The organism is Micromonospora sp. NPDC047793, from assembly GCF_040642635.1.
In the GTDB taxonomy this organism is placed as follows: Bacteria; Actinomycetota; Actinomycetes; order Mycobacteriales; family Micromonosporaceae; genus Micromonospora.
Genome location: NZ_JBEYSG010000003.1, coordinates 389,561 through 504,903 on the forward strand (window position 1 = coordinate 389,561; position 115,343 = coordinate 504,903).

Below are 115,343 nucleotides of genomic sequence, written 5' to 3' on the forward strand. Positions count from 1 at the left end.
CGGGCGCAACGGGGCCGACTCGCCTCGGCCGTGCTGCTCGCCGTCGCGGCGGTGGCGTGCCAACTCGTGCCCTACCTGATGGCCTACCGGGTCGCGGTCGAGCTGGTCACCGAGGCGGACCCCGACGGCGGTTCCCTGATCCGGTACGCCGTGGTCGCGCTGGTCGCCATCGTGGCCGGCACCGGGCTGATGGGCGGGGCCCTGGCGATCAGCCACGTCTGCGCGTACTGGCTGCTGCACCGGCTGCGCCAGCGCATCGCCGAACGCGTCTCGGTGCTGCCGCTGGGCGAGGTGACCCGGCGCGGCAGCGGCGGGGTCGGCAAACTCGCCATGGAGGACGTCGAACGCGTCGAGGTCTTCGTCGCGCACATGCTGCCCGACGCGGTCGCCGCGATCACCGTGGTCGCGGCCACCACCGTCTGGCTCTTCGTCATCGACTGGCGGCTGGCGCTCGCGGCGGTGGCGGTCGTCCCGCTGGCCATGCTGGCGATGCGGCACGCCACCCGGGGCTCGGGCGCGTGGGTGGCGCAGTGGCACGGCGCCGGGATGGCCATGAACCAGGCGGTCACCGAGTTCCTCCACGGCATCAAGGCCGTCAAGGTGTTCAACCGGCAGACCGACACGGTGGCCCGGGCCACCGACGCGGTCCGCCGGTACGTCGACTCGGAGACCCGCTGGGGGCTGGCCTTCCTGCCCGGCGGGGCCGCGTACTTCACGGTGATGGCGGCCAACGTGGCCGTCGTCGTGCCGGTCGGGCTCTGGCTCTACCGCGACGGCGCGGTCGACCTGCCCACACTGCTGCTGTTCCTGCTGCTCGCCCTCGGGTACACCGCGCCACTGACCAAACTCACCGGCTACAGCTCCCAGTTGCGCCAGGTGCGGTTCGGCGCCGACGAGATCGCCGCCCTGCTGAACAGCCCGGCGCTGCCGGACACCGGCCACCGGGTGCCGCTCGGCCCGACCTCGGTCGAGCTGACGGACGTCTCGTTCGGCTACACCCCCGACCGGCTGGCGCTCGACGGGGTGAGCATCCACGCCGAGGCGGGCCGGGTCACCGCCGTCGTGGGCCCCAGCGGCTCGGGCAAGAGCACCGTCGCCCGCCTCGTCTCCCGGTTCTTCGACGTGGACGCCGGCAGCGTCCGGGTGGGCGGTGTCGACGTCCGGGACATGGCCGTCGACCAGCTCATGGACACGGTCGCGGTGGTCTTCCAGGACCCGTTCCTGTTCCACGACACGGTCCGGGCCAACCTGACCCTGGGACGCCCCGACCTCGACGACGAGACCGTGCACCGGGCCGCCCGGGCGGCGCGCTGCCACGACTTCATCCTCTCCCTGCCGCAGGGCTACGACACGGTGGTCGGTGAGCGCGGCGCCACCCTCTCCGGCGGCGAGCGGCAACGCATCTCGATCGCCCGCGCCCTGCTCAAGGACGCGCCGGTGGTCGTGCTGGACGAGGCGACCGCCTCCACCGACCCGGAGAACGAGATCGCCATCCAGCAGGCGGTGGCGAACCTCGCCACCGGACGCACCCTGCTGGTCATCGCGCACCGGCTCAGCACCATCCGCGACGCCGACCGGATCGTGGTGCTGACCGACGGCCGGGTGGCCGAGACCGGCCGCCACGACGACCTGGTGGCCGCCGACGGCACGTACGCGCGGCTCTGGGCCGACGCCACCACCAGCGCCCGATGGAGTCTCGGCGCCAGCGACGAGCGGAGCGGAGCGCGCGGATGAGCACCCTGACCTCACCTCCCGACGGCCGACCGGACGCACCGCCCGTCGGCACGGTGGCCGGACGCACCGTGGCCCTCATCCGCCGGCTGTGGGAGCTGTCCGACCCCCGGCTGCGTCGCCAGCAACTGTGGGGGATCGCCGCCCGGATGGCGGCGGCGGTCTGCATCGCGGTGCCGATCTGGCTGCTCGTCGTGGTGCTGCAACGACTCCGCGAGGCCAACCTCGGCGGGCCGCCGATCAGCCAACGCGAGGTGCTCTGGTGGAGCGTCGCCGTGGTGGCGGCGACCGTCGGCCAGTTCGGCTTCGACCTGCTCGCGCAGCGGCAGAGCTGGGTGGCCTCCTTCGAACTCCTCGGCGAGCTGCGCCTGCGGGCGTTGGAGCACCTGCGCCGGCTCCCGCTCGGCTACCACACCAAGCGGCAGACCGGCGACCTCACCGCACTGGTCACGCACCATCTCAGCGAACTGGAGCCGGTGGTCTTCGGCGCCGTACCCACCATCATCGGCGCGGCCCTGCTGCCGCTGGTGATCGCGGTGGGCCTGCTGGTCGAGGACTGGCGGATGGGCCTGGCCGCGCTGGCCACCATTCCGCTGGCGATGCTGGTCTACGCCTGGTCGCAGCGGACCTTCGCCCGGCTCGCGGCCGAACGCGCCCAGGCCAGCGGCCAGGCCGCGGCCCGCTTCCAGGAGTACGTCTCGGGCATCGCGGTGGCCCGCGCGCACGGTGCCACGGGTGAGCGCTCCAGCCGTCTCGCACAGGCCCTGGTGCGGCACCGGGAGGCGAGTATCGGGCTGGTCAACAAGCTGGTCGTGCCGCTGGTGCTCTTCCTGACGGTGATCGAGCTGGGGCTGCCGGTGGTCCTGCTGGCCGGTGCCTTCCTGCTGATCGGCGGCGACCTGGCACCGGCCACCTTCCTGGTGTTCGCGGTGCTGTCGCTGCGCATCCACGGGCCGTTGCGGGCGATGGGTGAGCAGACCGAGAGCCTACGGGTCGGTGAGGCGGCCGTGGACCGGCTCGGCGCGCTGCTGGCCGAGCCGGTGCCGGCGGAGGTCCGTGCCGGACCGGTGCCGCAGGGCCACGACGTCGAGTTCGACCGCGTCTCCTACACCTATCCGGGGGCGGCCCGGCCGGCGCTGCGGTCGGTCAGCTTCGAGGCCACCGCCGGCACGGTGACCGCGCTGGTCGGCAGCAGCGGCGCCGGCAAGACCACCTGCCTGCACCTGCTGGCCCAGTTCTTCGCGCCGGACTCCGGGGCGATCCGGATCGGCGGGGTGGACATCCGGGAACTGGACAGCGGAACCCTCTTCGACGCGGTGACCGTCGTCTTCCAGGACAGCTACCTGTTCAGCGAGTCGGTGCGGGACAACATCCGGTTCGGCCGACCGGATGCCGACGACGACGAGGTGGACCGTGCCGCCGCGCAGGCCCGGGTGGACGAGATCGTGGCGCGGCTGCCGCAGGGCGCGGACACCCTGGTCGGTGAGGGCGGTGCCACGCTGTCCGGTGGTGAACGGCAGCGGTTGTCGCTGGCCCGCGCCATCCTCAAGGACGCGCCCATCGTGCTGCTGGACGAGCCGACCGCCGCGATGGACGCCACCAACGAGCGCCACGTCCAGCAGGCCCTGTCCGGCCTGATCCGGGACCGGACGGTGCTGGTGGTCGCGCACCGGCTCGGCACGGTGCGGCACGCCGACCGGATCGTGGTCCTCGACGCCGGCGAGGTCGTCGAGGTGGGACGGCACGACGAACTCCTGGCCCGCGACGGGCGGTACGCGCGGATGTGGGCCGAGCAGGAGGCGACCCGGTCCTGGCGGCTGTAGTCGTCTGACGGGCGGCCGTCGGCCGCCCGTCAGACGGGTGACGCTCTCCGGGTGGTCCGGGACAGCCTCAGGCGGCAATCCAGACGTTCTTCGGCCGCAGGAACTCCCGGACGCCGGCCTCGCCGCCGATGCGACCCCAGCCGCTCTGCCGCATCCCGCCGAACGGGGCCGAGGGCAGCACGCCGGGCACCCCGTTGACCCAGACACTGCCCGCCGCCACCGCGCGGCTCACCCGGTGCGCCGTGCGCAGGTCGGTGGTGTGCAGGTACGCCCCGAGTCCGTAGCGGGTGCCGTTGGCCAGCCGGATCGCCTCCTCCTCGGTGTCGAAGGAGGTGAACGCCAGCACCGGCCCGAAGATCTCCTCCTGCGCCAGTTCGCTGTCCGGGTCGACCTCCCCGAACACCGTCGGCGCGATGAAGTACCCGTCGCCGAGGTCGCCGCCGAGGCGCTCGCCGCCGGTCACCAGCCGCCCCTGGCCCTTGTCCCGGGCCCGCTCCACCACACCCAGGATCCGGTGGCACGCCTGCTCGCTGACGACCGGGCCCATCATGGTGCGGTCCTCGGCGGGATCGCCGAGCGGCACCCGGGCCAGCCGGGCGGCGACGGTCCGCAGCACCTCGTCGTAGACGGACGAGTGCACCAGCACCCGGGTGCCGTTGGCGCAGCCCTGGCCGCTGAGCGCGACGACGCCGCTCATCGCCAGCCGGGCCGCCATCCGCACGTCGGCGTCGGCGAAGATGACGTGGGCCGACTTGCCGCCCAGTTCCAGGCCCACCGGCAGGAGCCGCTCGGCGGCGGTGGCGAGGATCCGCCGGGCGGTGGCGCCGCCGCCGGTGAAGTGCACCTTGTCCACGCCCGGGTGGCGGACCAGCGCCTCGCCGCCGGCTGCCCCGCCGGGCACCACGTTGAGCACGCCGGGCGGGAAGCCCGCCTCCAGAGCCAGCTCACCGATGCGCAGCGCGGTGAACGGCGCCAGCTCGGAGGGCTTGAGCACGATCGTGTTGCCGGCCGCGAGCGCCGGGCCGAGCATCTGCGCGACCGACACCAGCGGGCCGTTCCAGGGGATGATCAGGGCCACCACGCCGTACGGCTCGTCCAGCGTGTAGTCGACGGCCCGGATCGGCCACGTCGGGACGACCTCGCCGCCGACCTTGTCCGCCCATCCGGCGTTGTACCGCAGGTGGTCCACGGCGACCCGGGGCATCACCGAGGCGAACTGCCGGGGGCAGCCGTTCTCCAGCGTCTGTAACCCGCCCAGCTCGGTGGCGTGCCGCTCGACCAGGTCGGCCAGGGCGAGCAGCAGATCCCGGCGTACGTTGCCGGGGGTGGCCCGCCAGCCGTCGAGGGCCTCCCCCGCGGCACGGACCGCCGCGTCCATCTCGGCGGCGCCGCCCAGCGGCACGGCTGCGGTCACGCGTCCGTCGGCGGCGTAGACGTGCTCGTGCACGCCGCCGGTGGTGGTGGCCGTGCGGGTGGCGCCGATCAGGGCGGCGGTGTCCGGGATCAGTTCGGTCGGAGCGGCGGTGACGGGCACGTGGTGACACCTCTTCCGGCTCGGCGCGCCATCCGATGGCGACGGTCAGCGGAGTATGTTGGGTCGAATCCTAGTGTAGTTTGTTGCGTTAGATAGCCCCCCGTCCGGACGGTCGGGTGGCGTACCGGATGGTTGGACCGAGGAGGCCGGTCGTGTCAGGACAGCTGTCGTACTTCGAGTTCGGGGTGCCGGACGTCGCGGTGGCCAGCAGCTTCTACGCCGAGTTGTTCGGCTGGAAGGTGCAGGCGCAGGAACACGGTGGGTCGATCGACACCGGGGAGGGGGCGGTGCCGGGCGGCTTCCACCGCGATCCCGGGCCGCCGCAGCACTACCTCTACTTCCGGGTGGACGACATCGACGCCGCCATCAAGCGGGTGCAGGAACTCGGTGGCGAGGTGGAGCCGATGCGTCCGGCCACCGAGGAGTGGGGTGCGTTCGCCGAGTGCCGGGACAACCAGGGACTCGCCTTCGGCCTGCACGTACCGCCCGCGCCGAAGGACTGACCGCACGGCACGAGGGCCGGGTACCCGATCGGGTACCCGGCCCTCGCGCGGGTCGGGGGCGGGTCACCCCTCGTCGGTGAGGAACCGGCCCGGGACGAAGCCGGTCCGGGCCGTGGAGAGCCCGCCGTCGACCGTGACCACCGCACCGGTCACGTACGATCCGGCGCGGCTGCACAGGTAGATGGCGGTGCCGACGATGTCGTCCGGCCGCCCGATGCGCTGCAACGGCGTCACCGCGGCGATCTCCTCGCCCATCGCCTCCAGCACGCCGGCCATCATCCGGGACGGGAAGCTGCCCGGTGCGATCACGTTCGCGGTCACCGTCGGCGCGAAGTCGTGGGCCAGCATCCGGGTGATGTGGTGGATCGCCGCCTTGGCGGCGGCGGCCGAATAGGTCGGCATCTCCGGCACCCGCTGGGCGTCGGCGCTGCCGATGTTGACGATGCGCGCCGGGTCCTCGGCGGTGCCGGCCGCCCGCAGCAGTCCGGCCAGTTCCCGCACCAGGAACAGCGGCGCCTTCAGACCCAGGTCGAGCACGCTGTCCCAGGCGTTGGCGGGGAACTGCTCCACCGGCGCGGTCCAGGCGGTGCCGGCGTTGTTCACCAGGATGTGCAGCCCGGACTCCCGCTCGCCGATCTCCCGCGCCAGCCGGACGCACTCGGACTCCTCGGAGAGGTCGGCGGGGATCGCCACGCACGTCCCGCCACCGGCCGAGAGTTCCTGGGCCACGTCCTCGCAGTCGGACTTCGTCCGGGCAGTCAGGTAGACGCGCGCACCGGCGGCGACGAAGCCCTCCGCGATCATCCGGCCGATGCCCTGCGTGCCGCCCGTGACCAGTGCCGTCTTGCCGGCGACCGAGAACAACTCACTCATTGGAACCTCCACAGACGATGTGCTCTCCACGGCGCCGGTCCACGGCCGGCCCCGTGACGACTCGGGTCAGAGCGGCCCGGTGGACGTCTCCTCGTCCACCACGAGCGCGCCCACCGTGGCGTACGAGTCGCGGCCCGCCACGAAGTGCTGGGTGGCGGTACGCATGTCCCGCATCCGCCGTTGCAGGGGCGAGGTGTCGTACACCGCCGTACCACCGGCCAGCGTGTACGCGGCGTCGACGACCTGCGCGCAGAGGCTGGTCACCTGCGCCGCCGCCGCGCGCAGCCGGGCCCGGCCACCGGGTGACCCGCCCTCGGGTGCCGCCGTCGCCTCGGCCGCCTCCGCGTACAGCAGCGCCCGGGCCGCCCGGTGCATGGTCTGCGCCTCGCCCAGCCGGTCGAGGAAGACCGGGGAGTCGGCGAGCCGCCGCGCGCTCAACGCCGGACGTTTGCCGTCGGCGGCCAGACGCACCAGGTCGGTCAGCGCGCCGTCGGCCAGCCCGACCGCCACCGCGCCGATGATCAGGCTGGACTGCGCGATGCGGTGTGCGGCATCACCGTCCTGCGGGGATACCGCGAGATGCTCCGGCACCCGCGCGTCGTCGACCGTCACGTCGTGGCTGGCGGTGCCGCGCAGCCCCAGCACCTGCCAGGTGTCGAGGACCCGGACGTCCCGGGCCGGCACGAACAGGATGCGGGTGGCCGGTGCGCCGTCCGGGCCGACCGGCACACTGCGCCCGGAGACCAGCACGCAGTTCAGATAGAACCAGGCGGCCCGGGGGCACCCGGTGACGAAGGGCCAACGGCCGGTCACCCGCCACCCGTCGTCGCCGGTGCGGGCCCGGCCCTTGGGCGCCACGGCCCCCGCGACCAGGGTGTCCGCGCCGTCGGCGAAGACCTCGTCGAGCGCGGCGGCCGGACCGCACCGCACGATCAGGTGCGACAGGGCCACCTGGCCCACCGTCCACGAGGTGGCCGCGTCGGCGCGGGCGAGCTCCTCCAGCACGGCGAGCACGTCGGAGAGGTCGAGCTGGTCGCCGCCGTGACTGGCGGGGGCGAACATCCGGAAGCAGCCGGCCGCGCGGAGGTCGTCCACGAGGTCGTCGGGGAGGCCGCGTCGCTGCTCGATCTCCTCGGCGTGCTTCGCCACGCGGGACGCCAGCTCGCGTACCCGGGACAGCGTTGGGTTCACGTCGGCCCCCTCCTGTGTTCGGTGTGTCGTGTTCGGACGCTATCTCTCGTCGCCGGGTGCTGTCCATGGCGTGCCCGCGTGGATAGAGTGTGCCGAGAAAACAACACACACGTGTGTCGCCGGAGGGGATACCGATGACGACTCCCATCGACCCGCAGGCCCGGGTCTTCGCGGTCCGGATGTGGACCTCGCTGCTGGCCACCCAGGAACTGCTCGCCACGTACCTCGGTGTCCGACTCGGGCTCTACGACGACCTCGCGGCCAAGGGCCCCGGCACGGTGGGGGAGATCGCCGCGCGCGTCGGGGTCGACCCGAGGTACGCCCGCGAGTGGCTGGAACAGCAGGCGGTCGCCGGGGTGCTGACCGTCGACGACGCGTCGGCCCCGGCCGACGAGCGGGTGTTCACGCTGCCCGCCGCGCACGCCGAGGTGCTGACCGTCTCGGACAGCCCGCTGTCCATGTCGGCGCTTGCCGTGCTGCCGCTGGGCGGTGTGGCGGCGGCGCTGCCGGCGCTGCTCGACGCGTACCGCAGCGGTGCCGGTGTGGCCGACGCGGTCTACGGCGTCGACTGGCGGGAGGGGCACGCCGGGGCGAACCGCGCGATGTTCACCCACCAGATGGCCGGCTGGCTGCGCCGGCACGCTCCGGACATCCACGCCCGGCTGGTCGGCACGCCGGCCCGGGTCGCGGACGTGGCCTGCGGTGCGGGCTGGGCGGGCATCGGGTTGGCCCGGTCCTTCCCCGGGATCACCGTGGACGGGTACGACATCGACCCCGAGGTGATCGCGGACGCCACCGGGCACGCGGCGGACGCCGGGTTGAGCGACCGGGTCTCCTTCGCCGCCCGGGACGCCGCCGACCCCGACCTGGCCGGCACGTACGACCTGGTCTGCCTCTTCGACGCGCTGCACGAGATCGCGCGCCCGGTGGAGGTGCTGCGGGCCTGCCGGCGGCTGTGTGCCGACGGCGGCAGCGTGCTGGTGCTCGACGCCCGGGTGGCGGAGCGGTTCGCCGCACCGGCCGACGAGATCGAACGCTTTCAGTACGCCACCAGCGTGCTGCACTGCCTGCCGGCGAGCCGCAGTCAGCAGCCCTCCGCCGGCACCGGCACGGTGCTGCGCCCGGACGCGGTCCGGGACCTCGCGGCCGAGGCCGGCTTCGTGGCGGTCACCCAGTTGCCCATCGACGACCGCTTCCACCGGCTGTACCGGCTGATCGGCTGAGCCCGCCGCCCGCCGCCCGCCGCCCGCCGGCGTCGGGTGCGGCGGGTCGGACGACGAGAACCGCCGGCCACCCATCGGGGTGACCGGCGGTTCTCGTATTCCGAGGGTCAGGCCCCGGCGTCACGCTCGGCGATCCGGCGCAGCACGTGCTCCTGCACCGCACCGAGCGAGGTGATCGACCGGGCCGTCTTCTCGTCGATCGGTTCGAGGTCGAACTCGTCCTCCAGGGCGAAGGCGAGTTCCATCAGGGCCAGCGAGTGGAAGCCGAGGTCCTGGACCAGGGCCGTCTCCTCCCCACGCAGGCCGTCGGGGTTGGGCGCCAGGTCGAGCACGATGGCCTGGACCTGAGCGCGGATCTGCTCGTCGGACTGCTTCGGTCCCACGACCGTCGGGGTCTGCTCACTCATGGTCGCTACTTCCTTCCGGATCGCCCGGCTCACCGGAGCTGTGCGGGTTGATGGACGGGAACGGGTTCCGCGGGTCGGTGCGGTCCCACAGACGGGGGCTGGCAACTGCGCAGTACGGCGGCGAGCACCGGCACCGCGGCCGTGGTCCATCCGGCGACCGCCGCGTCGAGGTCGCCGAACTCCTCCTCGAGCACCGCCAGGCCGCGGACCGGCACCACGGCACCCAGCTCCACCAGCAACGGGCGTAGCTGTGCGTCGCAGACGAAGCGGTGCTGCGCCCAGCCGGCGGTCATCACCGGCACCGCGACCGTGCCCGGACGCAGTCCCTCGCGGGGGAGCATGTCGAGGAAGAGCTTCAGCAGGCCGGTGTAGGAACCCTTGAAGGTCGGGCTCACCACCACCAGCAGGCCGGGTCCGCGGACCCGGGCGACCACCCGCTCCAGGGGCGCGTGGGCGGCGGTGCCGGCGATCAGCCGGGACGGCAGGTCCGCGCCGAGTTCGGCCAGGTCGACCAGGTGCGGCTCGCCGAGGTGTACGCCGAGGTCGGCCAGACCGGTCCGCAGCGCGCCGGTCACGTGCCGGGCCACGGTGAGGGTCCGCGAGCCCCGGCGCGGGTTGCCGATCAGGACGGTGGCCGGAACGGAGAGGGGATCCGTCGGAGGGATCATCCGCTCGGGCGCGTGTTGCCGCAGGTCGGTCACCGGTCTCCTTCCGGGTCGGCCAGCAGTCCCCGCCGGCGGAGGATCGGCAGCACACCCTCACCGAAGGTGTACGCCTCCTCCAGGTGCGGCTGGCCGGAGAGGATCAGATGGTCCAGTCCGAGGGCGTGGTACTCCTCGACCCGGTCGGCCACCTCGACGTGGCTGCCGACCAGCGCGGCTCCGGCGCCGGGGCGGACCAGCCCGTAGCCGGCCCACACGTTCGGGTAGACCTCGAGGCTGTCGGTCCGGCCCCGGTGCAGGGCGGCCATCCGGCGTTGCCCCTCGGACTCGGTGCGCGCGAACCGCCGCTGGGCGGCGGCGATGGTGTCCGGGTGCATCCCGGCCACCAGGCGGTGCGCGACGTCCCACGCCTCCTCGGCGGTGTCCCGGCTGATCACGTGGAACCGGGATCCGTAGGACAGCTCGCGGCCCTGCGCGTCGGCCCGGTCCCGGACCTTCTTCACCAGGGCGGCCAGTTGCTCGGGGGGTTCGCCCCAGGCCAGGTAGACGTCGGCGTGCCGGGCGGCCACGTCGTGCGCGGCGGCCGAGGACCCACCGAGGAAGACCGGCGGGGTGACCGGATGTCCCCGGGTCAGCCGACCGGCCCGCACCCGGTAGTGGGTGCCCTCGAAGTCGTACGTGCCACCGGACCAGGCGCGGCCGAAGACGTCGAGGAACTCCTCGGCGCGGGCGTAACGCTGGTCGTGGTCGAGCCAGTCGCCGTAGCGCAGCTGCTCGTCGGGGTCGCCGCCGGTGACCACGTTGAGCAGCAGCCGACCACCGGAGAGGCGTTGCAGGGTGGCGGCCATCTGCGCGGCCACCGTCGGCGCCACCGAGCCGGGGCGTACGGCGACCATGAAGTGCAGCCGACGGGTCCGGTCCGCCAGGGCGGCCGACACCAGCCAGGGGTCTTCGCAGAACAGCCCGGTCGGCACCAGGGCGCCGGTGAAGCCGAAGCGGTCGGCGGCTCCCGCGACCTGCGCCAGGTAGTCGATGTCCGGCGCGCGCCGGACGTTCTCCGCCGGGTCGACGGGCGCGCCCTGCGGGGTCTTCGCCACCTCACGGCCGTCACCGTGGGACGGGAGGAACCAGTGCAGGTGAAGTGGCATGTGGACCTTCCTGTCACAGCAGTTGTCGTGTGAGCGGTCGCGTCCGGCGGGTACAGGCACCCCCGCTCCCTGCGCGCTACCAGGTAGGGCTGGTCGAAGCCTCCCAGCACCCGGATGCGGTGTCAAGAGTGTGTGACGCCAGTGTCGTGTTGTGTGGCGCTTCTGGGCCGGGGCGTCAGCCGCCGCGCCTGGTCCGCAGCGGTGCGGTCGGTTCGGCCGCCAGCCGGGCGGCCAGGTCGGCGTAGCCGGCGAGGAACGCGTGGGCCTCGGCGGGCGGGTACGCGGCGGTGCTGTGGTAGAACACCGCCCGCAGGTCCGCCGGGCCGACCGGGGCCACCGCCAGCTCGAACTGGAACCGGCTGCCCAACCCGGGCGGCACCAGCAGTTCGAACCCGAGGCCCGCCGACACCGTCCGGTGCTGCACCTCGGCCATCACGTTGAACAGCACGTCGTCGGCGCGCCGCCCGCCGGTCTGCACCACGTCCAGCGGCAACATCTGGTACGGCAGGTCCTGGTAGGTGAAGGCGCCGATGGCCGCCGCATGCGCCTGCCCGACCAGGTCGGCGAAGGTCTCGGCCTGCCCGACCCGGGCCCGCAGCAGCACCATGTTGGCCAGCAGGCCGACGGTCTCCCGCAGCTCGGGACGCGACCGGTTGGCGAACATCGAGGCCACCGCCAGGTCGTCCTGGCCGGTGATGCGGTGCAGGTGGTGATAGAAGACCGCCAGCAGCACCGAGAACAGGGTGGTCCGCTGGGTCCGGGCCAGGGCGCGCAGCCGGGCCACCGCCTCCCGGTCCAGGTCGACCGCCACGTCGGAGGTGGTCGGGCCGTCCGAGGGCGGGGGCGCGACGGCGGACGTGCCCACCGCCGGCAGTTCGCTGCCGGTCAGCTGCCGCCGCCAGTACTCCCGGTGCCGGCGCAGCCCGTCGCCGTCGAGCAGTTCCTGCTGCCACCGGACGAAGGCCGCGTACTGCCAGCCGGTGGCGGGCAGCCGGGTCGGTACGCCGCTGGCCTGCGCGTAGAGCATGCCGAGGTCCCGGAAGAGGATTCCGGTGGACCAGGCGTCGGTCACCAGGTGGTGCAGGTTCAGGCAGAGCACGTGCTCGTCCGGCCCGAGCCGCCACAGCGTGCTGCGGGAGGGCCACTCGGTCGGGTCGATCGCGGTGCGCAGCTCGGCGCGTACCGCCTGGTCGACTGCGGCGGCCGGGTCCGGCCGGTCGGACAGGTCCACCCGGCGGGCGGCGGCCGGTGCCGGCGGGTGCACGACCTGGGCCAACCGCGCGCCCCGACCGGTGAAGGTGGTGCGCAGCGACTCGTGCCGGGCGGTGAGGGCGGACAACGCGGCGTCCAGCGCGTCGGCGTCGACCCGACCGGTGAGCCGACACAGCAGCGGGCAGCTCAGCGCACCGAAGTCGGTGCGGTAGTGCTTGATCATCCAGAGGAGTCGTTGGGCCACGGAAGCTGGTGTCTGTTGTGTCTCCACGCACGGACCATAGCGTCACCGCATTGGCATCGGTGAGGTCTCTGGGTACCTTGTGTCGTATGAGCTTTGTTGTGCCGGCCCGCGTCGACACCACACTCACCTGGGACTACGAAGCCTCCGATCCCCGGCTCGTGGCGCTCTATGAACGGGCCAAGGCGGCCCAGTGGAAGGTCACCGACGTGGACTGGTCGGTGCCGGTGCCGTTCGGCGAACCGCTGCCGGACGACTCCGCCTTCGCGATGGCCGCGTTCGCCGCGTCGCCACTGGCACCGCGGGGTCCCCGGGCCTGGGACGCGTTCCGGTGGGAGTTCCAGTCCTGGATGGTCAGTCAGTTCCTGCACGGCGAGCAGGCCGCGATGATCGTCGCGGCCCGGCTGGTGGAGACCGTGCCGGATCTGGACAGCAAGTTCTACGCCGCCACCCAGGCGGTGGACGAGGCCCGGCACGTGGAGGTCTTCTCCCGGTACCTGCGGGAGAAGATCCCCGAGCCGTACCCGGTCTCCGCGCCGCTGCGCGAGCTGCTCACCGACATCCTGTCCGACTCGCGATGGGACGTCACGGCGCTCGGGATGCAGATCATGGTGGAGGCGATCGCGATGGCCTCGTTCCGGCTCTCCAACAGCAGTTTCCACGACCCGCTGATCAAGGAGCTGACCCATCTCGTGGCCCGGGACGAGGCCCGGCACGTCACCTTCGGCGTGCTCTCCCTCTCCGGGCTCTACGACCAGCTCACCTCGGCCGAGCGGGCCGAGCGGGAGGAACTGGTCCTGGACGCCGCGGCCCTGATCCGTCGGCGGTTCCTGCTCGACGACATCTGGGAGCGGCTGGAGGTCGACCGCGCCGAGGGCGTCGCCTTCGCCACCAACCACGACCTGATGATCAAGTATCGACAGGCGGTCTTCTCCCGGGTCGCGGTGGCGCTCGGGCAGATCGGCCTGATGACCGAGCCGGTCCGCACCGGACTGGACAAACTGGGCCTGCTGCAGTTCGCCGGTGAGCGACTGCGCATCCGAAGGGGGAAACTCGCATGACGGCCGCCCGACGCAGTCTCGACCTGACCGCCGTGGTCCGGCTCGGCGAGTTGGGTGACCAGATCACCCCGTTCGCCCTGCGGGCCGCCTGCGACCTGCGCATCGCCGACCTGCTGGTGGACGGTCCACGACCGGTGTCGGAGCTGGCCGCCTCGGCCGGCGCGCATGCCGGGGCGCTGCTGCGCCTGCTGCGGGCGCTGGCCGCCCGGGGCGTGTTCAGCGAGGTCGCCGACGCCACCTTCGCGCTCACGCCGCTGGCCGAGCCGTTGCGCGGCGACCATCCGATGTCGCTGCGCGACAGCTTCACGCTGCTCGACTCCGACGTACGGGCCTGGGCCGCGATCGGGCACACGCTGCGCACCGGGGAACCGGCCTTCGGGCACGTGCACGGCCAGGACTACTGGAGCTACCTCGCCGACCACCCGCAGGAGAGCGCCCGGGTCGACGACTGGATGCGCAGCGTGAACCACCTGCACCTGCGGACCGTGCTCGGGGCGTACCCGTGGCGGCGGTTCGGCACGCTGGTGGACGTCGGCGGCGGGACCGGTGGTTTCCTGGCCGGCCTGCTCACCCGCTTCCCCGGGGTGCGAGGGGTGCTGTTCGACCTGCCGCACGTGGTGGCGGGCGCGCCGAAGGTGCTGGCCGAGGCCGGTGTGGCCGACCGCTGCGAGGTGGTGCCCGGCGACGCCTTCGGCACGGTGCCCGCAGGCGGCGACGGCTACCTGCTCAAGACGGTGCTGCCGGGCTTCGACGACGACGACGCGACCCGCATCCTCGCCACCGTGCGCACCGCGATGCGGCCCGACTCGCGGCTGGTCCTGCTGGAGGCGGTGCTCCCGCCCGGCGACGCCTTCGACATGGCGAAGCTCTTCGACGTGCACGCCATGGTGCTCACCGGCGGCGCGCACCGCAGCGCGGAGGAGACCGGTCGGTTGCTGGAGCGGGCCGGGCTGCGGCTGACCCAGGTCATCGGCACTCCCACGCTGACCGCGATCGAGGCCCTGCCGGCCGACTGAGCCGTCCGGCAGGGGACCTCGGACGCACCGGCCCGCTCCGGCGGGCCGGTCAGCCGAGCCGGATCGGCACCGAGGCGTACGCGCGGAACGGGGTGTCGCGTTCGCGTACGGTCGGGCCGTCCGGTTCGAGCACGGCGAGGCGGGCCAGCCGGTCGAACACCACGGCCCCCTCCATCCGGGCCAGGAAGGCACCGAGGCAGAGGTGGGCGCCGCCGCCGAAGGCGAGGTGCGGGTTGTCGGTGCGGCCCACGTCCAGCCGGTCCGGCCGGGTGAACCGGCGCTCGTCGTGGTTCGCCGAGCCGATCATGAGCACCAGGACCCGCCCTCTGCGTACCGTGCGCCCGCCGATCTCGATGGGCTCGTGCACGTAGCGGGCCGTGCCCTGGATCGGGGCGTCCCAGCGCAGGAACTCGTCGACCGCGGTGGTCGCCAGGGCCGGGTCGGCCCGTAGCCGGTCGAGCTGGTCCGGGTGGGCCAGCAGCGCGGCGGTACCGGTGGTGATCATGTGCACGGTGGTCTCGAAACCGGCGAAGAACGAGAAGACGGTGTTGTCCACGATCTCGTCGTGGCTCAGGCTGTCGCCGGACTCCTCCACGTCGAGCAGCCGGGAGAGCAGGTCGTCGCCCCGACGGGAGCGGCGCTGGTCGAGCAGGTCGCCGATGTGCTCGCGCAGCCAGCGTACGGCCACGTCGGCGTCGGCGCGGGCGTGCTCGGGGACCACGGCGGTGAAGGCGCGACCGAGGTTCATCGCGTGCCGGCGGACGTCGTCGGTGGACTCCGGCGGGATGCCCATCAGTCGACATACCACCTGGACCGGCAGCGGGTAGGCCAGTTCGGGGACCAGGTCCATCCGGCCCGCCGCCACGGCCGGGACGAGCATCTCGTCGACCAGTTCCTCGACGTAGGACCGCAGTTGGCGGACGACCGCGGGACTGAACGCGCGGCTCATCAGCCGACGCAGCCGGACGTGGTCGGGCGGATCGCGATAGAGCATGATGCGCTGGAAGAAGGCACTGGCGGGGCCGTCGCCCACGGACACCTCGTGGTAGCCGGCGGGGAACTCGCTGCCCAGCCGGGGGTCGTGTTGCAGGGCCACCACGTCGGCGAAGCGGGTGACACCCCAACTGCCCGGCCCGATCCGGCACAGCGGGCCGGCGGCGCGCAGCCGGGCGTACTCGGGATAGGGGTCCTCGACGACGTTCGGGTCCAGGGCGTCGAACCGGGGTGCGAGGGTCGGTGCGCTCATCCGCCTAGTGTCTGTCGTTTTACCGCCGTCCGGCAAGACCGATGACGACACACCACACACTCCGTCGGTCCGGTCAGGACGTCCGATCCGTGCGGGTCATGGGCTCCGTCGACTTTTGTCGGATGTTCGGCCGACGGTCCGGGACCGATCACGTCCGGTGACCGGGGCGCCCGGACGGGTGTCGGGGGGTGCCGCCCGTCGGCCTGCCGCGCGTGCGGTACGGGTGGCCGGGGTCCCGCATCGTCGACGCTGCTCACCGTCGAGACGACGGTCCGGCGGCCGGGACCGGGGCGGGACGGCCGGAGAACTTCCTGTCTAAGCACGGAAAGTAACGTGCATTGTGGTCCATCAGAATCACCAGCCGTAGATAGCACGCGGATGTCCCAGTATTGAAGCCGATCGGTTATTCCCATGCCGCGCGAGTGCGTTCTATGGTGTGAGATCAGCAGGAGGGGGGAATTGTGTTGCCTATGGTCAAGGCCCGGAGGGTGAGCAGAACTGCCGTAGCGATTTCCGTCAGCGGCAGCGTGGACCGGAGCACGGCGGGGTACGTCACCCGCGTCGCCGAGTACATGTTGGACCATGGTGACCTGCTGCCCGACCAGGTGGAACTGGACCTGACCGACGTCACCGGGGTGGACGAGGTGGGCTTCACCTCGTTGGTCGACGTCGCGGCAGGTGCGAGCGCGGCGGGGGCCGCGGTGGTCGTGCGCTGCGGGGCGGAGCGGGCCATGCTGGAGGGGCGACGGAGCGGACGCGGTGTGGCGTCCGAGCAGATCGGCCGCATGCTGCGGCTGCACCTGCAGTTCCTGGTGCGTCGGCGCAGGTCACGTCCGGCGGTTGCCGAGGCGCGGGTGGTGCGCGGGTGCCCCGGTCCACTGGCCGGACGGAATCGGGGCTGACCGGATCTGCGGGGGTGCGGGTCGGTCGGTCCGAAAATTAATGTGTGCCGTTTCGGTCCGATTCAGAAAGACTTAACCGGATTATCCGCGCGGCGAGTTCTGCAATTTGCATTTGCGGTCGGTGCGGGCACGTCGAGTGGGAATAGCTCGATTCGTGCGATGTCGATAATTGCAGGTTCAATCAATTGCGCTGTCGGGTGTCGCTTGTGCGATCGGCCGGGCGAGACCGCTACCCGACGCCATCCCCGCCCGGATGTGCCGCGTCGCACGCGGCGACCAGGCGTCGGGGTGCCCGCCGCCGCCACGCCTCGGTGAGCAGCTCGGACCGCTGTCCGGGCGTGACCCGGTCCCGCCGGGCGCTGGTCCAGCCCTGGCGTGCCCAGTGGTTGTCCGGCGCGCTGAAGGTGGCCGGTCCTCGGCCCGCTCCGGAGCGGGCCGGCGGGCTCACGTCACCGGTGCGCCACGCAGGCGGGCGAGCGGGACGTCGGCGTCGGCGACCGCGCGTCGCACCAGGGTGACATAGTCACGGACGAAGGTGTCCGCCCACAGCGGATCGAACTCGGCCCGGGAACACAACAGCAACGCGGAGAGCTGGTCGCCCTGCGGCACCACCACGAACTCCAGCGCGAAACGCCGCCGTTCGAGCTGGGCCTCCATGTCGTCCAGTTCCTCACCGGCCATGTCCGCCCGGGTCATCAGGCTGCCGAGCAGCTGGAACAGCACGTCGTCGGTGCGTCCGGTGCCGCCCGCGACGGTGTCCGGCGGGAGCAACTGGTGTGGCAGGTCCTGGTGCCGCATCGCGTCCATCACCGTGGTGCGGGCCTGGGCGATCAGCTCGCTCAGCGTGGTGTCCGGCGTGAAGCGTTCCCGAAGCAACACCATGCTGGCGAAGAAGCCCACCGTGTCGCGCACCTGTGGCTGCGAACGGTTGGCGAACAGCGAGGCCACGGTGAGGTCGTCGGCGCCGGTCTCGGCGTACAGCAGGGCGTAGAACACCGCCAGCGTGACCGGGAAGAGCGTGGTGCGGTGCCGGCGGGCGAGCTGCCGCAGGGCGGCGGTGGTCTCGGCGTCCACGTAGTGCTCGACCGAGATCCACGGCGGTTCGCCGTCGGGCACCGGACGCCGCCGGCGGGCCGGCAGGTCCACCAGGCGCGCACCGGTCAGCTTGCCGGTCCAGTAGTCGGTGAGCCGGGTCAGGTTCGCGCCGGAGAGCTGGTCGGCCTGCCAGCGGGCCCACTGCGCGTACTGCCACTGCGGGGCGGGCAGGTCGACCGTCTCGCCGGTCTCGACGGCGTACAGGGACCGCAGGTCGCGGGCGAGCAACGCGTTGGAGTAGTCGTCGGAGCAGTAGTGGTGCAGGGTGAGCACCACCAGGTGGTGCTCCGCGTCGAGCCGGACCACCCGGGGCCGCAGCGGCCACACCGAGGCGTCGACCCCGGTGGCGACCTCGGTGGCGACGATCTCCCGGGCGGCGGCGCCCGGGTCGGCCTCGGCCGACACGTCGGTCACCGGCACCGGCACCGGGCGCGGCACGTGGATCTGCTGGCGCATCCGGCGACCGCGCGGGTACGTGGTCCGCAGCGGCTCGTGCCGGGCGGTCAGGGCGGCCACCGCCCGGGTCATCGCCTCGTGGTCGTACGGGCCACGCAGGCGCCACAGCACCTGTTCGTTGAGAGCGCTGTCCCGACCCCGGTAGTGGTCCATCAGGGCCAGGAGGCGTTGACCGACGGAAGCGGGTTCCTCACGCACGAGCTCAGCCACGGACCGAGCCTAGAACAGCCCGTGGACCTTGTCGACTGTGTCGCTAGATGTATGTAGGGTCTTGCCGCCCGGCAGGCTCTCCCGGATAGTGCTCTGTATGCGAGCCGAGACCGCGCGTCCTCACCTGTCCGCGGCGTTCCTGGCGACCCAGGACGACCCGTACCCGGCGTACGCGCGACTGCGCGAACGCGGCCCGCTGTCCCGCGCCGAGTTGGGCCAGTGGCTGGTCACCGGGCACTCCCTGGTCACCACGCTGCTACGCGACAACCGGCTGGAGAGCCGGATGCCGCCGGAGTACACCCGGATCACCCTCGGGGACGGGCCGGGCGCGGACTTCCTGGACCGGATCGTGCTGACCCGTACCCCGCCGGACCACACCCGACTGCGGCGGTTCATCGGTCGGGCGCTCGGCACCCCGGTGGCGCGCCGGCTGACCGGACACATCGGTGCGGCGGCCGACGCGCTGCTCGACCCCGCGCTGGAACGCGGCACCCTCGACGTGGTGACCGACCTCGCGGTGCCGTTGCCGGTCGGGGTGGTGTGTGACCTGATCGGGATCCCGACCTCGGACCGGCCCGAGGTACTGACCCGGGTGATCTCGCTGGCCAAGGTGTTCGACGCGGCGAACCTCACCCCGTCCGACCTGCACGACATCAACGCCGCGCTGCCCTGGCTGCACGACTACCTCGGCGAGCTGCTCTCCGCCCGTCGCGACGAGCCCGGCGGGCCGACGCTGGCCGGGATGTACTGGGAGGAGTCGGCGACCGACCGGCTGGCCGTGGCGGACTTCGTCGACAACATGCTGTTCCTGTTCCACGCCGGCTTCGAGACCACCATGGGCCTGGTCTCCAACGGCGTCGCGGCGCTGCTCGCGTACCCGGACCAACTGCGCCGGCTGCGCGCCGACCCGGGCCTGGTGCCCGTCGCGGTGGAGGAGTTCCTGCGGTACGACGCGCCGATCCAGAACGTCATCCGGGTGGCCCGCGAACACGTCGAGGTGGAGGGTGTGAAGATCCGGGCGGGTCGGACGGTCCTGTTGCTGCTCGGCGCCGCCAACCGGGACGCTTCCGTGTTCGCCGACGCCGAGCGCCTCGACGTCGGTCGTGACCCCAACCCGCACCTCGGTTTCGGCGGCGGGTTGCACCACTGCCTCGGCACCGCGATGGCCCGGCTGATGTCGGTGATCGTTTTCGAGCGGATCGTGCGGTCGGTGGAGATCCTCGGTCCGGCGGGTCCGGCGGTCCGGCGTCGACACGCCAGCCTGCGTTCGTACGACCAACTGCCGTTGCTGGTACGACCGCGCTGACCCCGGGTGTGTCGGCTGTCTGCGCCGGAGTCGGCTGGGTAGGGTGGATGTCGTCTGTCGACATCAGGAGGATCCAAATGTCCGATGTGGTCGCACCGGTGATCCCCTTCCTGCGCTACCGGGACCCGGGTGCCGCCATCGACTGGCTCTGCTCCGCCTTCGGGTTCACGCTGCTGGAGAAGACGACCGGCGGCGAGGGCCAGGTGGTGCACGCCGAGTTGCGGTGGGGCATCGGCACGTTCCAGCTCGGTCCGGCCGGCTCGTCGAGCCTGCCCATGGCCAGCCCCCGGGACCTGCCCCTGACCAGCCAGGGCGTCTACGTCTACGTCGGTGACGCCGTCGACGCCCACCACGACCGGGCGGTGGCGGCCGGCGCCGAGGTGGTCATGCCCCTCACCGACACCGACTACGGATCGCGGGAGTACGTGGCCCGTGACCTCGAGGGTCACCTGTGGGGTTTCGGCAGCTACGCGCCGAAGCTCGACTGACCGTCGGCTTCTTGTCGTCCGCCGGACGCAAAGAGCACATAGAGTGATTGTTCGTCCTGACAGTCTCGCCGTATCGACTCCGAGGAGTGACCCATGGCCGATTCCTCCGTGCCGCCCACCGTCGCCCCCTACATCGCCTACGAGAACCCGGCAAAGGCCATCGAATGGCTGGTGAACACGTTCGGCTTCACCACGCTCGGGGTCTTCGACGACGGGCAGGGCAACGTTTACCACGCCGAGCTGAAGATCGGTGACCACGGTCTGATCATGATTAACCCGGCCAACGGCGACCTGCGGCTCGGCGAGCCCCGGGCGCTCGGTGCCGCCACCGCCGGCACGTTCCTCCGGGTCGAGACCGACACCGAGGTGGACGCCCTGCACGAGCGCGCGGTCGCCGGCGGTGCCGAGATCCTGCTCGCGCCGGAGAGCAAGCCGCACGACTCGTACGAGTTCACCTGCCAGGACCCGCAGGGCCACGTGTGGACCATCGCGACCTACCGGACCGCGCTCGGCTGACCCACGACACCCGCGGCCCCGGTGCCCCCGTTCTCGACGGCGGCACCGGGGCCGCGGTTCATGTCGGCCGCACCCGGTCAGCGGCGCGGCAGCAGGAAGCTTCCCAACAGGGCCAGCGCGAAGCTGATCACGCTGAACCAGAGCGTGCCGACCATGGCCCGCTGGAAGCTGATCTGACTGGCCTCGAACGACCGCTCTTCGATCACCTGGACGGCCCGGTCACCGCCACCGGCGGCCACGGTCGCACTGTCGCAACCGGCCGGGGGCAGTGTCGGGTCGGCGGCGCCGAGCTGGGTGCTCACGCAGTCCCGGAACCGTTGCCCGATCTGCTCGGCCTGGCCCTCGGCGACACCGACGGCGACCAGGTCCGCGCGCAGACGCGGTCCCACGTCGTCGGTGGCGGTGGGTGCGCTGGCCGCGATCAGGCTGAAGAACAGCGTGCCGCAGGCGGCGATGCCGAGCGTCACGCCGATCTGGTAGTTGGCGTTCACCACCCCGGAGGCCGACCCGGCCTGATGACCGGGCACGTCGTGCAACGAGTACCCCATCAGCGGCGGGAAGGTCATACCCATGCCGGCGCCGCCGATGAACATCGGCACGAGCAGCTGCCAGATGGTCACCTGCGGGGTGCTGTCGATCACCCACATGAACCAGAACATGCTGGCGATCAGCAGCACCAACCCGATCTGCAGGCCCACCCGGCCGAGCTTCGGCGTGATCCACCGGGCGGAGAGCCAGCCGAGCAACGGCACCGCGATGTCCCAGGGCAGACCGGCCAACCCGGCGCGCAGGATGCTGTAGCCCACGCCGATCTGCACGTAGATCGTGATGACCAGGAAGAACGACATCACGGCGCCCTGGAAGAGGAAGACCACCACCAGGCCGGAGCTGAACGAGCGGTGCCGGAACAGCGACAGCGGCACCAGGGGCGACTCGGTGCGGGAACGCTGGTGCAGCACGAACAGCGCGAACACCACCAGACCGGCGACCATCATGCCGTACGTCCACAGCGGCCAGCCGTGCTCACGCCCCTGCACCAGCGGATAGACGATCAGCATCACCGCAGCCGTGATCAGGGTCGCGCCGACCACGTCGAGCCGTTCCCCGCGGTTGCGCTCGGACTCGGGCAGCAGCGCCCGCGCGGCGAAGAACGCCGCGATGCCGATCGGGACGTTGACCAGGAAGATCATGCGCCAGCCCAGGCCGCCCACGTTCGCGGTGGTCAGCAGCGCGCCGACCAGGGGGCCGCCGACCGTGCCGAAGGCGAGCGCGGCGCTGAGCGCGGCGAACGCCCGGCCGCGTTCCTTGGGTGCGTAGAGCAGCTGGATCAAGGTGTAGACCTGCGGCACCATCACCGCGCCCATGGCGCCCTGGAGGAAGCGCAGCACGATGAGCTGCTCAGGCGACTGCGCCATGCCGGCGAGCAGCGAGGTGAAGGTGAAGCCGGCGACACCGATGAGGAACATCCGGCGTACGCCGATGATGTCACCGAGCCGACCGGAAATGATCAGCATCGAGGCGAAGGCGAGCGCGTAGCCGGCCACCAGCCACTGCATGGTGGAGGCGGTGGCGTTGATGCCGTCCCGGATCGACGGCAGGGCCACGTTGACGATGGTGATGTCGAGCAGGTCCAGGACGAACCCGGTGAGCACCACGATGAGGGCGAGGGTGCGCTTGCGACCGGTGACCGGAGGAACGAACTCGTCGGGTGGCGTCGCGGCCGGCGCAGGTGCCGACACCGTGTCGGTGTCGGTTCCTGGCGACGTGCGAGTGTCGTCAGACATCAGATCCCTCTCCTGGGGGGTTCGGTGGACGTGACGGTGGCGGGTGCGTCCCCGGTGTCCGGCAACGGACGGAGATCACCCGATCGCGTTAGGTCAGCAACTTATTGGAAATGTGTGTCGATGCGAAACCCGCCACACCGGAGCGGATCGGGTCGAGCAGTGAATTGCCGTCGTGAGTGGACACCACAAGGGGTCCACCGAGACTCGCCAGTGCGGCGGCGTACCCGGTGGGGGCATCCAGGTCGACCAGGTGCGGCCGGGCGGCGGGACGGGACGGACCCGCCCAGCGCCGCAGCCGGGCCGGCTGGTCCGGTGCGGTCACCGTGATCGTGGCCGGGTCGACGGTCAGGCCGTCCCCGGTGGCCTTGACCAGTGCCTCCTTCCTGGTCCAGTAGCGGATGAAGGCGGCCGTGCGGTCCCGGGCGTCGGTGGCCGCGACCACCGCGCGCTCGACCGGCGACAGCGCGCGCCACGGGAGGTCGCGCCCGCGTACCGCGATCCGCTCGACGTCCACGCCGACCTCGGTCCGGGAGGCGAACGCCACCGCACACCAGCGCCCGGAGTGCGCGACGGAGAACGACACCGGTGTGGCGGGTGCGCGCAGTACCGGCTTGCCGTGCGGCCCGCCGCACTGTCGGCACACCGCCTCGAAGCGCAGCTCGCTCGCCGGGGTGCCGAGCATCCCGGCGAGCACCGACCGGGTCAGCGCCCGGGCGGTGAGGTGTGTCGCGCGCGAGTGCGGATCGGTGAACAAGGCGTGCCGGTCGCGTTCCGGCGCGGACAGCAGGGCGATCAGACGCTTGTCGTCCGGTGACCCGACCTCGGCCCACCAGACCTGGCAGGTGCCCTCCCCGGGCGGGCCGGTCGCCATCGCGGGTGCCACCCTCTCCGCCGGTCACCACCGCTGCCTGACCGGCCGTCATGCCGTCGTATGTGGAGCCTATTGCAAGTAGCATGTTCTTTCTACTGTACGTATCCGTGTTGGCTTGTTACCTTGGCGTCGGCACGGACTCGTGTGGCGGTGCCGGACAACTCCGTCGAACAGGGGAGACCCAGATTGGGCGTCGAGGCCGAACACACACGACCCTTCACCCGGGACGGTATGCGGGACGACATCGCGGCCGTCCTCGGTGAGCCACCCGGCACGGTCGCGGACGACGCCGACCTGCTTCAGCTCGGTCTCGACTCGATCGGCGTGATGCGGTTGGTCGCCCGGTGGCATCAGCGTGGCGTGCCGGTGAGCTTCGCGGAGCTGGTCGAGGGACGCACCCTGGACGACTGGTGGCGGATGGTCGCCGAGCGGGCACCGGCCGACGCGGTCGTCCCCGACGCGCCGCCGCTGACCGTCGTCGACGCGGACGAACCCTTCGACCTGGCCGCGATGCAACACGCGTACTGGGTGGGACGCGGCGACGGCCAGGCCCTCGGCGGCGTCGGCGCGCACTTCTACAACGAGTTCGACGGCAGCGGGGTGGACCCGGACCGGCTCGACACCGCGGTCCGGGCACTGCTGCGCCGGCACGGGATGCTGCGCGCCCGCTTCGACGACGACGGCCGCCAGCGGATCCTGCCGACGAGCCCCTGGCCCGGCCTGACCGTGCACGACCTGCGGGCCCTCGACCACGCGCAGGCCGAGCGGACCCTGCTCGACCTGCGCGACCGGCTGTCGCACCGGCGGTTGGACGTGGCCCGTGGCGAGGTCTTCGACGTGCAACTCTCGCTGCTGCCCGACGGCGGCACCCGCTGCCACGTGCACATCGAGATGCTGGTGGCCGACGCGCACAGCTTCCGGATCCTGATGTCGGAACTCGCCCGCCTCTATCAGGACCCGGACGCCGAGCTGCCCCCGATCGGGCTGGACTACCCGAGCTACCTGGCGACCCTGCGTCGACGCCGGGTCGGCGAGCGGGACGCCGACCAGGCGTACTGGCAGGCCCGGCTGCCCGAGCTGCCCGGCCCGCCGGAGCTGCCGCTGGCCGTCGATCCGCAGCAGGTCAGCGGCCAGCGGGTGGTCCGACACCACCACTGGGTCGCTGCCGAGCAGGTCGAGCGACTGACCCGCCGCGCCCGGACGTACGGGTTGACCCTGCCGGTGCTGTTCCTGGCCGCCTTCGGTCACGTGCTGGGTCGGTGGAGCTCCGCCGGGCGGTTCCTGCTCAACCTGCCGCTCTACGACCGGCAGCCGGTGCACCCCGACGTCGCACACCTGGTCGGTGACTTCACCAACCTGCTGCTGCTGGAGGTGGACACCACCGCCGAGCGTGACTTCGCGGCCTTCGCCCGTACGGTCCAGGAGCGGCTGCGCGCCGACGCCGCCCACCCCGGCTACACCGGAGTGGACGTGCTGCGGGACCTGACCCGGCTGCGCGGCGGTACGCCCGTCGGCGCTCCGGTGGTCTTCACCAGCGCGCTCAGCCTCGGCGAACTCTTCGACGGCGAGGTGCGCGAGAGCTTCGGCGCGCCCGGTTGGACCATGTCGCAGACCCCGCAGGTGTGGCTGGACGTGCAGGTCACCGAGCGTGAGCACGGCCTCTTCGTGAACTGGGACTGCGTCGAGGAGCTCTTCCCGGCCGGGCTGGTCGGCGAGATGTTCGACGCGTACCTGCGGATCCTCCACTGGCTGCTCGACGACGACGTCGACTGGGCCGCGTACCCGCCGGAGTTGCTGCCGGAGCGGACCCGGCAGGTCCGCGCGGCGGCCAACGACACGACCCGTCCGATCCGTCGTCGCCGCCTGCACGACGACGTCTTCGCCCGGGCCGCCACCGAGCCGGACCGCCCGGCGCTGCTCTGGGGCACCGACGGCCGGCTCGACTACGGCGACCTGGCCGCGCAGGCCGACCGCGTCGCCGGAGCGCTGGTCGCCAACGGGCTCCGTCCGGGCGACCCGGTGGCGGTCACCGTTGAGAAGGGACCACGGCAGGTCGTCGCGGTGCTCGGCGTGCTGCGGGCCGGCGGGGTGTACGTGCCGGTCGGCGTCGACCAGCCGGCCGCCCGCCGGGCCCGGATCCACACGGTGGCCGGGGTGCGGCACGTGGTGACCGGAGTGCCCCTGCCGGAACTGCCCGCAGACCTGTGCGTGCTCGACGTGGCGGACCGCTCGTACCCGCCCGCCGGCCCGATCCCCGGCACCGACGACGACCCGGCCTACCTGCTGTTCACCTCCGGCTCCACGGGCGAGCCGAAGGGCGTGCAGGTGCCGCACCGGGCGGCGGTCAACACGATCGACGACATCGGCCGGCGCTTCGACGTCGGTCCGGAGGACCGGGTGCTCGCGGTCTCGGCCCTCGACTTCGACCTCTCCGTGTACGACATGTTCGGCATGCTGAACGCCGGTGCGGCGCTGGTCTGCGTCGGCGAGGACGAGCGGCGGGACGCCGACCGCTGGGTGGAGCTGGTCCGCCGGCACCGGGTCACCGTCTGGCAGTCCGTGCCGGCGCTGCTGGACATGCTGCTGACCGCTGGCGCCGACGGCGACCTGCCGCTGCGGCTGGCCCTGCTCGGTGGCGACTGGGTCGGGCTCGACCTGGCCGGACGGTTGGCCGCACAGGCCCCGGGCGCGGTCCTGGTGGCGCTCGGCGGCACCACGGAGACCGCGATCCACTCCACCGTCCAGGTGGTGCCAGTGCCGGTGCCCGAGGAGTGGCGTTCGGTGCCGTACGGCGTGCCCCTGGCCAACCAGCTCATGCGGGTGACCGACCCGGCGGGACGGGACCGGCCCGACTGGGTCACCGGTGAACTCTGGATCGGTGGCCTCTCGGTGGCCGACGGCTACCGGGGCGACCCCGACCGCACCGCCGCGCAGTTCCGTCAGATCGACGGGGTGCGCTGGTATCGCACCGGTGACCTGGCCCGCTACCACCCGGACGGCACCGTCGAGTTCCTCGGTCGGGCCGACGCCCAGGTCAAGATCCGGGGGCACCGGATCGAGCTGGGGGAGATCGAGACCGCACTGGAACGGCACCCCGCCGTCCGCCGCGCGGTCGCGGTCGCCCTCGGTACGCCCCGGCAACTCGCCGTCGCCGTCATCACCGAGACCGACCTGGACCCGGCCGCGCTGCGTGACTGGCTGGCCGAGCAGGTGCCCGGGTACATGGTGCCCGAGCGGGTGGTGCTCACCGACGATCTGCCGTTGTCGGCCAACGCCAAGATCGACCGACGGGCGGTGGCCCGCCTGGTCGACGCCGCCCGCCCCGGGACCGAGCAGCTCGAACCGCCGGTCGGCGACATCGAGCGTGAGGTGGCCCGGATCTGGGCCGAGCTGCTCGGGGTGCCCGCCGTCGGGCGGCGGCAGAGCTTCTTCGCCGCCGGTGGCGACAGCCTGGTGGCCACCCGCTCGATGGCGCTGCTCGGCGCCGCCGGGCTGGACGGCGCGAACCTGCGCCAACTCTTCGCCACCCCGGTGCTGGCCGACTTCGCCGCCACCCTGCGCCGCGTCGAGGGGGACCGCCCGGTCGCCGTCGCACTGCGGGCCGACGCGGCGAACCGGTACGCGCCCTTTCCCCCCACCGACGTGCAGCGGGCGTACTGGCTGGGGCGCAGCAGCGAGTTCGCGCTCGGCGGCGTCGGCTCGCACTGGTACTGGGAGTTCGACGGCGCGGACGTCGACCTGGACCGGCTGGAGGACGCGGTCGACCTGCTGGTCGCCCGGCACGACATGCTCCGCGCGATCTTCGACGACGACGGCGACCAGCGGGTGCTGACCGAGGTGGACCGGTTCCGGATCACCGTCCGCGACGGCGGTGACGCCGAACTGCGCGAACTGCGGGAGCGGATGGCCCACCGGGTCCCCGACCCGAGCCGGTGGCCGCTGCTGGAGATCGCCGCCGTCCGGTACGCCGACGGCCGGGTCCGGATCGGGTTCAGCTTCGACTACATCGTGCTCGACGCGCTCAGCATCGTGATCTTCTTCGACGAGCTGACCACGCTCTACACCGACCCGGCGGCCTCGCTGCGGCCGGTCGGCGTGACCTTCCGTGACTACGTGCTGGCCGACTCGTCGACCGTCGAGGACGACCAGCGGTACTGGCGGGACCGGCTGGACAGCCTCCCGCCCGCGCCGCCGCTGCCGCTCGCCGTGGACCCGGACACCGTGGTCGCCCCGCGCTTCGTCCGCCGGGAGGACCGGCTCGACCCGACGCAGTGGGCCCGGCTGACCGAGCAGGCCCGGCGGCACGGGGTGACCCCGGCCAGCGTGCTCGCCGCCGCCTTCGCCGAGGTGCTGTCGGCCTGGTGCGGTCGCGGGGAGCTGACCCTCAACCTCACCCTGTTCAACCGTCGTGACGTGCACCCCGACATCAACAACATCCTCGGCGACTTCACCTCCCTGCTGCTGCTGGCGCATCGGGCGGGGGAGGGGGACACCTGGCTGGACGTGGTCCGGCGCACCCAGGAGCAGGTCTGGGAGGGGATGGCCCACGACTCGGTCTCCGCGCTGTGGGTGCTGCGCGAACTGGCCCGCCGTCAGCAGGGCGGCGCGGTCAGCATGCCGGTCGTGTTCACCAGCGCCCTCGGTGTCGCCGGTGGCATGAGCGAGATGTCCTTCCCCTTCGGCGAGCTGGTCTGGGGCATCTCGCAGACCCCGCAGGTCTGGCTCGACAACCAGGTGATGGAGCGCGACGGCGGACTGGTCTACAACTGGGACTCGGTCGACGAACTGTTCCCGCCCGGCCTGCTCGACGCCATGTTCGACGCGTACCGGGAGCTGCTGCTGCGGCTGACCACGGCGGACTGGGAGGCCGTGCCCCCGGCCCCGCTGCCGGCGGCGCAGCGGCGGGTCCGGGACACGGTCAACGACACCGCCGGCCCGCTGCCGACCGGCCTGCTGCACACCGGCTTCTTCCGGCACGCCGCCGCCACGCCCGACGCGACCGCCGTGGTCACCGCCGACGGACTCACGGTCGACTACCGCGAACTCGCCGTGCGGGCGCTGCGTCTCGGCGGGGCGTTGCGCGCGCACGGCGTCCAGCCCGGTGACGCCGTCGCGGTGACCCTGCCGCGCGGCGTCGACCAGGTCGCCGCGGTCCTCGGCGTGCTCGCGGCGGGCGGACACTACGTCCCGGTCGGCGTCGACCAGCCGGCCGAGCGCCGCGACCGGATCTACTCCCGGGCCGGGGTACGCGCCGTCGTCGCCCCACCCGACCTGGACACCGGTCACCCGGTGGTGGCGCCGGACACGCCCGCCACTCCGTTGCCCGCACCGGTCGAGGTGGACCCGGAGCAACTCGCCTACATCATCTTCACCTCCGGCTCCACCGGTGAGCCGAAGGGCGTGGAGATCACCCACCGGGCGGCGCTGAACACCGTCGACGACATCAACACCCGCTACGGCGTCGGCCCCGACGACCGGGTGCTGGCCATCTCGGCGCTCGACTTCGACCTGTCCGTGTACGACGTCTTCGGGCTGCTCGGCGCCGGCGGTGCGGTGGTCTGCGTCGCCGACGAGGACCGGCGGGAGGCCCGCCGGTGGGTCGCCGTCGCCCGCAGTGCCGGGGTGACGATCTGGAACTCGGTGCCCGCGCTGCTGGACATGCTGCTGGTCGCGGCCGACACCGACGGCCTGCCCGACGGGCTGCGGCTGGCCCTGCTCTCCGGCGACTGGGTCGGGCTCGACCTGCCCGGACGGCTGCGCGACCGGTGCCCCGAGGCCCGGTTCGTCGCCCTCGGCGGGGCGACCGAGGCGGCCATCTGGTCCAACGCCTGCGAGATCGACGTGGTGCCCGCGCACTGGCGGTCCGTGCCGTACGGGCTGCCGTTGCGCAACCAGCGCTACCGGGTGGTCGATCCACGCGGCCGGGACTGCCCGGACTGGGTCCCCGGTGAGCTGTGGATCGGCGGTGTCGGGGTGGCCCGGGGCTACCGGGGCGACCCGGAGACCACCGCACGACAGTTCGTCACCGTGGACGGACAGCGGTGGTACCGCACCGGGGACCTCGGCCGGTACTGGCCCGACGGCACGCTGGAGTTCCTCGGCCGGGTCGACTTCCAGGTCAAGATCCGTGGGCACCGGATCGAGCTGGGGGAGATCGAGGCGGCTGCGGAGGCGTACGCCGGGGTGGCCCGCGCCGTCGGGCTGACCGTCGGCGTGGGTACGCACCGGCGGCTGGCGCTGGCCGTGGTCGCCGCCGACGAACCGGTCGACGAGGCGGCCCTGGTCGGCTTCCTGGCGACTCGGCTGCCCAGCTACATGGTGCCGGAACGGGTGGTCGGCGTCCCCGGGCTGCCGCTGACCGCCAACGGCAAGGTGGACCGTCGGGCGTTGACCGCCCAGGTGGACACCGAACCCGACGACGCGGCCGACGAGAGCCCGCGCGGGGACAGCGAGAAGCTGATCGCCGAGATCTGGGCCGAGGTGCTCGAGTGCGAGCGGATCGGCCGGCAGCAGAGCTTCTTCGCCCTTGGCGGGGACAGCCTGCTGGCCACCCGGCTGGTGGAGACGCTGCGGCTGCGCCACGGGGTGGAGCTGTCGTTGCGGCAGCTGTTCCTGGCGCCGACCGTGGCGCAGTTGGCAGACGTCTTCGACGCCCACCGCGGCGCGGTGGAACCCGGTGACTTCGAGGAGGGCACGATATGAGTCAGTCGTCCGCCGGTGACCTGCTCGCCGAGTTGGAGAGCGTGGGGGTACGGGTCTGGTTGGAGGCCGGTCAGCTGCGCTTCCGGGCACCCCAGGGGGCGATGACGCCGGATCGTCGCGAGGCGTTGCGCGCCCGACGCGACGAGATCGTCGCGCACCTCGACAACCTCGCCGGCAACGGCACCCTGGTCCCCGACCGGGCGCACCGGCACGACCCGTTCCCGGTCACCGACGTGCAGGCGGCGTACCTGCTCGGGCGGGGCGAGACGTTCGCGTACGGCGGCGTCGCCTGTCACGGCTACGGCGAACTGGTCTATCCCGAGCTGGACCCGGAGCGGATGACCGCCGCCTGGCGGGCCCTGATCGCCCGGCACGACATGCTCCGCGCGGTGGTGGAGGCCGACGGCGCGCAGCGCGTGCTGGCGGAGGTGCCGCCGTTCGAGGTGCCCGTGATCGACCTGACCGGCCGTCCCGAGGCGGTGGTCGACGCGGCGGTCAGCGCCGTCCGCGCCGAGATGGACCACCTGGTGCACACGCCCGACCGGTGGCCGCTGTTCGCCGCCCGGATCACCCGCGCCGACCACCGGACCGTGCTGCACGTCTCGATCGACTTCCTGATCGCCGACTTCATCAGCGTCCAGGTGGTCCTCGACGAGCTGCACCGGCTCTATCACCGGCCGGACGAGCCGCTGCCGCCGCTGGAGATCACCTTCCGGGACTACCAGCTCGCCGAGCGCGCGGTGCGGGACAGCCCGCGCCACGAGCGGGACAAGCAGTGGTGGCTGGCCCGGGTCGACGAGCTGCCGGCCGCGCCGGAACTGCCCACGGTGGCCCGTCCCGCCGACAGCGAGGGCCGGTTCCGCCGCTGGGAGACCCGGCTCTCGTCGCAGGTCTGGGAGGGGCTGCGGCAGCGCGCCGGCCGGCACGGGGTCAGTCCGTCCGGTGCGGTGCTGGCCGCGTTCTCGGACACCATCGCGGCGTACAGCCGGCGGTCCCGGTTCACCCTCGACATCACCCTGCTCAACCGCGCGCCGGTGCACGACCAGGTCAACGCGCTGGTCGGCGACTTCACCTCGGTGGACCTGCTGGCCGTGGACGCCGACCCGACCCGCCGCTTCGACGAGCGGGCCCGGGACCTGCAGGCCCAGCTCTGGGAGGACCTGGACCACCGCTCGTTCAGCGGTATCGAGGTGATGCGGGAGATCGCCCGCCGGCAGGGCGCCGAGGCGGCCCTCTTCCCGGTGGTCTTCACCAGCGCCATCGGCATCACCTCGGCCGGGGCCGCCGCCGACGGCGCGCCGCTGGGCGAGCTGGGCTACGGGATCAGCCAGACGCCGCAGGTCTGGATCGACTGCCAGAACATCGAGCGGGACGGCGGCCTGGTGTCCAACTGGGACGTCCGCGAGGAGGTCTTCCCGCCCGGCGTGGTCGACGACATGTTCGCCGCGTACGACGCGGTGCTGCACCGCCTGGCCGGCGACGACGCGGCCTGGACCGGGACCGGGCACCCGGACCCGCCCGAGGCGACGCGGGACCGTCGCGCCGAGACCAACCGGACGCAGGCCCCGGTCCCCGCCGGGATGCTGCACGACAGGGTGGTGTTGCAGGCGCTGAGCACCCCGGACCGGCCCGCCGTCGTCGCCGCCGACCGCACGCTGGACTACGCCGAGCTGCTCGGTCGGGCCGCCGGGGTGGCCGAGGCGCTGACCGCCGCCGGCTGCCGCCGTCAGGAACTGGTCGCGGTGGTCATGGACCGGGGCTGGGAGCAGGTCGTCGCGGTGCTCGGCGCGTTGCTGGCCGGCTGCGTCTACGTACCGGTGGACACCTCGCAGCCGGCGGTACGCCGCCGGACCATCCTGACCAACGCCGGGATCCGGTGCGCGCTGACCCAGTCCGGAGTGGACCGGGACGGCTGGGCCGAGGGGCTGCGCCTGCTCGACGTGGACCTGCTCGGCACCGGGCAGCCGCAGCCGGTCGAGGGCTCCGGCGACCCGGAGGAGCTGGCGTACGTCATCCACACCTCCGGCTCCACCGGCAGCCCCAAGGGCGTCATGATCAATCACCGTGGCGCGGTGAACACGGTGCTCGACATCAACGACCGCTTCGGCGTCGGCCCCGACGACCGGGTGCTCGGCCTCTCCAACCTCGGCTTCGACCTGTCGGTGTACGACGTCTTCGGGCCGCTCTCGGTGGGCGGCGCGGTGGTGCTGCCCGACCCGCAGCGGCGCGGGGACCCGTCGCACTGGGCCGACCTGGTCGGCACGCACGGCGTCACGGTGTGGAACTCGGTGCCGGCCCAGTTGCAGATGCTGCACGACTACCTCGTCTCGGCCACCGCCACCGTGCCGGACGGCCTGCGACTGGCGATGCTCTCCGGCGACTGGATCCCGGTGGCGCTGCCGGACCAGATCCGTGCCCGGGTGCCCGGACTGCGCATCGTCAGCCTCGGCGGGGCGACCGAGGCGTCCATCTGGTCGATCTGGTATCCGATCGAGCAGGTCGACCCGGAGTGGCGCAGCATCCCGTACGGCCGCCCGCTGACCAACCAGAGCTTCCACGTGCTCGACGCGGCCCTGCGGCCCCGCCCGGACCTGGTCAGCGGCGAGCTGTACATCGGCGGTGTGGGGCTGGCGGTGGGCTACCTCAACGACCGCGAGCGCACCGCCGAGCGCTTCGTCGTGCACCCGCAGACCGGTGAGCGGCTGTACCGCACCGGTGACCTGGGCCGGTACCTGCCCGACGGCACCATCGAGTTCCTCGGCCGGGAGGACCTCCAGGTCAAGATCCGGGGCTACCGGATCGAGTTGGCCGAGATCGAGGCGGCGCTGGGCGGACATCCGGCGGTCGCCGGGGCGGTGGTGGTGGTCGACGGCGACACCCCGCTGGAGCGGCGGCTGGCCGCGTTCGTCGAACCCGCCGGACGGCCGGTCACCGCTGCGCAGGCCGAGCACGACCAGGCCGCCCTGCGGCAGCTCGGCGTGGACGCCTGCGTCGACGCCGACAGCACGCTCGCCGGTGTCGACCGGGAGCGCTACCTCGCGTACGCCCACCGGCTCGACGACGTCGCGCTGCCGGCCATGGTGGACGCGTTCCGCGCCGCCGGGCTGTTCGCCGCCGGCAGCCGGCACCCGCTGGCGGACCTGCTGGACACCGCGCACGTCGCGCCCCGCCACCACCGGCTGGTCCGGCGCTGGCTGCGCGCGCTCACCGACTCCGGTCTGCTCGACCAGGACACCGACGGCCGGTACGGACTGACGCCGGCGGGCGCGGCGGCGGACACCGACGCCGGATGGCGGGAGGTGGAGCAGCTCGCCGACGCCGAGGACCGGGAACTGCTGGACTACTTCCGGGCCAGCACCGCGCACCTGCCCGCCCTGCTGCGCGGCGAGGACGACCCGCTGGCGCTGCTGTTCCCGCAGGGCCGGGTGGACGTCTCGCAGGGCCTCTACGAACGCACGCTGTTCAACCGGTGGGCCAACGAGGCGGCGGCGGCCCTGGTGCGGCGGATCGCCGAGCAGCGGATCGAGCCCGGGGCGCTGCGGGTGCTGGAGGTCGGCGCCGGGGCCGGCGGCACTACCGCCGCCGTGCTCGCCGCGCTGGACGGGTACGAGGTGGACTACCTGGCCACCGACCTGTCCCCGTTCTTCCTGGGCGAACTGCGGACCCGGTTCGGCGACCGGCCCGGCCTGCGCCTGGAAGCGGTCGACATCGACCGGGACCTGGCCGGGCAGGGCCTCTCCCCGAACTCGTTCGACGTGGTCGTGGCCGGCGACGTGCTGCACGCCAGCGCCGACGTCGGCCGGGCGCTGGACCGGCTGCGCGAGGTGCTCGCCCCGCAGGGCTGGCTGGTCGCCTGCGAGATGACCCGCGACCACCACCAGATCATGACCTCGCTGGAACTGCTGGTCCGTGTGGACGAGGCGACCGCCGACTTCACCGACCTGCGTCGGGGCACCGAGCAGGTGTTCCTCGACCGGCGGTCCTGGCTGGAGGTGCTGGGCGCGGCGGGCGCGGCGCAGCCGCTGTGCCTGCCCGAGCCGGACGGCTTCATCGCCGAGCTGGGCATGTGCGTGCTGGCCGCCCGGTTCAAGACCGACCGGGTGCGGATCTCCCGCGACGACCTGACCGAGCACCTGGCCGGTCGGCTGCCGCAGTACATGGTGCCGTCGGTGGTCCAGGTCGTCGACGCCCTGCCGCTCAACGCCAACGGCAAGGTCGATCGGGCGGTACTGCGCCGTCGACTGCCCCGGCGGGGCACGGCGACCGCCGCCGGGTCGTCCGGTGCCCTGGACAGCGACCTGGAACGTCGGATCGCGGCGGTCTGGGCCGAGGCGCTGCGGCTGCCCCGGGTCGGCCGGGACGAGAACCTGTTCGAACTCGGCGGGGACTCCCTGGTCGCGGCCCAGATCACCGGCCGGATCCTGGAGGAGATCCCGCAGGCCGCCGGCCTCTTCTTCGACCAGCTGCTGCGGCAGGTGCTGGAGCAGCCCACGGTGGCCGCCCTCGCCGGGCACGTCGAGGCGGAGTCGGCCACCCCGGTCACCGCGTCGCCGTCGGTGCCGGCCACGTCGGGCGGGGACGGGCTGTCCCCGCTGCACGAGGGCACCGACGGGGTGCCCTGGGTGCTGGTGCCCGGCGGCGAGGGTGTCGACGCGTACGCGGGGCTGGTGCCGCACCTGGCGGCGACCGGTCCGGTGCTCGGGTTGGCCCCGGGCGCGGCCGACGACCTGCTCCGGGTCGCCGCCGCGCAGGCCCGCCTGGTCACCGCGGCCGGACACCCGGCGGTACGGCTGGTCGGGTACGGCCTCGGTGCCACGTCCACGCTGGAGGTGGCGCGGTCGCTGATCGAGGCCGGCGGTCAGGTCGACGCGGTGGTGCTGATCTCGCCGTGGCGGCCGGCGGCCGGCGCCGACCCGGCGGCGGCGTACCGGGCGGAGACCGGTGCCGCCGGGGTGCCCGGCGAGGACTTCGCCGCGCGACTGGCGGCCGTCGCCCGGCACGAGCCGACGCTCTACGCCGGTGACCTCGTCGTGCTGCGGCCCACCGGCGCGGTGCCCTACGACGCGCAGAGTCTGGAGTTCTGGGCCGACCTCTGCCTGGGTGACGTCCGCACGGTCGACGTGGACGCGGACCACCTGACGGTGCTGGGCCCGGCGGCCGGTACCGCGCTGGCGGCCCTCGACCCGGAGCCGGCGCGGTGACCGCTGTCGCCGTGCTCGGCGCCTCCGGGGCGGTCGGGCGGGCGGCGGTGGCGCTGTTGCGGTCCTGGGACGTCGGCCCGCTGCGGGTCGGCGCCCGGCGACCCCCGCAGCTCGACGGCGTCGACCGGATGGTCGTGGACGCCCGCGACCCGGCCGACCTGGCCCGGTTCTGCGCCGGTGCCCGGGTGGTGCTCAACTGCGCCGGCCCGGCCGTGGAACTGGTCGACCAGGTGGCCCGGGCGGCGGTGGCGGCCGGTGCCGACTACGTCGACGCGGCCGGTGACGACGCGCTGCACGCCGCCGTGACGGCGGTGGCCGGCGGCAGCGGCCGGACCGGCGTGGTGTCGGCCGGGATGATGCCCGGACTGACCGGGCTGCTGCCCCGGCTGCTCGCCGCCCACCTGCCCGACGGCGACCGGCTGACCGGGTATGTCGGCGGGCGGGACCGGTTCACGCTGACCGCCGCCGTGGACTACGTCGCCGCCGACGAGAGTTTCGGCTGGCCCGCCGCGGCCTGGCGGGACGGCCGGGTGGCGCGCAACGCGTTGCGCCCGGTGCCGGAGCTGACGCTGCCGTGGTTCCCCGAGCCGGTCACCGCCCAGCCCTACCTGGGCACCGAGACCGCCCGGGTGGCCGCCGTGCTGGGGCTGCGACAGGTCGACTGGTATTCGGTCTTCGCCGGCGAGCGGGTGCTGGCCGCGCTGCGGACCGGGTCCGGGACCGCCGAGAGCGGGCACCGGGAGGCCGGGGAGCGGCTGTGCCGGGCGGCGGAGCTGGACCTCTTCGGCCACCCGGCGTACCAGAACCTGGTGGTCACCCTCGCCGGACCGAGCGGGGAGCGGACCGCCGTGGTCCGCAGCACCGGCGCCAGCGAACTCACCGGAAGCATGGCCGCGCTGACGGCCCGAGCGGTGCTGGCCGGCGCGGTACCGCCCGGTGTCTGGCACACCGACGAGGTCCTCGACCCGATCGCCACCGTCACCGAACTGGCGGCGGTGCCGGCGGTGCCGCTGGCCGCCGTGGTGGCGGACGTCTCCGCCGTCGAGCAGTACGAGGAGGACGTGATATGAAGCGACCCACCCGGGTGGTCGTCTGTGGCACCCGGTTCGGCCAGGTCTACCTGGAGTCCTTCCGCGAGGCGGACCCGAGCTTCGAGCTCGCCGGGGTCCTCGCCGGTGGCAGCGACCGGTCCCGCGCCTGTGCCGCGCACTACGGCGTGCCGTTGTACACGGCGGTGGACCAGTTGCCCGACGACATCGACATCGCCTGCGTGGTCATCCGGGGCGGGCTGCTCGGCGGCCGTGGCTCCGAGCTGGCCATGGAGCTGATGGCGCGCGGCGTGCACGTGCTCCAGGAGCACCCGCTGCACCACGACGAGCTGGCCCGTTGCCTGCGCCAGGCCCGCCGGCACAAGGTGGTGTACCAGCTCAACCCGTTCTATCGGCACATCACCCCGGTCCGTCGGTTCCTCGGCGCGGCGGGCGAACTGCTGCGCCGCCAGCCACCGCGCTACCTCGACGTGGCCTGCGGCTTCCAGTTGGCGTACTCGCTGCTGGACCTGCTCGGTCAGGCGCTCGGCGGGGTGCGGCCGTGGCGGTTCACCGAGCTGCCGGCCCTGCCCGTGTCGGTCACCTCGGCGACCGAGCTGGACCTGCCGTTCCGCAGCCTGGACGGGGTGCTGGCCGGGGTGCCGGTCACGCTGCGGGTACAGAACCAGATGGACCCGGCCGACCCGGACAACTACGCCCACCTGATGCACCGGATCACCATCGGCACCGAGGCCGGCAACCTCACGCTGGTGGGTACGCACGGCCCGACGGTCTGGACCGCGCGTCCGGACTTCCCCCGCGAGGTCGCCGGCATCGGCGCCGACCCGCACTTCGCCGCCGACCGTGACACCAGCACCCCCAGCGCCGTCACGTTCGGCCCGAGCGAGGTGCCGCACTACGACACGGTCTTCGGCACCACCTGGCCGCAGGGCGTACGCCGGGCACTGTGGACCCTGCGGGACACCGTCGAGCGGGGCGAGGACCCGCTGCGGCAGGGCCAGTACCACCTGACGCTGTGCCAGCTGTGGCAGGAGCTGACCGCTATCCTCGGCCCGCCGGAGCTGGTCTCCGCCGAGCCGCCCCGGATGCTCGGCGCGGGTGACCTGGCGGCCCTGGCGGCGGCCGGTGAGGCGGCGGTGGCCGACCCGGCGGACGCGCGGGAGCCGGCGGGGGTGGGCGGGTGACCTCGGTCGAGACCAGCGCGCGACGGTGGCTGCGCTGCTACCGGCCCCGGCCGGCGGCCACCGTGCGACTGGTCTGCTTCCCGCATGCCACCGGCAGCGCGCCGTTCTACCGGAGCTGGGCCCGGGAGTTGCCGGACGACGTCGAGGTGCTGGCGGTGCAGTACCCGGGCCGGCTGGACCGGATCGCCGAGCCCGCGCTGACCGCCATGCCGGTGCTGGCGGACATGGTCACCGACGTGCTCGCGCCCCGGCGTGACCTGCCGATCGCCCTCTTCGGGCACAGCATGGGCGCCGCCGTGGCGTACGAGGTGGCGCGCCGGCTGGAGCGGCGGCACGCCGCGCCGCTGGCGCACCTGTTCGTCTCGGGACGGCCCGCGCCGTGTCACCACCGGCCGGGCACCAAACACCTGGGCCCGGACGACGACCTCTGGGACGAGCTGCGCCGGCTGGGCGGCACCGACCCGGCGGCGCTGGAGAACCCGCAGCTCCGGTCGGCGTTGCTGCCGACGCTGCGGGCGGACTACCGGCTGATCGAGAGCTACCGCCCGGTCGACGCCGCGCCGTTGGCCACACCCGTCTCGGCGCTCGTCGGCGACGTGGACACCGAGGCGCTGGTGGACGAGGTGGCGGCCTGGGCCGGTTACACCCGGGCCGCCTTCGACCTGACCGTCTTCGACGGCGACCACTTCTATTTGGTGCCGCACCGGACGAAGGTGCTGGCCGGTGTCATCCGGAGCCTCGGCCTGACGTGACCGGGCCCGCCGCCTCGCGCGGCGGGTGCGCGGACGCGTCCAGGTGGCGCCGCCACAACTGACGCCGCCTCGGCTTGCCGCTGGTGGTACGCGGGATCGTGCCGGACGGCACCGGCACCACGTGCACGTCGGCCGCCGGCACCAGCGGCGCGACCAGGGCGGGGATCCGGTGCAGCCACTCCGGCCGGGGATGCTCCAGGTGGACCACCACGGTCGGGGTCCCCGCCACCAGGCCGAGCACGGTGGCCAGCCGTCCGGGCGGTGCGTCCAGGGCCGCGCCGAGCACCGCGTCGACGTCCTCGGCGAACACCGTCCGGCCGTGGACCTTGAGGCTGTCGCCGAGGCGGCCCAGCACGAAGAGGTGCCCGTCCCGCAGGAATCCGGCGTCCCCGGTGCGGACCGTGCCGTCGAAGGGCGGGCCGCCCGCGTACCCGTCGGCGACCGACGCGCCACCGACGACGATCTCACCGACCGTCCCGTCGTCGACCGGCCGGCCGTCGTCGTCCACCACCGCGATCTCGGCCCCGGTGACCGGGCCGCCGCAGCCCACCACGGGTACGCCGTCCGGGCCGGGCACCTGCCGCCACCCGGTCCGCAGCGGCAGCCCGGTCACCGCCAGCGTCGCCTCCGCCAGCCCGTACGCGGGCAGCAGCGCCTCCCGGCGCAGCCCGTGCGGGGCGAGCAGGTCGGCGAAGGCGGTCAGGGTGGCCGGTGGGATCCGTTCGGCGCCGACGATGACCGCCCGCCACTGCCGGAAGTCCAGCCCGGCGAGCTGCTCCGGGCGGACCCGCCGCAGCACGTGCGCCAGCCCGAAGCCGGGCATCGCGGTCAACCGGGCCCCGGCGCGACCGAAGCACTCCAGGTACCGGCTCGGCCGGCGGACGAACTCCGCCGGGGTGAGCAGCCACAGGTCGGCGCCGGTGACGACCGGTGCCAGCAGGCACCCGACCAGGCCCATGTCGTGGTGCACCGGCAGCCACGAGGCGGTCGCGTCGTCGGGCGTCATCTCCAGCCAGTCCCGGACGGCCGCGATGTTGGCCTCCAGGGCGGTCCGTGGCACGCGCACCCCGCGTACCGCCCCCGTGGTGCCGGAGGTGAACTGGAGCAGCGCCACCCGGGCCGGCGCCACCTCCATCGGCGCCGTCGTCTCGGCGGGCAGGTCCGCGACGTCGACGGTGGACACCCCGGCGTCGGCCGCCGCGCGGGCCACCGAGGGCGCGGACGCGCCGTCGACCACCAGCAACCGGGGCCGCATCGCCGTCAGGGCCGCGCTCAGGTGCTCGGCGTACCGGTCGGGGTCGCCGAAGGCGGCGGGCGGGGCGAGCGGGGACACCGTCGCCCCGGCCAGCAGCGCCCCGAACAGGGTGCCGACGAATCCGGGCCCGGAGGGCAGCACCACCCCGACCACGTCGTCCGGGCGTACGCTCCGCGCGGCCAGCCCGGCGGCGTGTCCGTGGGCCAGCCCGGCCAACCGCGCGTACGACCACCGGTCCCAGTCCCCGTCCGGGCGGGAGAAGCGGACGCCCCGGTCGGCGCGCGGCTGCCCCAGCCAGGACAGCAGCCCGGTCATACCGGTCGGGCCTCGATCACCGGGAACATCGGCGTCTGCGTCGCCTCGACCAGTTCCAGCCCGGCCCCGGCCAGGATCGCCCGTTGCTCGTCCAGGCTGCGCGCGCCGCCCGCGCTCAACGTCAGCATCAGCATGTCCATCCGACGGGCCAGCGGCGTGCTCTCCGCCTCGGACTGCCGTCCGGCCTCGAGGATGAACACCCTGCCCTGCGGGGACATCGCCGCCCGGATACGGCGCAGCACCCCGGTCGCCTCCTCGTCGCTCCAGCTGTAGAGGATCCGCTTGAGCACGTACGCGTCGCCACCGGACGGGATGTCGTCGGTGAGGAAGCTGCCGGGCACCACGCGTACCCGGTCGGTGACGCCGGCCGTGGCGAAGGTCTCCGGCGCGTTCGCCACCACGCCGGGCTTGTCGAACAGCACGCCGCGCATCCGGGGGAAGCGGCCCAGCAGGTCGGCGAGGAACCGGCCGTTGCCGCCGCCGACGTCGACCACCGTGCCGAAGCGGGACCAGTCCGAGGCGCGCAGGATGGCCATCAGCTCCATCCCGGTGACCCCGCTCATCACCTTGTCGAACGCCTCGCCGTCGGCGGGGTGCTGCCCGAAGTGGTCCCACATGCCGATGCCGTGGACCGCGTCGAAGGCGCCCTCGCCGGTGCGCAGGGTGTGGTCCAGGCCCTCCATCGCCCGGGTGCAGACCACGGGGGAGAGGAAGATGTCCCGGGCCGAGAAGGGGTGGTCGGCGCGCAGCAGGTCGGCCATCGGGGTCAGCCCGAACTCGCCGGGCGCGACCTCGGCGAACAGGTCCCGGGAGGCCAGGTACCGCAGCGCCTTGGTCAGCGACGGCTCGTGGGCGTCACAGGCGCGGGCCAGGTCCGCGGCGGGCATCGGCCCGTCGGCGAGCTGGTCGGCGACCCGCAGCAGGCAGACCGCCCGGATCGTGTACGGCAGCAGGTAGTCGCCCACCTCCATCAGCCGCAGGATGGCCGGTACGTCGATGCGGGCACGTCGTCTCGTCAGCATCGCTGCTCCTTGTCGGTCTCGGTCGGTGCGCCGTCGGCCGGTGGGGTCACGCGGCCGGCCGTGCCGGTTGCGCCCGCCCGTGCAGCAGGTGACCGGCGAGGGTGGCGAGATGGTCTGCGGTGGGCGTGTCGAAGCTGTCCAGCCAGAGCGCCCGGCGGTACCACCAGTGCAGCGGGTACTCCCAGGTCGCGCCGAGCCCGCCGGTGACCTGGAGGGCGTCCTCGCAGGCGCGTACGGCGGCCTGCCGGGCCGCCACGACGGCCTCGGCGTACGCCTGGGCGATCTCGTCCGGTGCCGCGTCGTCCGGACCGGCGCCGACCAGCCAGCAGGCCCGCAGCGCGAGCGAGGTGGCCAGTTCCAGCGCCACGTACCCGTCGGCCAGCCGGTGCGCCACCGCCTGGTACGCCCCGATCGGTCGGCCGAACTGCACCCGGTCCAGCGCGTGCCGGCGGGCCAGGTCCAGGGCTCGGCGGGCGACGCCGACGGCCTCGCAGGCCAGCAACGTGCCGGCGTGCCGGCGCGCGTCGGTCAGCACCCGCTCGGCGGCCTCCGGCCCGACCAGCATCTCGGCGGGGGTGTCGACCAGGTACAGCAGTGCGGCGCCACGCAGCCGGTCCAGGGCGGGCTGCGGCGCGACGGTGAGCCCGTCGGCTGCGGCCCCCACCAGGAACAGGGCCGGGCCGGTGTCGGTGTCGGCGGCGACCACCAGCGCGGTGGCCCCCGCCGCCTCGGTCACCAGGCCGCGTCGGCCGGTCAGCCGCCAGGTGCCGGCGCGTTGCTCGGCACGGGCTCCCTGGCCGGTGTCCGGGTCGTCCTGCCAGGCCAGGGTGAGCGGACCCGTCGGCAGGTCACGCCCGGCCGCCACGAGGACCGGGTGGGCCAGGCCGACCGTGCTCCACCAGCCGACGGCGGCCAGCGCGTACCCGGCCTCCTGGGCCAGCAGGCCCTTCTCCACCACCGGAAGCTCCGGGTCGCACCAGCCCTGTCGGCGCAGGTGCGGCCACCCGTCCGGATCGGCGTCGCCCGACTCGGCGAGCGCGGCGACCCGGTCGACCGGGTACCGGTCGGCGAGCAGCCGGGCGGCGGCCGACGCCAGGTCACGCTGGTCGTCGGTGAGGGCGAAGTCCATGGTCATCCTCTCCGGGTCACCGGGTGCGGGGCAGGCCGAGCACGCGTTCGGCGATGATGCCGCGCAGGATCTCGGAGGTGCCGCCCTCGATCGTGTTGGCGCGGCTGCGCAACCGCAGGTGCTGCCAGTGGCCGGCGGCGTGGCTGTCCGGGCCGTCGAGCACGGCCGCCGGGCCGAGCAGCCGCAGCGCGAACGCGGCCAGCCGCTGGTTGGTGACCGACCAGTGCAGCTTGAGCACCGAGCTCTCCGGGCCGGGCTTGCCGGTCCGCGCCAACGTGGCCATCGTCCGGTGACCGGTCCAGCGCAGGGCCTGCAACTGCACGTGCAGCTCGGCCAGCTCGGCGCGGACCGTCGGGTCGTCGGCCAGCCCGAGGTCGCGGACGGTGCGCAGCAGCCGGTCGAACTCGACGGTGAGCCGGGCGGTGAGGGTGATGCCGAAGGTGCCGCGTTCGTGGGCGAGGGTGGTCATCGCGATCCGCCAGCCCTCGCCGACCGGCCCCAGCACGCAGTCGCGGGGCACCAGCACGTCGTCGAGCACGATCTGGTTGAAGTCGGCGTCGCCGGTGCTCTGCCGCAGCGGCAGCACCTGCACCCCGGGGCTGCGCATGTCGACCAGCAGGCAGGTCAGGCCGGTGTGCGCGGTGGAGTCGGGCTGGGTGCGGGCCAGCAGCAGACACCAGTCGGCCTGGTGGGCGTAGGACGACCAGACCTTCTCGCCGGTGACCCGCCATCCGTCGGCGGCGGCCGTCGCCCGGGTCCGCACCGCGGCCAGGTCACTGCCCGCGTCCGGCTCGGAGAAGCCCTGACAGAAGGCGTACGCGCCGGAGAGGATCGGTTCCAGGAAGCGTTGCTGCTGCTCGGGGCTGCCGTGCGAGACGATGGTGGGTCCGACCATGCCCAGGCCGATCACGTTGCTGTGGTCCGGCGCCTCGGCCAGCGCGCTCTCCTCGGCGTAGATGCCCTGGTAGGTCGGGGGCAGCCCCCGCCCGCCGTAGGCGGCCGGCCAGGTCAGTCCGGTGTAGCCGGCGGCGTGCAACGCCTTGGTCCAGTCACCGGGTGCGCCGCCGTCGCGGTGCCGGGGCACCTGCTCGGCCAACCAGGCGCGCAGGTCACGGCGGAACGCGGCCTCCTGCGGGGTGTCACGCAGGTGCATCGCTCAGCCCTCCCGCGCGGTCACGGCGCGCGACGGGTCGCGGTAGGTGCTCACCCCGGCGCCGAAGTACCGCTCGCGCAGCGTCGTCTCCGCCGGGTCGTACGCGGTCCGGAACAGGCCCCGCCGTTGCAGTTCCGGCACGAGCAGGTCGCAGATGTCGTCGATGCCGTCCGAGGGCGGGCAGGGGATCAGGTTGAAACCGTCCACGTCGGCGACGGTCAGCCACTGCTCCATCCGGTCGGCCACCTGCTCGGGCGTGCCGAACAACGTCACCGGGGCGTCCACCCGGGGCCGGCGGGGGCGGGAGACCAGGTACTTCACGTCCCCGACCGTCCAGGTGCGGTCCGGGCTGAGCTTGCGCAGGAAGCCGAGGAAGGAGTGGCTGGCCTGGCTGCGGATCTCGTCCACCGGGGTCTCGTCGGGGAAGGCGGCGAGGTCGATGTCCATCCACCCGCACCACTTGGCGAGCTGCCCCTCGCTGCTCCACAGCGTGTTGTACGCCTCCGCCTTGGCCTTGGCCTCGGCCCGGTCCCGCCCGATCATGACCATGCCGCCCTGCAACGCCTTCACCATGCCGGGGTCCCGGCCGTGCCGGGCCGCCGCCGCGCGCAGGGCGGCCACCGGCTCCGCCCCCGAGGCGGGATCGGCCAGGGTCAGGAAGACCACCTCGGCGTGCCGGGCGGCGAACTCGATGCCCCGGGGCGAGGAGCCGGCCTGGTAGAGCACCGGGGTGCGCTGCGGGGACGGCTCGCACTGGTGTGGACCCCGGACGCTGAACCAGCGGCCCTCGTGGTCGATCTGGTGGACCCGGTCCGGGTCGGTGAAGATGTCGCGTTCGGCGTCGCGGACCACCGCGTCGGCGTCCCAGCTCTCCTCCCACAGAGCGCGGGCGACCTGGACGTACTCGTCGGCCCGCTCGTAGCGCTCGTCGTGGTCGAGGTACTCGCCGAGGCCGTTGGCGGTGGCCGAGCGCAGGTAGGAGGTGACGATGTTCCAGCCGACCCGTCCGCCGGTGAGGTGGTCCAGCGAGGAGAAGAGTCGGGCGCACTCGTAGGGGGAGTGGTAGGTGGTGGAGTAGGTGATCGCGAAGCCGAGGTGTCGGGTCGCCGCCGCGGCGGCCGACAGCAGCAGCGCCGGGTCGATCGAGGGGATCTGCACCGCGTGTCGCACCGCCGGTGCCCAGGAGCCCCGGTAGACGTCGTAGACGCCGTGGATGTCGGCGAAGAACAACGCGTCGATGCAGGCCGCCTCCAGTTGGCGGGCCCGGGAGATCCAGTAGTCCAGCGACCGGTATCCGGTGGCCGTCCGGTCGCCGGGGAGCCGCCACATGCCCTTGAACTGCGGTGACGGCGAGCACTGGGTGAACACGTTCAGATGCATGCCCGGTTCCTCACATCCGTTCCGGCCCGGTACGGGCAGCGCGCTGCCAGGTGACGACACGCTACCGGTTGCCGGTAACAACACGCCACACCCAAGATACAAGTGAAGCATCTATGATGCGTCATGTGCCTAAACTCAATGGCAGGAACCACGTCAACCTGACCGTCCGCGACCTGGACCGCAGCACCGAGTGGTACTGCCGGGTCATGGACTTCACGCCGGTACGCGACGCGACACCCGCCGAGTCCGGGTTCACCTTCCGGACGTTGGTGCACCGGGGGTCGCTCTCCTCGATCGTGCTCGGCCAGGCCGTCGAGCCCGACCCGGCCCCCTTCGACGAGCGTCGGGTGGGCCTGCACCACCTGGGCTACCACGTCCCCGAGATGGCCGACCTGGACGAGTGGGCCACGCACCTGGACGCCGTCGGCGCCGAGCACTCCGGCGTCCGCGAACTGTTCCTGGAGGCCGGCTACGGCATCTGGCTGCGCGACCCGGACAACATCTGGCTGGAGTTCTACTGGCTCAACGCCGACTACTTCATGGACCGGCTGCGCCAGCAGCGTCGGGCCGAACGGGCGGCGCGGGTGGCCGCCGACGGGCATTGACTGTCGGGTCTTGCCGAACACAACACACACTATGGATAGTGGGTGCGGGCCGACGACTTGGAGAGCGACGTGGAAGAGACCCGGAACACCGTCTACTGGCACGACACCGAGCCGGTCGAGGTCGGCGAACCCCTCGACGGTGACGCGAGCTGCGACATCTGCATCGTCGGCGCGGGCTACACCGGCCTGTGGGCGGCGCACTTCCTCGCCGAGGCCGAGCCCTCGGCCGACATCAAGGTGCTGGAGGCCGAGGCGGTCGGCGGCGGCGCGTCCAGTGCCAACGGCGGTTTCGTCGGGCTGACCGCGGGCAAGGTGCTGCGCCGGCTGCTCTGGTACTACGGCCGGGAGAAGGCCGCGGGTGTCTACCGCAGCGGCGCCCGGTCGATCATCGACATCGGGCGGTTCTGCCGCCAGTACGGCATCGACGCCGACTTCGCGATGAACGGCGTGCTCCAGGTGGTCACCGACCGCAAGCAGTTGGCCCGGCTCGAACTCCAGGTCAAGCGCAGCGAACGCACCGGCCTGCGCGGATCGTTCAAGCTGCTGGACCGCGACGAGGCACAGCAACGCATCGGCTCCCCGCAGGTGCTCGGCGCGCTGCGCACCACCGGCGCGCTGGTCAACCCGCACCGACTGGTGCAGGGCCTGGCCCGCGTCGTCCGCGAGCAGGGCGTGGACATCCACGAGCGGACCCCGGTCACCGAGATCCGCAAGGTCGGCGGACGCTACCGGGTGACCACCCCCACCGGCACGGTCACCGCCAACGAGGTCGTCCTGGCGACCAACGCCTGGCAGCACAGCTTCGCCCAGACCCACACCAAGGTCATGCCGGTGTGGAACTACCTGATGGTGACCGAACCGCTGACCGACGCGCAGCTCTCCCGGGTGGCCTGGCCCGGCCGGGAGGGGGTCAGCAACTCGCTGTCCTTCGCCCACGCGGCCCGGCTCACCGCCGACAACCGGGTGGTCTGGTCCGGCGGCCGGTGGTACTACTACGACCAGCGGAACACCGACCGCTCCCACCTGCGCAACGACGCCGCCCACGCCGCGCTGCGGGAGTCCTTCGCCCGCTTCTTCCCGGCCTGGCGGGACGTCCGGTTCAGTCACGCCTTCGGTGGCCCGATCGGCTGGAGCCGCACCTTCATCCCGCAGTTCGGCCGCACCGACGACGGCCTGGTGTACGGGCACGGCTACACCGGCAACGGGATCGCGCCCAGCCACACCGGCGGCAAGATCCTGCGGGATCTGGTGCTGCGCCGGGACACCGAGTACACCGACCTGGCGTACGTGACCGTGAACCAGCCGAAGTTCGCCAAGGGCGCGATGGGCGACAAGGGCGCGCACCTGTTCATCTGGCGGCAGGAGACCGGTGACCGCCTGCCGCTGATGCTGCCGCACCCGGCCGCGCTGGCGCCCCGGTCGTTCTTCGCCGGACGTGCCGCACGCCGGGCCGCCGGCGCCAGCCGCTGACCCGTCGCACCGCGCAGCGGCCCGGCCGACGGCCGGGAACCACGCTGGACCGGCGGCCCGGCCGGCCACCGCCGGCCGGGCCGCCTGTTCAGCTCCGGTCGGTGGTGCCGAACTGCCGGCTCTGCCCGACCGCCAGGTCCCAGAGGGCGTCCGCCGGGCGGCCCGACTCGGCCCACGCCTTGCGGGCCAGCTCGACCGGGGCCAGCACCGGCTCGGCGGAGAGCGCGAACGTGCCCCAGTGGATGGTGACCATCCGTTCCGCCCCCAGGTCGCCGCACGCGCGCACCGCCTCGGCCGGGTCCATGTGCAGCGGCTTCATGAACCAGCGCGGCCGGAACGCGCCGACCGGCAGCAACGCCACGTCGATGCCGGGGAAGCGCGCGCCGATCTCGGCGAAGGCCGGCCCGTACGCCGAGTCACCGGCGAAGAAGACCCGGTGGGTCGGCGTCTCCTCCGAGGTCATCAACCAACCGCCCCAGAGGCTCTGGCAGGTGTCGAAGAGGCCCCGCCGGCTCCAGTGGTGCGCCGGGGTGAAGTCGAACCGTACGCCGCCCACGACGGTCGACTCCCACCAGTCCAGCTCCACCACCCGGCGGAAACCCCGTGTCTGGAACCACCAGGCCAACCCGGCCGGTACCAGCACCGGGGTGTCCCGGGGCAGCCGGCGGACGGTCGGCTCGTCGAGGTGGTCGAAGTGGTTGTGGCTGATCACCACCGCGTCGATCGGCGGCAGCGACTCCCACGACACCCCGGGCGGGGTGTACCGGCGCGGCGTTCCCGGGATCTTGTCGGCGAAGACCGGATCGGTCAGCACCGCCCGGCCGCCGAGCTGCACCAGGCAGGTGGCGTGACCGATCCAGGTCACCGCGGCCTGCCCGGCACCGACCCGGGGCACCGCCTCCTCCACCACCGGCACCCGGCCACCGGTCGCGCCGACCGGGCGGGTGCCACGCTCGCGCATCAGCCGCAGCACCGCCGCCGGGCCGGGCACGGGGTGCGTGAGCCGGTCGGTGAAACCACCGGGCCAGTCACGCCCGCGGGGTGCCCCGGTGAGCCGGGCGAGAGCGCGGTGCACGGCGCGTGGTCGGTACACGGGTTCCTCCTCGGGTAGTGGGGTCGGCACCGGACGCCGGGCCGGCGCACGTCACCCTCGCTTGTGCGCGGTGAGCAGCAGGTAGCCCAGGCAGGACTCGGCGACCGCCTGGAGGTCCAGGACCGCGTCACTGAGCTGGCGCAACACCCGGGGCCCGTACGTGCCGGCGAGGCGCTCGCGCTCCCGCGCCACCGCCTCCCGGGTGGCCTGGTGGGAGCGGCGGACGTGGGCCCCGGCGTCGACGACGTCGACCACCTCGAAGCCGGCCTCGCGGACCAGCTCGACGTAGGTCGGCACGGTCGGCGGCATCGACATCGGCATCGCCGACCAGATCCGCGCCTGCGCGTCGTCCATCGGCCGGGCCAGGGTGAGTTCGGCGAGGACGAGCCGCCCGCCGGGGCGCAGCACCCGGTGTGCCTGGCGCAGCGCGAGGGCCTTTCCCGGCACGTGCACCAGCACCTCCAGCAGCAGTGCCGCGTCGAACCACCGGTCCGGGTACGGCAGGGCGGTGGCGTCGGCCCGGGTGAAGCGGACCCGGTGGGCCAGCCCCTCCTCGGCCGTGAGCTCACCGGCCCGGTCGACCTGTCGACCGCTGAGCGAGACACCGCTGACCTCGGCGCCGGTCACCCGGGCGATGTGACGGCTGGGTCCGCCCGTGCCGCAGCCGACGTCCAGGACGTGGTCGCCCGGCCCGACCGCGAGCCGTTTGGCGAGTTCGTCGTTGAGCCGTGCCTGCGCCTGCGCGACGCCTGCCGGGTCGTGCTCGTCCGACCAGTAGCCGTAGTGCAGGTTGTCGCCGTAGACGGCGTCGAGGAACGGGCCCATCAGATCGTAGAACAAGCCGACCCGTTCGGCCCGTGTTGCCGGATCTTCGGTCACCTGCGACCTCCCCCGTGGATTGACGTATCTCAGCATAGTGTCCGTCGTTTGCGGCAAACACAACACTGTCTTTATGTAGCTTCTAGGCCGCCGGTGGTGTCTTCGTTAGGCTGTGCGCAGAACCCACACCGACTGACCACGGAACGGACGGTGGACCGACTGATGAGCAACTCTGCCAAGGTGCTGGACCGCGCGGAGCGCATCGCCGAGGAGGTGCTGTTCCCGACGGCGGAGGAGGTCGACGCCGCCGACACCGTCCCGGCCACCCACCTCGACCTGCTCGCCGCCGAAGGCTTCTACGGTCTGGCCGGCCCGCCGCAGTTCAGCGAGATGGCCGCCGAGGAGACCGAGACGGCGGCCCGCGCGTTGGAGATCATCGCCAGCGGGTGCCTCAGCACGGCGTTCGTCTGGGCGCAACACCACAGCGCGGTGATGGCGGCGACGCACAGCCAGCGGCCCGGCATCTCCGACCAGTGGCTGGAGCCGCTGTGCCGGGGCGAGCGGCGCGCCGGGCTGGCCATCCTCTCCGCCACCCGGCCCGGCCCGCCGGCGGTACGCGCCGAGGCGGTCGACGGCGGCTGGCTGCTGCACGGCACCGCCTCCTGGGTGACCGGGTGGGGCCTGGTCGACACCCTGTTCACCGCCGCCCGGGACGCCTCGGACACGCTCGTCTGGTCGCTGCTGGACGCCACCGAGAGCGACACCCTCAGCGTCACGCCCGTCGACATGGTCGCGGTGGCGGCCAGCCGCACCGTGCAGGTCACCTTCACCGGCCACTTCGTGCCGGAGCACCGGGTCACCGGCACCGTCCCGCACGCGGTCTACCTGCAACGCGACCCGGCCACCCTGCGGTTCAACGGATCGCTGCCGCTGGGCGTGGCGACCCGCTGCGCCCGGCTGATCGGGCCGAGCCCGCTGGACGCGGCGATCGACGAGTGCCGGGCGACCCTCGACGCCGCCGGCCCGCAGGACCTGCCCTCGGCCCGGGGCGCGGCCGCCGCCCTGGCCCTGCGGGCCGCCGGCCTGCTGGCCACCACCACGGGCAGCGCCGCCGTGCTGCGGCACGGCCCGGCCGAGCGGCTGATGCGGGAGGCGTTGTTCCTGCTGGTCTTCGGCACCCGTCCGGGCATCCGCGCCGATCTGATCGCGCGGCTGCACCGGGGCTGAACCACCGCACCACCCGCCGACCATGCGCCCGGGGTACGGATTCCGTACCCCGGGCGTCCGTCGGTCAGGACGCGGTCAGGACGTCGGTCACCACGGCGGCGGTCGGCGCCACCATGACCGGATCGGTCACCGCGAAGTGGTCGCCGGTCACCTGCCGGCGGGTCGTCACGGCACCCTCGGGCAGCCGTTCGCCCAACGGCACCAGATAGCCGCCGGCCGCGCCGCCCAGTGCGGTCCGGGCCTCCAGCAGGTGCACGGTGAGGCCCGGTGCCGCCGGCACCGGGTAGCGCACCAGCGCCCGGGTGTGCGCGGCGAAGACCCCGAACAGCCGCTCGGCCGAGTCCAGGCCCAGCGACGCCAGCTCCGGGCGGGCGGCGGCCACCTGCGGCCAGGCCGCCCGCAACGCCTCCACCCCGGAGGCGTCCGCGTCGACCGGGGCGTTCTCGTCCACCTCGCCCCGGGTCACGTCGGTCAGGAACGCGCGGACCAGTTCGGCGGCGCTCGGCTCGGCGACCGTGCCGGGCGGCCCGACCCAGGGGTCGATCAGCACCGCCGTGCAGGTGCGCCCCGCCTCGGTCAACTGCCGACCCACCTCGTAGGCCAGCACCGCGCCGAGCGACCAGCCGACCAGGCGTACCGGGGTGTCCGCCGGCAGCGTGGCGCTCAGCGCGTCCCGGTAGGCGCGGGCCAGCTCGGTCAGGGTCGGCGGCACGGAGGCCGTACCGTCCAGCGCGGGCGAGGCGACCCCCAGCACCGGCCAGCCCTCCGGCAGCCGCGCGACCAGCTCGCGATAACAGAGCAGGTCGCCGCCGACCGGGTGGATCAGCACGACCGGCGTGCCGTCACCGGGAGCCAGCGACTGCACCGGAGACGCCCCTGCGCCCGCGTCCCGCTCGTCGAGCAGACGGGCCAGCTCGGCGACGGTCCGGTGCTGGTAGAGGGCGGCCAACGGGAGCCGGCTGCCGAACTCCCGCTCGACCCGGTTCATCAGTTGCGCCGCCTGCAACGAGCTGCCGCCGAGGGCGAAGAACGGGTCGTCGACGCCGACCGAGGGCAGGTCGAGCAGGTCCGACCAGAGCGTGGCCAGTCGCCGCTGGGTGGCGGTGTGCGGGGCGCGGAACCGTCCGCCGCCCGGTGCCAGACCGGCCGCGTCCGCGACCAGGGCGGCCCGGTCCACCTTGCCGTTGCCGGTCAGCGGCAACGCCTCCCGTACCTCGATCACCGGCGGCACCAGGTACGCGGGCAGCGTCGCGCCGAGCGCCGCCCGGACCTCGTCGGCGAGGTCCGGCTTCGCCGCGTCGGCCGCCACGAAGGCGACCAGCGACGCGCCCCGCTCGCCCCGGCGGGCGACCACCACGGCGTCGGTCACCCCCGGCTGCGCGACCAGCGCCGCCTCGATCTCACCCAGCTCCACCCGGAAGCCGTTGATCTTCACCTGCGGGTCGTCGCGGCCGAGGAACTCGATCACCCCGTCCGGGCGGTACCGGCCCAGGTCGCCGGTGCGGTAGAGCCGTTCGCCGGTGACCGGGTGGGTGACGAAGGCGGCGGCGGTCAGCTCCGGCGCGTGCAGGTACCCGTCGGCCAGCCCCCGCCCGGCGATGTACAGGTCACCGGGCACCCAGTCGGGCCGGTGGGCGAGTCGGGAGTCCAGGACGTGGAAGCGCTGGTTCCGCAGCGGCCAGCCGTACGGCACGCTGGTCCACTCCGGGGGCACCCGGGCGGGCACGTCGAACCAGTTCGACCAGATCGACGCCTCGGTGGCCCCGCCGAGCGCCATGCACCGGGCCCTCGGGGCGATCTCGGCCAGTTCGCGGCCGAGCGACAACGGCACCCAGTCCCCGCTGACCATCGCCACCCGCAGCGGCTCCGGGCGCGCGCGGTCCGCCGCCGCCCGGACGTAGTCGACGAACATCGCCAGGTAGGCCGGCACCGAGTTCCACACCGTCACGCCCGCCCGGACGGCCAGCTCGTGCAGGTGCACCACCTCGCGGGCCTGACCCGGATCGGGGACGACCACGGCGCCGCCGACGGCCAGCAGACCGAAGATGTCGTACACGGAGAGGTCGAAGGTGAACTCCGAGACGGCCAGCACCCGGTCGGCGGCCCCGACACCGAAGCGCGTGTTGACGTCCACGATGGTGTTCGCCGCGCTCTGGTGCCGGATCATCACGCCCTTCGGCGTGCCGGTGGTGCCGGAGGTGAAGATGACGTACGCCAGGGCCTCCGGCTCGTCGGTGACCCCGGCGTCGGGCAGGTCACCTGCGGGCAGGTCGGACAGCCGCCAGCGGACCGCGTCGGCGGGGGCCCCGTCGAGGTCGTCGTCGGTGTCGCCGAGCACCGCGCGTACGCCCGCTCCGGTGAGGATCTGCGCCCGGCGCGGCAGCGGCCAGGCGGGCGCGACCGGCACGTAGGCCGCGCCGCTCATCAGCACCCCGAGCAGCGCGGCGATCTGGTCCGCGCCCCGCTCGGCGACGACCGCGACCAGGTCACCCGGGCCGCGTCCGGCGGCCCGCAGCGCGGCGGCCACCGCGCCCGCCCGTTCCCGCAGTCGCCGGTACGTCACGGTGCCGGCGGAGGTGACCACCGCGTCGGCGTCCGGGGTGCGGCGGGCCTGGGCCAGGAAACCGCCGTGCAGGGTCTGCGCGGCCACCTCGGCGGCGGTGTCGTTGGCCTGCGCCCGGACCGCGAGCTGCCGCGCCGGGGTCAGCCGGTCACCGCGCGCCGCCGACCAGGCCGCGTCGTCGCCGGCCAGGTCGATGAGCAGGTCCCGGTACGCGGCGAACATGTCGTCGACCATTCCGGGCGGGTAGAGCCCGTCGGCGGTGTCCCAACTGAACACCATCTCCCCGGACCGCATGAACACCTGGTGGTCAAAGGCGACCTGCGGGGTGCGGACCAGCGACTCACGGCGCTGCCAGCCGAGCAGTTCCAGGAAGACCGGGTCGGTGTCGGAGCCGAGCCCGAGCATGCTCGTGAACACCACCGGCATCCGGGCACCGGAGACCGTCCCGGAGCGGCGGTTCAGCTCCCGGATCACCGACACCCCGCTGAACGCGCCCTGTGCCATGTCGCGCAGCATCCGGCCGCGCAGTGCGGCGGCGTCGGCGGCGAAGTCGCTCTCCCCGCCGGCGGGTGAGCACTCCAGCAGCAGGGTGCTGGCGAAGCTGCCGATCAGCTGGGACACGTCCGGGTGCAGGTTGAGCCGCTCGCCGTACATGATGTTGACGGTGAACCGGTCCTGGCGGCTCCAGTGCCGCAGCACCTGGGCGAACGCGGCGGCCACCGCCATCGTCGGGGTGAGCCGACGGCGGCGCAGCGCGGCGGTGAACGCGTCGGTCACCGCCACCGGCAGCGTGAAGACGCGCCGGACCAGCGGACCGTCGTGCCGCCCGCCCCGGCGTAGCGGCAGCTCCGGCGCCCCGGGCAGGTCGTCGAGCCGGTCGGTCCAGTACCGGCGGGCCGCCGCGTACTCCGGGCCGTCCCGGCGCTGGTCCAGTTCCCGGCGGTACCGCTCGTAGGTGAACTCCAGTGGTGCCAGCTCCCCACCGGCGAGCAGGGTCCGCAGCTCCTGGGCGAAGACCTCGCCGGACTGCCCGTCGAAGACGATCAGCCGCCCGGCCATCTGCACCAGGTACTCGCCGTCGTCGCACCAGACGAGCATGCGGAAGGCGGCCGGCCCGGTCAGCGGGGGTCCGTCGCCGGAGAGTTCCCGGCGACCGGCGGCCAGCAGTTCGGCGCGGCGGTGGACGGGTTCACCGCGCAGCGACCGGATCGACAGCGGGGAGGGCGGATCGTCCAGGATCCGCACCTGGCCGTCCTCGCCGACCGCGCAGCGCAGCATGGGATGCCGGCGGAGCAGGGCGTGCACGGCCGCCGCGAACGCGTCGGTGTCGAAGGGAGGTGCGGCGTACTCCTCGTAGAACAGCGCGGGACCGCCGAGCTGGAAGTCACCCAGCTCGCCGATCAGGTACGCCTGCTGGAGGTCGCTGAGTCCGAACCCGGTTGCCGTGAGCTGGTCCATCGTGCTCCTCGCTGGGGTGGCCGGCGGTCAGCCGACCGTGAGCTGTTCCCGTACGGCCACGAGCAGTTCCGCGGGCGTCGGGCGGTCGAAGACCTCGAACAGGGGCAGCGAGACACCGAACTCCTCGGCGACGTGGTGCACGAGGGCGGCAGCGGCCATCGAGTCGCCGTCGAGATCGGTGAAGAAGTCGGCGTCGTCGGTGATCGACTGCTGGAAGATGAACTCCCAGACCTTGCGCATCCTCTGCAGGTCGTCCATGCCAGGCTCCTCGTCGCTGGTCGGGGGCGCACCGCTGGTCGGCTGGCTCACACGATGGCGCGTAGCGCGAGCCGGGCCAGGGGCGCCGTCCGGTCGGTGCGGTGCTCGTAGTGGTCGGCTCCGGTGGCGACCGCGCTCACGCCCCGGACGCCGATGAACCGCAACGGCTCCGGTTCCCACCGGCGGGACGCGTTGTCCACCCAGCAGAGCCGGGTCTCCGGGCGGCTGGCGCCGGCCACCAGCGCGGCCAGCGACCGGGCGGCCAGGTTGCTCAGCGCGATGCCCTCGCCGCCGTAGCCGCCGGCGTGCCCGAGCCCGGTGTCCCGGTCGTAGACCACCTCGGGCTCGGTGTGCCGGTGCAACCCGTACACCCCGCTCCAGCGGTGCGACACCGGCACGTCGGCGAGGTCGGGCAGCAGCTCGGCGAGGGTGCGGCGGAGCCGGTCGTGCGCCCGGCGGTCGGCGCCCCGGCCACGGTCGGCGGCCGAACCGAACCGGTAGTACGCGCCGCGCCCGCCGAGCACCAGCCGGTCGTCGAGGGTGCGTTGCAGGTAGCCGAACTGGTAGCGGCCGTCGGCGACGGTCCGGTGGTCGGTCAGGCCCAGGCGTTGCCACACCGCGTCGTCCAGCGGCTCGGTGGCCAGCACGTACGAGTGCAGCGGCAGCACCCGGCGGGCGTGGCCGGGCAGTCGGCCGGTGTACCCCTCGGTGGCGCAGAGCACCGACCTGGCGCGCACCGTACCGGAGTCGGTGACCAGCAGTCCCGGGGCGATCCGCAGGGCCCGGGTCCGCTCGACGACCCGGACCCCGCGACGTTCGACGGCGGCGAGCAGGCCGCGCGCGATGCGGGCCGGTTGCACGGCGGCGCAGTGCGGTGTGTACGCGGTGGCGCGTACCCCGGTCAGACCGATCTGCGCGGCGGCCGACGGCCCGACGGTGAGCGTGAGCCCGGTGATGCCGAGCTTGTCCCGCACCTCCTGCCAGCCGCGCAGCCGGTCCACCTGGGGCGCGCTGCGGGCCACGTAGAGCGAACCGTCGTGCCGCCAGTGCGCGTCGATGCCCTCCGTGGCGAACACCTTGCGCAGCTCGTCGAGGGTGCGTTGACCGGCCCGGTACAGCCGCATCGCGGCCATCGGCCCGTGCCGGCGGATCAGACCCGGCAGCAGCGCCGGCATCTCGGCGGTGCACCAGCCCCCGTTGCGCCCGGAGGCCCCGAACCCGGCCCGGCCGGCGTCGACGACCACGATGGACAGCTCGGGGCGGTGCACGCTGAGGTAGTACGCGGTCCACAGGCCGGTGTAGCCGGCGCCGACGATCGCCACGTCGGCGGTGGTGTCGCCGTCCAGCGGCGGACGGAGGGCGAGCTGGTCGGCGGGCAGTGAGTCGAGCCAGAGCACCCGGTCGGTGGTGCCGGCGACCGGCGGTGGGCGGGTCACGCCGCCGCCACCTCGCGGGCCAGCGCCCGCCGGTCGATCTTGCCGACCGGCGTGTACGGCAGCGCGGGCGCGACGTGCAGCCGGTCGGGCAGCTTGAAGTCGGCGAGTCCGCGCTCGCGGAGGAAGTCGTGCAGGTCCCCGAGGGCGGGTGGGGTGTCCCGGGCGACGATCACCGCGCAGGTCTTCTCGCCGAGGCGTGTGTCCGGCACCGGCACCACGGCGGCGGTACGCACCGCCGGGTGCGCGATCAGGTGGGCCTCGACCTCGTCGACGGAGATCTTCTCGCCGCCCCGGTTCACCACGTCCTTGATCCGACCGGTCACGACCAGCCGCCCGGCGGCGTCGCGGCGGACCAGGTCACCGGTGCGCAGGAACCCGTCGGCGGTGAAGACCGTGCGGTTGTGCTCGGGCACCGCGTAGTAGCCGCGCAGCGTGCACGGACCCCGGGCGAGCAGTTCGCCGACCTCGCCGTCGGGCACGTCGCGGTCGGCCTCGTCCACCACCCGCAGCTCGTCGGCGGGGCTCAGCGGGGTGCCCTGGCTGGTGGCGGCGGCCTCGTCGCCCTCGTCCGGGCGGGTGAAGCAGAGCACCCCCTCGGCCATCCCGAACCAGTGGGTCAGCGTGGCGCCGGTGGCCGGGCGCACCCGGCGGGCCACCTCCGGGCTGAGCGTGGCGCCGCCCACCTCGATGACCAGCTTCGACAGGTCGGCGCCGAAGATGCCGGCCGTCTCGGTCCAGACCGGCAGCAGCGCCGGCATCAGCGTGGTCAGCGTGACCTGTTCGGCCGTGACCAGCGGGAAGACCTCGTCCGGTGCGGGGCTGGCGGCGAGTACGGCCCGACCGCCGGCCCGCAGCGCCCCCAGCACGCCGGGGCAGCCCAGTGCGGCGTTGTGCGCCACCGGCAGCGCGGCCAGGTACGCCCCGTGCTCGTCGAAGCCCATCGCCTCGGCGGTGGCGCGCAGTTGGAACGCGTAGTCGTCGTGGGTGCGCGGGATCAGCTTGGGCAGCCCGGTGGTGCCGCCGGAGAGGAGGAAGAACGCCACCTCCGACGGGTCGGGGGCGGGCAGGTCCACCGGCTCCGCGTCGACGTCGCCCAGCGCGGTCAGCTCCTGCGGCTCGCCGGCCACCAGCACGTGCCGGACCGTGGGCACCGCCTGGCGTACCGCGCGGGCCAGGTCCCGGTGGTCGGTGCCGGCCACCACGTCGGGCACCACGAGTGCCACCGCGTCGGCGTACTCGGCGAGGTAGACCAGCTCCGCCCGGCGGTGGGCGGGCAGTGCCAGCACCGGCAGCGCACCGAGTCGGAAAAGCGCCACACACGTCACTACGAAGTCGGGGGTGTTCGGTAGCTGCACGACCACCCGGTCACCGGGCCCGATGCCGAGCGCGACCAGCCCGGCGGCCAGCCGGTCGGCGCGGGTGTCCAGTTCGCGGTAGCTGTGCCGGCTGTGCCGGGTCACCACCGCGGTCCGGTCCGGGTCCCGCGCGGCCCAGGGTCGCAGCAGGTCACCCAGCACCTCGCCACGCCATATGCCGTCTCGGCGGTAGCGCTGGGCGAACTCGTCGGGCCAGGGGACGCATCCGGTCAGCATGCTCGGCCTCCAGGACGTGCCATCGGGAAAGCTTCCCGCCGGAGCGGACCGCCCGACGCTATGCGACGTTTCTTCTCTCGCGCAAGTGTCTGTTGTTTCTGGTCGGCGAATCCTACATGCGTCATCTATCGTGGGCGTGCCCCGGCCAACCCGAAGCGTGGGAGAAGACGATGTGGATAGTCGTGGACTACGACCGCTGTGACAGCCACGGGGTCTGCGCCGACAGCGCCCCGGAGGTGTTCGAGATCCGGGACGACGACCTGATGTACGTGCTGGTCGAGCAGCCGTCGGCGGAGCAGGTGCCGCAGGTCGAGACGGCGGTACGCGGCTGCCCGAAGCTCGCCCTGTCGTTGCGGGGGGAGTGAGCGCCGTGGCGGAGGCGGTGATCGTCGCGGCGGTGCGTACCCCGATCGGCCGGCGGGACGGATGGCTGCGCGGACTCAAGGCGGTCGAGCTGCTGCGTACCGTGCAGCGGGAGGTGCTCGACCGGGTCGGGCTGCCGGCCTCGGCGGTGGACCAGATCATCGGTGGTTGTGTCACCCAGGTCGGTGAGCAGAGCCTGAACGTGACCCGCAACGCCTGGCTGAGCACCGGGCTGGACCCGGAGGTCGCCTGCACCACCGTGGACGTGTCCTGCGGCTCGGCGCAGCAGGCCAACCACCTGGTCTCGGCGCTGATCACCGCCGGGGCGATCGACGTGGGGATCGCCTGCGGGGTGGAGTCGATGACCCGGGTGCCGGTGGGCACCAACCTCTACCAGGGGCCCGGCCACTACAAGACCGACGACTACCCGTGGGACGACCCGCCCAAGGCGCAGTTCGGCGGCGCGGAGCGGATCGCCGCCAAGTACGGCGTCGACCGGGCCGCCGCCGACGCGTACGGGCTGCGGTCGCAGCGCCGCGCGGCGGCGGCCTGGGCACAGGGACGCTTCGACGCCGAGGTGGTCGCGGTCCGCGCCCCCACGCCCGACGGCGGCACCGTCGAGGTGACCAGGGACCAGGGCCTGCGCGAGACCACACCGGACGGGTTGGCCGGGTTGAGACCCACCGTCGAGGGCGGCGTACACACCGCGGGCAGCACCTCGCAGATCTCCGACGGCGCGGCGGCGATCCTCTGGATGTCGGCCGAGCGGGCCGCCGCGCTCGGGCTGCGCCCGCGCGCCCGCCTGTTGCACCAGGTGGTCACCGGCTCCGATCCGGCCCTGCTGCTGGAGGGACCGGTGGTGGCCACCCGCAAGATCCTCGACCGGGCGAAGATGCGACTGTCCGACATCGACGTCGCCGAGGTCAACGAGGCGTTCGCGGCGGTGGTGCTCGGCTGGACGGCGGCACACGACGCCGACCCGGAACGGGTCAACGTCAACGGCGGCGCGATCGCGCTGGGTCACCCGCTGGGCGCCTCCGGCACCCGGCTGCTGGTCAGCGCGCTGCACGAGCTGGAACGCACCGACCGGGAACTGGCCCTGGTCACCATGTGCTGCGGTGGCGCGCTGGGCACCGCCTCGATCCTGCAACGGATGTGAGCGCGGTGCACGGGCACGACGCCGGGGACTTCTATCGCGAGGCCCGCGACGATCTGGCCGGACCGCTGGACGGGATCCGGGTACTGGACGTGACGAAGGTCTGGTCCGGCCCGCTGACCAGCGCGATCCTGGCCGACATGGGCGCCGACGTGATCCGGGTGGAGCTTCCGCACGGGCGCGACGGCGAGGTGCCGCCCCGGATCCCCGGGACCGGGTTGTCCTGGTTCCGGCAGACGGTCAACCGCAACAAACGCAGCGCCGGGCTCGACCTGCGGGAGCCGGCCGGACGCGAGACCTTCCTGCGACTGGTCAGCACCGCCGACGTGGTGGTGGAGAACTACCGCCCCGGCACGCTCGACGGGTGGGGGGTGGGCTGGGCGCAGTGCCGGGCCGTCCGTCCCGACCTGGTCTTCGTCTCGATCTCCGGCTGGGGCCAGTACGGCGACCGGCGTACCGAGGCGGCCTACGACCCGATCGTGCAGGCGGCCAGCGGGTGGATGGCGCTCAACGGGCCGCCCGGGGCCGGTCCGGTCCGGGCGCCGACGTTCCTCGCCGACGAGCTGGCCGGCCTGCACGGGGCGATCGGGGCGCTGGGCGCCCTCTGGCACCGGGCGCGGACCGGCGAGGGGCAGCACGTGGACGTGGCGATGTTCGACGCCATGCTCGCCGGCAGCGCCGGCCTGCACACCCTCGCTGCCGCCGGCCGCCCGCCCGACAGGTGGGGCAACCAGACCGACTTCGTGGTGCCGTCCAACGTCTACGACTGCGCCGACGGGCAGGTCTACCTGGCCGTCGCGCTGGACCGGCACTGGCGGGAACTGGCCGAGGCGATGGATCGCCCGGAGCTGGCGCGGGCCCCCGGGTTCGGGCGCGCGGCCGACCGACTGGCCAACCGGGTCGAGGTGGACGCCACGGTGGCCGGGTGGTGTCGGGGACGGCCGGCGGCCGCCGTGGTCGCCGCGCTGGTCGCGCGGGGTCTGACCGTCTCCCGGGTCCGCAGCGTGGCCGAGGTGGCCGCCGATCCGTACCTGGCGCAGCGGGAGATGCTGCAACCCACCGTGCTCAGCGACGGCAGCACCGCGCCGATCGTCGGTCCGGCGGCGAAGTTCTCCCGCACCCCGACCCGGGTACGGCACGGCGCGCCGACGCCCGGGCAGCACACCGCACAGGTGCTCGACGAGCTCGGTCCGGTGCCCGTCGAGGTGGCAAAAAAAACATACGACACCACTTGCTGACCCCGTCGCCGGTGGGTCAGTATGTTGGCGCGGAACAGATACAACATACGCGTCAGTGGAGTGTTGTATCGCGTTCGGTCGGCAGTCGTCCGACAGGGGAGGTTGGCTTGACCACTCAGCTTCGAGCTCTGGTGACCGGCGTCTCGCGGGGAATCGGACGCGCCACGGCGCTGCGGCTCGCCGAGCAGGGCTACGCGGTGGCCGGTTGCTACAGCAGCGCCAGCGAGGCGGCGGCCAAGACCCGCGCCGAGGTCGCGGCCTTCGGAGTGCCGGTGCACTTCGCACCCTGCGACGTGACCGACCTGGCGGCGGTGGAGGCGTTCGTGGGCGCCGCCGAGGACGCGCTGGGGCCGATCGACTGTCTGGTCAACAACGCCGGCATCACCCGCGACAGCCCCCTGGTGCTCTCCACCGAGGCGGACTGGTCGGCGGTGATCTCGACCAACCTCACCGGCACCTGGAACCTCTGCCGCGCGATGACCTTCCGCTTCATGAAGCGCAAAGCCGGCGTGGTGGTCAACATGTCGTCGGTGGCCGGTGTGTACGGCAACACCGGACAGACCGCGTACGCCGCCAGCAAGGCCGGGATCATCGGGCTGAGCCGCTCGCTGGCCAAGGAGGTGGCCCGGTACGGCATCCGGGTCAACGTGGTCGCCCCCGGTTTCATCGAGACCGACATGACCGACGCGCTCTCCGGCAAGCTGCGCGAACAGGCCCTCGGCCAGATCGCCCTGCGCCGCTTCGGCCGCGCCGAGGACGTCGCCGACCTGGTGGAGTTCCTCTGCTCGCCGCGCGCCGGCTACATCACCGGTCAGGTGTTCCAGGTCGACGGGGGGATCACGTTGTGAGCACCCCCACCGTCACCACCACCACCCGCCGCTGCCCGCCCGGCGCCGCGCCGCTGGCCGCCGTCGACGACCTCCAGGTCACCGCCGTCGGCGAGCACGTCGAGGTGATCGCCGCGGTGCCGGTCCGCCCGGACGACCCGAACCTGTGCGGTCACTTCCCCGGCTTCCCGGTCTTCCCCGGCGTGTTCGTCCTGGAGGCCCTCGCGCAGGCGGTCGACATCGCGTTGCGCGGCGCCGGCCGACCCCGGTTACGCACGCGCGCGGTCCAGGCCGTGCGGTTCCTGGCGCCGCTGCTGCCGCCGGACCGGCTGACGCTGGACATCAAGGCCGTCGCCGACGGGCCCGACCGGTGGGCGGTGACCGCCTCCGGCCGCCGCGACGACGGCACGGTGACCGTGACGATGCGCGCCCGCTTCGACGGCGGGGACGTGGTCGAGGCGACCGGCACCGCGTCCGACCCGTCGGGCCCGCCCACCGTCACCGGGGGAGCGCTCGGGCACCACCAGGTCCGGGCACTCCTGCCGCAGCGTTACCCGCTGCTGCTCGTCGACCGGGTGCTGGGCCTGGCGCCCGGTGACCGGATCGAGGCGGTCAAGACGGTCACCGCCACCGAGCCCTGCTACCGGGCCCTGACCGACGACGCACCGCCCGGCGACTACGCCTACCCGGCGTCGCTGCTGGTGGAGTCACTCGGGCAGACCGCCGCCCTGCTCTGGCTGACCGGGTCGGACACCCCGATCGGTGACGAGCACGTGCTGATGTTCGTCGGGGCCCGCGACTTCACCTTCGACGGCGTCGCCTACCCGGGCGACGTGCTGCGTCACGTGGTCCACCTGGAACGGGTGATCGCCGACACCGCCTTCGCCACCGGCGAGACGTACGTCGGCGACCGCCGCATCGCCCGCGTCGGGACGCTGATGGCGGCCCGACGCCCGCGTACGGCGCTCACGGCCACGGCCGGCGCCGAGACCGCCACCTCGGGAACCGTCGGCGTCCCCACCGGACGGGACTCGTCCCGGCCCGGGGTGCCGCCGGCTTCGTCAAACCTCCGCTGGAAAGGCTGACCTGTCATGACGCAGACCGACCCCCGCATGGCCGAACTCCGCGAGATCGTGGCGGAGGTGCTGGAGCTCGAGCCGGAGGAGCTCACCGAGACCGGCGACTTCGCCGAGGACTACGAGGCCGACTCGCTGCGGGCGATCGAGATCCTGGCGCGGATCGACAAGAAGTTCAAGATCGAGATTCCGCAGTCGGAGTTGCCGCAGCTGAGCAACCTCAAAGCGGTCTACGACGCGGTGGTGCGTCACTCAGCCGACCAGGCCTGAGCATGAACCGGGTCGTGGTGACCGGGCTCGGCCCGGTGTCCAGCATCGGGATCGGCGTCTCCGCGTTCACCGACGGCCTGCGCGAAGGCCGATCCGGCATCTCGCCGATCCGCAGCTTCGACGCCGGCGGCTTCCCCCACCGCAACGCCGGGGAGGTGCCGGGGTTCCGCCCGGAGGCGCTGCTGGATCGGATCGACGTGGCGCGTTGGGGGCGGTCCGCGCAGTTCGCGGCCGCCGCCGCGCGGCTGGCCCTGGCCGACTCCGGCCTGGACCCGTCGGCGGTAGCGCCGGAGCGCGCCGGCGTGGTGGTCGGCACCACCAGCGGCGAGTCGGTGGTGGTCGAGGCGGTGACCGCCCAACAGGTCGAGTCCGGCTTCGAGGGCATGGACCCGGACCTGCTCCGGCAGGTGCCGGCGGGTCGGCTCGCGCACGCGGTGAGCACCGAACTGGACCTGGCGGGGGAGTCGCTGACCCTGGCCACCGCCTGCTCGGCCAGCAACTACGCGATCGGCTACGCGTACGACATGCTGGCCACCGGTGAGGCGGAGGTGATGTTCGCCGGCGGTGCCGACTCGGTCTGCCGCTGGGCCCACGCCGGCTTCTACCGGTTGGGGGCGCTGACCGCCGACGCCTGTTCGCCGTTCGACCGGGACCGTTCCGGCATCCTCACCGGCGAGGGCGGGGCGATCCTGATGCTGGAGACCCTCGACCACGCCCGTGCCCGTGGGGCGCGGATCTACGCCGAGGTCCTCGGGTACGGCGTCAACTGCGACGCCAACCACCCCGTCGCACCGGACCGGGGCAGCATCGCCGCCTGCATGCGCGCCGCCCACCGCAACGCCTCGGTCAAGCCGGCCGACGTGGACTACATCTGCGCCCACGGCACCGGCACGCCGGCCAACGACTCGGTGGAGGCCCAGGCCATCTTCGACGTCTTCGGCGACCGGGTGCCCCCGGTCAGCTCGATCAAGTCGATGATCGGGCACACCATGGGCGCGGCGAGCGGCTTCGGGGCGATCGCCGGAACCCTCGCCATCGCGCACGGGTTCCTGCCACCGACGATCAACTGGGCCAATCCGGACCCGGCCCTGGCCGGGCTGGACCCGGTGCCGAACACCGCCCGCCAGGCCGGTGTCCGGGTGGTGCAGAACAACGGGTTCGCCTTCGGCGGCAACAACGCCATCGTCCTGATCGGAGCCGTCGAATGAGCGGGGTCGTGATCACCGGATGGAGCGCGGTCAGCCCGGCCGGGGTGGGCCGGGCCGCGCTGGCCGAACGCCTGGCCGCCGTCACGCCGGGCGTCCCGGCCGGCGTCCCGGCTCCGGGCGGGCCGGTCGACGTCACCACGTTGACCGACGAGCCGCTGCCCACCCCGACCGGACACGCGCTGGTCGACTTCGACGTCCGGAGCCACCTGGGCCGCAAGGGCACCAGCTTCTACGACCGGGCCACCGCGCTCTCCGTGGTGGCGTGCGGCGACGCGCTGCGCGACGCGGGCGTGGAGCTGGACGACACCAACCGCGCCCGGCTCGGCCTGGTGCTCGGCACCTCGCTGGGCAGCTTCCGCTCCACCAGCGACTACACCCGGGAGACGCTGGTCCAGGAGAAGCCGTACCTGGTCAACCCGGTGCTGTTCCCCAACACCGTGATGAACTGCGCGGCCGGTCAGTCCGCCATCCGGCACGGCCTGCGCGGGGTCAACGCCACGGTGGCGACCGGCCCGCTGGCCTTCCTCGACGCGCTGCGGTACGGCAGCAACGCCATCGCCCGGGGGTACGTCGACGCGATGCTGGTCGGTGCCGTGGAGGAGTTCAGCCCGCACCGGGCCTGGACCACCTGGCTGACCGGTCGCCCCGGGCAGCCGGTGCCGACCGGTGAGGCGGCGGTGGTCTTCGTGCTCACCCGCGCCGAACAGCCCGCCTGGGCCGGCGTACGCCGGGAGGCCGAGGTGCTCGCGCTGGCCACCGCGTACGGCCCGGGTGGCGGTCCGGCCGCCGACCGGGCGCTCACCGGGTGCGTCTCCCGGGCGGTCCGTCGGGCCGGCGTCGACCCGGCCGAGGTGGACTGCGTCCTGACCGGCGAGACCGCGGAGGACGACACCGACGAGTTCGACCCCGCCTGTGCGGCGCTCGGCCAGGTGCCGACCCGAATCCGGGCCAGCGGTCTCTTCGGGCGCTGCGACGCGGCCACCGGTGGGCTCGCGCTGGCCACCTTCCTCGCCACCGCACCGGCCGGCGACACGCCCCGGCTGGCGCTGATCACCTCGCGCAGCCCGGACGGCGGCACCGCTGCCGCCATCGTCAGGGGGTGGCCGGGTGCCGGCGCGTCTGACCGCTAGCGAGCTGCGCACCTGCCTCGGCGACGGGGACCGGACCTTCGCCGGCCTGCTGGCCGGCACCAGCGGGATCGGTCCGCTGCGGCACGGCGTACCGGCCGCCCTCAACGTCGCCCACGGCTACCACGTCGACGACGGCGCGGACCGGGCCTTCGCGGCCAGCCGCTGGGTGGCCGAGTGCGCCGCGCGGGCGGTCGCCGCCGGTGCGCTGGATCCCCGGCGTCGCCGCGTGGTCGCCCTGGTCGGCACCGGTCTGCGGGAACTGGCGGCGGTGGAGGCGTACGCCACCGGCGGCGACGCGTTCGGCGCGCACCGGCTGCACTTCGGCGACGCGGTGCACACGGCCGTGCCCGGCCTGCGGGAGGTGGTGACCGTCAGCAACGCGTGCAGCGCCGGCGGACACGTCCTGGCCCTCGCCGAGGACCTGCTCATGCTCGGTGACGCCGACGCGGTGCTGGTCTGCGGCGTCGACGCGACCACCGAGTCGATGCTGGCGATGATCGGCCGTGTCGTCGACCGCCCCACCGAGACGGTCCGACCGTTCGACGCCGACCGGCAGGGCGTCCTGCTCGGCGACGGCGCCGCCGCGCTCGTGCTGGTGCCCGACGACGACGACACCCGTCCGGCCCTGGCCCGGATCGTGGCCACCGGCCTGTCCTGCGACGCCCACCACGAGACCGCCCCGTCGGTGGCCGGCATCACCCGCGCCATGCGGGACGCGCTGGCCCGCGCCGGCCGGGAACCGGCCGAGGTCGACCTGGTCGTGGCGCACGGCACCGGCACCGCGCTCAACGACCCGGCCGAGTGCGAGGCGCTCCGGCAGGTGTTGGTGAGCGGCGGCGCGGATCCGCTGGTGACCGCCGTGAAGGGCGCCACCGGGCACACCTCCGGTGCCGCCGCGCTGGTCAACCTCGACGTGGCACGCCGCTGCCTGGCCGAGGGCCGGGTGCCACCGGTGGTGGGACTGCGGCGTCCGTTGCCGGAGGGCACCGGACTGCGGTTCCCCACCGAGGCGACCGCGCATCCTGCCCGGCTGGTCCAGTCCGACGCGTTCGGCTTCGGCGGCGTCAACGCCGTCACCCTGGTGGAGGCCCCGTGACCAGCCCACTGATCGCCCCCGACCCGACCCGGCCCGCCAGCACCGCCGCACCGGTGACGGTGCGGGTGGCCGGGTGGAGCCTGCACCTGCCCGAGGCGGACGGTCTCGCCGCCGACCTGGCCGCGTGGTCCGGCACGTCGGCGTCGCGACTGTCCGCGACCCTGGCCGACGCGGTGCCCGCCGACCGCGCCCACCAGGTGCTCGGCCGTAAGGGCCTGCTCTTCAAGGAACCCGCCACCCGGCTGGCGCTCTGTGCGGTGCACCGCGCGCTCGGCCTGCCGCCCGGCCGCCACCCGCCCGACGGCGTCGACCCCCGCAGCGCGGTGGTGGTCGCCGGTAACCTCGGCAACGTCGCCACCGTTGCCGACCTGGCCCGTACCGTGCACGCCGAGGGGGGCCGCGCGGTCAGCCCGCTCGCCGCCCCGAACGCCTCCAGCAACGTGGTGGCCAGCACCGTGGCGCTCTGGTTCGGACTCGGCGCGGCGAACCTGATGGTCTGCTCCGGCGCCACCGCCGGCCTGGACGCGGTCCGCGCGGCGATGCTGCTGCTGCGCGCCGGACGGGCCGACCGGGTGCTGGTCGTGGGCACCGAGCCGGCCGACGAGGTGGCCACCGAACTGCACCAGGCGGGTCGCCCGGCTTTCCCGCTGCGCGCCGGTGCCGCCTGCCTGGTGCTCACCACCACCGCCCGGTCCGACACCGGGCCCGTGCTGGGACCGTCCGGCGGGCGGTCCGCGTACCGCCGGATCGGGCCGGGCGGCTTCGACCCGGCGGCGCACTGGGGAGACTGCTACGGCGCGGCCGGCGTGGTGAACCTGGCGCTGGCCGCGACGCTGCTGGACGCCGGAGCGCCCGGCCCGGTCGCGGTCGCCTGCGGTGACGACACCGACGGCGTACGCGAGCTGCTCCTCGACGCCACCCCCGGAGCCGGACGATGATCCCGGCCCCGGCGGTGCACGAGCTGACCTCCGGCGTGCCCGGGGGAGACCTGGTGGTGCTCGCCCACGGCCTGGAGGACTCCTGGGAGTCGTGGCGACCGCTGGCCCGGGCCTTCGACCCCCGCTGGCACGTGGTCGCCCTGGACCTGCCGTGGCGGGCCGGCAACGACTACCGGTGGCGTCGCCAGGGCAGCCCGGCGCAGTGGCTCGCCGCCGGGCTGGCCGGGTTGCCCCGCCCGGCGGACACCGTCGTCGCGCACTCCTTCGGCGCGAACGCGACGCTGGAACTGCTGGCCGGCGGGGAGCCGGCGGCCCGCGCCACGGTGCTGATCTGCCCGCTGTACTGCCCGCCCGAGCAACCGATCACCTGGCAGGTCTTCGACCGTGCCCGGCGTACCTTCGACCGGCACGTCCACGACGGACTGCGGCTGCGCGTCGGCCCGCGACTGCGCAAGCTGGACGCCGCGTTGCTCGACGCGATGTTCACCAAGGCCATCGACCGGATCGGGCCGGCCGGCTTCCTCACCGTCTTCGACCAGTTCGTCAACAGCGGCGGGCTGGCGCTGACCACGGTGGACGTCCCGACGTTGATCCTGGCCGGCGGGGCCGACCCGACCCTCTCCCCGGCCGCCGCCGCCACGCTGGGCCGGGACATGCCCCGGGCCACCCTGCTGGTGCACGAGCACTACGACCACTTCTGCCACGTCCGCCACGCCGACGAGGTCGCGGAGCAGGCCGCCCGGTTCGTCGGTGAGGCGAACCGGGTGACGGTACGTCCCTGACGACAGGAGCAGCCACCATGACCAGTGCGCCCACCGCCCCGCTGACCGTCCTGGTCGGGCGGCCCCGGTACGAGGGGGCCAACATCCGCACCTGGATCGGTTTCAAGCACTTCATCTATCTGGTCGAGGAGGCGGTGCTGCAGTGGCTGCGGGACCGTGGTCCCGGTGCCCGCGACCTCTTCCACGAGCACGGCCTGGGCGTCGAGATCGTCGACTGCTCGGTGCAGTTGCCGGCCGTGCTGGAAGTCGACGACGAGGTGCGGGTGGAGGTCACCGGCGAGTCCGCCGATCGGCTGACGGTGCGGATGACGGTGGTCCGCGACGGGCGCGAGCAGGTGGTGCTGCGCGGCAAGGTCCGGGTGGCGCTGGTCGTCGAACCCGCCGCCACCGCCTCCGCGCCCGCCCCCGCGCACCTGGCGGACCTGGTGGTGCCGACCCTGGGTGCCGCCGCCACGGTGAGCCGACCCGACCACCGGCCGATCCGCCCCGGCGAGACGGTTGCCGACGTGCTCACCCCGGTCGGGTCCCGGTCGTTCCTGTGGACCTGGCGGGCGCCCTACTTCTACTGCCACTTCTCCGACCGGGTGCAGCACTCCGGCTACGTGCGGGCGCTGGAGGAGGTGGTGGACCGGTTCCTGGCCGCCCGAGGCATCTCGGTGGGCCGACTGGTCCGCGAACGCTCCTGGATCCCGGTGGTGTCCCGGGCCCGGATCCGGATGGTCGAGGCGGCCCGGATGGAGGAGGACGTGCACACCGTCCTGACCGTCACCGACGTGCTGCGCGGGGTCATGTTCGACGCGCGGATGGACTGCTACGTCCGGCGCGGCGAGCGGCTGGTGCACACCGCGACCGCGAACATCCTGCACGGGTACGCGATCAGCGCCGGCCCGAACGCCGGCGAGCTGGCCGAGTTCGACGACGAGGTGCTCCGCGCGCTGGCCGGCGGTGTGGCATGAAGAAGCGGCCCCGGCTCTACTTCTCCTTCCGCAGCCCGTACAGCTGGCTGGCGGTGCACCGGCTGCGTGCCGAGGTGCCGGACCTGTTCGCCCAGGTCGACTGGTTCCCGTACTGGGACCCGGACGAGAAGACGAACGCGGCACTGGCCGAGCGGGGCGCCGAGATGCACTACGTGCAGATGAGCCGGGCCAAGCACCGTTACCTGCTGGTGGACACCAAGCGGCTGGCGCAGCGCGCCGGACTGCCGATGGCCTGGCCGATCGACGTGGACCCGTGGTGGGACCTGCCGCACCTGGCCTGGCTGCTGGCCCGCCGGGCCGGTCGGGCGGTGCCGTTCTACGACGCGCTGGTGGCGGCCCGCTGGGAGCGCGGCGAGGACATCTGCACCCCGGAGGTCGTCGCCCGGGCCGCCGTCGAGGCGGGGATCGACCCGGTGGCCGCACAGAACGCCCCGCAGGACGAGACGCTGCGCGCGGAGGGGGTCGACTGCCTGGCCGCCGCGTACGACGACGACATCTTCGGCATCCCGTACCTGCGGGTCGGTCGGCACCGCTTCTGGGGCCTGGACCGGGTGGACCACTTCCTGGCCGAATGGCGACCGGAGAGCACGCCCACGCCGGAGGCGAGTCCCGCCGTGCCGACGGCGGTGCGCGATGGAGCCGCCGTTCCGGCGGCGGTGCTCGACGGTGCCGCCTTCGACACCGACACCGCGGGAGGCTGCGGATGACCGGGCGCACGCCGGCCGAGGAACGCCTGCGTCGGCAGCGGCAACTGGCGGCGACCTGCCGGCTCTTCGCCCGCTACGGGTTCGACGAGGGTGCCGGGGGCCACGTCACGGCCCGCGACCCGGAGGACCCGGACCGGTTCTGGATCAACCCGTTCGGGATGCACTTCGGACACGTACGCGTCAGCGACCTGCTGCTGGTGGACGCGGGCGGTGAGGTGCTGGAGGGCACCGGACGGATCAACCCGGCCGGGTACGTCATCCACTCGCACGTGCACGCCGCCCGTCCCGACGTGGTCGCCGCCGCGCACACCCACTCCACCCACGGGCGGGCCTGGTCGGCGCTGGGCCGTCCGCTGGACCCGATCACCCAGGACGCCTGCGCCTTCTACCAGGACCACACCGTGTTCGCCGACTACACCGGCGTGGTGCTCGCCGACGAGGAGGGCAAGCGGATCGCCGACGCACTCGGCGACACCAAGGCGGTGGTGCTGCGCAACCACGGGCTGCTCACCGTCGGCGGTTCGGTGGCGGAGGCGGCCTGGTGGTTCATCGCCATGGACCGCAGCGCCCAGGTGCAGTTGCTGGCCGAGGCGGCGGGGCAGCCGATCCTGATCGGCCCGGACGAGGCCGCCGAGACCCGGCGCGTCATCGGCACCCCGGGGATCGCCCGGCTGAACTTCCGGCCGCTGTACGCCGACATCGTGCGGGCCCAGCCGGACCTGCTGGACTGAGCCGGAGGGAACGGGATGGCCGTACTGCTGAGGGAGCTGGCCGGGGCCACCGGTGCACCGGCACTGACCGACGCCGACGGTGAGCTGGACTGGACCGAGCTGGACGCGCGGGTCAACCGGTGGATCCGGTTGCTGCGCGCCGAGGGGCTGCGGGTCGGCGACACCATGGCGGTGGTCTGCGGCAACCGGCGGGAGACGTTCGAGGCGCTGCTGGCCGCCCTGCACACCGGGGTGACGGTGGTGCCGGTCAACTGGCACCTGACCGCGCCGGAGATCGCGTACCTGCTGGCGGACTCGGAGAGCCGACTCGTGCTATCCGAGCCCGCCTACGCGCCCGTGGTCGACCAGGCGGTGCGGACCGCAGCGGTGCGGGTCCGGCAGCTCGTGACGGGGGAGAGCGACGTCGGCGACGCGGTCGCGGTCGAACCGCGGCTGGCGGGTCTCGCCGCCGACGAACCGCCGGATCAGGTCTGCGGCTCCACCATGCTCTACACCTCGGGCACCACGGGTGCGCCCAAGGGGGTCCGCAACGGCCTGTTCCGCGCCGGGGCGCCGTTCGGGCGGGTGGAACGGCTGTTGGCGTACGCCGGGCACGCCCTGCACGTGCCGGCGCGCGGCGCGGTGCTGCTGGTCGGTCCCTGGTACCACTCCGCGCAGCTGTTCTTCGCGCTGCTGCCGTTGCTGCGCGGCAGCCGCCTGGTGCTGCACGAGCGCTTCGACCCGCAGGCGTTCCTGGCCACGGTGGCCGCGCACCGGATCACCGCCTGCCACCTGGTGCCGACCCAGTTCGTCCGGCTGCTGCGGCTGGACGACGCGGTCCGGGCCGACGCCGACGTGCGCAGCCTGCGGGTGGTGTGGCACGGCGGCGGGCCGTGTCCGGTCGAGGTGAAACGACAGATGATCGAGTGGTGGGGGCCGGTGGTGGTCGAGTACTACGCGGCGACCGAGGCGGGCGTGGTCACGCTCATCGGTGCCGAGGAGTGGCTGCGTCGGCCGGGAAGTGTCGGTCGACCGGTGCCTCCCAACGAGGTGGTCATCCTCGACCCGGACGGGGTGGCGCTGCCGCCCGGCCGCCCGGGGCGGGTCTTCGTCCGCCGGGCCGGGGGAAAGACGTTCGAGTACCACAACGCCCCGGAGAAGACCCGCGACGCGCATCTGGGTCCCGGCGTCTTCACCTACGGCGAGACCGGTCACCTGGACGAGGAGGGTTACCTCTATCTGACCGGACGCGCCCGCGACCTGATCATCTCCGGTGGGGTGAACATCTACCCGGCCGAGGTGCAGGCGGTCCTCCAGGAACACCCGGCGGTCCGGGACGCGGCGGTGACCGGGGAACCCGACGACGAGTACGGCGAGCGGGTGGTGGCCGTCGTCGAACTCGATCCGCACCGGCTCGACCCGGCCGCCGCCCCGCAGGTGCTGGAGGCGTTCTGCCGCCGTTCGCTGGCCGGGTTCAAGGTGCCCCGCCGGTGGCGGTTCGTCGCCGAACTGCCGCGCGACGGCACCGGCAAGCTCCGCCACGACGTGCTGCGTGAGCTGCTGCGTCCGCAGACCACGGCGGGACGCTCGTGAGCCCGGTGGCGCAGCGTCCGGACGTGGCGCACCCGGCCACGTACGGCGTCGAGGTGCCGCACACCGAGTTCGCCCGGATGCGCCGCGAGGAGCCGGTGTCCTGGGTGTCCGAGCCGGCACTGTGGCGGCGGGGCGGCGGCGGCCGGATGCTCAGTCAGGGGTCGGGCTTCTGGGCGGCCACCAGTCACGAGGCGGTGGTCGCCGCGTCCCGGCAGCCGGAGCTCTTCTCCTCCGGCCGCAAGGGCGCGTTCCTGCCCGATCCGCGTACCCCCGCCGACCTGGAGCAGGCCCGTCAGCTCCTGGTCAACATGGACGCGCCGCAGCACTCGCGGATCCGGCGGCTGGTCACCTCGGTGTTCACCCCACGGGCGGTGCGCGCCCTGCACGACAGCGTCGCCGCCCACGCCCACGACCTGGTGCGCCGCGCGGTCGCCGCGGACGAGTGCGACGTGGTCGCCGACCTCGCCGCCGAACTGCCCCTGCTGGTCCTCGCCGACCTGCTCGGCCTGCCGCGCGAGGACCGGCACCTGCTCTACCGGTGGAGCAACAACCTGGTCGGCTTCGACGACCCGGAGTACGGCGGCGGTGACGTGGAGGCGTACCGCACCACCTTCGTCGAGGCGTTCCAGTACGCCCTCACGGTGGCCGGTGAACGGCGCCGGTCGCCCCGGGACGACCTGATGACCCTGCTGGCGACCAGCGAGGTGGACGGCCGACGCCTGACCGACCGCGAGTTCTGTAGCTTCTGGCTGTTGCTCGTGGTGGCGGGCAACGAGACGACCCGACACCTCATCTCCGGTGGCGTGTCGGCACTGCTGGCCGCGCCGGCCCAGCGGGACCGGCTGGCGCGGGACCCGTCGCTGTTACCGTCGGCGACGGAGGAGTTGTTGCGGTGGGTGACACCGATCATGCAGTTCCGACGTACCGCCACTGAGGACACCGAGTTGTGTGGCCGGGCCGTCGCCGAGGGCGACAAGGTCGTGCTCTGGTACGTCTCGGCCAACCGCGACGGTGCCGTCTTCGACGACCCGGACGTGCTGCGTCTGGACCGCAATCCCAACCCGCACCTGTCGTTCGGCATGGGGCCGCACTTCTGCCTGGGCGCCCATCTGGCGCGGCTGGAGGCGCAGGCGATGCTGCGGGAACTGGTGCCGCACCTGGGGCGTTTCGAGCTGACCGGACCGGCCGTACGGCTGGAAAGCAACTTCGTGAACGGGCTCAAGTCATTGCCCGGACGCTTCATTCCGGACGGCTCCGTCGGACCGGACGGAGTGTGAAGCAGTTGTTAACCACCGACGGTGATATCGTCATATGCCGGGTCGCTTCTGTGAGTAGCCCGTTCAATCCGCTAATCTGGTGTGAAGCGTTCAACCACCACACCGCCGGAGTGTGCAGTGTGATGTGACGAACAGCGGAGGGTGGCGATGAGTGACTACACAATCACGATCCGGTCCGAGGGTGCTGACACGGAAACCGTTATCTGTGTCGACATCGACGATTCCACGCCGCGCGTGGTCGAACTCGTGATGCGTGCCGGCAGTGGCATCTCGGCGCCGACGCTTCCCTCCTTCGACCTGAATCTCCTCCTGCGCGCGTTGTTCCCGGCCGGCGGCACGCCGGTGACTCCGGCCTCCGTCGTCGAGTCACCCACCGAGGTCCCCGCCGCCGAGCAGTCGTTCACCCCGGCCACCGGCAACCGGTCCGTGCGCTCCGGCGCCAACCGCTCCGGCTCCGGCACGACGCGACGCCGGACCGAGGCGGCGGTGCCGAAGGGGCGGGTCTACCGGCGCATGCCGGAGGACGTCGTCGAGGTCTTCAACCGCACCGGCACGGTCACCGCGGTGGCCGAGCACTACGGCGTGCCCCGGCACACCGCGCAGGGCTGGATCGGCCGGCTGCGCCGCCGGGGCGGGTTCTCCGCCGCCTCCTGACACACGTCCACCCGGTGGCCGCCAGCCGGCCACCGGGTACGGCGCTCCACGCGTACGTCGACCGGTGTGTCGGGGTGGGGGATCAGACCGTGACGTGACCGGCGGGACGGCGTTCCGCCGCCACCGGCACCGCCATCTCGGCGTCGATGTCCGCCGTCGTCAACGCGGCCTGCCGCAACTGCGCCACGGCCTCGTCGAGGCTCTCGAAGATCGGGAAGACCCCGTCGAGCTTCATGGTGTGCAGCACCGTGCGGATGAACCGCGACGGCGCGGCCAGGCACAGCCGCCCGTCCCGCTCCCGGACCTCCCGGTGGGCCCGCACCAGCAGGCCGAGTCCGGCGGAGTCGATGAGCTGCACGCCGTCCAGGTTCACCACGATCGTGCCGTGCACGTCGACCGCCTGCCGCAACGCGACGCGCAGCGCGGTCTCGGGCCCCGTCACGGCCTCGCCGACCACGGGCGCCTCGTCGGCACCGCCGAGACCGATCGGCGTACGGTCGGCGCGCGGGGGCGGGCCGGCCGGCAGTGCGCTGCACCGGGGGCAGCGGTGCGGGCCGGTGGCGAACGGGGAACCGCTCCAGCCGTGGTCCGACACCAGAGTCCAGACCACCTCCGCGTCGGGCAGCACACACGCCGTGCCGGTGGTGGTGTCGCCGCAGACGTCGCAGATCAGTGTCATCAGGTTGTCGTCCGGTACGACGGTCATTCTGCATCCTCTCCGGTGCCGCAGCTGTGCGGCCGGGACACGGACTCGGGGCGTCGGTGCGGTACGCCGTCGCCGTACGGACTTGTCAGAGGGAGTCGGAACGTTCCTTGCCGGCGGTGGCGACCACGATCACCACACCGACCGCGGCGAGACCGGCCTGCGCGACCAGCCCCAACAGGCTGAATCCTCGGAGGCCGGCGAGCCAGGCACTGATCGCGCCGAGCAGCGCGATGACCGCGCCGATGGTCATCGTGAGCCACAGCGGCACGGCGGGACGGCCGGGGACGACGAGCCGGCCCACGGCACCGACGGCGAGACCGACGACTAGGGCCGCGGCGATCCCGGCGATGGTCATGCTGCTCCTCGTTCTCGCGATGTCGGTGCGTCGGCGGCGGTGGGTCAGGTGCGTACGGTCACGGCCGCCCGGCCGTGCGCGGCCGGCTGCGGCGTGACCTCCGGTGACGCGGGCCGCCGGGGCGGCACCACACCGGGTGCGGCCGGTGTGGTGCCGGGCGGTGTCGCGGCGTCGCCGGACGGCTCGGGCGCGGTCCCGGCCGCGCCGTGCACCGGCAGGATCTGGTCCAGCCGGGCGGTCTGCAGGATGCGGGTGATGCGGGGGTTGGGGTTGCGCACCGCCAGTACCCCGCCGAGGCGCACCATCCGTCGGTGCACGTCGAGCAGCAGGCCGATGGCCGCCGCGTCGATGTGCCGGCAGCCGGCCAGGTCGATCACGACCTGCTGGGGCCGGAGGGCCAGCAACTGGTCGAAGACCGCACCGGTCTCCGGAAGGCAGGCCAGGTCGAACTCGGTGATGGACACCTCGACCAGCGGCACCGCGCATTCGGGGCGTCGTGGCGTGGTCACGTCGAGGGCCCCCTTCCTGGTAACCCGAGGTCGGTTCTCACCCTGCCCAGCGGGCTTGGCGGGCAGAGCGCGGACGTATGACAGTTGCGTGACAAAAGCCCCGCAGGTCGGTGGTGGTTGGCCGCCCGGCCAGGGCTTGGGGATGATGCCGGTATGACAGCGGTACTGGTGATCGAGGACGACGACCGGATCCGGTTGGCGTTGCTGCTCGCCCTGGAGGACGAGGGCTACGAGGCCCGGGGCGCGGCCACCGCCGAGGAGGGCCTGCGGACGCAGCGCCGGGACCCGGCCGACTACGTCCTGGTCGACCTGATGCTGCCCGGCATCGACGGCTTCGAGGGCATCCGTCAGCTCCGCCGCGACGACGACGTGCCGATCGTGGTGGTCAGCGCCCGCGACGACACCCACGACATCGTCGCCGCGTTGGAGGCCGGTGCCGACGACTATGTGGTCAAGCCGGTGGCGATCAAGGAGCTGACCGCCCGGCTGCGCGCCCTGCGCCGTCGGGCCCGCACGGTGACCCCGGTGGAGGCGCCGGTGCCGGTGCTCGCCTTCGGCGAGTTGGAGGTCAGCCCGGAGGCGGGGGAGGTGCGTCGGTCCGGTACCCCGGTCGCGGTCACCCGCACCGAGTTCCGGCTGCTCTGCGAACTGGCCGAACACGCCGGGCGGGTGCTCTCCCGCCAGCAGTTGCTCAGCCGGGTGTGGGGCTACGACACCGGCGACGAACGGCTCGTCGACGTGCACGTGGGTCGGCTCCGCCAGAAGATCGAGCGCGATCCGGCCAACCCCCGGCACCTGGTGACGTTGCGCGGGCTCGGCTACAAGCTGCAGAGATGAGACCACGTCTCGGTCTGCGTGCCCGGGTCACCGCCGCGTTCGCCGTCGGTGCGCTGTCGCTGTCCGCCTCGATGGCCCTGGTGTCGTACGAGCTGACCCGCCGGACCCTGCTCGACGAGCGGGAACGCACCGTGCTGCGGGTGGCGTACTACGACGCGGAGGTGGTCCGGGCGGGCCTGGCCACCGACGAGCCGGACGTGGCGGAGGCGCTGCGTGCGCTGGACACCGGCACCAGCCGGCGGGCGGTGCTGTACTTCAACGGCGAGTGGTACGGCCGGCGGGCCGACACCGGCACCACCCCCGCCATCCCGCAACGGTTGCAGGACCTGGTGATGGCCGGCGAGCCGGCCGTGCAGCGGGTCCGCGTCGCCGACCAGCCGGTGGTGCTGGTCGGTGTGCCGTTGTCGGACTCGGCGGCGTTCTACGAGATCGTCTCGCTTCGGGAGCTGGACCAGACGTTCCAGGTGCTCGCGCTGGCGCTCACCGCCGTCGCGATCGTGGTGGCCGGCTCCGGGGCGGCGATCGGGTGGTACGCCACCCGGCACGGGCTGCGCCCACTCACCGCCGTCGCCGACGCCGCCGAACGGATCGCGGCGGGCGACTTCACCACCCGGCTCGCGCCGGACACCGACCCGGACCTGACCCGGCTCTCCACCTCGTTCAACCGGATGGTGGACGAGTTGGCCCGCCGCATCGACCGGGACCGGCGTTTCGCCGCCGACGTCAGCCACGAGCTGCGGTCGCCGTTGCAGACCCTCGCGGCGGCGGCCAGCGTGCTGAGCAAGCGGCGCGAGAACCAGGACGAGCGGACCACCACGGCGGCCCGGCTGGTGGCCGACGAGATCGCCCGCTTCCAGCAGCTCGTCAACGACCTGCTGGACCTGGCCCGCAGCGACCAGCCGACGCACCGGGAACAGGTCGACGTCGGCGCGCTGGCCCGGCAGGCCTGCCGGGACCGGGACCTGCCCGAGTCCATGGTGCACCTCGATCCGGACACCCCGCCGACGTGGCAGGTGGACCGGCGGCGCGTCGCGCAGGTGTTCACCAACCTGCTCGACAACGCCGAGCGGTACGGCGCCGGCCCGGTGGCGGTGCGGTTGTCCCGCGACGGTGACACCGGCGTGGTGGAGGTCGACGACGAGGGACCGGGGGTGCCGATGGAGGATCGAAAGGCGATCTTCGACCGCTTCGTCCGCGGTCGGGCGGCCAACTTCCGGGGCGGCGGCGACGGCACCGGCCTCGGGCTCGCGCTGGTGGCCCAGCACGCCGCCGCGCACGGCGGTGACGCCACGGTCAGCGACCGTCCCGAGGGCGGCGCCCGGTTCCGGATCACACTGCCGGGCAGCCTCGGATGAGGCGTACCGCCGGGCGGATTTCGGCCGCCCTCCTGCTGACCCTGGTCGCCGGGTGCGGGGTGCCCGCCGAGGACCATCCCCGGACGGTGACGCCGCCGCCGGGCCCGTTCCCGTACACCGCGACCGCCGCCCCCACGGCGGCGGAGACCGGGGCCCTCACCGAGCTGCTCTACTTCTCGCGCGACGACCGGCTGGTGCCGGTGACCCGTCGCGCCGACCAGGCGCCCACCCCCGACGAGCAGCTCCGGGACCTGCTGGCCGGGCCGACGCCGGGGGAGCGGGACGACGGCGTCGGCAGCGCGCTGCCCGGGGCGCTGAGCACCGCCGTGGTGCAACTCGTCGGCGGGCAGGCCCGGGTGACGGTGACCCCGGCCGGCGCCGACACCGGCCGCAGCGACGAACTCCTCGCGTACGGGCAGATCGTCAGTACCCTGAGCGCCCGCCCCGACGTGTCGGCGGTGATCTTCCTGGACGGCGACGGCACCCCGCTGCGGGTGCCCCGCGCGGACGGCTCGCTCTCGGCGGATCCCCTCACCTCCGCCGACTACGCGGTGCTCGTCAGCCCTCGATGACAGGAGTTCCACAGCCTCGTGACGGTTGCGTGACAAACACCGCAGACGGCGGGCGGCGGCGTTTGGCCACTACGGCGGGAGGGGCACCACGTCGTCACACCAAAAGCGCGAAGGGACGGCTCTCGTGGAAATCACCGGCTTCTTCATGGCCATCATCATCGGTCTCGTCATCGGCGCGCTCGGCCGGCTCGTGGTGCCGGGCCGGCAGCGGATCCCCATCCTGTTGACGATTCTGATCGGTATCGTGGCCGCGATCCTCGGCACGCTGGTGGCCGGACTGCTGGGCGTGGACGACACCGCCGGCATCGACTGGATCGAGCTGTTCATCCAGGTGGCCTTCGCCGCGGTCGGCGTGTCGATCGTGGCCGGGGTGTACAGCCGCCGACGCTGATCATCCTCCGCTCGTCGGCCCGTCCCGGCCCGTCCCGGGGTGTTCCCGGGGCGGGCCGACGGCGTTCGGCGGTTCGGGTGACCACCGGACGCACGTACGTCATGACGGCTCGTATCCTTTGTGCGACCCGTCATGCGTACGACCGAGAGAGGACACGGCGTGAACGACCGGACCGAGACCTTGGAGTTTCAGGCCGAGGCGCGTCAACTGCTCCAGTTGATGGTCCACTCGATCTACTCGAACAAGGACGTGTTCCTGCGCGAGTTGATCTCCAACGCCTCGGACGCGCTGGACAAACTGCGCCTGGCGTCGATGGTCGACAAGGACCTCGACGTCGACACCAGTGACCTGCACATCGCCCTCGACGTCGATCGGGACGCCCGCACCCTCACCGTCCGCGACAACGGCATCGGCATGACCCGCGACGAGGTCGTCTCCGTCATCGGGACGATCGCCAAGTCCGGCACCGCCGAGCTGCTGCGCCAGATGCGGGAGAGCAAGGACGCCGGGGCGTCGCAGGACCTGATCGGCCAGTTCGGCGTCGGCTTCTACGCCGCCTTCATGGTCGCCGAGAAGGTCGAGCTGGTCACCCGGCGGGCCGGCGAGAGCGGCGGCACCCGGTGGGAGTCCGACGGCGGTGGCACGTACACCGTCGCGGCGCTCGACGACGCGCCCCAGGGCACCGCGGTGACGCTGCACCTCAAGCCCGTCGACACCGAGGACAGCCTGCACGACTACACCGCCGAGTGGACCATCCGCGAGATCGTCAAGCGATACTCCGACTTCATCGCCCACCCGATCCGGACGACCGTCGAGCGGCCCGGGGCGGACGACGCCCCCGCCACCACCGAGACCGTCACGCTCAACTCGATGAAGGCGCTGTGGGCCCGCCCGCGTAACGAGGTCGAGCCGGCCGAGTACCACGAGTTCTACAAGCACGTCGGCCACGACTGGGCGGATCCCCTCGAGACCATCCACATGCGGGGCGAGGGCACCTTCGAGTACGACGCGCTGCTGTTCATCCCGTCGCACGCGCCGCTGGACCTCTTCGCCGCGCAGGGCCGTCGGGGCGTCCAGCTCTATGTCAAGCGCGTCTTCATCATGGACGACTGCGACGCGCTCATGCCCAACTACCTGCGCTTCGTCAAGGGCGTGGTGGACGCGCACGACCTGAGCCTGAACATCTCCCGGGAGATCCTCCAGCAGGACCGCCAGATCCGCGCGGTGCGCCGTCGCCTGGTCAAGAAGGTGCTCTCCACCGTCAAGGACCTCAAGACCGGGCAGCCCGAGCGGTACCGCACCTTCTGGACGGAGTTCGGCGCCGCGGTCAAGGAGGGACTGGTCGACGACACCGACAACCGGGACACCCTGCTGGAGATCCTCTCGGTCGCGTCCACCAACGACCCGGAGGAGCAGACCGACCTGGCCGGCTACGTGAGCCGGATGAAGGACGGCCAGACCGACATCTACTACGCCACCGGCGAGCACCGGGCCACCATCGAGAACTCCCCGCACATGGAGGCGTTCCGGGCCAAGGGCTACGAGGTCCTGCTGCTCACCGACCCGGTCGACGAGGTCTGGGTGGAGAGGGTCGGCAGCTACGACGGTAGGACGCTGCGTTCGGTCGCCAAGGGCCAGGTCGACCTGGACACCGAGGAGGAGCGCACCGAGGCCGAGGCCGAGCGGGAGCGGCAGCGCACCGAGTACGCCGCACTGCTCGACTGGATGGGCGGGGTGCTGACCGAGTCGGTGAAGGAGGTCCGTCTCTCCTCGCGGCTGACCACCTCACCGGCCTGCGTGGTCGGCGACGCCCAGGACCTCACGCCGACGCTGGAGAAGATGTACCGGGCGATGGGCCACGAGGTGCCGAAGGTCAAGCGCATCCTGGAACTGAACCCGGGCCACCCGCTCGTCTCCGGCCTGCGCAAGGCTCACGAGCAGGGCGACGCCGAGGCGTCCCTGGCCGAGACCGCCGAGCTGCTGTACGGCACCGCCCTGCTCGCCGAGGGCGGCGACCTGGCGGACCCGTCCCGGTTCGCCCGGATCCTCGCCGACCGCCTCGCCCGCACGCTGTAGGTCGGACACGGAACGCGGGCCGCGCCACTCCGGGCGCGTGCCCGCGTTCCCGTCCGTCAGGTCCCGGTCCGTGCGGTGTCGCGCCGCGTGCGGTCGCGAGCGAGATCGTGGCGGGTGGCTCAGCGAGCCGGCGGGACGGACGCGCGCAGCGCCTCGGCCAGCCACTCGTACGGGAACTGCTCCGGCGGTACGTCGTTCACGGCATTGACCAGCGCCATGTACCGGTCGAGCGGTCCCTCCGGGTCCGGCGGCGTGCGGTCCCATTCCGCGCCGGCCAGCATGTGGTCGGCCGTCTGGAGGCGGAACTCGGGCGTGTCCGGCATCCCCGGGCTGTCCGGTGTCGCGAAGATGCCGGTCAGCCACCCCATCCACCGGTCGGCGATCTCCCTGCCCTGCGGTGAGTCCGGCGGCACCCCGTCCCGCGCCGCGTCGATCGCCGCCTGGCCGATCGGCGTGGCCGCCTCCAGGCTGTCCAACATCGGCGACGAGGCCATCAGCGGCCCGGCCCCGGTGGTGCACGCCTCGTGCAGCTCACGACGTACGGCCTGCCGCACCTCCGGGTCGCGGACCATCTCGGCCAGCGCGATCCATGCCTCCAACTGGGCCGCGGTGGGCTGCTCGGGCAGCTCCGGCCGGGCCGCGCGCCACCACGCGACCATCCGCTCCGGCGGCTCCCAGCCGGTGGAGACCTCGGTCCAGAACTCGTCGATCAGCCGGTCGCGCTCCTCGTCCGACATGCCGGCGAGTTTGTGCATCAACGTGACCTGCTCGGCCGTGGAGTCCTGCCGCAGGATGGTCGACAGCACCGCGCGACGGCTCCGCAGCCGTGCCTCCTGCCGTGCCAGCAGGGCCAGGTGGGTGGCGGCCACCTCGCGCAGCGTCGCCTCGCCGACAAGCACGCGCCGGATCTCGTCCAGGCCGGCGCCGAGTTCCCGCAGTGTGCGGACCAGTTCCAGCCGGGCGATCGCCGACACGTCGTACAGGCGGTGGCCGGCGGGAGTGCTGGCGGACGGCGTGACGACACCGGCGTCCGCGTAGTAGCGGACGGCGCTGACACTCAGGCCGGTACGTCGGGCGACATCCCCGATAGCGTAAAGCTCGTTCAGGTCCACGACACCCACTATGCGATCTCAAGCGGCTTGAGACGCAAGTCCGTGCACCACGTGCGGCGGTCCGGCGCCGGGACGGGACACGACGGCGGAGAGTCGGGCCAGGCGTGGATTCTCGGGCGGCGGGGTATTGCGCCGGCCATGAGCGCGAGTGTGGTGGTGGACCCGGACCGGCCGCCGGCGCCCGACCTGGCGGTCGGCACGGTGGCGGTGGTGGCGCATCGGAAGAAGACGCTGGGCGGCGGCCTCGACGAGTTGCGCGCCGCGCTGGTCGGCGCGGGAGTGCGGGACCTGCTCTGGTACGAGGTGCCCAAGAGCCGTAAGGCCCCGAAGAAGGTCCGCAAGGCCCTCGACCAGGGTGCCGAGCTGGTCTTCGTCTGGGGCGGCGACGGTATGGTGCAGCGCTGCGCCGATTCCCTCGCCGGCACGCAGACCCCGATGGCCATCCTGCCGGCCGGCACCGCCAATCTCTTCGCCGGCAATCTCGGCATCCCGGAGGACCTGCCGGAGGCGGTACGGATCGGCCTGCACGGTCGACGCTGCCGCCTCGACCTGGGACGGCTCAACGGGGAACACTTCGCGGTGATGGCCGGCGCCGGGTTCGACGGTGACCTGATCCGGGAGGCGGACCGGGACATGAAGGGTCGCCTCGGCCGGCTCGCGTACGTGTGGACGGGCCTGCGTCACGTCCGTGGGGAACTGACCCGGACCCGGATCACCGTCGACGGGGACCTGTGGTTCGAGGGGGACGCGAGCTGCGTGCTGTTCGGCAACGTCGGCACCATCACCGGTGGCATACCCGCCTTCGACGACGCCCGCCCCGACAGCGGCTCGCTGGAGATCGGTGTCTCCACCGCCGGTGGTGCCGTGGACTGGGCGCGCACGCTCGGCAAGATGGCCACCGGCCGGTCCGAGGACTCGAAGTTCGTCCGGATCACCCGGGGTCGCAAGGTCAGGGTCCGCTTCGCCGAGCCGAAGACGTACGAGATGGACGGTGGCGCCCGGTCGCGGACGAAGCGTCTCAAGGTCAGGGCCGTACCCGCCGCACTGACCGTCTGCTGCCCCGACGAGGAGCCGGAGGCCGCGCCACAGTGAGGTGGCGCCGGTGCCACACCCCGGCGGCGGCGACGAGGCAGACGGTGGCGGCGAGAACGAGCGGTGGCCGACCGCCCAGCAGGACGGCGGCGGAGCCGAGCGGGATCGCCGCCGCGATCGGTCCGAACATGATCGTGTTGGCGGTCGCGGCGGCTCGGCCCAGCAGCTCGTCGGGGCTGTGCGTCTGCACGGCGGTGACGGCGGCGACGACAGCCCACGGCAGGCCGGCACCGGCCACCACCGAGGCGGCGACCACCGCCGGCCACCAGGGCAGGCACCGGCCCAGGCAACTCACCGCGAACACTGCCGTGCCGAGGGCGGCCACGGTGGTCGGTCCGAACCGGGCGATAAGCCGACCGGCGACCAACCCGCCGGCGACCGAGCCGAGGCCCTGCGCGCTGAGCAGCACCCCGAGGAACGTCGCGGGCAGGCCCAACTCGTCGGTGACGACGGCGTACCCGGCGGCGGTGGTGAACCCGGACGCGGCGATCGCCACGCCCGCGAGGATCACCGGCAGCCGCGTCAGCGGTGACGCCCACACGACGGCGAGGCCCGCACGGACACCGGTGGGCCGGGACGCGACGGTCCGTGCCGGGTGCCGCAGTCGGAGCAGTGCGTACAGGGCGGCGGCCAGGGCGGGCAGCGCGGCGGCGAGCAACGCGACGAGGTGACCGCCCTGCCACGCGTACAGTCCGGCGCCGGCCAGCGGAGCGACGAGTTTGACACCCTCCTGGGCGCTGGACCGCCAACCGTTGACGTGGCCGAGTTCGTCCGGTGACAGCGCGGCGGGGAGCAGGGCGCTCTCGCTGGCGTCGACCAGCACGTACGCGACGCCGTACACCGTGGAGACGCAGAACAGGAGCCACACCTGACCGGGTCCGCGGACGGCCAGCAGGGTCGGCAGGACGGCGGCCAGGGTCAGGTTGACCCCGATGACGAGCGGCCGTCGGGGCAGCCGGTCGACCAGGGCACCGCACCAGGGGCCGGCGAGGGTGGGGGCGTACACGCAGAGCCCGGCGAGGGCGGCGAGGCTGCTGGACCGGGTCAGGTCGAGGATCCAGATGCCGGAGACCAGGGCCATGGCGCTGCCGCCGCACCCGGAGAGCACAGAGATCGTCACGAACAGGATCGCGTTGCGCCGCACATGCCGCTCCAGGGTTGAGTCGAAGTGACTCACAGCCTCAACCCTTGAGTTGGCCAGAGGCAATATCGCGGAGTTGCGTCAACGATGTGTTGACAGCGCGGCGTCGAGGTGCCGGGCGATCGTGCGTACCGGGCTCGGCAGCCGGTGGCCGGCGCGGTGCAGGTCGGCGGCGACGTGCCCGGCGAGGTCGTACAGCGCGCCGGGTGCGGCCTCCAGCGCCAGTGCCGTGGTGTGTCGGGTCAGTGCGGCCCCGGGGAAACGGCCGTCCCAGCGGCGATCGGTCGCAATCCAGCGCTGCAACCCGCCGAGCAGGGCGCGGAGCGCGGCTACCTCGTGCGGCCAGTGCCGGTCGGACTCGGCTCGCCGCGCCCGGCGGCGGGCGACCAGTCGCTGGCGACGCTGCTCGGCGGCCTGCCGGCTGCCGAGTCCGAGCGCCTCGGCGATCTGCTGCCAGGCCGCGCCGGCCTGCCGGGCGCGGTCGATGAGATCCAGCTCCGCCTCGTCGAGCCGGTCGCGGGCCGCCGGGATGCCGGCGAGGTCACCGAGCGGATCCAGCATGTGTCAACGCTACCTTGACAGTGGTGCGGCGGATCGCTGGCGAGGACGGGCCGAACCGCTGCTCAGGCGGCGGCGGAATCGCGGCGCGCACGCTCCGCAGCCCGGCTCGGCAGTGCCGCCTGCGTCGTCCATCCGCTCTGTCGCGCCGGTGCCGTCTGCCCCGTGCCGCCCTGCGCCAGGACGAGTGCGCGTTGGGCCTGCTGCCACGGCGCACACGGCCACTCCTGGCCGGCGCAGAGCAGGTGCGCGCAGTCGCCGTCCTCGGCCGGTGCGTGCGCGTCGGCGACGTGTAGGGCGAGTCGCCACAGCAGCGGATCTGTGACGGTTTCGGGGCGCTCGTGGGTTGTATCTGGCCGGTCGGTGGTGTATTCGGACACGCGTTGTCCCCCCTCGTTGTCGAGCTCTCCGTTCCTGTTCTCCACTCTGTGCCCAGGTCAAACGCCTGCCCGCAGGTCGGCGGTTGAGGCGAGCGTGGCAGATTCCCGCCACGGGATTATTGACAGTGGTTGCTTGTTGCGTGAAAGTTGTGCGCAATCGTTAACCCTCCACATCCGAGGTGTGACGCTGCGCAATCGGTGACGCGGGCGGCGTCCACTCCGGACGCTCCGTGCTGCCCGCCGCCGGCGAGCCGAGGCGCGGGGCGACGCCCACCCATCACCTCCGCGCGCCGAGAAGGGGCCACGAGCCTCATGTCCGAGTTCCGTACCCGTTCCCCGTGGCGACGCCGGATCGCCGTCTCCTCCGTGTTGGCAGCCGGCGCGGCAGTGCTGCTGGTCAGCCCCGCCGCCGCCATCGTTCCGCAGGCTGCCACCCCGACCGCCAGGACCGCCACCACGATCGACTCGGGCATGTCGGCGGTGCCGCCCGCGTTGCAGTCGCGCTTTGCCGGAGCCGGCGCCACACCCGATCGGTCGGACGCCACGCCGTCGACATCGGAGCGTGCTGCGGCCAGCGACCGCATCGTCCGACCGCTGCCCACCGTCTCGCCGGGCACACCCGGTGTGTACAAGGTGGTGACCGGTGACATGTATCCGCGCCACTTCGCCTTCGAACAGGCCGCGAGCACACCAGCCGGCCATTCGGTGTGGCAGGTCCGGTACGGCATGCAGTACCTGGGCGGACTCGTGGGTGAGACCGAGGACGTCGAGTTCCAGATCCTGGAACCGGCGGGCTACGGCACCATCGACAGTGCCGGCGGCTTCGCGGGCACCCTGGACGGCCTGGAGGGCGGGTTCCTCTTCAAGTCCCACGGCAAGCAGAGCGCCGACGGCACCTTCACGATGCAGTTCGACATCACGCCGGGCACCGGCTACGGCAAGCTCACCGGGGTGACCGGCAGCTTCACGGTGGTGGCGACCCGCGACCACTGCGGACCGAGCGACACCCCGGAGACGTGCGACACGTTGGTCTCGTACAGCCTCGGCTACCGCCTTCCGTAACCCGCGAGCCGCGCACGGCGCCGCGTTCGACCACCGCCACGACGCTGGGTCGGACGCGGCGTCCGTGCTCAGCCCGGGTGCCGCACGCTGGCTGTCCATGCTTCGGGACGATTGACAGATGACCTTCGTCAGGTGAGAGTGGTCCGCAACCTGATCACTCCTACCTCTCGACGTGTGACACTGCGTAATCGGTGATGCGGGCGGTGTCCATGTCGGACGCACCAGGCCGTGGCTGTCGCGGGAGCTGAGGCAGCCGGGACGAGGTGCGAACCCCCACACCCCCACCGCACGCCGAGAAGGGGCCACGAGCCTCATGTCGGAACTCCGTACCCGTTCCCGGTGGCGACGCCGGATACCCTTCTCCGCCGCGTTGGCCGCCGGCACGGCCGTGCTCTTGCTGGTCAGTCCGGCCTCGGCCGTGGTGCCGCAGACCGCCGCGCCGGGCGCCGACACCCCCGCCGACCTCGGCCGACTGGCCGACGAGCAGACCAGCGTGATCGAGGTGGTGGTGGCCGACACCACCGAACTGGACGCGCTGGTGGCCACCGGCGTCGACCTCGACCACCACGTCCACCACACCGCCGACGGCATCGTGGTGCACGCCGTGGTGACCGGCAACGAGGTCGCCACGCTGACCCGAGCCGGTTTCACCTTCGGCAAGGTGCTGCACACCGAAGAGGACGCGCAGGACCGGATCGCCGAGCGGGAGGCGACCATCGCCGCCCACCTGGCCGACAACCGGGAGTTCTCCGGAGCTGCCGTCGCCGCGCGGTCCGCCGCCTCGGATGTCAAGATCATTCGCGCCGACTACTACACCTCGGGCGACACCCAGGTGCTGTCGGTGGAGGCGAAGTGGGCACAGGGACAGACCGCCGCCACCGCGTTGACCGTCGAGCGGGACAGCGGGCCGGGCACCGAGTTCGGCTCCGGCGGCACGCAGAACATCACCCGGTTCGTCGATGCCGGGGTGTATCTCTACCACCGGGGTGCGGCGCAGGTGACCAGCCGCCCGGACTACGTACGGATCACCAGCCCGACCGGTGACGTGGCGGTCGCCAAGGTGCACGAGTGGTTGCCCATCCCGGACACCGACCCGGAGGGGCCCGGTTACCAGAAGGACTTCGTCACCAGCTACCTGACCCCCACCGAGCTCTACGACCGGATCAAGGCGATGTCCGCGCAGTACCCGGAGATCTCCGAGATCGTCGAGTTGCCGCACAAGACCAACGGCTACCGGCGCAAGGCACAGGCCGTGCTCGGCACCGCCAACGCCAGCCGCGTCGGAGTCGACTCGCTTGCCTGGGGACACCAGGGCGGCAACGACATCACCGTAGAGCTGGCCAACCCCGGCACCGCGAGCGCGTCTTTGACGGTGACCGTCACCGGCAACCAGGTCCGCGTCGGCCTCGCCACGGACGCCGCCGGCACGGTCACCAGCACCGCCGCCGAGGTGGCCGCCGCGCTCAACGCCCAGGCGGGCACGCTGGTCAGCGCGTACACGTATCGCGGCAACGCGGGCACGGGCGTGGTGGCGCCGGCCGCGCCGACCGCGCTCTCCGACGGCCTGTCCGCGCCGGCGACGGTCTCCCGCGACCCCCACACGGTGTACGCCATCCGCATCGGCAAGCACCGCGACGGCTCCAAGATGGGTGTGCTCGCCTACGCGCAGGAACATGCGCGGGAGTGGGTGCCCCCGCTGGTGACCATCGAGACCGCCGAGCGCCTGCTGCGCAACTACGCGCACGACGCGAACACCCGCGAGCTGGTCGACAACCTCGACATCTGGATCGCGCCGTCGATCAACCCGGACGGCGGGCACTACTCGTTCTACGACTTCAACTCGCAGCGCAAGAACATGACCAACCACTGCACGCCGGAGACCTCCGGGGACTTCCTCGGCCGGACGTCCTGGGGTGTGGACAACAACCGCAACTACACCGAGTACAGCCTCTTCGACGGCTACTCGGGCGCGTCGACGAGCTGCACCAGCGGCACGTACGCCGGGCCCGACGAGCTGTCCGAGCCGGAGAGCCGCAACGTCGACTGGCTGGCCTCCCGACCGAACGTCAAGTTCTCGATGAACCTGCACTCCTCGGGCAACTACTTCATGTGGTCGCCCGGCTCGTACGCCACCCCGGGCCGGGTCTCCGCCCCGCGGCCGACCCTGGCCGAGGAGTCGCTGTTCTGGGGCGCGTCGTCGCGGATCCTGACCGCCATCAAGCGGCACCGCAACCTGGCGGTCACCCCGGCCCGCACCGGCCCGATCGCCGACGTGCTCTACTCGGCGGCCGGCAACTCCGGTGACATGCTCTGGTACAAGTACGGCATCTACGCCTGGAACTTCGAGGTCGGCACCTCCTTCCAGCCGACCTGGACCTCGGCCCGCGAGGAGACGATGGAGTTCTCCAACGGCCTGGTCGAGATGCTGCGGGTCGCCCGTGACCTGGACACCGACGAGTCGGCGCCGACCAGCTCCGTCGAGGTGGCCACCAGTGCCACCGAGGGCTCGGTCGACGTCACGTTCTCCACCAGCGAACCGGCGGCGGTGTTCTACACCCTCGACGGCAGCCGGCCCACGTTCGAGTCCACGCTCTACGGCTCGGGGGGCATCCGGGAGGGCGGCGAGACGCTGACCGTTCCGGTCGGCACCACCGTGCACTGGTTCTCGGTGGACGCGGCGGGCAACGTGGAGCGCGGCTACCAGCCCGACGGTCAGGACGACAACTACAACCGCAAGCGGCTGACCGATCCGAACGCCGCACCCGAGGTGCCGGTGACGGTCACCGTGCAGACGCGGTGTGTGGCGGGGAAGGCGTACGTGGCGGTGCAGGCGCGTAACGACCACGACGCTGCGGTGGACGTGGTGTTGGAGAGTGCGTACGGGCAGCGGTCGGTGTCGGCTGTGGCGCCGGGTGCGAGCGCGTTCCAGCAGTTCACCACCCGTGCCGCGTCGGTGCCGTCCGGCAGCGCGACGGTCCGGGCCACCGGCACGGTAGACGGTGAGAGCGTCACCACCGTCGTCACCGCCGACCACGCTGCGGTCAACTGTGCCGCCGACCCTCGCCAAGCCCAGTGACCGCGAACGACACGGAGATGCAGATGAGAACGGACAATCGCAGGCGGCTGTTGGCGGCGGGTGCCGCCGGGGCCCTGCTGGTCGGGTCGGTGATGGCGGCTGTGCCCGCTTCGGCCGATCCGGGTGACACCGGTGACGTGACGGTCACCGTGGAGATCGAGGAGTTGGTGGAGCCGGGTGTGTTGGCGATGTCGATCGCGGGTGACTCGGTGGCGTTGACCGAGGACGGGTCGACGTTGGTGGTGCGTCAGTTCGTGGGTGGTCTGCCGACGGTGACGGTGACCGATACGCGTACGGTCGACGAGGTGCCCTCGGGTGCGGCGTGGGCGGTGCTCGGTAGTGCCACCGACTTCACCGGTGGTGCGGGTCAGGAGCCGATCGGTGCCGGGCACCTGGGTTGGAAGCCGCGCCTGGTCGACGGTGGCGACACCGGTCTGGTCAGCGAGGGTGAAGAGGTGGTGACGGTGTTGGACGAGCCGACGCAGCCGGGCAACAACGTGGGTCTGGTCGACCAGGAGTTGCTGGTCTCCACGTTCGACTCGGGTGCGGTCGCCGGTGGGGCGTACTCGGTCGACGCCGACCTGTTCCTGCGGACCCCGGCGGACGTGGCCGCGGGCGAGTACACCTCGACGCTGACCCTGTCCCTGTTCGAGTAGGACCGGCCGGATGGGGGGCCGCCGCACGGTGGCCCCCCATCCGGAACGCGGCCGTGACCTGGCCGAAGGGTGACCCCTGCGGCGTCGGGGGAGCGGCAGGCGCGATGATGGACGGGTGAAGATCCTGTCGATCCAGTCCTCGGTCGCCTACGGCCACGTCGGCAACTCGGCCGCCGTGTTCCCGCTGCAACGGCTCGGGCACGAGGTCTGGCCGGTCCTGACCGTGCACTTCTCCAACCACACCGGGTACGGCGCCTGGCGGGGGCCGTTGCTGGCGCCCGCCGACGTCGCCGAGGTGATCGCCGGCATCGCCGATCGCGGGGTGCTCGGTGACGCCGACGCGATCCTCTCCGGTTACCAGGGCGACCCGGCGATGGGCGCGGTGATCCTCGACGCGGTGACCCTGGTCAAGACCGCCAACCCGGAGGCCGTCTACTGCTGCGACCCGGTGATGGGCGACGTCGGCCGGGGCATGTTCGTCCGGCCCGGCATTCCCGAGTACCTGCGCGACGTGGTGGTGCCCCGGGCCGACATCGTCACCCCGAACCAGTTCGAGCTGGAGTTCCTCGCCGGCCGGTCGACGGACTCGCTCGACGAGGTGCTGGCGGCGGTCGACGTGGTACGCGCCACCGGCCCCCGACACGTGCTGGTCACCAGCGTGCTGCACGGTGACGCGCCACCCGACAGCCTGGAGGTGGTGGCCGTCTCCGACGAGGGCGCCTGGGCGGTGACCACGCCGCTGCTGCCGATCAGCCCGAACGGCGGTGGCGACGTCACCGCCGCGCTGTACCTGGCGCACCTGCGCAGCACCGGGTCGCCCGCGACGGCGCTGGAACGCACCACCGCCTCGATCTTCGCGGTGCTGGAGGCGACGCTGGCGGCGGGCACCCGCGAACTGCAACTGGTCGCCGCGCAGGACGCGATCGCCGACCCGCCGGCCCGGTTCCCCGCCCGCCGGTTGCGCTGACCGGAGCAGCGGAGGCCACCTCCACGGCACGTGGCGAGGTCACCTCCGGTCGGTCGACCGTCACTCCTCGCCGCTGTGCCGCTCCGCCAACCGGGCCAGTTTCAGGGCCAGGTGCAGGCAGAGTCGCTCGCCGCCGTCCTTGAGGTCGGTGCCGGCCAACTCCTCGATCCGCTGCAACCGGTAGTAGAGCGTGGTCCGGTGCAGCCGCAGGTCGGCGGCGGTGGCGTGGGCGTTGCCGGCCCGGTCCAGGTAGCGCTCCAGAGTGGTCAGCAGCGTGCGGTGGCCCGGCGTGGACACCAGCCGGGCCAGCCCCGGGTGCACGTCGGCCACCGTGAGGTGTTGCTCGCCGAGCCGGGCCAGCACCCGGAAGACACCCAGGCCGGACCAGGCGACGACGCGGCCCAACGCCGGCAGTCGCGCGCCGACCCGCGCGGCGTGCAGCGCCTCCACGTACGACTCGACGACGTCGGCCAACCGTGGCCTGGTGCGGCCGACCCCGACCACGGTCCGTTCCACGGAACCCAGACTGCGGGTCACCTGCTGCAGGTCGTCGTCGAGGTGCCGGGCGGCCACCTCCGGCGTCGGCCGGCCGGCGGCGGGTTCGGCGGGCAGCAGCAGCACCCCGTGGTCGTGCCGGACCAGGTGCAGCGCCTCCCGCGTACCGGCCCGGCGTCGCGCGGCCACCAGCGACTGTTCCAGCGCGATCCGGGCCCGCTCGTCCGGCTGCCGCTCCTCGGGGGCGACGAGCCGGGCGACCAGGGCGGTCCGGGGACCGTCGGCGTGGATCATCCCGGCTTCCAGCAGCGCCCGCACCGCCTGGTCGCGGCTGCCGGGGCTGTCGGCCAGCAGGGTCCGGGCCGCCTCGGTCTCACTCTGCGCGGCCAGCTCACCGAGCAGGTTCTCCCGGTACAGCGCCAGCGACAGTTCCCTGAGCAGGCCGGTGGCGGCCAGGTCGACCTCGGTCATGGTGCCGTCGGGATCGATGAACCAGACGAACCCGAGCAGCAGGTCGTGGTGGCGCACCGGCACACAGAGCCGGGGGAGCAGGTCCAGTTCCGGGCTGGCCGGTGTGCGTACCGCCAGGCGGGCGTCGGCGATGCCGAGACCGCGCAGCCAGGCGATGACCTCCGGGGCGGTCTGCCGCCGCAGGATCGACGCCCGACGGACCTCGTCCATCAGCCCGGTCTGCTCGCTGTAGACGACGACGCGTTGCCGCCGGTCCTCGATCAGTGCGGGACGGCCGACGTGGGCGGCGACCGCGTCCACGATGCGCTGCAACTCGCCCCGCACCGCACCCCCTCTCCCACGCCGTCGCGTCGGTTCCGACGTACGGCATGATCGAATCTTGTCCTCACCGCTGGAGAGCGTCGACCAGGGCACATTCGTTACGGATGCGTGTCCGTCAGCGCGCACCTGGGCCGGTCGCCGCACTAGCCTTGTCGGGTATGAGCATCAACGTGTGGAGCTACCTCACCGAGTACGAGGCGGAACGCGACGAGCTGCTCGAAGCTGTCGACAAGGTGTTCAGATCGGGTCAACTGGTGCTCGGGGCGAGCGTGCGGTCCTTCGAGACGGCGTTCGCCGCGAAGCATCAGCGGAGTCACTGCGTCGGCGTCGACAACGGCACGAACGCGCTGGTGCTGGCGCTGCGCGGTCTCGGCGTCGGGCCGGGCGACGAGGTGATCACCGTGTCGAACACGGCCGCCCCCACGGTCGTCGCGATCGACGCCGTCGGTGCGACTGCGACCTTCGTCGACGTACGGCACGACACGCAACTGATGGACGTCGGACAACTGGCCGCCGCCGTCACCGAACGTACGCGGTGCATCCTCCCGGTGCACCTGTACGGGCAGGCGGTCGACATGCGGGCGGTGCGCCAGGTCGCCCAGGACTTCGGGCTGAGCGTCCTGGAGGACTGCGCCCAGGCCCACGGGGCCCGTCAGGACGGCCGGATCGTCGGGTCGTTCGGTGACGCGGCGGCGTTCTCGTTCTATCCGACCAAGGTGCTCGGTGCCTACGGGGACGGGGGCGCCGTGGTCGTCGACGACGACCAGCTGGACGCGACCCTGCGAAGGCTGCGGTACTACGGCATGGCGGAGCGCTACTACGTCGTCGAGACGCCCGGGTTCAACGCCCGCCTCGACGAGGTGCAGGCCGAGATCCTGCTCCGCAAGCTCGCGCGGTTGGAGCAGTACGTCTCGGCCCGGCGCGCGATCGCGGCCACCTACGCCGAGGCGTTCGCCGACACGGACCTCGGCCTACCGACCGTGGTGCCCGGCAACGAGCACGTCTACTACCTGTACGTCGTGCGGCACCCCGCCCGCGACGAGATCATCCGACAGATGAAGGACGCCGGGATCACGCTGAACGTCAGCTATCCGTGGCCGGTGCACACCATGAGTGGCTTCGCGCACCTGGGGCAGGGGGTCGGCTCGCTGCCGGTCACCGAACGGCTGGCCGACGAGGTCTTCTCATTGCCGATGTATCCGACGCTGGCGGCGTCGGACCAGGCCCGTGTGATCGACGAGCTGAGCGCCGTCCTCTCCCGGCTGTGAGCCGCCACCCGCTCGTGCGGGGTCGGCTCAGCGGTCGGCGCGCTCGAAGACCGAGATGACGAGCGGGCTGTCCGACTCGACCGGGCTGCGCTCCCAGTCGCACCAGCGCTCACGCAGCCGCAGCCCGGCCAGCCGTGCCATCAGGTCGAGCTCGGCCGGGCTGACCCCGCGACCGTCGAAGGGCACGACGTGCATCAGGTCCTTGCCGTAGATGATCTCGCGGATGTGGAACTGCTGCGACAACGGGTCGACCTGGTAGGCCCAGAGCACGGTGGCGTTCTCGCCCATGTGCGCGGGCATCACCCCGAAGTCGCCGGGTGCTCGGGCGAAGGTCTCGAACACCAGCACGCCGTCGTCGGTGAGGAGTTCGGCGGCGTTGCGCACACACTCCGTCTGGGCATCCTGTGTGGTCAGGAGCAGGAAGGTGTTGTCGAGGCACGTGACGAGCCGGTAGCGCCCGTCCGCCGCGATCTGCGGCAGTTCGCTGAGCGCGGTCTGCACCATGTCGCCGCCGGGCTTGCCGGCCAGGGTCTTCAGCATCGCCGCCGAGCTGTCCACCCCGGTCACGCTGAGCCCGCGAGCGGCGAGGGGGATGGCGACCCGACCGGTGCCGACGCCCAGTTCGAGGACGGGGCCGCCCTCGGCCAGGTCGGCGAGGGTCGCCACCATCGGGTCGGGCGCCTCGGCGCCGTAGACGAAGTCGAAGAGTTCGGCGTAGCCCTCTCCGTACGTTTCTGCTGCCATGTCGGCTCCTGCCATCCAAGGGGGCAACGGTCAGCCCCGTGACACATCAACACACCCCACGGACCCGTCACAAGTGGTGGGATCGGGTCCCCGAAGGCGACGCGGGGCACCCGGAACCGATCCCTGACGCGATCGATTCCAGGTGCCCCGACCTGGTCGAACGGCCGGACTCGACGTCCGGCCGCCATCCACACCCGTCGACGGGTGTCGTGCTGCGGTCCTACTCCGCCGGCGGCTCGTACTTCGGGTTCTCCCACACGAAGTTGACCTTGTTGCCGGCCGGGTCGACGATCTCGGTCAGCTTGATGAAGTCGAAGTCCTGAATCTCACCGGCGGTCACACCCGCGCTCGCGAGGCTGGCGACATGGGCGTCGATGTCGTCCACGCCGATGACGATGTTGGTCCGGCCGGTTGTCTCCGGGTCCAGCGAGACCTGGATCCAGGCGTTCTCCGCGATCTGCCACTCCGCCACGCCCTCCTGGGGCTCGACGTCGGGGCCGCGCCCGATCCACTGCTTGTACCAGGCAACGGCAGCGGCGTGGTCGGAGACGGGCAGAACCGCCGTGACACTCTTCAGGTTCGGCACGTTGGGCTGTCCCTTCAGTTGGTTGCTCGTCAGTTGCTGCACCGCGCAAGGCGGTGGGCGAAGGCGTACGATAGCAGCGTTTCATACATTTCGGTCTGTCGCCGAGCGGCAAAGTCGAGGGTCACCACCTCGGTCAGGCCACACTGTCGACAGTGTTCGGAGCGGTCGGACCTGCCCCCGCAGCAGCCGACCGCGAGCGCCGCCACACCCGAGGGCGGGTGCGGCGGCGTCGAGCGAACTGCCCGGCGACGGGTCAGTCCGTGACCACCCGGCGCAGGGCGGTCTCGGTGAACACCTTGATGGCGACGACCTCGTTGTCGGCGTTCGCCATCGGGACGAGGCCCTCCTGGAAGTAGGAGAAGCCGATCGGCGGGACCTTGTTGACCGTCGCGAACATGTGCGCCGCGTCCGGGTTGTGCAGCGTACCCATCGGCGTCTCGACGGCCAGGAAGATCATCTGGTGGCTGCGCACCGTCTCACCGGCGGCGAAGTCGATCCCGAGCGGGATCTCCAGGCGGCCGACCGACGGCGGCAGGTTGACGTCGAACGACCGCCCGACGCCGAGAGCCACCTTCTGCCCGGGGAACAGGATCTGACTGGTCGCCTCGGCCCGGTAGGACTTGATCTCGAGGTCCAGCCGGAGGGCGCCGTTGAGCGTGAGCACCGGGTCGTGGAGCTGGATGACGCAGTGCGACTCCGGGAACTCGAAGCGCTCCCGCGGCATCGTCGTGTCGTTGGGGTCCTTGCCGGCGACGACCTCGATCGTGGTCTGCGCGATCGCGTGGTAGCCGCGGCTGCCGTCGGCGAAGGTGCGCCGAGGCGTCATCACCTCGAGCACCTGTCCGGCGCGGCCCCGAAGGGCGGCGGCCGGGTCGGCGATCTCGCTGGGGAGGTCGCGGTCGAGCTCTTCGAGAAGCATGTCACCGATCTTGATCATCTCTTTGCCCTTTCGTGCGAGTTGTCTTGACGGTGTTGCTGCGCCTCTGGCCGGAGGATTGCTCGTAATCGCAACCCTAGGAGCGCATCGCGGAATCGGGCACCGGTGAATCGCGCCAGTCGATCCGGCAGGCGCGCCAGAAAAGATGGCGCACCCATGACGCGGACCGACACGGTCACGACGCGGTCCGCGTGATCCACGACGGACGCCAGGCTGAGCCGCCGGTCAGCGCCTAGCATCCGCTACATGCCTTGCAGAGCCTGTGGCGACGCGGTGACGCAGTTCCTGGATCTGGGCCGGCAACCGCTGTCCGACGCATTCCGCATTCCCGACGATCCCTCCGACGAATTCTGGCTTCATCTCAGGGCCGTGGTCTGCCACGGTTGTCACGTCGTCCAACTCGCCGATCCGGTTCCGGTCGAGCGGATGTTCCACGAGGAGTACCCGTTCCGCACCTCGTCGTCGAGGCGGATGGCGTCGCACTTCGCCGCGACCGCCGAGCGCCTGGTCGCCGGGCTGGAGTCACCGGATCCCTTCGTGGTCGAGATCGGCAGCAACGACGGCACCATGCTCGCCACGGTCGCCGCACGCGGCATCCGACACCTCGGCATCGACCCGGCGGCGAACATGGTGGACGAGGCAGTGGCCCGCAGGGTCAACGCGCGTGCGGAGTGGTTCGACGCCACCACCGCCGCCCGGGTACGCGACGAGTTCGGCCCCGCCGACGTGGTCTACGCGGCGAACACCATGTGCCACATCCCCGACCTGCGCGGAGTCTTCACGGGCCTGGAGACGGTGTTGGCCGACGACGGTGTGGTGGTCTTCGAGGATCCCTACCTCGGTGACGTGCTGCGTCTCGGCTCGTTCGACCAGATCTACGACGAGCACTTCTATCTCTTCTCCGCCACCTCGGTCGCGCGTATCGCCGCGCTGCACGGGTTCACGCTGGTGGACGTCGAGCACCTCGGCGTCCACGGTGGCGAGGTGCGCTACACGCTCGCCCGGGACGGCCGTACCCCCACGCCCGCCGTCGGCGCGCTGATCGCTACCGAGGACCGCACCGGCACACACGACCTGTCCCGGTTGCAGGCGTTCGCGGCCGGCGTCGCCGACCGCCGCGAGCAACTTCGGGACGTCCTCATGGACGAGCAGCAGGCCGGCCGCAGCGTCGCCGGATACGCCGCCACCGCGAAGAGCGCCACCGTGCTGAACTACTGCGACATCGGGCCGGGACTGCTACCGGTCGTCTACGACACCACACCGGAGAAACAGGGCCGGACGACTCCCGGTTCCGGCATCCCGGTCGAGGCGTTCCCGCAGGACCTCGCCGACTACCCGGACACCTTCCTGCTCTTCGCCTGGAACCACGCCGACGAGATCGTCGCCAAGGAGCAGGAGTTCGTCGAGCGGGGCGGCCGGTGGATCCGTTACGTGCCGGAGGTGCGGATTGACTGACCGCCGGGTGGCCACCCCGTCGCATCTCGTCGAGTCGCGTGCCGACCCGTCGCTGCTCGACGAGATACGACACTGGCGTGAGGCGATGGGCGGTGTCCGGTACGCGCGGCCGTCGCGACTCCCACTCGATGCCGTTCCGGGCTGGAACACCGGTGCCGAGGAGCCCGCTCTCACCCACGGCAGCGGTCGGTTCTTCGCCGTGCGGGGGCACCGGGTGCGGACCGAGGACGGCCGCCACTCGTGGATGCAGCCGATGGTCGACCAGCCGGAGATCGGCCTGTTGGCGATCGCGGTGACCCCCTCCGACCGGGGCTACGCGGCGCTCGTCCAGGCGAAGGCCGAACCCGGCAACATCAACGGCATCCAACTGTCGCCGACCGTGCAGGCGACCCGGAGCAACCGGGAACGGGTGCACGGTGGCCGACCGGTCCCGTATCTGGACCTTTTCGATCCGGCGACGGCGGACGTCGTCGTCGACTCGCGGCAGTCCGAGCACGGTGGCGTGTTCTGGCGCAAGCGCAACCGCGTGATGATCGTCCGGACCCCACGGTTCGCGCCGCAGGAGGGTTTTCGCTGGATCGACCTCGCCGACCTGCTGGCGCTGCTGCATGACGACGACCTCGTGCACGCCGACACCCGGGCCGTCCTGGGCTGTGCGCCGTGGACGCTGCCCGGCGAGTTCGCCGTGTCCGGGGCGCGGCTGCCGGTCCTGCCCCGAACCCTGGCCGGTGCCGCCCGGTGCGACGTCCGGCCGCTGGCCCGCTGGCTCTCGGCCGAGCGCGCCCGGCAGTCGTCGGTCTCCGTCCGCGTCGCGCTGCCGGACCTACAGGGCTGGCGACGCGGCGCCGACGCGCTCCGCCGGGAGGACGGCACGGGCTTCGAGGTCGTCGCGGTCAGCGTCGACGCGGCGGGACGCGAGGTCGACCAGTGGTGCCAACCGATGATCCGGCCGGTCGGGCTGGGCGTGGTGGGCCTTGCCGTCGCCGACCGTGGCGGTGAGCTCCACCTGCTCATGCAGGCATGTCCCGAGCCCGGCCTCGTCGACGACGTCGAGTTGGGTCCGACCGTGCAGATCGCGGGTGGCGAGAAGCCACGGTCCGGCGCGGAGGCGGAGCTGCTGGCCCTTCTGCTCGACAGCCCGGCCGAGGCGGTGCTGTTCGACGCGGTCCTGTCCGACGAGGGCGGACGCTTCCTGCACAGTCGCTGCCGACACCTCGTCGCGTTGGTCGACCACCGCGACGCACCGGCGGGCTTCCGGTGGTGCCCGGCCAGCGAGGTGATCGCCATGCTGGTGCACAGTCACCAGGTCAACATGCAGGCGCGCAGCGCGCTGGTGTGCCTGGTCGGCGCGGTGGCGGGCGAGTCGCGGTCGGGGCCGACCCCACTACCGCGACCGGCCGCGCGTACCGCGGCCTGACCCGCGTCACTGGCGGCTCGGAGCCGCCGGCACGGTGACGGACGGCTGCCGATCCGCACGGTGGGCGTCGGCCAGCACCGCCCTGGTCGCGGTGCCGTTTCGGGCGCCGGACCCACGACGACCCTCGTCCTCGGCACGGTGGCGCATGGCCTCCATGGAGCCGTCGAGCAGGCCGTGCCGGGCGGCGACCACCACGGCCTCGTGCCGGTTCGACACGCCGAGTGTGCGGTACAGCTCCTGCAGGTGCCGGAACATCGCCCGGGTCGAGAAGTTCTCGTGGCTGGCGAGCCGTTCGACGCTCCATCCGCTGGCCAGCGCCGCCAGACGCAGCACGTCGGACTCGTCCACCGACAGGTCCGTCTCGGCCGGAGCGGGTCGGCTGAGCAGGTCGACGGCGACCGCCCTGGGCAGCCGGACGGCGCCGGCCCACGTCGCCTCCAGTGCGGCCACGATCTCGTCCGGAGACGCCGCGTAGTCGACGACACCCCAGGCCCCGGCGTCGAGCGCGCGTCGGTAGTCGTCGGCGGTGGGGTCCACGAGCAGGGCGAGCAGCGCGACCTGCTCGTCGTGCGCCCGGAGCGCAGAGAGCACGTCGACGTCGGAGTCACTGCGGATGGAGAGCAGCACGGCGAGGCGGTACTCGGTCGGGTGGGCCGCCCGGCGGAACCGCCGGATCCAGGCGTAGCAGTCGCCCGGCTCGGCCGTCTCGTAGCCGGCGTTGTCGAGTTCCCGCGCGATGCCCTGCCGGTAGGCGGGGATCGGGTCCCGGATGGCGCAGACGTGCCGTGGCCTGCTCATGCCGATCGTTCCGGGATCGGGATCTCGGTGCGCAGCCGACGTTGCCATGCCACGTAGCCGCCGTCGCGGCTGGTGTCCCGCCCGGGTGGCGCGAGGCACCGGTCGGTGACGGTGGTGACCCAGCCGGCGTCGGACCGGTCGAGTTGGTCGAGGAACCGCGTGAAACTGCGGGGTGAGGCTTCCCGACGCGCGGTCAGGCCGAACGCCAGGCCCTGGAGGAAGGCCCGTCGCTCGGTCTCCTGGTCCGATGGTGCCGCCGGGAGGCAGCGCATCCGGCGCATCCCGGCGAAGGCGGTCGCCAGGCCGAGACCGGCGTACAGCTCCGGACGGAGCGCAGGGGCCAACCGGGCGCCCTGGTCCTCGATGACCTCCGGTCGACCACCGGCGACGAACCAGAGCGCCCGACCATGACCCTGTGACCACAACGCCTGGTACTCCGCCTCGGGGAATGGGCAGGGAACGTCGAAACGCGTTGGCGCGGCCTTGAGGAAACACGTCGCGAACGCCATGCCGTCGATACCGAGACCGGTGAACAGGCCGTCTTGACGCCAGAGCGGGCTGCGCCTCATCGCCTGCGCGGCGAAGGGCCGTACGGCGTACCACCAGCCCCAACCGGCGAAGATCAGATACCGGTGGCCGGGCAGCGTGGCGAGCAGCCGGCGGTGCGCCGTACGGGCCCGGCCCGGATACAGCGCTCCCGCCGCGGCGAACGCCATCGCGGCGCCCTCGACGTAGAACGGGGCGAGGTAGTCGTCCGCCATGCCGTCGACCCGCGCGCTCACCGCCACCGGATCGTACGCCCGCAGTGTGTCGTTGAAGCCGGCCGCGAACTCGCGGCTGATCGCCCGGACGAGATCGCCCACGGCGGCGTCGACCGGCGTGAACAGCGCGAGTCGACGGTCGAGCCGCTCGTCGGTGAGTGCCATCCGGGCCGCGATGCGCGACCGCACCCGGTCGCCGGTGCCGGTCATCGGCGCGGATTCTCGGCGTGGATCCGCTCGATGAACCCGACCGCCGCGTCGTCGATCGGCGGCACCGTCAGCGTCCGGGCCTGCAACCGGCGCGCCGCCCGCCGGTACGCCGGATCGCCGAGGACGGTGGTCGTCGCCGCCGCGACGTCCTCCGGCGTGAAACTCGTCCAGTCCAACTGCACGCCGATGCCGTGCTGCGTGAAGCGGTTGGCGATCTCGAAGGCGTCGAAGAGCAGCGGCACCGCGACGACGGGTACGCCGTTGACGATCGCCTGGCGGGCGGTGGCCGGGCCGGCGTGGGTGAGCAGCATGTCGATCGAGCGCATGAGCAGCGCCTGGGGCACCCACTCGACGACCCGGACGTTCTCCGGGACCGGGACCCCTTCGATGATCTCCTTTCCGTGCCAGTCCAGTCCCTTGCCGGTGGAGACGATGACGTTCGCGTCCACCGCGCCCATGCCGGCGATCACCTTGGCCAGCGGGGGCCCGTAGGAGGGGATCGTCGAGGCCGCCGTACCGAAGCTGGCGTAGACGAGCGGTCGCTTGTCGTCGACCAGGTCGCCGATCCACTCCGGCAGCACCTCGCCGCGCCGGACGCCGTCCACCCGCACGGTGAACACGTTGGGCAGTTCGAGTTCCTCCGGCGCGAAGGTCGGGGACAGCATGTTCAGGTGGCCGTACGCGTACTGCCGCAGGCCGTCCGGGTCCGGCGGCAGCCCGAACTGCTGGCGGCGGCGGTCGAGCGCGGCGACCACGCCCGTGCCGAGCATCATGCCGTTGAAGTCGAGGACCCCGACGGTGACGTGCGGCAGCCCGGCCCGTTCGGCGGCGAGGTAGCCGCCGAGTTCACCGGTGTCGCGCAGCACGATGTCGGGATTCCAGTCCGCGATGGCCCGGGAGACGTCCTCGCCCATGGCGACACACGCCTCTCCGCAGAACAACTCGGCCATGAAGTTCTGCGTGAAGTCCTCCATCTCCTCGGGAAGGACGTCACCGTCGAGGCTGTCGAGGAAGTCGCCGACCCAGTCGGGACCGGCGGTGATGTGCTCGATGCCGAGCGCCTCGACGGTGGCGGCGAAGCGTCCCGACACGGCGATGGCGACGTCGTGGCCGCAGCGTTTCGCGGCCTCCGCGACGGGGATCAGTTCCAGCAGGTGGTCGTGGGCCGGCAGACTGCTGAACAGCAACCTCATGTCGAGTCGTTCCTCCGTGGTCGGTGGTGCCGTGGTCGGTGGCGCGGGACGGGGTTCGTCATCGGCCGGTCACCCCGTTCGCGAGACGGGTGACGGCGAGATGTGCGGACTCCATCGCGCCGTCGAGGAAGGGATGGTCGATGACGTCGACACCGGCGACGGCGATCCGTCCGACACCGTCGGCGAGGCGGCGTCTGGCGTCGGTGGTGGCACTGCCGTCGCCGGGACGGTCACACGAGGTGGCGTACCGGGCGTAGCCGTGCGGCCACAGCTCGACGCGGATGTCGGCGATGTCGCGGTCGGCCACGAGGCCGCCGGGCGCGAGCGCCTCCGCCAGCAGGTGCCGCAGTTCGACGGTGATCTCCCGGCGGGCCGTGGCGGCGCGCAGCCGACGACGGCCGGCGGCCGCACCGGCGGCGGGGGTGGTGCCCGCCTCGGTGAGCGCGCCGAGCGCGGTCGCGGTCGTCGGTTCGTCGGGTGACGGCGACGGCGCGCAGGCGCCGATGGCGACCGGGAACTCCAGCCCGGCGATCTGCCAGGTGGGGTGACCGGGCCAGGAGAGCCGGGAGACGCCGAGCGACTGCCACGCGCGCCAGTTCCGCAACGCGACGGAGGCCGACACGATCGGGTACCGGCCGAGATCGGCGGCGGTGGCCCGCTGCTCCGGCCCGAGTTCCGGGACGAGAAGCGCCGTGGTGTGCGCGGGCGCGGCGACGATCGCGGCCCGCGCCCGGTACGTGATCGTGGCTGCCCCGCCCCCCTCGACCTCGACCTCGACCGTGTCGGGACCGGCGTGGCGCAGCGCGGTCGCCGTGGCGTTCAACCGGATCCGGACCTGGTTGTCCGGCCGGTCGAGCGCGTCGACGGACATCTCGGCGGTCAGCCGGTCGTCGACGGTGTCGGCGTCGAACAGGTCGGGCACCAGATGGTGGGCCAGCGCGCGGGCGACCGTGGCGTTGCCGTCCGGGAAACGGTAGATCGGCGGGTCCAGGTGCGGGAAGAACCTCGCGCCGGTCCGGGTCAGCCCGTCCCACGGCGCGCCGCTGGGGCGGACACCGAGGCCGTCCAGGCCCAGATAGCCGATGAGCGCGGCGTCCAGGGCGGGATGCTGGTCGAAGGTCATGCCCGACTGCGCCGACGTGCTGTACCGCAGAAACCGGTGGGTGTCCTCGTCGAGTTCGGCGAAGTCGCGAAGCACCTCGTCGCAGCTACGCCGCCGGAGTTCGGCGAGCTTCTCGTCATCGGTCCGGCCGGCCAGCCAGTCGGTGGGTTCGTCGACGAGCGCGGCGACCTGCGGTCTGGCCCGTGCGGCGAGCGGCGCGTCGGTGAGGTCCACGGCGTCGGACGGGCCGTGGGCGGCGAGGTGGCTCCGCCCCCAGACCGAGGCGGCGAAGGCGAGGCCGTGGCCGCCGGCACCCCGGTCGGTGTAGTGCCGCGCCACCGTGTCGGTGTGGAAGCGGTCGGTGTCGACGCCCACGGTGGCCAGGGCGGACCGGACGGCCGGGGCGAAGGCGGAGGGGAAGGTGAGTTCCTGGGCACCGCCCGGCGACACGAGCCGGCGTCCGTCGACGTCGAAGGTGTGCCGGATCGCGGGTCCGCCGAGCTGCGTACCGGCTTCGACGATCAGCACCCGCGCGTCCCGGTCGACGTCGGTGATCCAGTAGAAGGCCGCCGAGAGTCCGGCGACGCCGGCACCGACGACGATCAGGTCGAACTCGGGTGTGGTCGTCATGGTCGGCCTCCTGCTCGCGGCGTGACGGTGGTCAGCGGCCGGCCCGACGGGTCCAGGGTCCACCGGAGGCACGCCGAGAACGTGCCCGGCTCCTGCTGCTCGGCCCACTGGTCGCCGACGAGGGTGGCGAGTGCGGACCGGCGCGGCGACCAGTCGAGCACCGCACGGGCCCGACGCAGGTCGCAGGCGGGACGGTCGTCGACGTCGGCGCGTTCCGGCAGATGCCGGCGTTGCACCCGTCGCCGGGTGACGCGTTCCACGGTCGTGAGGACGGCGTCGATCGTGGACAGCCGGCCACTGCCGATCTCGACGGCCTGGTAGCCCGCGACCGGTCGGCGGGCGGCGCAGACGACCGCCCGCGCCGCGTCGAGGACGTGCAGGTAGTCGCGGCCCGACGAGCCGTCGCCGTAGACGTCGAACGGCCGGTCCTCGGCTGCGGCACGAAGCGCCGCCGCGACGATGCCCCGGTCGGTCGGCGTGCGCGGCCCGCCGAGGGCGTTGAGGCGCAACGAGACACCGAAGCCGTACCGTTCGACGAGTTCCTCGGCGGCCCGCTTCGACTCGGCGTAGGCGACCCGGTCGGAGTGCCGCCCGGTCGGACCCAGGCCAGCGACCATCGCGGTCGACGCGAACACCACCCGGCACCTGCTGGTCCCGGCGACGGCGTCGAGGAGCAGCCGGGTCGCGTCGACGTTGCACCGCGCGTAGGTGCGGGCGGTCCGTGGACCGGGCTGCAACGGTGTGGCGGCGGCGAGGTGGCAGACGGCGTCGACCTCGGCCACCGCCCGGCGCAGCGCGCGGCCCGGACCGGCCGCCGCCACGCCGAGTTCCCGCCCCGGAAAGGTGGTGACGTGGTCACCGAGGGCGGCGAACGCCTCGGTGACCCACCTGCCGAGGAAACCCGTCGCCCCGGTGACCAGGACCCGCACCGGACGCGTCGGGCCTGCCGCGACGGCCGGTACGCGACCGAGGGCTTCCGGTGCCCGCCGTCCACTCACGGCGCGTCCGGTGCGGTGGCGACGGCCACCATCACCAGCTCCGGGCCGGCGCTGTTGACCTGGATCTCCGCGTCGACCCCGGCGGCGTCGAAGGACGTCTGCCAGGCGGCGGCCGAATGGAAACGGCTGCCTCGCCGACAGGCCTCGGCGGACAACGGCAGCAGGTTGAAGATGAACTCCTGGTGCACGAGGTCGCCGGGGGCGCAGAGCGACTCGCTGAGCACCAGCGCGCCACCGGGCCGGACCAGTGACCGCAGGTGGCGCAGGGTGGACGGGATGTCGGCGGCGATGTGCAGCGCGTTGACGGCGAGCACGACGTCGTAGCCGTCCGGGGCCAGGCCCTGGTCGTCGGCGAGGTCGAAGTCGAACCGCCGGAACTCCAGGCGTACCGGGGCAGGGGTGTTCCCGCTGTGTCTGCGGCGGGCGCCGACCAGCAGGCTGGCGCTCATGTCGGTGACCGTGTAGTCGTAGGTGCCGCGTAGGTCGTCGGGCCAGTGCGCCAACAGGTGTGCGGTCGCCCCGCCGGTGCCCGCGCCCACTTCGAGGATCCGGGTGCCGCCACCGGTGCGCAGGGTGGTCTCGACCGCCGCTGCGGCGGCGGCGTTGAGCGGCCGGTACAGCAGGTTGTCGGACTGGAAGTAGCCGTGCCACAGCCGCATGCCCGGTCCGGCGAGCAGGATCTTGCGGCCGGAGGAGGTGCCGTCCAGGAAGCCGGGGTACGCGCCGGCGGCGTGGCGCAACAGGTCCACCGTCGGCGCGTGGCTGCCCGCCGTCGGGTCGACCGACGGTACGGGCCGGGGGAGTGTCCGGCGTTCGGCGGCCCGGCGGAGCCAGGCGACGCAGTGTCCGCGATGCTCGTCGCCGGCATCCACCGCCTCGGGATCGAGCGTGTCCAGGATCGACTGCGCGAGGTCGCCGGTCACCTGCCACGCGTCCGCGCACGCGTCGAGGTACGCCTCGTCGACGTGGGCGTCGACGTGGCCGGTGTCGGTCCGGGTCCGGTCGGTCATGTCAGATCGCCTCCAGGACGATCGCGCCGTAGAACCCGCCGAAACCGACGGCGGACTTGACGGCGTACCGGATGTGCGTGGACGTCCAGTCGGTGGGCAGGTCGAGGCCGTGGCCGGGCGTCGCGCCGGGTGTCCCGGGCAGCCGCCGTTCCGCCATCGCCTTGAGCAGCAGTGCCGTCTCCAGCAGCGAGGATCCGCCGAGGTTGTGCCCGACGTACGGCTTGAGCGGCAGGCACACCGGTTGCCGGGTCTGGTCCGGCCAGAGTCGCCGGATCGTCCTGGCCTCGTAGGTGTCGATCATCCGGATCCCGGTGCCGTGCGGCACTACCACGTCGACGTGCTCCGGGTCGAGGGCCGCCTCGCGCAGGGCCCGCCGGATGGACCGCTCCTGGTTGGCGCTCGCGGGGTGGGGTGCGCTGACCCGCCACCCGTCCTGCGTGAACCCGGCACCGCGCAGGCGACCGTAGATCCGGGCACCACGGCGACGGGCGTGCTCCTCGTCCTCCAGCACGACGGCGGCGCCACCGTCGCCGAAGACGGTGCCGGCGGCTGCCGGGTCGAACGGCCGGGGGACGCCGTCCCGCGCGTACAGGCCCATGTCGGCGAACCACCGGAACTTGCCCGAGCTGAGTGGGTCGTCGGAGGCGACCGCGACGGCCAGCGGGGTGCGGCCGAGCCGGATCTGGGTGGCCGCGTTGTCGATCGCGGTGAGGCCCGACGCGCACGCGGAGTTGACGAAGCCACACTCGCCGCCGATGTGCAGCGCACGGGCGACGAGGTAGGGCGCGAGGAACGTGTTCAGCGCGAAGATCTGCTCGGACAGGTCGGCGTAGCCGGCCTGCGCCGTGCCGGTGTCGTGCTCGGCCACCGCCCCGTACAGCGTGCGGGCCAGACGTTCGACGCCCGGGTGTTCGTCGGCCACCACGAGCCCGACCTCCCGCAGGTCGAGATCGGGGAAGGCGCGTAGTCCGGCGTCGTCCATGGCGAGCCCGGCCGCGGCGACGAGATGCTTGATGTCGCGTTGCTGGTCGATGCCTTCGCGTTCGAGTTGGGCACCGTCGACGTACGTCGCGGTGACGTCCGCGAGGCGGTAGTCCGGGGCCATGAAGACCTTGAACGTGCCGTCCTCCGGACGCGCGGAGGGCAGCTCGACCATCTGGGCGCACGGCGGGTCGGCTTCGATCGTGCGCCAGGTCTGGTCGATGCCGATGCCGGCGGCGCTGACGACGCCGAGTCCGGTGATCACCACTGGCCTGGTCATCCGCGCCTCCTATGCGGTGAGCCCACCGTCGACCACGAAGGTCTGTCCGGTGATGTATCGAGCGCCGTCCGAGACGAGGAAGCCCACGAGCGGGGCGACGTCCTCCGGCTCTGCGAAGCGCCGCAACGGGATCCGGCTCAGATAGGCGCGCTTGACGGCGGAGGGGAGGTCAGCGGTCATAGCGGACTCCACCAGCCCCGGCGCGACGCCGTTGATGGTGACGCCGAACTGCCCGAACTCGCGGGTCAACGCACGGATCATCGCCTCCATGGCGCCCTTGCTCGCGCCGTAGTTCGCCTGTCCCGCCACGCCGGCCCGCCCGGAGACGGAGGAGATCAGAATGATCCGGCCGAACCCGGCGCGGACCATGTCCGCCCCGGCCAACCGGACGAACTGCATCGCTCCCCGCAGGTTGGTGTCGAGGACGTCGGCCCAGTCCTCGTCGGCCATCTGCAACAGCGGCCGGTCGCGTCGGATCCCGGTGCAGTAGACGAGTGCGCCCGGCGGCCCGAGCGCCTCGACGAAGTCTCGATAGGTCGCGCGGACCGACTCCGGGCTCCGGGTGTCGCACCGGCGCCCGACGCTGTCCAGTCCGGCCTTGTCCGCGTGGGTCAGCAGGTCGCGCAGCGCCTCATCGTTCGCGTGACAGGTGAGCCCGACACGGTGGCCGGCGTCGACGAGGGTGGTGGCCACCGCCCGTCCGAGGTCGCCGCTGGCGCCGACGACGAACGTGGTCGACCGCGTCGTGCGGTCCACGGTCGTCGCGTCCGGGTCGACCGCTGGTGGGGCCGTCATCGCGTGACCGCCCCCGCCGCGACCGCACCGGCGGCGACCGGCTCCGGCGTGAACGCGTTCGCGAACCCGACGAGTGCCGCCATTCCGGCGCCGTCCCCGGCCTCGCGGGGACCCGGCCGCGACGCGACGCCGGCCCGGTGCGACTGCGCGGCCAGCGGCCCCAGGTGGCGTCTGCCGAGTGCCGCCGGCTCGGTGCTCAGGGCCGTGAAGGCGGCGAGGGTGCCGGTGGTGCCGTCGGGCAGCCGCTGCGACTCGAAGCCGCCGACGAACACGAGGTCGGCGCTGCCGTCGACGAGCAACGCGCGGGCCGTGTCCAGCGCCGACCAGACGGAGTCGGCACCAGCGCTCACCACCACGCTCGGGCCCCGGCACTGCGCGGCGATGGCCGCGTTGCCGGCGGCGGCGTTGTGCACGGTCATCGGGAACAGCGCCGGATTGACGAGGTGGTCGCCCCGACGGATCGACTCGTCGAGAAACTCGTCGATGTCCGGTCCCGCGCCGGTCTCGGTGCCGAGGGCGATGCCGCGACGCTCGGGGGCGGGCAGGTCGGCTTCGGCGTCCTGGAGCCACGCCTGGAGGGCGTGGACCACGACGGCGGACCGCGCCGACCGGTACCGACGGACGAGGGCCGGCAGGTCGCTCGATCCAGCCGGGACGCCGGTGAGGTGCGCGACCGGAGAAAGTTCGAAGGTGGCGGCGACCGACGCGGTCGCACAGTGGATCTCGGTCGTCATGCGCTGGCCTCCTCGTACGCGGGCCGCCGTAGGCCGACACAGGTGTTGTTGCCGCCGAAGGCGAACGCGTTGTTGAGCACCAGGTCGATCCGGGTCGCCTCGTCGTGGCGGCCGGTCGCCGGCCGGACGCCGAGCGAGGTGCCGGCGTCGTCCAGACCCCACTGCGGGATCGTCTGCTGGTGGTCGAGCACCAGCGTGCAGGCGACCGCCTCGATCGCGCTGGCCGCGCCGAGGGAGTGGCCGATGAGTGCCTTGATGGAGCTGATCGGCGGGGGCGACCCGGTGAAGACCGTGCGGTAGGCGGCTGCTTCGGCGGCATCGTTCTGCGGTGTGCCGGTGCCGTGGGCGCAGACGTACGCGACGTCGGCGGGGTCCGCGCCGGCGATCGCCGACCGCATCGCCCGTGCCACCCCGACGCCGGACAGGTCCGGTGCCGCCGGGTGCTTCGCGTCGCAGGTGAGACCGTAGCCGGCGATCGTCGCCCGCAGCCGTGTGCCACGGGCGGCGGCGTGCGCGGCCGACTCCACGATGACGAAGGCGGCGCCCTCACCGAGCAGCAGTCCGTCCCGCGCGTCGCTGAACGGGCGACAGCGTTCCTGCGCCATGCCGCGCATCCGCGAGAAGCCGGTGAAGGCCATCCGCGACAGCGCCTCGGCTCCACCGCAGACCACGACGTCGGCGGAGCCGTCGGCGATGAGCTGTGCGGCACGGATCAGCGCCATGTTGCCCGCGGCGCACGCGGTGACGAACAGCTCCACCGGAACCGACCCACCGAGGTGCCGCGAGATCCGGGTGCGCAGTGACGTGTCCACGTCCAGCGCGCCCGGCCGACCGGCACCGCTGCGTACGGCCTCACGTCGGGCCCCCTCGTGGTCGGCGACGTCGCCGACCGTCGTCCCGACCAGCACCCGGTCCGGCCGGATGTCGCCGAGTCCGGCGTCGGCGATCGCCTGGTCCAACGCCGCGAGCGCGAACGTGACCGTCCGGTCGCCGTCGAGCCGGGCGGCGTCGACGGTGTCGAAGCCGGGTGTCCACGGCCCGATCTCGCCCGCGACGTGGTTCGCCAGGTCGTCGGTCGGGAACAGCGACACCTCGCGGAAGCGGGGTGTGCCCTGCTGCAGGCCCTGCCAGAAGTGCGTGGCACCGATGCCGGCGGCGCTGACGACACCGAGACCGGTGACCACGGGTGTCCTGGCGGTCATGCGGCCGCGAGGGATTCGGCGAACTCGACGACCTCGTTGATGGTGTCCAGTTGCGGCGTCTGGTTCTCCGGCAGGATCTTGCCCAGGTGTTGTTCGACGTGGGCGATCAGTTCGAGGCGACCCAGCGAGTCGACCCCCAACTCCGCGAAGGACGTGTCGAGGCCGATCTCCTCCGGCTCGGCCATGACCAGCATCGCGACCGTCTCTCGAAGTGTCTCGGTGAGTTCCACTGTTTCTCCTTTCGACCCGTCCACCGGCGCGGACGCCGGAGCCAGGTGACGACGTACTCGGTCGGTGCCGTTACGGCACGGGGTTCGGGGCGATCGTCGGCGGGGTCCCCCCGATGCGGGGCTCGGTGGACTCCGTACTCGACTCTCGGCGTGCCGCGATCCACAGTCCGGCTCCACGGCAGGCGCTGACGATCGTGAGGGCGAAGAAGACGCCGAAGGCCACGTGGAAGAGCATCAGGACGCCGTAGACCGCGGCGACCGAGAGACCGAACGTGATCTGGCCCGACGTGGACCTCGGCGTCGTACCCGGGTCGGTGATCATGTAGAGCGTGAAGAGCAGCAGCGCCATCCCGGTGAGCGGGGACATCGCGGCCAGGAAGGAGGTGTCGTCGGTGAACACCGCGCGCAGCGCCGCCTGGGCGGTGAAGCCGCCGATCCACGCGAAGATCAGTGGGAGCTTGCCGGTGAAGATGAAGTTGATGAACAGGCCCAGGCAGGCGAGGAAGGCGGGCAGCGCGATGTCGCCGAAGTGACCGAGGTTCTCGGTGAACTGGTACGGCGGCGCGATGCTGACGGTGCTGGCGTAGAGCACCAGCATCACCGTGATGCCGAAGTTCGAGGGGTTGAAGAAGTGCTTGTCGCCCCTTCCGGTCCGGACCCGGAAGATGTACTTGCTGCTGATCGTGACGACCGCGGCGACGATGAACAGGTCGAGACGGTCGCTGATGAACAGCAGCATCGCCAGCGCGAACCCGCTGATGTGCGCCGGCAGGAGGAAGTTGACCAGCGACAGCACCCGCTCGCGTCGGGTGGGCGCCTCGGTACGCGACAGGTACGCCGGCCGCCGCGCGTCCCGCTTGGCCACGAGCGTCTCGAGTGCGATCTCGGTCAGATAGCACATCAGGACCACGAGGATCATCTGGGCGATGGTCTGCTCGAAGCCGAGGAACAGATGCCCGACGATGTTGAGCACCATGATCGCGACGGCGAACCGACGCAGCGCCGCGAGCCGCATCTTCGCCGGGTCGGTGGGCCGCATCTTCGCGGGCAGGTCCCGCAGCCGGGTGCGGGGTGGCGCCGTCGGGGTGGGCAGCGTCAACGTCCCGGTCATGGCAGCACCACCGTGTGCCAGCCGCGGCCCACCTGCACCTCGGCGTTCTGCACCGTCCCGGTGGCGTCTCGCCAGGTCAGCGCCACCGTGTGGGTGTCTCCCGCGTCGTCGCCGAGCCCGAAGTGGACGTCGGTGCTGCTCTGCCCGCTGTGCCCGTTGCCGCCGTCGACGTAGGAGCGGAACGTGCTGCCGCTCGGGGTGGTGACGGTGGCCGTGGCGCCCATCGCGGCCGCGCCCCGCACCTCGTGGGTGGCCCGCAGACCCTCGATCACCTGTGGCGTACGGGGGCCGGTGGGGGAGGCGTCCTCGGTGCTCCGCAGGATCCGCAGACCGACGAACCCGTCACAGCCGTCGCAGTCGTTCACGACCAGCCGGGCGTCCGCCCACTGGTTCGCCTCGATCCAGTCCAGGTCGCCGTCGCCGTCGATGTCGGCCAGTGCGATGCCCCGCATCACGCCCCCGTCGTCAAGGCCGGAGGATTCCGCGACGTTCGCGTACCGGCCGTCGTCTGTCGGTGTCATGACGACCCGAGGCGCCGCACCACTGATGTCCGCGTCCCTCAGGTCGGGCCAGGCGCGGGGGTTGGCGATCAACGTGTCGTTGGAGAGTGCGAGTTCCTGGATCTCCGGCCACCGGTTCACCGGACCGCGGACGAAACCGGTCGCCTGGAGCAGCTCGACCCGCCCGTCGTTGTCGAGGTCGCCGACCTTGTTGTCCCAGGAGAAGGCGGTACGGGCCAGACCGAGGGCCTCGGCTCCCGGCCGGAAGGTGGGTACGCCGTCGTCCCGCACCCCGTCGCCGAGGAAGAGCAGTTGGCTCTCGAACAGGCCGTACTCGTGGGTGATGTTGCTGACGTAGACGTCGTACTCGTTGTCGCGGTCGACGTCGGCGATCGTGACGCCCATGCCCTTGAAGGAGTCCCGGCCGATCATCGTGGACCGGGGGTTGAGGAGTCCCTTGTTGCCGCCGTCGACGTTCTCGAACTTCAGTTCGCCGTCGACCGATCGGTTGACGAAGAAGCGGTCGGGACCGAAGTCGTTGGCGACGTACAGCTCCGGCAACGCGTCGCCGTTCATGTCGGCGGCGGCCACCGCCAACGTCCAGCCCCGCGAGTGGTCCTCGGAGAAGGCGTCCGCGACGAGTTCGTACGAGACGGCGGGGAAGCCGCCCCGGCCCAGCAGCACGTAGTTCTTCCCGCCGTTCATCGCCCGGGACAGCGAGTCGTTCATGTCGACCCGCTTCGGCGATCCGGTGTCGAGGAGCTGGGCGCCGTCGGCGAAGTAGTTGCCGATGAAGATGTCCATGATGCCGTCACCGTTGAGGTCGCTGAAGACCGCGGTGTTCGTGTACCAGTCGAGGTCGGCACCACCGTCGAGCACCTCGTGCGGCGCGAACGTCATGCCACCGGAGTTCAGGTAGGCGACCGGTCCGCGTCCCCAGAAGTAGACCAGGGCGTCGACCCAGCCGTTGCCGTCCAGGTCGGCGAGTCGACAGCCCATCGGGGCCTGCGTGTCCTTGTCGTAGGCGAGCCGTTGCCCGGCCGCGCCCGGGGCGATTCCGTTCTCGTCGAGCAGCGTCACCACGGGACTGCTGCCCATCGTGCTCCGGTCGATCCGGTGCACGCTGACGGAATCCGATCGCGGATCGACCAGGCAGACCTCGTTGGCGTACGCGTCGCCGTCGAGATCGGCGACGGCGGCGCTGGCACCCACCGAGCTGATCCACGATGCGATGTGGTCGACGGAGGGATTGACCTTGCGGACCGTCCGGACCGGATCCACCGCCGGATCAATAGCAGTGACACTGAGGGCAAAGGGTTCGGCGCTGGCCGAACTCGGGGCGGACGGGACGACGAATCCCAGTGTTATCGCGACGAGCGGAACTGCGAAAAGCGCCGCTTGGTACATCGGTCGTCCCTGGAAACCTATCGGCATCGCACTCCCAGTTCTCAAGTGCCAGCCGACCTGCAGCGAGAAACCGGAGGAACTGCTGGCGTCGCGTTCGCTTGAGCGGAGGACAACGGTGGCGTCCTGGATGCAAAAAGCGACCACCGCAGTCATGGAAATCAATCTCGACGGGACCGTCCACCGTGGACGCCGCCGTCCTTCGGCGGAACTTCCACATTGCGGTTATCCCATAGGTGAGACGGTGTGCGCAAGGGGGGCGACTGCCGCTCGGCGTCGAGATGCGACTATCGTCAGCCCCTCTGAGCAGTGAAAACTCGACCGACGCGAGTGTTTAACGACCGTTTGCGAAGGCGACACTGTGCCACAGTCGAACACCTGCCCGCGTCGGGGATCCGGTCCCCTGCCCGGTCGGGTGGGGGGTGGCGCTCGTCTGGCGTCGTGTGTCGTCCCGACACGCGACGGAGGCACCACTGGAAACGCTTCCAGTCGGTCCACCCCTTGCTTTCGGCGGCGTGAGTTGCTAAATCTCAGAAGCTCGATACGGCACCCTCCGCTGAAGGGAGTCGATGGTGATAGCGGTGCCAGCCCACCTGATCCAGCAGGGAGAAACGACAGAAACGACCATTTCCTCACCCCCTACGAAACGGCCGAGATGGCGGCGACGCGACGCAGTCCAGTGTGGCGGGAATGCGCTCTCTCCGTCAGGGCACGTGTCGTATCAGGGCGCTTTGCCCCCCGACCTCCGAGCACCCGTGAAGTGAGGACTTCGATGAATCGGCTCAACTCCCAGCACCACCGTCCGGCGCTATTGCTCTTCCTCGTCATCGTGGTCGCTCACTGGGCCGAGCACCTCGTGCAGGCGTTCCAGATCTGGGGCCTGGGGTGGACGACCGCCGAGGCCCGTGGGGTCCTCGGGATGCCGTTCCCGTGGCTGGTCACCGAGGAGTGGATGCACTACGCCTACGCCCTGATCATGCTGGCCGGGTTCATCATGCTGCGCCCCGGCTTCACCGGCACGGCCAAGACCTGGTGGACCGTCGCTCTGGGCATCCAGGTCTGGCACCACTTCGAGCATCTGCTGCTGCTCATCCAGGTGCAGTCCGGCACCACGTTCTTCGGCCAGGCCGGCCCGGTGAGCATCGCCCAGCTCATCGTGCCTCGGGTCGAGCTGCACCTGTTCTACAACGGCATCGTCTTCCTGCCGATGGTCGTCGCCATGTTCCTGCACCGCCGCCCCGGTCCGGACGAGGCGGACGAGATGAACTGCACCTGCGCACCCCGCGAACTCACCGGCGCCGGCGTCTCATGAGGTCGCGGCACCGGCGGTGGGGCCTCGCGGCGGTCGCGCTGATCGTCACCGTCGGGGTGGCGCTGGCGCTGCGTCAGGGCGAGCCGGGCGCAGCAGCACCACCACCGCCGGCGTCGTCCGGTCACCAGCACGGTGCCCCGCCCGATCCGCTCACCAGCGCGGTGCTCGCCCTCAACGTGATGGTCCTGCTGGTCCTCGCGGTGCTGGCACGATCGTGGCCGGCGGGGGTCCGCCGGACCGGCAAGATCCGATCGATGTGGCGCTACTCCGAACAGGACCAGGACGCCCCACCGGCCGACGACGACCCGTCGGCCGACCCGTCGACGACCTCGTCCCGATCGCGGCGACGATAGGGGCAGGATCGCCCGGCCCGGTCCGGGACCACCCCGGTCAGAGGTGGTCCCGGACCCAGCCGGCGAGCAGCCGCGCGCAGTCGTCCACCGACTCCTTCCAGGTCCGGTCCGCCCCGGCACCGGCCTCGTCGCTGACCTGCTTGACCAGCCGCACCGGTACGCCGAACCGCAGCGCGGTCGACGCCACCGCGTAGCCCTCCATGTCCACCAACTGGGCGCGGGCGGCCAGCTCGGCGCGCGTCTCGTCGTCGGCGACGAACCGGTCGCCGGTCGCCAGCACCGGCCCGTCACCCCCCAGCGCCAGCGGCGCCCCGACGCTCTGCCCGGTCAACCGGCGGATGAACTCGGTGTCCAGGTCGTGCTGGAGCACACTGCCGACCTGGTGGGTGCCCGTCCAGTCGGGGTGCAGCGCGCCGGCCGTGCCGAGGTTGACCACCGCCGACGGCAGCGGGCCACGGGCCAGCGTCGCCGCCACCGCGACCGCCGCGTTGACCTTCCCCATCCCGGTGAGCAGCACCGGCAGGCGCGCATCGAGGTAGGTGGCCTCCTCGGCGATGGCCAGGACGAGCAACGGACGGTCCGGGCTGATCGTTCCGCGAAGATCCATCCGGCGATGGTAGCGGCCGTTCGTGACCACCCCGTTGCCGGCGGCCACGGCCGGACGGGGACGCCGTCAGCGTGCCCCCACGGTAGTAGCGGCGGCGGCGAGCAGGGTCCGCAACTCGGCGTGCGGAAACCCGCCGGGTGTCGGTGCCCCACGGGTGCTGTAGAAGTCCCGCTTTTGCCCGTCCGCCTGGGTGGCCCACCGGTTGCCGTCCTCGTCGTGCTGCCAGACGACGCCGTGGTCGCGAAAGTCCGCACCCTGGAGCCAGTCCGTCCCACGCGGCCAGTAGCCGTCCCACCCCGACGGCCGCAGCGACGCGTACGCCGCCTCCACCGCCGCCACCGCCGCGTCCACGTCGTCGTCGGCGAAGACCGCGGCATACCGGCAGAGCAGCGCCAGCGGTGCCCCGGGATGCGAGTGGCCCGGATCGAGAGCGGCGATCGCCCGGCAGATCAGGTCGAGTTCCGACCAGCGCAGCGCGTACGGGTGCCAGTGCGCCAGATCGTCCCACCCCAGCTCTGCCGGTTTGTCCGAACCCGGCACGACGATCTCCAGACTGTGGAAGTCGATCCCGACGTCGGCGGTCAGCAGCAGGCGACACCCGTCGCCGACCGCGAACTCCGCATCCGGGTCGTCTTCGTCTTCGTCCTCGTCGTCGTCAGGTTCGTTGTCGACGTCGTCGTCGAGCAGGTCGCCGAGACGATCGGCGCCCGCGCCGTCCGCGTGGGCGAAGGTGTAACGAGCCCAGAACGAGGGACTGTGCAACGACTCGGACAGCGGTGTGGAGGTGGACATCGCACGATTCTCGTCGAGCCGTACGACACGATGCGGGAGGGTTGTCACGCCACCGTGCGCAGCGCCCGAGCGAGGCGGCGGACGGCCTCGTCCATCGCCTCGGGCGGGGCGGCGGCGTAGGTGAGGCGCAGGTGCGGTGCCGGCGGTTCGGCGGCGTACCAGGGGCGGCCGGGAAAGACGACGACCCCTTCGGCGGCGGCGGTCGCGGCCAGCGCCACGTCGTCGGTGCCGTCGGGCAGGCGTACCCAGAGGTGCAGACCGCCGCGCGGCACGGGCTGCCCGGCCAGGTCCGGCAGGTGCCGACGCAGTGCGGCCCGCAACGCCTCACGACGGGTACGCAGTGCGGCCCGCAGCGCCCGCCGGTGTCGCGCCCAGGCCGGTGCGGTGACGACCTCGATGGTGGCCTGCTGCAACGGCCCGGCGACGAAGAAGTCGTCGAGCAGTCGGGCCGCGCGCAACCGCGCGCCAGCGGGGCCCCGTGCACCGATCGCCGCGACCCGCAGACCGGGAGCGGCCGACTTGGTCAGCGACCGCAGATAGACGACGTGTCCGTGCGGATCGTCGGCGGCCAACGGTGGCGGGGCCACCCCGTCCAGCGTGAGATCACGGGCGTAGTCGTCCTCGATCAGGAACGCCC

The 115,343-nt window shown here is 72.7% G+C and carries 100 protein-coding genes (2 of these 100 running past the window's edge); 50 read left to right on the plus strand and 50 right to left on the minus strand.

What is annotated here, in order from left to right; genetic code table 11:
• Positions 1–1,734, plus strand: the 3' portion of a protein-coding gene (locus ABZ738_RS09415) for an ABC transporter ATP-binding protein (RefSeq protein WP_131054160.1). Its footprint begins 63 nt before the window's first position; the window shows 1,734 of its 1,797 coding nt (coding positions 64–1,797); the start codon falls outside the window, past its left edge; the stop codon is at positions 1,732–1,734.
• Positions 1,731–3,554 (plus strand): ABC transporter ATP-binding protein, encoded by a 1,824-nt coding sequence (locus ABZ738_RS09420; protein ID WP_357212126.1) that lies wholly within the window; start codon positions 1,731–1,733, stop codon positions 3,552–3,554. The genes ABZ738_RS09415 and ABZ738_RS09420 overlap by 4 nt, the downstream gene beginning before the upstream one ends.
• Positions 3,555–3,621: 67 nt before the next feature.
• On the opposite strand, the gene ABZ738_RS09425 is transcribed toward ABZ738_RS09420, so the two are convergent.
• Complete coding sequence (locus ABZ738_RS09425) at positions 3,622–5,088, minus strand: aldehyde dehydrogenase family protein (RefSeq protein WP_131054162.1); 1,467 nt, start codon at positions 5,086–5,088, stop codon at positions 3,622–3,624.
• 152 nt (positions 5,089–5,240) lie between these two features.
• Here ABZ738_RS09425 and ABZ738_RS09430 point away from each other — a divergent pair, with 152 nt between their 5' ends.
• Positions 5,241–5,591, plus strand: coding sequence for a VOC family protein (locus ABZ738_RS09430; RefSeq protein ID WP_131054163.1), 351 nt, complete (start codon positions 5,241–5,243; stop codon positions 5,589–5,591).
• Positions 5,592–5,654: 63 nt separating this feature from the next.
• Here the strand turns inward: ABZ738_RS09430 and ABZ738_RS09435 are convergent, their stop codons facing one another.
• On the minus strand, positions 5,655–6,464 hold the full coding sequence (locus tag ABZ738_RS09435; RefSeq protein WP_176094265.1) for an SDR family oxidoreductase: 810 nt from the start codon (positions 6,462–6,464) through the stop codon (positions 5,655–5,657).
• 66 nt (positions 6,465–6,530) lie between these two features.
• Positions 6,531–7,655: an acyl-CoA dehydrogenase family protein gene (locus ABZ738_RS09440; protein ID WP_254876883.1), complete on the minus strand. Its 1,125-nt coding sequence runs from the start codon at positions 7,653–7,655 to the stop codon at positions 6,531–6,533.
• Positions 7,656–7,789: 134 nt separating this feature from the next.
• Between ABZ738_RS09440 and ABZ738_RS09445 the strand changes: the two genes are divergently transcribed.
• Positions 7,790–8,878 carry a class I SAM-dependent methyltransferase gene (locus tag ABZ738_RS09445; RefSeq protein ID WP_357212129.1) on the plus strand — a complete coding sequence of 363 codons (1,089 nt, stop codon included), beginning with the start codon at positions 7,790–7,792 and terminating at the stop codon, positions 8,876–8,878.
• A 107-nt stretch (positions 8,879–8,985) separates the two neighbouring features.
• On the opposite strand, the gene ABZ738_RS09450 is transcribed toward ABZ738_RS09445, so the two are convergent.
• From ABZ738_RS09450 to ABZ738_RS09465, 4 genes are all read right to left on the minus strand, one after another.
• Positions 8,986–9,285, minus strand: a complete 300-nt coding sequence (locus ABZ738_RS09450; protein WP_131057237.1) for a phosphopantetheine-binding protein — start codon at positions 9,283–9,285, stop codon at positions 8,986–8,988.
• A gap of 29 nt (positions 9,286–9,314) precedes the next feature.
• Positions 9,315–9,986: an NAD(P)H-dependent oxidoreductase gene (locus tag ABZ738_RS09455; protein WP_131057235.1), complete on the minus strand. Its 672-nt coding sequence runs from the start codon at positions 9,984–9,986 to the stop codon at positions 9,315–9,317.
• Positions 9,983–11,095: an LLM class flavin-dependent oxidoreductase gene (locus ABZ738_RS09460; protein ID WP_357212131.1), complete on the minus strand. Its 1,113-nt coding sequence runs from the start codon at positions 11,093–11,095 to the stop codon at positions 9,983–9,985. Before ABZ738_RS09460 ends, ABZ738_RS09455 begins: the two co-directional genes overlap by 4 nt.
• A 175-nt stretch (positions 11,096–11,270) precedes the next feature.
• Entirely contained in the window at positions 11,271–12,578 is a 1,308-nt protein-coding gene (locus tag ABZ738_RS09465; RefSeq protein ID WP_357212133.1) for a condensation domain-containing protein, read from the minus strand.
• Positions 12,579–12,637: 59 nt separating this feature from the next.
• On the opposite strand from ABZ738_RS09465, the gene ABZ738_RS09470 reads away from it, so the two are divergent.
• Positions 12,638–13,609 carry a ferritin-like domain-containing protein gene (locus ABZ738_RS09470; protein ID WP_131056539.1) on the plus strand — a complete coding sequence of 324 codons (972 nt, stop codon included), beginning with the start codon at positions 12,638–12,640 and terminating at the stop codon, positions 13,607–13,609.
• Entirely contained in the window at positions 13,606–14,625 is a 1,020-nt protein-coding gene (locus ABZ738_RS09475; RefSeq protein WP_131056537.1) for a methyltransferase, read from the plus strand. Before ABZ738_RS09470 ends, ABZ738_RS09475 begins: the two co-directional genes overlap by 4 nt.
• Positions 14,626–14,674: 49 nt before the next feature.
• On the opposite strand, the gene ABZ738_RS09480 is transcribed toward ABZ738_RS09475, so the two are convergent.
• Positions 14,675–15,871, minus strand: coding sequence for a cytochrome P450 (locus tag ABZ738_RS09480; protein WP_357212136.1), 1,197 nt, complete (start codon positions 15,869–15,871; stop codon positions 14,675–14,677).
• A 488-nt stretch (positions 15,872–16,359) separates the two neighbouring features.
• On the opposite strand from ABZ738_RS09480, the gene ABZ738_RS09485 reads away from it, so the two are divergent.
• Positions 16,360–16,773 carry a hypothetical protein gene (locus tag ABZ738_RS09485; protein ID WP_236145971.1) on the plus strand — a complete coding sequence of 138 codons (414 nt, stop codon included), beginning with the start codon at positions 16,360–16,362 and terminating at the stop codon, positions 16,771–16,773.
• 229 nt (positions 16,774–17,002) lie between these two features.
• Here ABZ738_RS09485 and ABZ738_RS09490 read toward each other — a convergent pair whose 3' ends face one another.
• A complete protein-coding gene (locus ABZ738_RS09490; protein WP_357212138.1) occupies positions 17,003–17,221 on the minus strand; it encodes a hypothetical protein in 219 nt (72 codons plus the stop codon).
• Complete coding sequence (locus ABZ738_RS09495; RefSeq protein WP_357212140.1) at positions 17,218–18,534, minus strand: condensation domain-containing protein; 1,317 nt, start codon at positions 18,532–18,534, stop codon at positions 17,218–17,220. The genes ABZ738_RS09490 and ABZ738_RS09495 overlap by 4 nt, the downstream gene beginning before the upstream one ends.
• A gap of 97 nt (positions 18,535–18,631) precedes the next feature.
• On the opposite strand from ABZ738_RS09495, the gene ABZ738_RS09500 reads away from it, so the two are divergent.
• The 3 genes from ABZ738_RS09500 to ABZ738_RS09510 all read left to right on the plus strand — a co-directional run bounded on the left by ABZ738_RS09500 (position 18,632) and on the right by ABZ738_RS09510 (position 20,844).
• Complete coding sequence (locus ABZ738_RS09500; protein WP_357212142.1) at positions 18,632–19,840, plus strand: cytochrome P450; 1,209 nt, start codon at positions 18,632–18,634, stop codon at positions 19,838–19,840.
• Between the two features lie 77 nt (positions 19,841–19,917).
• The gene (locus tag ABZ738_RS09505; RefSeq protein WP_131054762.1) at positions 19,918–20,328 is read left to right on the plus strand and encodes a VOC family protein; all 411 of its coding nucleotides are present in this window, start codon (positions 19,918–19,920) and stop codon (positions 20,326–20,328) included.
• Between the two features lie 93 nt (positions 20,329–20,421).
• The gene (locus ABZ738_RS09510) at positions 20,422–20,844 is read left to right on the plus strand and encodes a VOC family protein (RefSeq protein ID WP_131054763.1); all 423 of its coding nucleotides are present in this window, start codon (positions 20,422–20,424) and stop codon (positions 20,842–20,844) included.
• A gap of 77 nt (positions 20,845–20,921) precedes the next feature.
• Here ABZ738_RS09510 and ABZ738_RS09515 read toward each other — a convergent pair whose 3' ends face one another.
• Positions 20,922–22,628 (minus strand): MFS transporter, encoded by a 1,707-nt coding sequence (locus ABZ738_RS09515; RefSeq protein ID WP_176094259.1) that lies wholly within the window; start codon positions 22,626–22,628, stop codon positions 20,922–20,924.
• 88 nt (positions 22,629–22,716) lie between these two features.
• The gene (locus ABZ738_RS09520; protein WP_357212145.1) at positions 22,717–23,499 is read right to left on the minus strand and encodes a 4'-phosphopantetheinyl transferase superfamily protein; all 783 of its coding nucleotides are present in this window, start codon (positions 23,497–23,499) and stop codon (positions 22,717–22,719) included.
• Positions 23,500–23,730: 231 nt separating this feature from the next.
• Between ABZ738_RS09520 and ABZ738_RS09525 the strand changes: the two genes are divergently transcribed.
• Genes ABZ738_RS09525 through ABZ738_RS09545 form a run of 5 tightly spaced genes read left to right on the plus strand, consistent with a single transcriptional unit; the run spans position 23,731 to position 38,387 of the window.
• Positions 23,731–30,201 carry an amino acid adenylation domain-containing protein gene (locus ABZ738_RS09525; protein ID WP_357212147.1) on the plus strand — a complete coding sequence of 2,157 codons (6,471 nt, stop codon included), beginning with the start codon at positions 23,731–23,733 and terminating at the stop codon, positions 30,199–30,201.
• Positions 30,198–35,402 (plus strand): amino acid adenylation domain-containing protein, encoded by a 5,205-nt coding sequence (locus ABZ738_RS09530; protein WP_357212149.1) that lies wholly within the window; start codon positions 30,198–30,200, stop codon positions 35,400–35,402. The genes ABZ738_RS09525 and ABZ738_RS09530 overlap by 4 nt, the downstream gene beginning before the upstream one ends.
• Entirely contained in the window at positions 35,399–36,472 is a 1,074-nt protein-coding gene (locus tag ABZ738_RS09535; protein WP_176094255.1) for a saccharopine dehydrogenase NADP-binding domain-containing protein, read from the plus strand. Before ABZ738_RS09530 ends, ABZ738_RS09535 begins: the two co-directional genes overlap by 4 nt.
• The gene (locus tag ABZ738_RS09540; protein WP_357212151.1) at positions 36,469–37,635 is read left to right on the plus strand and encodes a Gfo/Idh/MocA family oxidoreductase; all 1,167 of its coding nucleotides are present in this window, start codon (positions 36,469–36,471) and stop codon (positions 37,633–37,635) included. The genes ABZ738_RS09535 and ABZ738_RS09540 overlap by 4 nt, the downstream gene beginning before the upstream one ends.
• Positions 37,632–38,387 carry an alpha/beta fold hydrolase gene (locus ABZ738_RS09545; protein ID WP_357212153.1) on the plus strand — a complete coding sequence of 252 codons (756 nt, stop codon included), beginning with the start codon at positions 37,632–37,634 and terminating at the stop codon, positions 38,385–38,387. Before ABZ738_RS09540 ends, ABZ738_RS09545 begins: the two co-directional genes overlap by 4 nt.
• On the opposite strand, the gene ABZ738_RS09550 is transcribed toward ABZ738_RS09545, so the two are convergent.
• The 5 genes from ABZ738_RS09550 to ABZ738_RS09570 are packed head-to-tail and all read right to left on the minus strand — an operon-like array spanning position 38,362 to position 44,641.
• Positions 38,362–39,957 carry an AMP-binding protein gene (locus tag ABZ738_RS09550; RefSeq protein WP_357212155.1) on the minus strand — a complete coding sequence of 532 codons (1,596 nt, stop codon included), beginning with the start codon at positions 39,955–39,957 and terminating at the stop codon, positions 38,362–38,364. The two genes, ABZ738_RS09545 and ABZ738_RS09550, sit on opposite strands and share 26 nt — an antisense overlap.
• Positions 39,954–40,979 carry a methyltransferase gene (locus tag ABZ738_RS09555; RefSeq protein ID WP_131056746.1) on the minus strand — a complete coding sequence of 342 codons (1,026 nt, stop codon included), beginning with the start codon at positions 40,977–40,979 and terminating at the stop codon, positions 39,954–39,956. Before ABZ738_RS09555 ends, ABZ738_RS09550 begins: the two co-directional genes overlap by 4 nt.
• A 46-nt stretch (positions 40,980–41,025) precedes the next feature.
• Entirely contained in the window at positions 41,026–42,108 is a 1,083-nt protein-coding gene (locus ABZ738_RS09560; protein ID WP_357212157.1) for an acyl-CoA dehydrogenase, read from the minus strand.
• A 16-nt stretch (positions 42,109–42,124) separates the two neighbouring features.
• Entirely contained in the window at positions 42,125–43,261 is a 1,137-nt protein-coding gene (locus ABZ738_RS09565; RefSeq protein ID WP_357212159.1) for an acyl-CoA dehydrogenase family protein, read from the minus strand.
• Between the two features lie 3 nt (positions 43,262–43,264).
• Positions 43,265–44,641, minus strand: coding sequence for an LLM class flavin-dependent oxidoreductase (locus ABZ738_RS09570; protein ID WP_357212161.1), 1,377 nt, complete (start codon positions 44,639–44,641; stop codon positions 43,265–43,267).
• A 116-nt stretch (positions 44,642–44,757) separates the two neighbouring features.
• On the opposite strand from ABZ738_RS09570, the gene ABZ738_RS09575 reads away from it, so the two are divergent.
• Complete coding sequence (locus ABZ738_RS09575) at positions 44,758–45,246, plus strand: VOC family protein (protein ID WP_236146040.1); 489 nt, start codon at positions 44,758–44,760, stop codon at positions 45,244–45,246.
• Positions 45,247–45,288: 42 nt separating this feature from the next.
• Positions 45,289–46,716 carry an FAD-dependent oxidoreductase gene (locus ABZ738_RS09580; protein WP_131057485.1) on the plus strand — a complete coding sequence of 476 codons (1,428 nt, stop codon included), beginning with the start codon at positions 45,289–45,291 and terminating at the stop codon, positions 46,714–46,716.
• A gap of 88 nt (positions 46,717–46,804) precedes the next feature.
• On the opposite strand, the gene ABZ738_RS09585 is transcribed toward ABZ738_RS09580, so the two are convergent.
• Both ABZ738_RS09585 and ABZ738_RS09590 read right to left on the minus strand, forming a co-directional pair.
• Positions 46,805–47,809, minus strand: a complete 1,005-nt coding sequence (locus ABZ738_RS09585; RefSeq protein ID WP_357212164.1) for an MBL fold metallo-hydrolase — start codon at positions 47,807–47,809, stop codon at positions 46,805–46,807.
• A 51-nt stretch (positions 47,810–47,860) separates the two neighbouring features.
• A complete protein-coding gene (locus ABZ738_RS09590; RefSeq protein WP_357212166.1) occupies positions 47,861–48,688 on the minus strand; it encodes a methyltransferase domain-containing protein in 828 nt (275 codons plus the stop codon).
• A 162-nt stretch (positions 48,689–48,850) separates the two neighbouring features.
• Between ABZ738_RS09590 and ABZ738_RS09595 the strand changes: the two genes are divergently transcribed.
• The gene (locus tag ABZ738_RS09595; RefSeq protein ID WP_176094248.1) at positions 48,851–49,855 is read left to right on the plus strand and encodes an acyl-CoA dehydrogenase family protein; all 1,005 of its coding nucleotides are present in this window, start codon (positions 48,851–48,853) and stop codon (positions 49,853–49,855) included.
• A gap of 64 nt (positions 49,856–49,919) precedes the next feature.
• Here the strand turns inward: ABZ738_RS09595 and ABZ738_RS09600 are convergent, their stop codons facing one another.
• Genes ABZ738_RS09600 through ABZ738_RS09615 form a run of 4 tightly spaced genes read right to left on the minus strand, consistent with a single transcriptional unit; the run spans position 49,920 to position 57,162 of the window.
• Complete coding sequence (locus ABZ738_RS09600) at positions 49,920–53,876, minus strand: amino acid adenylation domain-containing protein (protein WP_357212168.1); 3,957 nt, start codon at positions 53,874–53,876, stop codon at positions 49,920–49,922.
• Between the two features lie 27 nt (positions 53,877–53,903).
• Complete coding sequence (locus ABZ738_RS09605) at positions 53,904–54,134, minus strand: acyl carrier protein (protein WP_131054442.1); 231 nt, start codon at positions 54,132–54,134, stop codon at positions 53,904–53,906.
• 47 nt (positions 54,135–54,181) lie between these two features.
• A complete protein-coding gene (locus ABZ738_RS09610; RefSeq protein WP_357212170.1) occupies positions 54,182–55,570 on the minus strand; it encodes an FAD-dependent oxidoreductase in 1,389 nt (462 codons plus the stop codon).
• A complete protein-coding gene (locus ABZ738_RS09615) occupies positions 55,567–57,162 on the minus strand; it encodes an AMP-binding protein (RefSeq protein WP_131054440.1) in 1,596 nt (531 codons plus the stop codon). The genes ABZ738_RS09610 and ABZ738_RS09615 overlap by 4 nt, the downstream gene beginning before the upstream one ends.
• A 170-nt stretch (positions 57,163–57,332) precedes the next feature.
• Between ABZ738_RS09615 and ABZ738_RS09620 the strand changes: the two genes are divergently transcribed.
• The 17 genes from ABZ738_RS09620 to ABZ738_RS09700 all read left to right on the plus strand — a co-directional run bounded on the left by ABZ738_RS09620 (position 57,333) and on the right by ABZ738_RS09700 (position 73,164).
• On the plus strand, positions 57,333–57,527 hold the full coding sequence (locus ABZ738_RS09620; protein ID WP_131054439.1) for a ferredoxin: 195 nt from the start codon (positions 57,333–57,335) through the stop codon (positions 57,525–57,527).
• Positions 57,528–57,532: 5 nt separating this feature from the next.
• On the plus strand, positions 57,533–58,684 hold the full coding sequence (locus ABZ738_RS09625; protein ID WP_131054438.1) for a steroid 3-ketoacyl-CoA thiolase: 1,152 nt from the start codon (positions 57,533–57,535) through the stop codon (positions 58,682–58,684).
• The gene (locus ABZ738_RS09630) at positions 58,681–59,919 is read left to right on the plus strand and encodes a CoA transferase (protein WP_357212173.1); all 1,239 of its coding nucleotides are present in this window, start codon (positions 58,681–58,683) and stop codon (positions 59,917–59,919) included. The genes ABZ738_RS09625 and ABZ738_RS09630 overlap by 4 nt, the downstream gene beginning before the upstream one ends.
• Before the next feature lie 107 nt (positions 59,920–60,026).
• A complete protein-coding gene (fabG, locus tag ABZ738_RS09635) occupies positions 60,027–60,767 on the plus strand; it encodes a 3-oxoacyl-[acyl-carrier-protein] reductase (RefSeq protein WP_131054436.1) in 741 nt (246 codons plus the stop codon).
• On the plus strand, positions 60,764–61,831 hold the full coding sequence (locus ABZ738_RS09640; protein ID WP_236145849.1) for a hypothetical protein: 1,068 nt from the start codon (positions 60,764–60,766) through the stop codon (positions 61,829–61,831). Before fabG ends, ABZ738_RS09640 begins: the two co-directional genes overlap by 4 nt.
• A gap of 6 nt (positions 61,832–61,837) precedes the next feature.
• Positions 61,838–62,092: an acyl carrier protein gene (locus tag ABZ738_RS09645; RefSeq protein WP_131054435.1), complete on the plus strand. Its 255-nt coding sequence runs from the start codon at positions 61,838–61,840 to the stop codon at positions 62,090–62,092.
• A 2-nt stretch (positions 62,093–62,094) separates the two neighbouring features.
• Complete coding sequence (locus ABZ738_RS09650; RefSeq protein WP_176094244.1) at positions 62,095–63,300, plus strand: beta-ketoacyl-[acyl-carrier-protein] synthase family protein; 1,206 nt, start codon at positions 62,095–62,097, stop codon at positions 63,298–63,300.
• Positions 63,297–64,430, plus strand: a complete 1,134-nt coding sequence (locus ABZ738_RS09655) for a beta-ketoacyl synthase N-terminal-like domain-containing protein (protein WP_357212176.1) — start codon at positions 63,297–63,299, stop codon at positions 64,428–64,430. Before ABZ738_RS09650 ends, ABZ738_RS09655 begins: the two co-directional genes overlap by 4 nt.
• A complete protein-coding gene (locus ABZ738_RS09660; RefSeq protein WP_131053900.1) occupies positions 64,408–65,526 on the plus strand; it encodes a beta-ketoacyl synthase N-terminal-like domain-containing protein in 1,119 nt (372 codons plus the stop codon). The genes ABZ738_RS09655 and ABZ738_RS09660 overlap by 23 nt, the downstream gene beginning before the upstream one ends.
• Entirely contained in the window at positions 65,523–66,464 is a 942-nt protein-coding gene (locus tag ABZ738_RS09665) for a beta-ketoacyl synthase N-terminal-like domain-containing protein (protein ID WP_176094242.1), read from the plus strand. Before ABZ738_RS09660 ends, ABZ738_RS09665 begins: the two co-directional genes overlap by 4 nt.
• Positions 66,461–67,246: an alpha/beta hydrolase gene (locus ABZ738_RS09670; RefSeq protein WP_131053902.1), complete on the plus strand. Its 786-nt coding sequence runs from the start codon at positions 66,461–66,463 to the stop codon at positions 67,244–67,246. The genes ABZ738_RS09665 and ABZ738_RS09670 overlap by 4 nt, the downstream gene beginning before the upstream one ends.
• 17 nt (positions 67,247–67,263) lie before the next feature.
• A complete protein-coding gene (locus tag ABZ738_RS09675; RefSeq protein WP_131053903.1) occupies positions 67,264–68,202 on the plus strand; it encodes a thioesterase family protein in 939 nt (312 codons plus the stop codon).
• Complete coding sequence (locus tag ABZ738_RS09680; protein ID WP_357212178.1) at positions 68,199–68,930, plus strand: DsbA family protein; 732 nt, start codon at positions 68,199–68,201, stop codon at positions 68,928–68,930. The genes ABZ738_RS09675 and ABZ738_RS09680 overlap by 4 nt, the downstream gene beginning before the upstream one ends.
• Complete coding sequence (locus tag ABZ738_RS09685; protein WP_131053905.1) at positions 68,927–69,661, plus strand: class II aldolase/adducin family protein; 735 nt, start codon at positions 68,927–68,929, stop codon at positions 69,659–69,661. Before ABZ738_RS09680 ends, ABZ738_RS09685 begins: the two co-directional genes overlap by 4 nt.
• Before the next feature lie 15 nt (positions 69,662–69,676).
• Positions 69,677–71,233, plus strand: coding sequence for an AMP-binding protein (locus tag ABZ738_RS09690; protein ID WP_357212181.1), 1,557 nt, complete (start codon positions 69,677–69,679; stop codon positions 71,231–71,233).
• A 5-nt stretch (positions 71,234–71,238) separates the two neighbouring features.
• Entirely contained in the window at positions 71,239–72,510 is a 1,272-nt protein-coding gene (locus ABZ738_RS09695; RefSeq protein ID WP_236145792.1) for a cytochrome P450, read from the plus strand.
• 147 nt (positions 72,511–72,657) lie between these two features.
• Complete coding sequence (locus ABZ738_RS09700) at positions 72,658–73,164, plus strand: hypothetical protein (RefSeq protein WP_131053908.1); 507 nt, start codon at positions 72,658–72,660, stop codon at positions 73,162–73,164.
• A gap of 82 nt (positions 73,165–73,246) precedes the next feature.
• On the opposite strand, the gene ABZ738_RS09705 is transcribed toward ABZ738_RS09700, so the two are convergent.
• From ABZ738_RS09705 to ABZ738_RS09715, 3 genes are all read right to left on the minus strand, one after another.
• Entirely contained in the window at positions 73,247–73,870 is a 624-nt protein-coding gene (locus ABZ738_RS09705) for an STAS domain-containing protein (protein ID WP_357212183.1), read from the minus strand.
• An 85-nt stretch (positions 73,871–73,955) separates the two neighbouring features.
• Positions 73,956–74,225, minus strand: a complete 270-nt coding sequence (locus ABZ738_RS09710) for a GlsB/YeaQ/YmgE family stress response membrane protein (RefSeq protein ID WP_131053910.1) — start codon at positions 74,223–74,225, stop codon at positions 73,956–73,958.
• A 44-nt stretch (positions 74,226–74,269) separates the two neighbouring features.
• Positions 74,270–74,734, minus strand: coding sequence for an STAS domain-containing protein (locus ABZ738_RS09715; RefSeq protein WP_176094237.1), 465 nt, complete (start codon positions 74,732–74,734; stop codon positions 74,270–74,272).
• A gap of 153 nt (positions 74,735–74,887) precedes the next feature.
• Between ABZ738_RS09715 and ABZ738_RS09720 the strand changes: the two genes are divergently transcribed.
• From ABZ738_RS09720 to htpG, 5 genes are all read left to right on the plus strand, one after another.
• Positions 74,888–75,571 (plus strand): response regulator transcription factor, encoded by a 684-nt coding sequence (locus ABZ738_RS09720; RefSeq protein ID WP_131053473.1) that lies wholly within the window; start codon positions 74,888–74,890, stop codon positions 75,569–75,571.
• On the plus strand, positions 75,568–76,926 hold the full coding sequence (locus ABZ738_RS09725) for a HAMP domain-containing sensor histidine kinase (protein ID WP_131053474.1): 1,359 nt from the start codon (positions 75,568–75,570) through the stop codon (positions 76,924–76,926). The genes ABZ738_RS09720 and ABZ738_RS09725 overlap by 4 nt, the downstream gene beginning before the upstream one ends.
• The gene (locus ABZ738_RS09730) at positions 76,923–77,498 is read left to right on the plus strand and encodes a GerMN domain-containing protein (protein WP_131053475.1); all 576 of its coding nucleotides are present in this window, start codon (positions 76,923–76,925) and stop codon (positions 77,496–77,498) included. Before ABZ738_RS09725 ends, ABZ738_RS09730 begins: the two co-directional genes overlap by 4 nt.
• Positions 77,499–77,622: 124 nt before the next feature.
• Positions 77,623–77,889, plus strand: a complete 267-nt coding sequence (locus ABZ738_RS09735; protein WP_131053483.1) for a GlsB/YeaQ/YmgE family stress response membrane protein — start codon at positions 77,623–77,625, stop codon at positions 77,887–77,889.
• A gap of 132 nt (positions 77,890–78,021) precedes the next feature.
• Positions 78,022–79,965, plus strand: coding sequence for a molecular chaperone HtpG (gene htpG / locus ABZ738_RS09740; protein WP_357212186.1), 1,944 nt, complete (start codon positions 78,022–78,024; stop codon positions 79,963–79,965).
• Positions 79,966–80,084: 119 nt separating this feature from the next.
• Here the strand turns inward: htpG and ABZ738_RS09745 are convergent, their stop codons facing one another.
• Positions 80,085–81,077, minus strand: a complete 993-nt coding sequence (locus tag ABZ738_RS09745; protein ID WP_357212188.1) for a MerR family transcriptional regulator — start codon at positions 81,075–81,077, stop codon at positions 80,085–80,087.
• 138 nt (positions 81,078–81,215) lie between these two features.
• Between ABZ738_RS09745 and ABZ738_RS09750 the strand changes: the two genes are divergently transcribed.
• Positions 81,216–82,169: a diacylglycerol kinase family protein gene (locus ABZ738_RS09750; protein WP_131053478.1), complete on the plus strand. Its 954-nt coding sequence runs from the start codon at positions 81,216–81,218 to the stop codon at positions 82,167–82,169.
• On the opposite strand, the gene ABZ738_RS09755 is transcribed toward ABZ738_RS09750, so the two are convergent.
• The 3 genes from ABZ738_RS09755 to ABZ738_RS09765 form a co-directional block, all read right to left on the minus strand.
• Positions 82,102–83,313 (minus strand): MFS transporter, encoded by a 1,212-nt coding sequence (locus tag ABZ738_RS09755; RefSeq protein WP_131053484.1) that lies wholly within the window; start codon positions 83,311–83,313, stop codon positions 82,102–82,104. The genes ABZ738_RS09750 and ABZ738_RS09755 overlap by 68 nt on opposite strands.
• A gap of 78 nt (positions 83,314–83,391) precedes the next feature.
• Positions 83,392–83,871: a hypothetical protein gene (locus ABZ738_RS09760; RefSeq protein ID WP_131053479.1), complete on the minus strand. Its 480-nt coding sequence runs from the start codon at positions 83,869–83,871 to the stop codon at positions 83,392–83,394.
• Between the two features lie 62 nt (positions 83,872–83,933).
• A complete protein-coding gene (locus ABZ738_RS09765) occupies positions 83,934–84,248 on the minus strand; it encodes a hypothetical protein (protein ID WP_176094235.1) in 315 nt (104 codons plus the stop codon).
• A gap of 312 nt (positions 84,249–84,560) precedes the next feature.
• On the opposite strand from ABZ738_RS09765, the gene ABZ738_RS09770 reads away from it, so the two are divergent.
• From ABZ738_RS09770 to pdxY, 4 genes are all read left to right on the plus strand, one after another.
• On the plus strand, positions 84,561–85,310 hold the full coding sequence (locus tag ABZ738_RS09770) for a DUF3224 domain-containing protein (RefSeq protein ID WP_357212191.1): 750 nt from the start codon (positions 84,561–84,563) through the stop codon (positions 85,308–85,310).
• Positions 85,311–85,623: 313 nt separating this feature from the next.
• Positions 85,624–88,386 carry a M14 family metallopeptidase gene (locus tag ABZ738_RS09775; RefSeq protein ID WP_357212193.1) on the plus strand — a complete coding sequence of 921 codons (2,763 nt, stop codon included), beginning with the start codon at positions 85,624–85,626 and terminating at the stop codon, positions 88,384–88,386.
• 23 nt (positions 88,387–88,409) lie between these two features.
• Positions 88,410–89,042, plus strand: coding sequence for a hypothetical protein (locus tag ABZ738_RS09780; RefSeq protein WP_357212195.1), 633 nt, complete (start codon positions 88,410–88,412; stop codon positions 89,040–89,042).
• Between the two features lie 115 nt (positions 89,043–89,157).
• Positions 89,158–90,009 carry a pyridoxal kinase PdxY gene (gene pdxY / locus ABZ738_RS09785; protein ID WP_176094231.1) on the plus strand — a complete coding sequence of 284 codons (852 nt, stop codon included), beginning with the start codon at positions 89,158–89,160 and terminating at the stop codon, positions 90,007–90,009.
• A gap of 60 nt (positions 90,010–90,069) precedes the next feature.
• Here the strand turns inward: pdxY and ABZ738_RS09790 are convergent, their stop codons facing one another.
• On the minus strand, positions 90,070–91,299 hold the full coding sequence (locus ABZ738_RS09790; protein ID WP_131051995.1) for a helix-turn-helix domain-containing protein: 1,230 nt from the start codon (positions 91,297–91,299) through the stop codon (positions 90,070–90,072).
• A gap of 155 nt (positions 91,300–91,454) precedes the next feature.
• On the opposite strand from ABZ738_RS09790, the gene ABZ738_RS09795 reads away from it, so the two are divergent.
• Positions 91,455–92,564 (plus strand): DegT/DnrJ/EryC1/StrS family aminotransferase, encoded by a 1,110-nt coding sequence (locus ABZ738_RS09795; RefSeq protein ID WP_131051994.1) that lies wholly within the window; start codon positions 91,455–91,457, stop codon positions 92,562–92,564.
• Positions 92,565–92,591: 27 nt separating this feature from the next.
• Here the strand turns inward: ABZ738_RS09795 and ABZ738_RS09800 are convergent, their stop codons facing one another.
• The 3 genes from ABZ738_RS09800 to ABZ738_RS09810 form a co-directional block, all read right to left on the minus strand.
• Positions 92,592–93,308, minus strand: a complete 717-nt coding sequence (locus tag ABZ738_RS09800; protein WP_176094228.1) for a class I SAM-dependent methyltransferase — start codon at positions 93,306–93,308, stop codon at positions 92,592–92,594.
• A 220-nt stretch (positions 93,309–93,528) separates the two neighbouring features.
• Positions 93,529–93,936: a hypothetical protein gene (locus ABZ738_RS09805; RefSeq protein ID WP_201272308.1), complete on the minus strand. Its 408-nt coding sequence runs from the start codon at positions 93,934–93,936 to the stop codon at positions 93,529–93,531.
• Between the two features lie 211 nt (positions 93,937–94,147).
• Positions 94,148–94,813, minus strand: a complete 666-nt coding sequence (locus tag ABZ738_RS09810) for a hypothetical protein (protein ID WP_131051992.1) — start codon at positions 94,811–94,813, stop codon at positions 94,148–94,150.
• Positions 94,814–95,077: 264 nt separating this feature from the next.
• On the opposite strand from ABZ738_RS09810, the gene ABZ738_RS09815 reads away from it, so the two are divergent.
• Both ABZ738_RS09815 and ABZ738_RS09820 read left to right on the plus strand, forming a co-directional pair.
• On the plus strand, positions 95,078–96,286 hold the full coding sequence (locus ABZ738_RS09815) for a class I SAM-dependent methyltransferase (protein ID WP_131051991.1): 1,209 nt from the start codon (positions 95,078–95,080) through the stop codon (positions 96,284–96,286).
• Positions 96,279–97,703: an NDP-hexose 2,3-dehydratase family protein gene (locus ABZ738_RS09820; protein WP_357212199.1), complete on the plus strand. Its 1,425-nt coding sequence runs from the start codon at positions 96,279–96,281 to the stop codon at positions 97,701–97,703. The genes ABZ738_RS09815 and ABZ738_RS09820 overlap by 8 nt, the downstream gene beginning before the upstream one ends.
• Before the next feature lie 6 nt (positions 97,704–97,709).
• Here ABZ738_RS09820 and ABZ738_RS09825 read toward each other — a convergent pair whose 3' ends face one another.
• The 13 genes from ABZ738_RS09825 to ABZ738_RS09885 form a co-directional block, all read right to left on the minus strand.
• Positions 97,710–98,501, minus strand: a complete 792-nt coding sequence (locus tag ABZ738_RS09825) for a response regulator transcription factor (protein WP_131051989.1) — start codon at positions 98,499–98,501, stop codon at positions 97,710–97,712.
• Positions 98,498–99,472 carry a DUF1702 family protein gene (locus ABZ738_RS09830; protein WP_357212202.1) on the minus strand — a complete coding sequence of 325 codons (975 nt, stop codon included), beginning with the start codon at positions 99,470–99,472 and terminating at the stop codon, positions 98,498–98,500. The genes ABZ738_RS09825 and ABZ738_RS09830 overlap by 4 nt, the downstream gene beginning before the upstream one ends.
• Positions 99,469–100,665: a glycosyltransferase gene (locus ABZ738_RS09835; RefSeq protein WP_357212204.1), complete on the minus strand. Its 1,197-nt coding sequence runs from the start codon at positions 100,663–100,665 to the stop codon at positions 99,469–99,471. Before ABZ738_RS09835 ends, ABZ738_RS09830 begins: the two co-directional genes overlap by 4 nt.
• A gap of 58 nt (positions 100,666–100,723) precedes the next feature.
• Complete coding sequence (locus ABZ738_RS09840; protein ID WP_357212206.1) at positions 100,724–102,397, minus strand: NAD(P)-binding protein; 1,674 nt, start codon at positions 102,395–102,397, stop codon at positions 100,724–100,726.
• Complete coding sequence (locus tag ABZ738_RS09845) at positions 102,394–103,395, minus strand: NAD(P)-dependent oxidoreductase (RefSeq protein ID WP_357212208.1); 1,002 nt, start codon at positions 103,393–103,395, stop codon at positions 102,394–102,396. The genes ABZ738_RS09840 and ABZ738_RS09845 overlap by 4 nt, the downstream gene beginning before the upstream one ends.
• The gene (locus ABZ738_RS09850) at positions 103,392–104,405 is read right to left on the minus strand and encodes a class I SAM-dependent methyltransferase (RefSeq protein ID WP_131055913.1); all 1,014 of its coding nucleotides are present in this window, start codon (positions 104,403–104,405) and stop codon (positions 103,392–103,394) included. Before ABZ738_RS09850 ends, ABZ738_RS09845 begins: the two co-directional genes overlap by 4 nt.
• A gap of 1 nt (position 104,406) precedes the next feature.
• Positions 104,407–105,666 (minus strand): beta-ketoacyl synthase N-terminal-like domain-containing protein, encoded by a 1,260-nt coding sequence (locus ABZ738_RS09855; protein WP_357212211.1) that lies wholly within the window; start codon positions 105,664–105,666, stop codon positions 104,407–104,409.
• Between the two features lie 9 nt (positions 105,667–105,675).
• Positions 105,676–106,461 (minus strand): SDR family oxidoreductase, encoded by a 786-nt coding sequence (locus ABZ738_RS09860; protein ID WP_131055917.1) that lies wholly within the window; start codon positions 106,459–106,461, stop codon positions 105,676–105,678.
• Positions 106,458–107,195: a beta-ketoacyl synthase N-terminal-like domain-containing protein gene (locus ABZ738_RS09865; RefSeq protein ID WP_176094223.1), complete on the minus strand. Its 738-nt coding sequence runs from the start codon at positions 107,193–107,195 to the stop codon at positions 106,458–106,460. Before ABZ738_RS09865 ends, ABZ738_RS09860 begins: the two co-directional genes overlap by 4 nt.
• The gene (locus ABZ738_RS09870; RefSeq protein WP_131054569.1) at positions 107,192–108,397 is read right to left on the minus strand and encodes a beta-ketoacyl-[acyl-carrier-protein] synthase family protein; all 1,206 of its coding nucleotides are present in this window, start codon (positions 108,395–108,397) and stop codon (positions 107,192–107,194) included. Before ABZ738_RS09870 ends, ABZ738_RS09865 begins: the two co-directional genes overlap by 4 nt.
• Positions 108,394–108,627, minus strand: coding sequence for an acyl carrier protein (locus ABZ738_RS09875; protein ID WP_131054568.1), 234 nt, complete (start codon positions 108,625–108,627; stop codon positions 108,394–108,396). Before ABZ738_RS09875 ends, ABZ738_RS09870 begins: the two co-directional genes overlap by 4 nt.
• Before the next feature lie 70 nt (positions 108,628–108,697).
• Positions 108,698–109,738 carry an enediyne biosynthesis protein UnbU gene (locus tag ABZ738_RS09880; protein WP_176094221.1) on the minus strand — a complete coding sequence of 347 codons (1,041 nt, stop codon included), beginning with the start codon at positions 109,736–109,738 and terminating at the stop codon, positions 108,698–108,700.
• Positions 109,735–111,519, minus strand: coding sequence for a CRTAC1 family protein (locus ABZ738_RS09885; protein WP_161595006.1), 1,785 nt, complete (start codon positions 111,517–111,519; stop codon positions 109,735–109,737). Before ABZ738_RS09885 ends, ABZ738_RS09880 begins: the two co-directional genes overlap by 4 nt.
• 895 nt (positions 111,520–112,414) lie before the next feature.
• On the opposite strand from ABZ738_RS09885, the gene ABZ738_RS09890 reads away from it, so the two are divergent.
• Together ABZ738_RS09890 and ABZ738_RS09895 are read left to right on the plus strand one after the other, a co-directional pair.
• Positions 112,415–112,954, plus strand: coding sequence for a hypothetical protein (locus tag ABZ738_RS09890; protein WP_131054566.1), 540 nt, complete (start codon positions 112,415–112,417; stop codon positions 112,952–112,954).
• On the plus strand, positions 112,951–113,307 hold the full coding sequence (locus tag ABZ738_RS09895; RefSeq protein WP_131054565.1) for a hypothetical protein: 357 nt from the start codon (positions 112,951–112,953) through the stop codon (positions 113,305–113,307). The genes ABZ738_RS09890 and ABZ738_RS09895 overlap by 4 nt, the downstream gene beginning before the upstream one ends.
• Before the next feature lie 37 nt (positions 113,308–113,344).
• On the opposite strand, the gene ABZ738_RS09900 is transcribed toward ABZ738_RS09895, so the two are convergent.
• The 3 genes from ABZ738_RS09900 to ABZ738_RS09910 all read right to left on the minus strand — a co-directional run.
• Entirely contained in the window at positions 113,345–113,914 is a 570-nt protein-coding gene (locus tag ABZ738_RS09900) for a nucleosidase (protein ID WP_131054564.1), read from the minus strand.
• 66 nt (positions 113,915–113,980) lie between these two features.
• Positions 113,981–114,706, minus strand: a complete 726-nt coding sequence (locus ABZ738_RS09905) for a hypothetical protein (protein ID WP_131054563.1) — start codon at positions 114,704–114,706, stop codon at positions 113,981–113,983.
• A gap of 44 nt (positions 114,707–114,750) precedes the next feature.
• On the minus strand, positions 114,751–115,343 hold the 3' end of the coding sequence (locus tag ABZ738_RS09910) for a PLP-dependent aminotransferase family protein (RefSeq protein ID WP_357212216.1). 805 nt of this gene lie beyond the right edge of the window; only the last 593 of its 1,398 coding nucleotides appear in the window; its start codon lies beyond the right edge, outside the window; the stop codon is at positions 114,751–114,753.

Excerpts from the sequence above, each read along its gene's own strand:
- ABZ738_RS09420 (WP_357212126.1), top strand. The coding sequence starts at position 1,731 with ATGAGCACCCTGACCTCACCTCCCGACGGCCGACCGGACGCACCGCCC.
- ABZ738_RS09435 (WP_176094265.1), bottom strand. The coding sequence starts at position 6,464 with ATGAGTGAGTTGTTCTCGGTCGCCGGCAAGACGGCACTGGTCACGGGC.
- ABZ738_RS09445 (WP_357212129.1), top strand. The coding sequence starts at position 7,790 with ATGACGACTCCCATCGACCCGCAGGCCCGGGTCTTCGCGGTCCGGATG.
- ABZ738_RS09450 (WP_131057237.1), bottom strand. The coding sequence starts at position 9,285 with ATGAGTGAGCAGACCCCGACGGTCGTGGGACCGAAGCAGTCCGACGAG.
- ABZ738_RS09460 (WP_357212131.1), bottom strand. The coding sequence starts at position 11,095 with ATGCCACTTCACCTGCACTGGTTCCTCCCGTCCCACGGTGACGGCCGT.
- ABZ738_RS09470 (WP_131056539.1), top strand. The coding sequence starts at position 12,638 with ATGAGCTTTGTTGTGCCGGCCCGCGTCGACACCACACTCACCTGGGAC.
- ABZ738_RS09475 (WP_131056537.1), top strand. The coding sequence starts at position 13,606 with ATGACGGCCGCCCGACGCAGTCTCGACCTGACCGCCGTGGTCCGGCTC.
- ABZ738_RS09480 (WP_357212136.1), bottom strand. The coding sequence starts at position 15,871 with ATGAGCGCACCGACCCTCGCACCCCGGTTCGACGCCCTGGACCCGAAC.
- ABZ738_RS09500 (WP_357212142.1), top strand. The coding sequence starts at position 18,632 with ATGCGAGCCGAGACCGCGCGTCCTCACCTGTCCGCGGCGTTCCTGGCG.
- ABZ738_RS09505 (WP_131054762.1), top strand. The coding sequence starts at position 19,918 with ATGTCCGATGTGGTCGCACCGGTGATCCCCTTCCTGCGCTACCGGGAC.
- ABZ738_RS09510 (WP_131054763.1), top strand. The coding sequence starts at position 20,422 with ATGGCCGATTCCTCCGTGCCGCCCACCGTCGCCCCCTACATCGCCTAC.
- ABZ738_RS09515 (WP_176094259.1), bottom strand. The coding sequence starts at position 22,628 with ATGTCTGACGACACTCGCACGTCGCCAGGAACCGACACCGACACGGTG.
- ABZ738_RS09520 (WP_357212145.1), bottom strand. The coding sequence starts at position 23,499 with ATGGCGACCGGCCCGCCCGGGGAGGGCACCTGCCAGGTCTGGTGGGCC.
- ABZ738_RS09525 (WP_357212147.1), top strand. The coding sequence starts at position 23,731 with ATGCGGGACGACATCGCGGCCGTCCTCGGTGAGCCACCCGGCACGGTC.
- ABZ738_RS09530 (WP_357212149.1), top strand. The coding sequence starts at position 30,198 with ATGAGTCAGTCGTCCGCCGGTGACCTGCTCGCCGAGTTGGAGAGCGTG.
- ABZ738_RS09540 (WP_357212151.1), top strand. The coding sequence starts at position 36,469 with ATGAAGCGACCCACCCGGGTGGTCGTCTGTGGCACCCGGTTCGGCCAG.
- ABZ738_RS09550 (WP_357212155.1), bottom strand. The coding sequence starts at position 39,957 with ATGACCGGGCTGCTGTCCTGGCTGGGGCAGCCGCGCGCCGACCGGGGC.
- ABZ738_RS09555 (WP_131056746.1), bottom strand. The coding sequence starts at position 40,979 with ATGCTGACGAGACGACGTGCCCGCATCGACGTACCGGCCATCCTGCGG.
- ABZ738_RS09560 (WP_357212157.1), bottom strand. The coding sequence starts at position 42,108 with ATGGACTTCGCCCTCACCGACGACCAGCGTGACCTGGCGTCGGCCGCC.
- ABZ738_RS09565 (WP_357212159.1), bottom strand. The coding sequence starts at position 43,261 with ATGCACCTGCGTGACACCCCGCAGGAGGCCGCGTTCCGCCGTGACCTG.
- ABZ738_RS09570 (WP_357212161.1), bottom strand. The coding sequence starts at position 44,641 with ATGCATCTGAACGTGTTCACCCAGTGCTCGCCGTCACCGCAGTTCAAG.
- ABZ738_RS09575 (WP_236146040.1), top strand. The coding sequence starts at position 44,758 with ATGCGTCATGTGCCTAAACTCAATGGCAGGAACCACGTCAACCTGACC.
- ABZ738_RS09595 (WP_176094248.1), top strand. The coding sequence starts at position 48,851 with ATGAGCAACTCTGCCAAGGTGCTGGACCGCGCGGAGCGCATCGCCGAG.
- ABZ738_RS09600 (WP_357212168.1), bottom strand. The coding sequence starts at position 53,876 with ATGGACCAGCTCACGGCAACCGGGTTCGGACTCAGCGACCTCCAGCAG.
- ABZ738_RS09605 (WP_131054442.1), bottom strand. The coding sequence starts at position 54,134 with ATGGACGACCTGCAGAGGATGCGCAAGGTCTGGGAGTTCATCTTCCAG.
- ABZ738_RS09615 (WP_131054440.1), bottom strand. The coding sequence starts at position 57,162 with ATGCTGACCGGATGCGTCCCCTGGCCCGACGAGTTCGCCCAGCGCTAC.
- ABZ738_RS09620 (WP_131054439.1), top strand. The coding sequence starts at position 57,333 with ATGTGGATAGTCGTGGACTACGACCGCTGTGACAGCCACGGGGTCTGC.
- ABZ738_RS09645 (WP_131054435.1), top strand. The coding sequence starts at position 61,838 with ATGACGCAGACCGACCCCCGCATGGCCGAACTCCGCGAGATCGTGGCG.
- ABZ738_RS09650 (WP_176094244.1), top strand. The coding sequence starts at position 62,095 with ATGAACCGGGTCGTGGTGACCGGGCTCGGCCCGGTGTCCAGCATCGGG.
- ABZ738_RS09655 (WP_357212176.1), top strand. The coding sequence starts at position 63,297 with ATGAGCGGGGTCGTGATCACCGGATGGAGCGCGGTCAGCCCGGCCGGG.
- ABZ738_RS09670 (WP_131053902.1), top strand. The coding sequence starts at position 66,461 with ATGATCCCGGCCCCGGCGGTGCACGAGCTGACCTCCGGCGTGCCCGGG.
- ABZ738_RS09675 (WP_131053903.1), top strand. The coding sequence starts at position 67,264 with ATGACCAGTGCGCCCACCGCCCCGCTGACCGTCCTGGTCGGGCGGCCC.
- ABZ738_RS09680 (WP_357212178.1), top strand. The coding sequence starts at position 68,199 with ATGAAGAAGCGGCCCCGGCTCTACTTCTCCTTCCGCAGCCCGTACAGC.
- ABZ738_RS09685 (WP_131053905.1), top strand. The coding sequence starts at position 68,927 with ATGACCGGGCGCACGCCGGCCGAGGAACGCCTGCGTCGGCAGCGGCAA.
- ABZ738_RS09690 (WP_357212181.1), top strand. The coding sequence starts at position 69,677 with ATGGCCGTACTGCTGAGGGAGCTGGCCGGGGCCACCGGTGCACCGGCA.
- ABZ738_RS09700 (WP_131053908.1), top strand. The coding sequence starts at position 72,658 with ATGAGTGACTACACAATCACGATCCGGTCCGAGGGTGCTGACACGGAA.
- ABZ738_RS09705 (WP_357212183.1), bottom strand. The coding sequence starts at position 73,870 with ATGACCGTCGTACCGGACGACAACCTGATGACACTGATCTGCGACGTC.
- ABZ738_RS09710 (WP_131053910.1), bottom strand. The coding sequence starts at position 74,225 with ATGACCATCGCCGGGATCGCCGCGGCCCTAGTCGTCGGTCTCGCCGTC.
- ABZ738_RS09720 (WP_131053473.1), top strand. The coding sequence starts at position 74,888 with ATGACAGCGGTACTGGTGATCGAGGACGACGACCGGATCCGGTTGGCG.
- ABZ738_RS09725 (WP_131053474.1), top strand. The coding sequence starts at position 75,568 with ATGAGACCACGTCTCGGTCTGCGTGCCCGGGTCACCGCCGCGTTCGCC.
- ABZ738_RS09730 (WP_131053475.1), top strand. The coding sequence starts at position 76,923 with ATGAGGCGTACCGCCGGGCGGATTTCGGCCGCCCTCCTGCTGACCCTG.
- htpG (WP_357212186.1), top strand. The coding sequence starts at position 78,022 with ATGCGTACGACCGAGAGAGGACACGGCGTGAACGACCGGACCGAGACC.
- ABZ738_RS09750 (WP_131053478.1), top strand. The coding sequence starts at position 81,216 with ATGAGCGCGAGTGTGGTGGTGGACCCGGACCGGCCGCCGGCGCCCGAC.
- ABZ738_RS09760 (WP_131053479.1), bottom strand. The coding sequence starts at position 83,871 with ATGCTGGATCCGCTCGGTGACCTCGCCGGCATCCCGGCGGCCCGCGAC.
- ABZ738_RS09770 (WP_357212191.1), top strand. The coding sequence starts at position 84,561 with ATGTCCGAGTTCCGTACCCGTTCCCCGTGGCGACGCCGGATCGCCGTC.
- ABZ738_RS09775 (WP_357212193.1), top strand. The coding sequence starts at position 85,624 with ATGTCGGAACTCCGTACCCGTTCCCGGTGGCGACGCCGGATACCCTTC.
- ABZ738_RS09780 (WP_357212195.1), top strand. The coding sequence starts at position 88,410 with ATGAGAACGGACAATCGCAGGCGGCTGTTGGCGGCGGGTGCCGCCGGG.
- ABZ738_RS09795 (WP_131051994.1), top strand. The coding sequence starts at position 91,455 with ATGAGCATCAACGTGTGGAGCTACCTCACCGAGTACGAGGCGGAACGC.
- ABZ738_RS09800 (WP_176094228.1), bottom strand. The coding sequence starts at position 93,308 with ATGGCAGCAGAAACGTACGGAGAGGGCTACGCCGAACTCTTCGACTTC.
- ABZ738_RS09810 (WP_131051992.1), bottom strand. The coding sequence starts at position 94,813 with ATGCTTCTCGAAGAGCTCGACCGCGACCTCCCCAGCGAGATCGCCGAC.
- ABZ738_RS09815 (WP_131051991.1), top strand. The coding sequence starts at position 95,078 with ATGCCTTGCAGAGCCTGTGGCGACGCGGTGACGCAGTTCCTGGATCTG.
- ABZ738_RS09825 (WP_131051989.1), bottom strand. The coding sequence starts at position 98,501 with ATGAGCAGGCCACGGCACGTCTGCGCCATCCGGGACCCGATCCCCGCC.
- ABZ738_RS09830 (WP_357212202.1), bottom strand. The coding sequence starts at position 99,472 with ATGACCGGCACCGGCGACCGGGTGCGGTCGCGCATCGCGGCCCGGATG.
- ABZ738_RS09835 (WP_357212204.1), bottom strand. The coding sequence starts at position 100,665 with ATGAGGTTGCTGTTCAGCAGTCTGCCGGCCCACGACCACCTGCTGGAA.
- ABZ738_RS09840 (WP_357212206.1), bottom strand. The coding sequence starts at position 102,397 with ATGACGACCACACCCGAGTTCGACCTGATCGTCGTCGGTGCCGGCGTC.
- ABZ738_RS09850 (WP_131055913.1), bottom strand. The coding sequence starts at position 104,405 with ATGACCGACCGGACCCGGACCGACACCGGCCACGTCGACGCCCACGTC.
- ABZ738_RS09855 (WP_357212211.1), bottom strand. The coding sequence starts at position 105,666 with ATGACCAGGCCAGTGGTGATCACCGGACTCGGCGTCGTCAGCGCCGCC.
- ABZ738_RS09860 (WP_131055917.1), bottom strand. The coding sequence starts at position 106,461 with ATGACGGCCCCACCAGCGGTCGACCCGGACGCGACGACCGTGGACCGC.
- ABZ738_RS09865 (WP_176094223.1), bottom strand. The coding sequence starts at position 107,195 with ATGACGACCGAGATCCACTGTGCGACCGCGTCGGTCGCCGCCACCTTC.
- ABZ738_RS09870 (WP_131054569.1), bottom strand. The coding sequence starts at position 108,397 with ATGACCGCCAGGACACCCGTGGTCACCGGTCTCGGTGTCGTCAGCGCC.
- ABZ738_RS09880 (WP_176094221.1), bottom strand. The coding sequence starts at position 109,738 with ATGACCGGGACGTTGACGCTGCCCACCCCGACGGCGCCACCCCGCACC.
- ABZ738_RS09890 (WP_131054566.1), top strand. The coding sequence starts at position 112,415 with ATGAATCGGCTCAACTCCCAGCACCACCGTCCGGCGCTATTGCTCTTC.
- ABZ738_RS09895 (WP_131054565.1), top strand. The coding sequence starts at position 112,951 with ATGAGGTCGCGGCACCGGCGGTGGGGCCTCGCGGCGGTCGCGCTGATC.
- ABZ738_RS09900 (WP_131054564.1), bottom strand. The coding sequence starts at position 113,914 with ATGGATCTTCGCGGAACGATCAGCCCGGACCGTCCGTTGCTCGTCCTG.
- ABZ738_RS09905 (WP_131054563.1), bottom strand. The coding sequence starts at position 114,706 with ATGTCCACCTCCACACCGCTGTCCGAGTCGTTGCACAGTCCCTCGTTC.